The organism is Rhizobium herbae (assembly GCF_019511375.1).
Taxonomy (GTDB): domain Bacteria; phylum Pseudomonadota; class Alphaproteobacteria; order Rhizobiales; family Rhizobiaceae; genus Pararhizobium; species Pararhizobium herbae_A.
This window is the reverse complement of sequence record NZ_JAEUAO010000001.1, coordinates 787,869-903,211: the sequence shown is the minus strand read 5'-3', so window position 1 is coordinate 903,211 and position 115,343 is coordinate 787,869. Positions and strand designations below refer to the sequence as shown.

Here is a 115,343-nt window from a genome sequence, read left to right as displayed (position 1 = left end):
CCCCCGCCGATCCGCTGGTGCTGCGCAATATGGAAGCGGCCTGCGACCGTGTCGGCGCAAGACATCGCCGCATGGCCTCCGGTGCCGGTCACGACACGGCCTGGATGGCGCGGATTTCAAGGGCGGCGATGATCTTTATCGCCTGCCGCGACGGCCGATCGCACACGCCGGACGAATGGGCCGACAATGACGACATCACGCTCGGTGCGGCGGTCCTGTTCGAGGCCGTCAGGAAACTCGACGTGGATTTACAGGGAACGCGCTGATGGGCCGGATACTCACAGAAAAGGACGTCGAGGCGGCGGTCAAGGGTGGCTCGGTCTATGCGGCCGGCGGCGGCGGATGGGCCGATCACGGCCGCATGCTCGGCTATGCGGCGGTGTCGATCGGCAAGCCGGAGCTGGTCTCGATCGATGAACTCGACGTGAACGACTGGGTGGCGACCGCCGCTGCGATCGGTGCGCCGGCCTCGACCACGCCCTGGGAAATGCGCGGCGTGGATTATGTCAAGGCGGTGCAACTGCTGCAGGAGGCGCTGGGCGAAAAGATCGCCGGTCTGATCGTCGGCCAGAACGGCAAGTCGTCGACGCTGAACGGCTGGCTGCCTTCGGCGATCCTCGGCACCAAGGTCGTCGATGCCGTCGGCGATATCCGCGCGCATCCGACCGGCGACATGGGATCGATCGGTCTTGCCGGCTCGCCCGAGCCGATGATCCAGACGGCCGTCGGCGGCAATCGCGAGGAAAACCGCTATATCGAACTTGTCGTACGCGGCGCGACAGCCAAGGTTTCGCCGATCCTGCGCACTGCCTCAGACATGTCGGGCGGCTTCATCGCGTCGGCGCGAAATCCTGTGCGGGCGTCCTACGTCAAGGCCAATGCAGCGCTCGGGGGCATCTCGCTCGCCTTGACTCTGGGTGAGGCGATCATCGCTGCGGAAGCCAGGGGCGGCAGTGCCGTCATCGATGCGATCGTCAAGACGACAAACGGCGCGATCCTCGCGGAAGGAACGATCACCGACAAGTCGGTCGCCTACACCAGGGAAGCCTTCGATATCGGCACGGTGACGCTCGGGAAGGGCGATGACTCTACGGTACTCCACATCATGAACGAATATATGGCGGTGGAGAATGCCGGCGGTGCGCGGCTGGCAACCTTCCCGGACGTGATCACGACGTTGTCGCCGGATGGCGAACCCTTGAGCGTCGGTCAGTTGCAGGTCGGCATGAAGATCTTCGTGCTGCATGTGCCGAAGAAGGTCATCCCGCTAGCCTCCAGCGTGCTTGATCCATCCGTCTATCCGCCGGTGGAGAAGGCGATGGGCATCGACATCGCGCACTACGCCCTGTCCGGCCAGATATAGGAGAATGTGCAATGGCGCGCGACGCGGGTCTCGAGGAACTGATCAGGCAGGAGCTTGGCGAACGGCCCGGACTTTCCGAGAAGCCGATGTTCGGCGGTCTTGCCTTCCTCCTCGATGGCAATCTTCTTTGCGGCGCGCGCAACGACGGCATGCTTGTGCGGCTCGGCAAGGGCAATGACGGCTGGGCACTGGCACACCCCGGCATCGAACTCATGGTGATGGGGGATCGTCCGATGAATGGCTGGGTGCGCGCTGGCCCGGCGGCTTTCGGCGACGACGCCCTGCGCAAGCGCCTGCTCGATGCGGCGCTCGCCCATGTTCTTTCGCTGCCGGCGAAGTGACTGCCGCTAGCGCTCTCCACGGAGTGGCGTGGAGAGCCACATGACTGCAGATTGAGAAGGAAGCCGACAATGCCCAAAGCCAACCCACGTCACCCGAACTTTCCCATCCCCGGTGGCCCCGAACTGCGCGCCAAGGGCTGGCGGCAGGAGGCGTTGCTGCGGCTTCTGGAAAACGTGCTGTCGGTCGGCGAGGATCCGGACAATCTGATCGTCTATGCCGCGCTCGGCAAGGCCGCACGCAACTGGGCCGCCCACAAGGCGATCGTCAAGGCGCTGATCGAAATGGACGAGGATCAGACGCTGGTTATCCAGTCCGGCAAGCCGGTTGGGCTCTTGAAGACCCATGCGAAGGCGCCGCTCGTCATCATGGCCAATTGCAACATCGTCGGCCAATGGGCGAAGGCCGAGGTGTTTTATGAACTGGAGCGGCAGGGGCTGATTTGCTGGGGCGGGCTGACGGCGGGTGCCTGGCAATATATCGGCAGCCAGGGCGTCATCCAGGGCACCTATGAAATCTTCATGCGCATCGCCGAAAACCGGTTCGGCGGCGATCTCGCCGGCCGCTTCATCCTGACCGCCGGTCTCGGCGGCATGGGCGGCGCTCAGCCGCTGGCCGGCCGGATGGCTGGCGCGGCGATCCTCTGCATCGACATCGACCCCGTGAGGGCCGAAAAGCGCAAGGCGGTCGGCTATCTCGAACATGTCGCGCCGGATCTTGATACGGCGCTCGCGATGATCGGTGAGGCGGTCAAGGAGAAGCGGGCCACCTCGATCGGCCTCGTCGGCAATGCAGCAGCCCTCTATCCGGAAATCGCCAGACGCGGCATCGTCCCCGACATAGTCACCGACCAGACATCCGCCCACGACCTCGTCTACGGCTACGTGCCGAAGGGCATGAGCCTCGACGAGGTGAAGCGCCTGCGGGTCGAGGGGCAGGGGCAACTGATGGCCGCCAGCCGCGCCTCGATCGTCGATCACGTCAAGGCCATGCTGGAATTTCAGGCGCGGGGCGCGGAGGTTTTCGACAACGGCAACCTGATCCGGACGCAGGCGCGTGAGGGCGGTGTTGCGAACGCTTTCGACATCCGCATCTTCACCGAAGCCTACCTGCGCCCGCTGTTTGCCCGCGCCATCGGCCCGTTTCGCTGGATGGCGCTGTCGGGCGAGGAGAGCGACATTGCCCGCATCGACGACCTGCTCCTCACGATGTTCCCGGACAACAAGATCGTTACCAACTGGATCCGCTTGGCAAGGGAAAACGTGCCCTTCGAAGGCCTGCCCGCCCGCATCGCCTGGCTCGGTCATGGTGAACGCACCGAACTGGCGCTTGCTGTCAACGCGCTGGTGGCATCCGGCGAGCTCAAGGGCCCGATCGCCTTCTCCCGCGATCACCTCGACGCCGGCGCGATGGCCCATCCCAACATCATGACGGAGCGGATGAAGGACGGATCGGATGCCATCGCCGACTGGCCGTTGCTCGATGCGATGCTGCTCTGCTCCTCCATGGCCGACCTCGTCGTCGTCCATTCGGGCGGCGGTGGTTACGCTGGCTATATGACCAGCTGCGGCGTGACTGTCGTGGCTGACGGCACGGAGAGCGGAGCGGAAAGGTTGAGCCACGCGCTGACGAATGATACGTCGCTCGGTGTCATCCGCTATGCGGATGCGGGCTATGAAGCGTCGCTGGACGAGATCGAGAAGAAGGGGATCGGGTATATCGGCTTGGCGTAGCGCGAGAACAGTCTGGCCGGTCGTCGCGCCTTGGCAATGAACATGCCAGGCGTTAGCATGTCCGCCTGGAGGACACGGCCATGACGTCGAGTTTCAATGTCCACAGTGCGGCGGGCTATGAGCAACTCATGGGGCGCTGGAGCCGGCAACTCGCGCCTCTACTGATCGACTTTGCAGGCCTGGCGGATGGCGAACGCGTCCTCGACGTCGGGTGCGGGACCGGCAGCCTGACATTTGCGCTGCCGCAAGCCGCCAATGTCAGAGAGATCGCGGCGATCGACTATTCGCCTGTCTTTGTCGCCGAAGCGAACCGACGCAACGCCGATCCGCGGATCACTATCCAGCAAGCCGATGCGTGCGCCCTTCCGTTTCCGGACGGTTACTTCGATCGGGCGCTTTCGCTTCTGGTTCTGCACTTCGTACCCGAGGCGGGAAAGGCGGTCTCCGAAATGCGGCGCGTCGTGCGGCCGGGCGGAGTGGTCGCAGCCGCGGTCTGGGACCATCTTGGCGGTATGCCGGGCATGCGGATGATGGTCGACACAGTGGCCATGCTGGACGAAAACGCGCGCCAATTGCGGAGGTCGTATTGTTTCCAGCCGATGATGCGGCCGGGCGAAATGAAGCAGAGCTTCATCGAAAACGGGCTGCTGGAGGTGGAGCAGGCATCGCTGGTGATCCGCATGGACTACCAATCGTTTGACGATTACTGGGAGCCCATCGCCGCCGGCGAGGGGCCTTTGGGCAAGTATGTCGCTGCCCTGGCCCCTGCGCGGCGCACAGCAATTGATGCCGCTGTGCGTGACGCCTATGAGGCGGGCGAGCCCGATGGACCAAGGTCATTTGCAGCCGTTGCCTGGGCCTGTCGGGGCATCGTCCCCTCCGCCTGAAGGGCCGTCTTTCGGGACGACCACCGCGCCGCGTCGCGATGGGTTGCGGCGCGGTATCCGTTGTGGACGCCGCGCCGCCACCCATCAGGTGTTTGCGAGCGCCAGCTGGGCGCGCGCCTGCAGGATCTGCGAGCAGGCGTTGGCGGCTTCCACACCCTTGATGACGAAGTGATCGCGGAAAAAGCGGATATGGGCTTCCGATTCCTGGAAATTGTGCGGCGTGAGGACGGTGGACAGGACGGGTACGCCGGTGTCGAGCTGTACCCGCATCATGCCGTCAAGAACAGTGCCGGCGACGAAATCGTGGCGGTAGATGCCGCCGTCGACGACGAATGCCGAGCCGATGATCGCCGAGAAGCGGCCGGTTTTGGCGAGCGTCTGCGCATGCAGCGGAATTTCGAGCGCGCCGGGCACATCGAAGATTTCGACGTCCGAGTGCTTGCCGCCAAGCTTTTCCCAATGGGCGACGAAGGAATTGACGCATTGATCGACGATATCGGCGTGCCAGCGCGCACGGATGATGGCGATCTTCTGGGTGGGGTGGGAAGCGATTGTCATGTCAGTCTGGCCTTTCAAGGGTTGAGCCATTTTTCAATGATCCCCTTGGGCGAACACGCAGACACGGTGATCCCTTGGAAGGAAACCCCGATCTGCTTGCTCTCTTTCATCCGGACTTTAACCGTCGGCTCCGGAATTCAACCGGATCTGCTGACCTTCATACGGACGTATGAAGCGCTCGCGGGCTCCGGGAATTTCGTCCCGTTACCGCCGGTGGGGAGTTTCACCCCGCCCTGAGAACGTGCGAGACCGACTATAAGGACTGGCTGGCGGGCGTCAAACGCAGGGTGCGACGCGTGCGACGAAAAAGGCGACAGATTTTTCCAATCAAACTGTCGCCCGAAACATATTTTTGCGGATCAGGTGCTACTCGCGGATGATCAGCAGATCGCTCGCGGTGAAGCGCAGCGTGACGACGTCGCCGACGGCCGGCGGGCTGAGGCCCGGCGCGTTGAACATGTCGAAGGAGATCACCGGGTCACCGACCTTCATGCGCGTGCGGATAACTGAGCCGAGGAAGTTGCTGGAAACGACCTGGCCGGTCAGCGCCGTATCTCCCTTGGCGCTTTCCGCGATCGAGCCCGCTTCGGGCCGCAACGCCAGCGAGACCGTGTCGCCCGCCTTGACCGGGCCGAGAGGCTCACGCAGCGTGATGGCCTGGTCGCCGATGGAGATGCGGTTGGAGGCAGGGTCGACGACCGTCGCTTCGATCAGGTTCAGCGTACCGACGAAGGAGGCGACGAAGCGGGTGGCCGGCTTGTTGTAGATGTCGAATGGCGTGCCGATCTGGTCAGCACGGCCGCTGTTCATGACGACGATGCGGTCGGAGATCGACAGCGCCTCTTCCTGGTCGTGGGTCACGAAGACCGTGGTGATGCCGAGCTGTTGCTGGATCATGCGGATTTCTTCGCGCAGGGAGACGCGGATCTTGGCGTCAAGGGCCGACAGCGGCTCGTCGAGCAAAAGCACCTGCGGCTTCGGTGCCAGCGCCCGGGCAAGGGCAACGCGCTGCTGCTGGCCGCCGGACATCTGATAGGGGAAGCGATCGGCGAGGTGGCCGAGATGAATGAGCCCCAGCATTTCCTTGACGCGCGCGTCGACAGCCGCCTTGTTCATGCCGGCGATCTTCAGGCCGAACGCGACGTTGTCGTGCACTGTCATGTTGGGGAAGAGCGCATAAGCCTGGAAGACCATGCCGATATTGCGCTGGTTGGGCTTGAGGCTTTCCTGGTTCTTGCCGTTGATCCTGATCGTCCCGCCGCTTGGCGTTTCGAAACCTGCGATCATCCGAAGAACCGTCGTTTTGCCGCAGCCGGAAGGGCCGAGAAAGGAGACGAACTCGCCTTTCTCGATCGTCATGTCGAAATCATGGACGACCTGTACAGGACCAAAGCTCTTCTGAATGCCGGAGAGTTCAAGAAAGGACATGGACGATCAATACCTCAGGGCTTGGAAGGAGCCGATTTGCTGAAACGGGAGACAAGCTGCAACAGCGCCATCGAAGCCCAGGTGATGGCAAAAGCGATGATCGCAAGTGCCGGCGGCTCATAGGCGCGGTTGGCGCCGATCAGCTGCAGATAAGGACCGAAAGCCGGGCGGTTGAGCAGCGACGGCATGGTGAATTCGCCAATGACGATGGCGAAGGTGATGAAGGCGCCGGACAGAACGCCGCTCATCACGTTCGGAAAAATGCATTTGAACATGATGGTCGGCCAGGATGCTCCGAGGCTCTGGGCCGCTTCCGTCAGCGTTGCGACGTCGATGGTGCGCATGGCTGTGTCGACCGAGCGGTACATATAGGGCAGCGACAGCGTCATGAATGAGAACATCAGGAGCAGGTCGGTGCCGCGCGCGGAGCCGGTGAAAGGAATGAACGACGACGAATTGTAGAGCCGGAGATAGCCGAAGACGATCACGATGGCCGGGATGACGAGGGGCATCAGCGTGATGAACTCGACGAAGGGACGCATCTGCGGCAGGCGCAGGCGAACCCAATAGGCCGTCGGCACGACGAGCAGGACGCCGAAGACGATGGTCAGTATGGCCATCACGATCGAATAGCTGAAGGATTCGCGGAACTGGACGTCGGCGAACACCGAGCGGTAGGCGTCGAAGGAATATTCGCCACGACGCATCCGCAGCGAAAATTCGAACGTCGCGATCAAGGGGATGATGAAATAGGAGGCGCCGAAAAGGACAGCGATCCAGGCGCCGATCTTTTGTGTCTTCATTTCTGCCACCGTTCGGCGCGCATGCGGAGCCAGATGTAGATGAGGTTGGAAATGCCGGTTATGACGATCATGCCGAGCGCCAGCGCATAGCCGAGGTTCGGATTGTGCAGGACGTCGCCACGGATCTGGGCGTAAAGCTGGATCGGCACGATGTTGAAGGTTGAACCGGTCAGCGAGTAGGCCGTGGCGATGGCGCCGAAGGCGTTGGCGAACAGCAGCAGCGTCGTGCCGAGAATGCTCGGGAAGAGGATCGGCAGCGCCACCTTCATCCAGTATTGCGTATTGGTCGCGCCGAGGATTTCGGCCGCTTCCCGCCATTCCTTCTTCAAGCCGTCAAGTGCCGGCGTGATGATCAGCACCATCAACGGGATCTGGAAGTACATATAGGTGATGGTCAGGCCGATGAAGCTCAACAGGTTGAAGCCGGTGGCATAGAGATTGATGCCGAACCAGTCGCGCAGGAGCAACGTCACCAGGCCCGTGCGGCCGAGCGTGGCAAGGAAGGCGAAGGCGAGCGGCACGCCGGCGAAATTGGAGGCGACGCCCGAAAAGGTCAGAAGCGAGGAGCGGATCCAGGAGGGCAGGCCGCCGAGCACCACGGCCCATGCGAGAAAGAAGCCGATGAACGCGCCGCCCAGCGACGACGCCAGGCTGACCCTTATCGAAATCCAGTAAGAGGCCAGGATCTTGTCGGTGAAGAGTCCGGAAATGTTATCAAAGGTGAACTCGCCGGCCGGATTGAGAAACGCGCCCGTGACCAGGTAGAGCGTCGGTGCGATCAGGAACATCACTGCAAAAAGCAGAAAAGGCAGTATGCCAAGCCAGTCAATGGCCGTCTTCCTAAAATCAATGGCCTGTTTGGCGCTCATCCGGAAACCGTTTGGTGAAAATTGAAAAGCAGCCTTCCCGCGCGGTCGCGGGAAGGCCTTGATGCGGCAGTCTTACTGGACGTTGGCGCCGACGACGGTGTCCCAGCCCTTGGTGATGACTTCCTTGTAGGCTTCCTGTTCTTCCAGCGTCGGGAACACGGCCTTTTCATAGGCAGCAGCCGGCGGCAGCTTGTCGAGCAGCTCCTGCGGGATCTTGCCGTTCTTGGCGAGGTCGTTGAAGCGGATCGGGTGGCAATAGCCCTTCAACCAGCCGAGCTGACCTTCGTCGGAATAGAGGTATTCCATCCAGAGCTTGGCGGCGTTCGGGTGCGGCGCATAGGCGGAGATCGCCTGGACGTAGACGCCGGCGACAACGCCGGAAGCCGGGACGACGACGTCGACCGGCGGGTTGCCGGCAAGCGTGTCACGGTCGGCAAGCGCGTTGTAGTCCCAGCGCAGGATGATCGGCGTCGTGCCCTGGGCCAGCGGAGCGGACTTGCCGATGACGGGGACGAAGTTGCCCTTCGCGTTCAGTTCCTTGAAGAAGGCAAGGCCTGCTTCGCCGGCCTTGGCGACGTCGCCGCCAGCAGCGGAAAGGCCGGCCGCGAAAACGCCGGAGATGGCCTGGTTAGCGGTTCGCGGGTCACCGGCAAGAGCGACCATGTTGGCATATTCCGGCTTCAAAAGGTCGGCCCAGTCCTTCGGGCTTTCCTTGACGATGTCCTTGTTCACTTCGAAGGACATGACGCCGTAATAGTCGCCGTACCAGTAGCCTTCAGCGTCCTTTGCAGTGTCCGGGATCGTGTCCCAGGTTTCGACCTTGTAGGGCTGGATCAGCTTTTCAGCCTTTGCCGACGGGCCGAAGGAAAGGCCGACGTCGATCACGTCGGGGGCCTGGTCGCCCTTGTTGTCCTTGTTGGCCTTGATGGCTTCGATTTCATCGCCCGAACCGGCGTCCGGGTTGAGTTCGTTGACGGTCAGGCCGTACTTGGCCTTGAAGCCCTCGATGACGCCGCCGTAGCCGCACCAGTCGTGGGGCAGGGCGATCGTGGTGAGCGTGCCTTCTGCCTTGGCAGCGGCAATCAGTTCGGCGCTCGGCTCGGCAGCGGCGATGGCGGTCGATGCCACGACCATGGCGGTCGAAAGCGAAAGCAAGCGGCGCATATGTGAAATCACTGGTCTTCTCCTCTTGTGGTTATGTCAGCAGCTTCGGTGGAAGCTGATACTGGGGTCCGATGAAGCTTATGTGACAGGCAATGTTCCCTTTGCGACAGGACATTCGCAGCCGGAACACCTTCATTTTATTTTCAAAATTTGAACCCGCCCGGATACAGGCGGCAATTATAGCACCTATCGAATTGCGGTTCGCGACATCCTTCGTCAGGTTTGGCGCTGCGTTCTGTCTCTCATGCTCCTCCTAAAGCGGCCTGCGAAAAAGCCGTGTTGAATCGAACAGGTTCTCGAGCGTTTTCATGCGGTCGCGCGTCTCGTCCCAGATGGAACTCTGCACGGCCTCGATCAGCGCCTCGACGGCAAACAGGATGATGACCGAACTGTCCCAGGCGGATGGCGCCTCGATATGGATGCGGAAAACACGTCGTGCCGACTTGGCGACGGGAGAGCCCCACTGGTCGGTGAACAGAATGATTTCGACGCCGCGGTCGCGGGCAATGCGCGCGAGCGTTTCCATTTCCTGCTCGTAGCGGCGGATATCGAACAGGATCAGGACGTCGCCCTTCCTCATGTCGAGCACGTAGTGCGGCCAGGAACTGGAATTGGCGGCGATCCGGGTCACGCCGGAGCGGATGACCTGCAGATGTGTAAAGAAATAATCGGCCAGCGCGCCGGTGATGCGGCCGCCGACCAGATAGATATTGCGCTTGCGGTCGGCAATCATCGCGGCCGCACCGTCGAACTCTGCCGTCTCGAGCTGGGCGAGGGTGGCGCGCAGGTTGTTTATCGTTGTGTCGGCGAAACGGTTGAGTATATGCGCGCCCGGCGCGTTGGCGGCCCAGCGGTCGTGCTTGCTGATCGGGTTGGAAATCGTCGCTTCGAGTTCCTGGTGGAGTCGCTGCTGGAAATCGGGAAATCCGCGGAAGCCGAGCTTCTGCACCATGCGGGCAACTGTCGGCGTCGACACGCCTGCATTCTCGGCAACGGTCGTGATGCTGCCGAGCCCGGAGACCGGGTAATTGTCGAGAAGCGTCGCCGCCAACTGCTTTTCCGCGCGCGTCAGCACGGAATAATGGGCGTTGATCACATCTGACACCGTCACAGTGCCTTCAGAGCTTGTCAATATCGATCCCCTGAGCCGGTCTTTGCCGGCTTTGTGACAGAGTAAACATCGCTGTCACAATTGGAGTCAATGGGTTTTTTGAAGAGATCGTTTCAGTTTTCGGTTGACACGGGTGAAGTCGTGAAGAATTCTTTTCATTAACGAATGCTGCGGCCCTTTTCACCGGGCCTGCTTTCAGGCCTGAAGGCAACTGAAAAGGAAATCGCATTTGATGAAGCTTTTGACCGAGGCGGAGGGGTCGCCTGTCGCAGTGGAAAATTTGCAGGCGTCGAGCCCGTTTCTGCTGGTGTGCGAGCACGCGTCCCCCCGTCTTCCGCAGAGAATGGGCACGCTTGGCCTGTCACCCGCGGCCCTGTCCAGCCATATCGCCTGGGATCCTGGTGCGCTGGCCGTGTCCGAGCTTCTGGTGAAAAGCCTTGATGCGACGCTGATCTATCAGCGGTTTTCGCGTCTGGTCTATGATTGCAATCGCCCGCCGGAAGCGCAAGCTGCCATGCCGCCCGTCAGCGAGGTCTTCGAGATACCCGGCAATGCTGCGATTTCCGCAGCCGAGCGCCGGGCGCGGACGGAGGCGCTCTATCTGCCGTTCCGCGACGAGCTGGCGGATTTCATCGCTGCGCGCAAGGTGAGCGGCAGACCACCGGTGCTGGTGACCATGCACACCTTCACGCCGGTCTATCACGGCAGGCAGCGCGAGGTCGAAGTCGGTATCCTGCACGATACGGACAAAAGGCTGGCCGACTGTATGCTGGCGGCCGCCGAAAACACGAAACGCTACGATACCCGTCGCAACGAGCCTTATGGGCCGGCCGACGGCGTCACGCATACACTCATTGAGCATGGCTTGAAGAACGGCCTGCTCAACGTAATGATCGAGATCCGCAACGATCTCGTTTCGGATGAAATCGGTCAAAGGGTCATGGCCGATTATCTGACGGGCCTGCTGGGCGAAAGCCTGGCGTCACTGTCGCAATAAAAAGACCTGGGGAGCGGCATGTCCGCGGAGACTGGTCCATGGGCTTCCATGGACGCTGGCACTTCAGCCGGCCGGCAATACCGCCGGAGGGCTGGTCGATACAGGGGAAAAAAATGTCGAACTATACTGACACAGACAAGCATGAGGACATGAAAGTCCTCCATTCGATGGGCTATGCGCAGGAACTTGAGCGGCGCATGAGCTCGTTTTCCAACTTTGCCGTATCCTTCTCGATCATCTGCATTCTTTCGGGCGGCATCAACTCGCTCGCGCAGGCGACGTCGGGAGCGGGTGGTGCCGCGATCGGTATCGGCTGGCCGCTGGGCTGCTTCATATCGCTCGTCTTCGCGGTTGCCATGGCACAGATCAGTTCGGCCTATCCGACGGCGGGCGGCCTCTATCACTGGGGCTCGATCCTCGGCAACCGCTTCACCGGCTGGCTGACCGCATGGTTCAATCTCCTGGGTCTTGTCACCGTGCTCGGCGCAATCAACGTCGGCACCTATTATTTCTTCATGGGATCCTTCGGAACGCCGTATCTCGGTCTTGAAGATTCCATGACCGTTCGTCTCGTCTTCCTGGTGATCATCACCGGCCTTCAGGCGATCGTGAACCACATGGGCATCGGCCTCACCGCCAAGCTCACGGACTTCTCCGGTTACCTGATCTTCGCCACCGCGATCCTTCTTGCCCTTACATGCCTGGTCGCCGCCGACAGCTACGAGGTAGGCCGCCTTTTTACGTTCTCCAACTACTCCGGTGAAACCGGCGGTAACGTATGGCCGGCAACCTCGGGCACCTGGGTTTTCCTGCTTGGCCTGCTTTTGCCGATCTACACGATCACCGGGTATGATGCTTCGGCGCATACGTCGGAAGAGACGGTCAAGGCAGCGGTTTCCGTTCCCAAGGGGATGGTGTCCTCGGTGTTGTGGTCGGCTCTGTTCGGCTACGTCATGCTGTGCAGCTTCGTGCTGATGATCCCGAACATGGACGAAGCCGCCAAGCAGGGCTGGAACGTGTTCTTCTGGGCGATGGATGCTCAGGTCCATCCGCTTGTCAAGGACATCCTCTATCTTGCGATCTTCGTCAGTCAATGGCTGTGCGGTCTGGCGACCGTAACGTCGGTCTCACGCATGATCTTCGCCTTTTCGCGTGACGGCGGGTTGCCTGCATCGAAGGCTCTCGCAAAGGTCAGCCCTACCTATCGCACGCCGGTTGCGGCGATCTGGACCGGCTCGATCCTCTCCGTGCTTTTCGTCTGGGGCTCGTCGCTCGTTTCGATTGGCGAAACGCCGGTCTATACGATCGTCGTTTCCTGCACCGTCATCTTCCTGTTCTTCTCCTTTGCGATCCCGATCACACTTGGCCTTTTCGCCTGGGGGACGTCAAAGTGGGACAAGATGGGGCCGTGGAACCTCGGTGAGGGCATGTTCAAGCTCTTTGCCGTCTTGTCGATCATAGCGATGGTTCTGATCTTCGTGCTTGGTATCCAACCGCCAAACGATTGGGCGCTCTACATCACCGTCGGCTTCCTGATCGTCACGGCCATTGTCTGGTTCGGCTTCGAAACGCGCCGTTTCAAGGGTCCGCCGATCGGCGAAGAGGTTGCGCGCCGCGCCGCCGTGATCGCCGCCGCCGAGAAGGCGGTTGGGGAAAAATGAACTGGTGAGATAGTGCGGGGGCCGCCTTTGCGCGGCTTCCGCCAGACATCCAGCAAATGGAGCGCCTGACTGCTCCATTCGATCAAGCACGGGATTTTTGCAATGAGCGCGAGCTATTCGTTTGAGGAATTGAAGAAAGATGTCGCCGAAGGCCGCATCGATACGGTTCTGGCGTGCCAGGTGGACATGCAGGGACGCCTGATGGGCAAGCGTTTTCATGCGCAGTTCTTCGTCGACAGCGCCTGGGAAGAGACCCATAGCTGCAACTACCTGCTGGCGACGGACATGGAGATGGACACGGTGTCCGGCTACAAGTCGACCAGCTGGGAAGCGGGCTACGGCGACTATACGATGAAGCCTGATCTCTCGACGCTTCGCCGCATTCCCTGGCTCGAAGGCACGGCGCTGGTTCTCTGCGACATGCTCGATCACCACACCCACAAGGAAGTGCCGCATTCGCCGCGTGCCATCCTCAAGCGGCAGATCGCCCGGCTCGAGGCCATGGGCCTGAAGGCCTACATGGCGACCGAGCTCGAATTCTTCCTGTTCGACCAGAGCTATGACGACGCGCGCGAAAGCGGTTACCGCGACCTGAAGCTGGTCAGCGGTTACAACGAGGACTACCACATCTTCCAGACGACCAAGGAAGAGGATGTGATGCGGGCGATCCGCAACGGCCTGCAGGGCGCCGGCATCCCGGTGGAAAACTCCAAGGGCGAGGCGTCCGCCGGCCAGGAGGAAATCAACGTCCGCTATGCCGACGCGCTGACGATGGCCGACCGGCACGTCATCATCAAGAACGGCTGCAAGGAAATCGCCTGGTCGCGCGGCAAGGCGATCACCTTCCTGGCCAAATGGAACTACCATGCCGCCGGCTCGTCGTCACATATTCATCAGTCGCTCTGGAGCCTTGACGGCAAGACGTCGCGGTTCTTCGACAAGGAAGCCAAATACGGCATGTCGGACACGATGCGCCACTACGTTGCCGGCCTGCTGACGCATGCGAGCGAGATCACCTATTTTCTCGCGCCCTACATCAATTCCTACAAGCGCTTCATGGCCGGCACCTTCGCGCCGACCAAGGCCGTCTGGAGCAAGGACAACCGTACCGCCGGATACCGGCTCTGCGGCGAGGGTACCAAGGCGATCCGCATCGAGTGTCGCGTGGGCGGCTCCGATCTCAATCCCTATCTCGCCATGGCAGCGCTGATCGCCGCCGGCATTGCCGGCATCGAGGGCCAGCTCGAACTGGAGCCGCCCTTCGTCGGCGATGCCTATGGCGGCAAGAACATCCGCGAAATCCCCGGCACGTTGCGCGATGCGACAAGGGCCATGAACTCCTCGAAGATGCTGCTCGACGCTTTCGGCGAGGAGGTGATCGAGCACTACACTCGCGCTGCCGAATGGGAGCAGGAGGAATATGATCGCCGCGTGACCGATTGGGAAGTTGCGCGTGGGTTCGAGCGGGCGTAACGCCATCATTCAACAACGGACTTCGATCCGACATCTGTCCGAACGACCGGTGCCGGATCGCAAATTTTGACGACAGAACAGGAAAACGATCATGACCATGATCCAATGCATTTCCCCGGTGAACGGGGAGGTTTACGCTGAGCGCCCCGCGGTCGATGCGGCTACCGCTTCAGCTGCGGTAGCCCGCGCGCGCGCCGCCCAGAAAGGCTGGGCGAAACGGCCGATCGAGGATCGGGTCAAGCTCGTCCTTGCCGGCGTGGCGCGGCTCAACGAGATGGTTGACGAGGTCGTGCCCGAACTTGCCTGGCAGATGGGCCGGCCGGTGCGCTACGGCGGCGAGTTCCGCGGCTTCAATGAGCGGTCGAACTATGTCGCCTCCATCGCTGCCGATGCACTGGCGCCTATCGTCGTAGAGGACAGTGCCAGCTTCGAGCGCCGCATCGAGCGCGTCGCGCATGGTGTCGTCTTCGTCATCGCGCCTTGGAACTATCCGTACATGACGGCGATCAACACGGTCGCGCCCGCGCTGATGGCGGGCAATGCCGTCATCCTCAAGCATGCCAGTCAGACGATCCTAGTTGGCGAGCGGATGGTGCGCGCCTTCGTCGAGGCCGGCGTTCCCGAAGATGTCTTCCAGAACATCTTCCTCGACCATCAGACGACTTCAGCACTGATCGCGGCCAAGAGCTTCGATTTCATCAATTTCACGGGCTCCGTCGAAGGTGGCCGGTCGATCGAGCGCGCCGCCGCCGGTACGTTTACGGGTCTTGGCCTCGAACTCGGTGGCAAGGATCCGGGCTATGTCATGGATGACGCAGATCTCGACGCTGCTGTCGATACGCTGATGGATGGGGCAATGTTCAATTCCGGGCAGTGCTGCTGCGGCATCGAGCGCATCTACGTGAACGAGAACCTCTACGACGATTTCGTTGAAAAGGCCGTCGCCTTCGCATCTTCCTACAAGCTTGGCAATCCGCTCGAGCAGGAGACCTCGCTTGGACCGATGGCGCATAAGCGCTTTGCCGCCGAAGTCCGCGCCCAGACGGCCGAGGCCGTTGCCAAGGGTGCCAGGGCGCTGGTCGATCCGAAGCTGTTCCCGCAGGATGACGGCGGTGCCTATCTTGCGCCGCAGGTGCTTGTCGATGTCGATCACTCCATGAAGGTGATGACGGAAGAAAGCTTCGGCCCGGTCGTCGGCATCATGAAGGTGAAGAATGACGAAGAAGCGCTGGCTTTGATGAATGACTGCAAGTACGGGCTCACAGTGTCGCTATGGACGAAGGACTCCGAACGCGCCGCCCGGATCGGCAATGAGCTTGAAACCGGCACCGTCTTCATGAACCGCGCCGATTATCTTGATCCGGCGCTCTGCTGGACCGGCGTCAAGGAAACGGGCCGTGGCGGCTCGCTGTCGGTCATCGGTTTCCAGAACCTGACCCGTCCGAAATCCTACCATCTGAAGAAAGCCTAAGCGATGACCATCACAGCCAACTGGAGCTATCCGACCGCCATCAAGTTCGGGGCAGGGCGGATCAAGGAACTCGCCGATCATTGCAAGGCGCTCGGTATCAAGAAACCGCTGCTGATCACCGACCGGGGCCTTGCACCGATGCCGATCACCCAGAACGCGCTCGATATCCTTGATGCGGCCGGGCTCGGCCGGGCGCTGTTCAGCGAGGTTGATTCCAACCCGACCGACGTCAACCTCGCCGCCGGCGTCAAGGCCTTCAAGGACGGTGGTCATGACGGCGTCATCGCCTTCGGTGGCGGCTCAGGGCTCGATCTCGGCAAGTGCGTCGCCTTCATGGCGGGGCAGACCCGGCCTGTCTGGGACTTCGAGGATATCGGCGACTGGTGGACGCGCGCCAGCGTCGATGGCATTGCACCGATCATCGCCGTGCCGACGACTGCAGGGACCGGCTCCGAGGTCGGCCGCGCCTCGGTCATCACCAATTCGCAGACCCACACGAAGAAGGTGATCTTTCATCCGAAGTTCCTGCCGGCGGTGACGATCTGCGACCCGGAACTGACGGTCGGCATGCCGAAGGTGATCACCGCCGGTACCGGCATGGATGCCTTTGCCCATTGCCTGGAAGCCTATTCCTCGCCGTTCTATCATCCGATGTCAGCCGGTATCGCGCTTGAAGGCCTGCGGCTGGTCAAGGAGTATCTGCCGCGCGCCTACAAGGACGGAACTGATATCGAGGCCCGCGCCCATATGATGAGTGCGGCCGCCATGGGCGCCGTCGCCTTCCAGAAGGGGCTCGGAGCCATCCACTCGCTGTCGCATCCGGTCGGCGCGATCTACAACACCCATCACGGCATGACCAATGCCGTCGTCATGCCGCCTGTGCTGCGTTTCAACCGCCCTGCCATCGAGGACAAGATCGGCATGGCCGCCGCCTATCTCGGCATTTCCGGCGGTTTCGACGGCTTCTACGACTACGTCCTGAAGCTGCGCGAAGAGCTGGGCGTGCCCGACAAGCTGTCTGCGCTCGGCGTCGGCACGGATCGCATCGACGAGATGGCTGCAATGGCCATCGTCGATCCGACGGCGGGCGGCAATCCGGTCGAACTGACACTCGATGCCGCAAAGCAGCTCTTCCAGGAGTGCATCTGACCGCAGGCGGGTCGCCTTTTTCAAATGGCCCCGCCGATCCGTCGTCACATTTACACGGAGCGATCCCGGCGGTCGCTCCGTTTTTTGTTTTCCGGCTAATAATTTGTTTGCCGTTCGTTAACCCTGATTTGCAAGGCTGAATGCACTGGGCGCCCTTGCATGTAGGGCGGTGATGGCAGCAAAGCGTGCCGGCGGAAGTGAGATGGCTGTAATTTCAATCGCGAATGCCAAGGGGGGAGCCGGCAAGACGACGGTGGCATTGCTTCTGGCCACGGAGTTTGCGCAAGCGGGCGGGAAGGTCGTCATCTTCGATTGCGATCCTCTGGCGTTCGCAGCCAAGTGGCACGAATCGCCCGGCGCGATTGACGGCATAGCTGTCGTGACCGGCGTGACCTTCGCCAATCTGGGTGCCAACCTGCGGGCTCAAAGCGGCCAGGCAAACCATGTCATCATCGATCTTTCCGGGGCGCGCGACGCGCTGATCGCCTTGGCCGCCGGTCTTTCCGACCTTATGCTTATCCCTGTGCAGGGCTGCGCCATGGATGCGCAGGGCGCTGTGCATGTGCTCGACATCATTGGCCAGGTAGCAAACAATGCGCACAGCCACATCAATCATGCCGTGGTCCTGACGCGGGTCAGTTCTCTCGTGACCACGCGCGCCATCCGAAGCGTCAAGGCGCGGCTTGCCGAGCGCAACGTGCCATTGCTCGATACGCCGATTATCGAGCGCAGCGTTTATCGCGACATTTTCGAGCATGGCGGCTCGCTCTATACGATCGACGAAACCAAGGTCAGCAATCTCGCCAAGGCACAGCGAAACATGCAGGGACTGGCATTGGAAGTCCTGCGCCTGGTGAATGGGCAGCCGCATCTGCAATCGAGCGGTTCGCTTGCACGTATCTGCTACAAGGCGCCGGACCGCATCCCACAGCCAGAAGGCGATGCCGGACGTCCGCCAGCCGCGCGGGCTTTCCGGTCCTCAGACGCCGCTGCGATACACGCCGATCCCTGACGGCTCAACATCGCGACGATTTGTTGCGTGGTGAGCCGCTTCGATACCGCTATGGGCCGCCATGTAAATTCTAATGAGGGGCGTATTTAGATTTTCTTAACCACCATCTGAAAGGTTTGATTAACCGGAGCGCGATGGATTTTGCGCTTTTCGGAGAGCCATGCCGGGGCTCGGACGCTTTTCAGACAGGAACAGCAATGCCAGTCATTACATTTGCAAACACCAAGGGCGGCGCGGGCAAGACGACTGCCGCGCTTATCCTCGCGACGGAACTCGCGCGCCATGGCGCGCGCGTCACCATTCTCGACGCCGATCCGCAGCACTGGATCTCCCACTGGCATGAGATTTCGGGAAAAGTCGCCAATATCGACGTCATTTCGAATGTGACGATAGCATCGCTGCAGACGCATATTCGCGAAAACCGGGCCACGACCGACTATTTCGTCATCGATCTCGCCGGCGCCCGCAACACCCTGATGGCTACCGCGATCGGGCTTTCCGATCATGTGATGATCCCGATCCAGGGCTGTGCCATGGATGCCAAGGGAGGCGCCCAGGTGCTTGAGTTGCTCTGTCATCTGCAGGAAAGGGCAGGCATCCGGATCAACCATTCCGTCGTGTTGACCCGCGTCAATTCGCTGGTGACCACACGGGCGCTCCAGGTCGTCAAGCAGTTGCTGGCAGAGCGGTCCGTGCCGGTCCTCGATACGCCAATCATCGAGCGCGCCGCGTTCTGCGATGTCTTCGACTGCGGGGGTACTCTGCAAATGATGGACCCGGGCCGGGTCAGCAACCTCGACAAGGCCTGCGAAAATGCCCGAGCCTTCGGCGACGAAGTGCGCAAGCTGGTTCCGCTGCGACTGGCCAGCCCGGCACGCCGGGCTGCGTGATTGCCTAAGCTCAAAACCGCGCGGATCGATCTGCGCGGTTCGTCTTGTTGCGGAAAGCTGCGATGACGTATTTCAGCCGCGAAAATCGCCCTCGTTCATCTCGCGCTCATCATAGTTCAGATCCCATTCCTTGCCTGGCTTTTTCTGGCCGGGCGGGTTTTTATGGGCGGTCGCATCGTCCGATCCGGTGATGACACGAGGCTTTGCGCTACTAACGCCATTGTTGTCGCTGCGCCTCTTCGGCTTGGCGAACTGACCTTCTGCATCCTTGCGAATAACGCTTTTCCCGCCGGAACGCGACGGATTGTCCCGGGCGACCATCAGCGATCTCCCTTTGTCTTGCCGACGTCCGTCGCCTTGTTACGGTCGGGATCGTTCAGGTTCTCGCCACGCGCATCGCGCGCCTTCGCGGGATCGTCCTTTGCGGGCAGATAGCCGCGCGGCCGGGTCTCTTCAGGCCCTTCCCACCGAGGCGACTGTTCGGTTGTTCCTGCAGGGCCTGGTTTGGGTGTCTTCTGTTCCATATCTGGCTCCTTTCAATCCTCTTCCTCAACAGGACAAACGGCGAAAGGTTCCATTCGGTTGGAAAGGACGAATAACGGCGTTCGATTTGCCGGATGTTCCGATCAGAAACGACGGTCGACGAAGTGCTTGGCCTGGGCGCCGGCGTGGTAGAATGCCGACTTGAGGTTGCGCCACGGATCGGGTGTCACCGGCTTTTCGGCCAGCGGCAGCGCCTTCGGCTCGCCGGTGACGTGATTGGCAAGCGCCCGGCCGAAGACCGTGCCTGGGGCGATGCCGCGGCCGTTATAGCCGCTGATCGAAAACACGTTCGGCGCCATCACATGCATCTGCGGCAGGTGGTTGGTGGTCATGCCGATGCGGCCATCCCACCAGTATTCCAGCCGGAGATCGCCGATCATCGGGAAGAGCTTGCGCAGCGAGCGTTTGACGAAGGCGCGGTGCGTACCTTTCGCCAGCGCGTCCAATCGGCCGATGCTGCCGAAGATCAGCCGGTTCTGCTGGTCCATGCGGAACGACGTCATCACAAGGCCGGTGTCCCAGCAGCCCTGGCGCTCCGGCAGGATGCCGCGGGCAATATTGTCGCTGAGCGGCTCGGTTGCGAACTGGAAATAGGGCAGGATTGTCAGTTCTTCCGTATGGGCGGTCCAGGGTGTGCGCTCGATAAGCTTGCCATAGGCATTGGTGGCAAGGATCACGCTTTTCGCCGTGATCGTGCCGCCCGGCATCGTCAACTTCCAGATGTCCCCCTTGCGCTCCGCGGCGAGCAGCGGTGTATCGGTATAGATTTCGGCACCGGCGGCGAGTGCGGCGCGGGCAAGGCCGCGGGCATAGGCGAGCGGCTGGATCGTGCCGGCCCGCCGGTCGAGCAGGGCGCCGGCGAATCCTTCCGCACCCGTCAGCGTCCTGGCGCGCTCGGCGGACAGCACCTCGACGGGCGCCCCGAATTTGCTCCACTGCGTCTCCCGATCCCTGAGTTCGGCCAGGCCTTCGGCGCCGACGGCCATATGCAGCGTGCCGCTGCGCACCGCCTCACATTGGATCTCGTGCTTGGCGATCAGGTCGTAGACGACGGACGGCCCGTCGGCGAGTTCGGTGAGCAGACGGGTACCGGCTTCGGCGCCAAGCGTCGCAATGAGATCGTCGGGTTTCGTCCACATGCCGGCATTGACGAGACCGACATTGCGTCCCGAACCGCCGAAGCCGATCATCTTTGCCTCGGCAAGGGCGACTTTCACGCCCTTTTCGGTCAGATGGAGGGCTGCCGAAAGACCGGTGAAACCGCCGCCGATCACCGCGACATCGACGGTGATGTCGCTTGCCAGCGGTCGGGTCTCGGGAGCCGCAGGCGCCGTGGCATGCCAAAGGTTGGGAAGGGAGCGTTCGGCGGCCATCGCGGCATCCTCGTCTGTCGAAATTGAACTTACTTTCTTCCGACAGATAGAGCATTGCTGCAATGTTTTTTAATGATGAAACATGATGAGGTCATGAAGCGCGGGGATGCCGAAACCGCTCAAACGGTTGGGGCCGCGGTGCTCCAAGCTACGCACCGCGACCCCCTATTCCATCTCCCAAAAGTGTGCCCAATATCTCTCTGGCCGAGTGACGCGCAGCCCTCGGTGAATGGTTTCGTGCTGAAAACCGTCGGCGCGCTATTGGATGACCCCGGCGCCCAGATACCCCTTATTTCTAACAGGTTTTGAGCCCCTTTACTCCCCCAATTGGAGGAGGACGCGGATTTTTTTAATCGAGGAATTCGACGGTGGTCCCGACGCTGACCATCTTGGCGAGCTCTGTCGCATCCCAATTGGTCAGGCGTACGCAGCCATGGCTTTGGGTCTTGCCGATCTTCGAGGGTTCCGGCGTTCCGTGAATGCCATAGGTCGGCTTCGACAGGGCGATCCAGACCGTGCCGACCGGGCCGTTCGGGCCGGGCTGCAGGGTCAGCACCTTGTCATTCTCACCCTGCTTGAAGTTGATCTTCGGATTGTAGGTATAGCCGGGATCGAATGCGATGCGATCGACCTGCACGGTGCCCGAGGGAGATGGGGTGTCGGACGAACCGATCGTCGCCGGATAGGCGGCAATCAGTGTGCCGGCCTCGTCATAGGCAAAGACCTGCTTGCGGTATTTGTCGGCCACGATGCGGGTAACCTTGCCCTTCTTCATTTCCCCGGGGTTGATCACCTTGATGATAGTGCCGGGAATCGTGAAATCGACGCCGGGGTTCAACTCCCGCAGATAGGCCTCGTCCATGTGGAACTTTTCGCCGAGCATTTCCGCCGTCGAGGTGAACGACAGATGCGGCAGGGCGGCCTTGTGCGCATAGTCTTCCGGTATGGCGGCGACATACGGGCCGGCGGCATCCGCAGCCGTGATCGTATAGGTCGTGATCGGCAGCCCGCCGGAGAAGCGTAGCCGTTCCATGATGTCGTCGGTGTTGTTCGGGTCCAGCGTTTCGCCCGTCGCCTGCTGCCATGCCTCGATCGCCTTGGTGACGTTCGAGCCGCTCTTGCCGTCGATCACGCCCGGCGAAAATCCTTCGCGGTCGAGAAACACCTGCAGGGCCGTGATTTCGGCGCTGGATTTCTTCGTGATCCGCGCGGCCGGAGGCAGGGTCTGGCGTTCTTCCTGCGGCAGGGCTTCCATATCGTTCTCGTCCAGAGGCGCCGGATACTCGTTCGGCAGTGCCTGACGCTCGACGCTCGGCGGCGTTACATCGCGATAGTCGGGTATGGAAGCGGTCACGTCGCCCGGCTCGGAAAACCACTGTTCGGGATATTCCTGCTCGGAAAAACCAAAGCCCTGGTTGGCGTAGGTGTCGCGGCGGCGGATTTCGTTGAGTTGCCGGCCGCTGCCCATCACAGTCGCCACGATATTGCCCCAGGAATCCACCAGGATGGTACGGCCACGCCGGTCGCGCATCATCTGCACGTCGCCTCCGGGCAGATAATCGAGAATTTCGCCCTCCGGCGTGACGAGAACCGCATTGGCCGGCAAACGGCCGAAGCTGTCCTGCGCCTTTGCCGTAGTGGCAAGGGCGAGCATGCTTGCGGCAGCGAGAAGGGCAATTCCGGTTCGGGAAACAAGCGTCACGATGAAACCTATAGTCTGGCGGTTGTGGTCGGGCCTACAAATCAAATGGGACGGTAATATGAAATAACTGAATTCATCATGAACAGTTCCCTAAAATCCATTTAATTCGGTGGGTTGGCCGTTTCAAGCAGAAGATTTGCTGCTGTCTTTGCGGTAGATTCGCGGGACCGGATTGCCGGCGGTTCTCGCCGAATCACGCACTTGGAAAACGTTCAATGCCGATCACGATATCCGGTAGGGATCAGGAAAGTGAATTCCAGATCCTGCTCGACCGCCAATCGGCGCTGGATATCGGCGCGTTTGTCGTCAATGGCGTCGATATTTCTCCGGGTGCCGCTATTCCCTCGGATGGTGACCGGCGCATCGATCAGGCGCTGCAGGGCTTCTTCTTTACCTGCGGTCCAGATCATATCCGCCATCCGGAACCGGTCGAGGGTTTCGATGACGGGCGTAGGTTTCCTTTGCACGGTTCGCTTTGCGGCACGCCCGTGCGGCGCACGCAAATGCCGGCCCCGGGCGAGCCGCCGGGATGTTTTGCCGAAACCGAAGTTCTGCTCGCCAACGGCGCAACGGCGCTGGTGACACGACGCTGGGCAATCAGCCCGGACGAAGCAGAAGTCTTGCTTTCGGACCGTGTAACCAACACGGGTGCCAAACCGTTCGCTCCGATGCTGATGTACCACATGAACATAAGCGGCTCGATGCTTGGCGAGGACACGCGTATTGGCGGGACAATGTTCGGCGACGAGCAGCAACCATGGCGGTTTGGCGAGGGCGATAGCGCGCATTTCTGTCTGCCGGCGGCGAAGAGTGCGAATGACGGCTGGGCGCAGGTGAGCCTCGGTCCGCTCGACGCCTTGTCCGGCCGCTCGGTCATCGTGAGGTTTTCGACCGCAACCCTGCCGTTCCTGCAGATGTGGCGATGCCAGCGCGGGCCGGCCGACGTCATCAGCATCGAGCCCGCGTCCCACCGGATTGCCAAACGGACCGATCTTGCTGCTGCGGGTGAAATGCCGATGCTCGCGCCGGGAGAAACGGTGGATTATGCACTGGCGTTCCAGATCCGGTGAAACCGGCTTTCCGATTGACGCCTCAGGCTGGCGGTCTTACATCAGTCCGGACGCCATTTTCAGGAAGGTTTCCCATGGACATTCGCCAGATCAACGATGAGTATTCGGTCACCGGACAGATTTCCGTCGAAGACCTCGATACGATCAAGGCGATGGGGTTCAAGTCGATTGTCTGCCACCGCCCGGACTTCGAGCAGCCGGACCAGCCGCAGTTCGAAACCATCGCCGCCCGCGCCAAGGAACTTGGCCTCGACATCACCCATATTCCGGTCGGCCCGATGGGCGTGACGGCAGATGCCGTGCGCGAGATGGTCGATGCGCTGGATACGTTCGAAAGGCCGATGCTCGGCTATTGCCGCTCCGGTGCCCGCTCGACCAATGTGTATCAGCAGACCCAGCACATTCGCGGCTGACGAAGTCTTGTGAACGGCACACGTCTCTCGATCGCGCGCCGTTTGCGCCTGTCAGTTAGCCATTTCTGATCTGGCTCAATGTCCGCGTCGGCGTGATCGCCTCCGGATCGAGCCTGATCTCGATGATCGACGGCTTGCCGCTCCTGCGCGCGCGCTCGAAAGCGCCGGCAAATTCCTGCGTCTTTTCCACGCGCTCTCCATGTCCGCCAAATGCGCGGGCATAGGCTGCAAAATCGGGATTGGTAAGATCGGTTCCACTCACCCGTCCGGGATATTCCCGCTCCTGATGCATGCGGATCGTGCCGTAGATGCCGTTATTGATCACCAGCGTGATGATCGGCAGGTTGTAGCGGACGGCGGTTGCGAATTCCTGTCCGTGCATCAGGAAGCAGCCGTCACCGGCAAAGCAGATCACTTCGCGCGCTGGAAAGAGATGTTTTGCCGCGACGGCGGCCGGCAGGCCGTAGCCCATCGAGCCCGATGTCGGCGCCGCCTGCGTGTTGAAGCGGCGGAAGCGGTGGAAGCGATGCAGCCAGGTCGCGTAATTGCCGGCACCGTTGGCGAAGATTGCATCCTCGGCCGTGTTGGTCTCGATGTATTGCATGATCGATCCCATCTGCACATCGCCCGGGCCGGTTTCCGGTGGTGTGGACCAGGCCAGGTAAGCCTCATGCATGGCCGTGGTGCGATCGTGCCATAACGGCGCTGCGGCGGGCTTCAGGTCGTTCAAGGCGGCCGTGAAGCCGACCGGCGCCGCCGCAATCGCCAGGTCGGGACGATAGACGCGGCCGAGTTCGCCGGGGTCTGGATGGACATGCACCAGCGTCTGGCGCGGGTAGGGCACGTCAAGCAGCGTATAGCCGGACGATGGCATTTCGGAGAAGCGGCCACCGACCAAAAGCACGAGGTCCGCCTCTCGGATCTCCTTGGCGAGTGTCGGATTGATGCCGATGCCGACATCGCCGGCATAGTTCGGATGAAGATGGTCAAACAACATCTGGCGGCGGAAGGAGCAGCCGACCGGCAGCGTGAACCGTTCCGCAAATTCCTGGAATTGCCGGATGGCCTGTTCGCTCCAGCGCGTACCGCCGAGAATGGCGATCGGGCGCTCGGCCTTGGCCAGCAAGCCTTCGAGCGCCTTGATCTGGCCGCTGCCGGGATGACTTTCGACAGGCTGATAGGGTTTGGCGGCCGGCGCCTCGGTCTTCTGCGTGAGCACGTCCTCCGGCAAGGTCAGTACCACCGGGCCGGGGCGGCCGGAGGTTGCTATGGCGAAGGCGCGGGTGACGAATTCGGGTATGCGTGCGGGATCATCGATCTCGCCAACCCATTTGGCGATTTCGGTGAAGGCCCGACGATATTCGACTTCCTGAAAGGCCTCGCGCTCGCGCGCGTCGCGCTGCACCTGACCGATGAACAGGATCATCGGGATCGAATCCTGACGGGAGATATGCAAGCCCGCGGATGCATTCATCGCACCCGGACCGCGGGTCACCATGCAGATGCCCGGTTCGCCTGTGAGACGGCCCCAGGCATCCGCCATCATCGCCGCACCGCCCTCCTGGCGGCAGACCACCACGTCTATGTCGGTATCGTAAAGCGCATCGAGCACCGCCAGATAGCTTTCGCCCGGAACGCAGGAGATTCGCTTGACGCCATTCGCCTTCAGCGCCTCGACGATCAGTTCCCCGCCTGTCTTCATATCCGCTCCTCCCAGAGCTCGTGACAACACGTTCTGCCAATTTGATCGGTGCTGGACCGGCACCGTCGATCCTCCGGTCAGGCCGGACGCGATGAACATTGCGCTGACTGTAAATTTTGCCGCAATGTCGGTCATCCACGCCGTCGTTATGTCCGCCCCACCACTTTCAGGCACCAGACGGCAAAGTCCCGCATGGCGCTGTCGCGTCCCGTTTCATTCAGCGTTTCATGGCGCATCGTTGGATAGACCACCGTCGTCACGTCCCGAAGGCCCACGGATACCATGCGCCTGGCCAGCCACTTGATTTCCCGGGCACCGTTGGTAGCCGGATCCTCGCCCCCGCCGACAAGATGGATCGGCAGGTTCTGAGGCAGCCGTCGCAACCGCTCCCGCGTTGCGCCGCGGAATGTAAGTTCGAAGAGGTCGATCCACAACGAGACACTGGCGTCGAAACCGCAGAGGGGGTCCTCCACATACTTTGCCACTTCCGCAGCATCGTGCGACAGCCAGTCGAACGCGGTCCTGTGGTTGGGGATAGACCGGCCCCAGGCGCCGAAGGTCAGTTTTGGCAGAAGGCCGCTTGGGACATCCGAGCCCTTCAGCATCTTTTCGAAACCGAGAAGGACCTGCGCGGCGCGGCCGGCAAGACCCGGATTGAAGTTCGAATTCCACACCGCCAGGCCATCATAGAGGCCAGGATAGGTCTCTGCGGCATTGAGCGCGATCAGTCCGCCCATGGAATGACCGAATAGGATAAGCGGAAGGCCTGGATGATTGGCGGCCGCCATGTCGCGCATGGCCCTGACATCGGTCAAGACCTTGTCGACGCCCTGCCGGTGTGCATAGCGCCCAAGCGGCGCATCGCCGGCTTTGGTTGCGCCATGGCCGCGATGGTCGTGCGCATAGACGTGAAAGCCGTGCCCGGCCATGAATTCGGCCAAACGAGCATAGCGGGCCGAATGTTCGGCAAGCCCGTGGCTGACGATCAGCGCGCCTTTTTCTGGTGCAATTGCCGGTGAGTGGCGCCAGGCGAGCGCGGCTCCGCTCGGGCTTTGCAACGTTTCGACCTTGGCAAACACGCCAATCCTCCCAGGCGAAGTTCCAGCACGTCCCCGCTATCAACTTGATTTATCAGCGAAAGGCAATCGCTGCTTGGTGCTCGTTTCGCATCAGGTCAGGAAAGTTCGGGCGGATATAGATTCAAGGTTGCATTTTTCCCGTTTTAGTCTCTAAATGATCATGTTTTGTTCTTGTTTCTGGAGGGCTTTCGATGCAAGGGAATATCTTTACAGGCTTTCTCAGCCGTGCGGGACTTGCGGTGCTGGCAGCAATGATCGCATATCCGGTGCTTGCCGATGACAAGGCGGCGACGAGCGGAAAAACGCAATATATTCTCGCCGTCAGCTGGCAACCGGGTTTCTGCGAGACGCGGCCGAAGCGCAAGGAATGCGTCGGGCAGACGGCCGACCGCTATGATGCGACGCATTTCTCCCTGCATGGTCTCTGGCCGATGAAGAAGAGTTATTGCGGTGTCGCGGCAGATATTCGTGCGCGCGACAGGAAAGGCGACTGGCTGGAGCTGCCGCAGCTGGCGATGGCTGAGGAAACGCAGGCGAAACTCTTGATCGCCATGCCGGGAACGCAATCGGGCCTCGACCGGCATCAATGGCTGCGCAGCGGCACCTGCCAGGGCGGCACGGCGCAGGACTATTTCGCCATGCAACTGCGTCTTCTCGACGAACTCAACGGCTCGGCGGTGCGAACCCTGTTTACCGCTCGCCTCGGACAAGAGGTGACGGAAGGCGAGATCAAGCAGGCCTTCGACAAGAGTTTCGGCAAGGGGGCGGGCGAACGCGTGCGGATGCGCTGCCAGAAGGCGGGTGATCGCAATGTGATCACCGGATTGACGATCGGACTTTCCGGGGATGTATCGGCAGGTGCTGGCCTGTCGCCTCTGATCCTGGCCGCCGGCGATACCGATTTCAAATGCGGCAGGGGGACCGTTGACGCCGCGGGCGTTCAATGAATGGCTGAGGCAAGCCGGTTTCTTCATTGCTCCGCCGGGATAATTCGCCTACATAGCGGGCAAAATCCCATTCCGTCGGAGCAGTCGCTATATGGCACGTCAATTCATCTATCATATGTCCGGGCTGAGCAAGTCCTACGGTACCAAGAAGGTGCTGGAGAATGTCAATCTGTCGTTTTATCCGGATGCCAAGATCGGCATCCTCGGCCCGAACGGCGCCGGTAAGTCGACCGTGCTGCGCATCATGGCCGGCCTCGACAAGGAATTTACCGGCGAGGCGTGGGTCGCTGAGGGCGCGACCGTCGGCTACCTGGCACAGGAGCCGCAACTCGATCCGACCAAGACGGCGATGGAAAACGTCATGGAAGGCGTTGCCGACAAGACGGCCATCCTCGAGCGCTACAACGAACTGATGATGAACTATTCCGACGAGACGGCGGAAGAGGGTGCCAGGCTCCAGGACATCATCGATGGCCAGAACCTCTGGGACCTGGAAAATCAGGTCGAAATGGCCATGGACGCGCTGCGCTGCCCTCCCGGCGATGCCGACGTGACCACGCTCTCCGGCGGTGAGCGCCGCCGCCTGGCGCTCTGCAAGCTCCTGCTGTCGAAGCCGGACCTGCTGCTGCTCGATGAACCGACCAACCATCTCGACGCCGAGACCATCGCCTGGCTGGAAAACCATCTGCGCCAGTATCCGGGCGCCGTGATGATGATCACCCACGACCGCTACTTCCTCGACAACGTCACGGGCTGGATCCTCGAACTCGACCGCGGGCGCAGCATTCCCTATGAAGGCAACTATTCGGCCTACCTGCTTGCCAAGGCCAAGCGCATGGAGCAGGAAAACCGCGAGGATGCCTCCCGCCGCAAGGCGATCAGCCGCGAGCAGGAGTGGATCGCGTCCAGCCCGAAGGCCCGCCAGGCCAAGTCCAAGGCGCGTATCAAGGCCTATGACGAACTGGTCGAAGCGGCCGAAAAGATCCGTCCCGGCGACGCGCAGATCATCATTCCGGTCGGCGAGCGGCTCGGCCAGGTTGTCATCGAGATGGACAATATCTCGAAAGGCTATGGCGACCGCCTGCTGATCGACGGTCTGACGCTGAAGCTGCCGCCGGGCGGCATCGTCGGCGTCATCGGCCCGAACGGCGCCGGCAAGACGACCCTGTTCCGGATGATCACCGGTCAGGAGAAGCCGGACAGCGGCACCTTCCGCATCGGCGATTCCGTGCAGCTCGGCTATGTCGACCAGAGCCGTGATGCGCTGGACGGCAACAAGACCGTATGGGAAGAGATTTCCGGCGGTGCCGAAGTCATCAAGCTCGGCAAGTTCGACATGAACTCGCGTGCCTATTGCGGCGCCTTCAACTTCAAGGGCACCGACCAGCAGCAGAAGGTCGGCAACCTGTCCGGCGGTCAGCGCAACCGCGTTCACCTCGCCAAGATGCTGAAGGCCGGCGGCAACGTGCTCCTGCTCGACGAACCGACCAACGACCTCGACACCGAAACGCTGGCGGCGCTGGAAATCGCGCTCGAAAATTTTGCCGGCTGCGCCGTGATCATCAGCCACGACCGCATGTTCCTCGACCGTCTTGCCACCCATATCCTCGCCTTCGAGGGCGATAGCCACGTCGAATGGTTCGAAGGCAACTTTGAGGACTACGAGAAAGACAAGATCCGCCGCCTCGGCCCGGAATCGGTCAATCCGAGCCGCGTCAGCTACAAGCGTCTGACCCGGTAAGGACAAGCCCACGAGCCGCCTCTTCGGCGTGTTCGGATTGTGAACTGGAAGGCGGCTGCATTTGGCCGCCTTTTCCATTTGTGAACGTTGCGTCATTGCGCCACATTTCATCTTGCGACCGCCGTGAAAATCACATAAACATATCTTTATGTGTTGATGAGGGTGGCAATGGCGAGAGAGCAAGGGCTTGGACTGGACGCGTTGGTGGACGTCCTCAAGGCGGCGGGAGAGCCGACGCGGATGCGTCTTCTCGCCTTGCTGGCTGCCGGCGACCTGACCGTCACCGATCTTACCGAAATTCTCGGACAATCGCAGCCGCGAATTTCCCGCCACCTGAAACTGCTCGCCGAAGTGGCGCTGATCGATCGCTACCAGGAAGGTGCCTGGGCCTATTTTCGCCTGAAAGGCGAGGGGGCGGGGGTAGCGTTGGTGCGCGATCTCCTGGCCGCTTCCAGCGTCTCTGATGCGGTGTTGACGCGCGACGCAGAGCGGCTGGCGGCTTTGAAGCAGGCGCGCTCGGAGAAGGCGCAGGCCTATTTCAGCCGCAATGCGGCCGAATGGGACGAATTGCGCCGCCTGCATGTGAGCGAGGCGGATGTCGAGGCGGCGCTGAAAAAGGTCGTCGGCAGCGAACCGGTTGATGGGCTGCTCGATCTCGGCACCGGCACGGGGCGCATTCTGCAACTGTTCGAAGGGCTCTACCGGCGTGGCGTCGGCGTCGATGCAAGCCGCGACATGCTGGCCGTTGCGCGCGCCAACCTGGATCGGGCAGGCATCACCAAGGCTTCCATCCGGCATGGTGATATCTTCAACCTGCCGCTGGACGGGCGCCAGTTCGACCTGGTCACAATCCATCAGGTTTTGCACTTTCTGCAGCAGCCGGAAGCGGCGATCGCCGAGGCCGCCCGCATGCTGTCGCCCGGCGGCCGGCTGGCGATCATCGATCTCGCCCCGCACACGCTGGAATATTTGCGCGACGACCATGCCCATATGCGTCTGGGCTTTTCGCGCCAGACCATGGCCGAATGGCTGGAGAAGGCCGGTCTCAGTGTCGAAGAGGTTGTCGATCTAGCCCCGGAAAAGGATCGCGACCGCCAGTTGACCGTGACCATATGGCTTGCCCGCGACCAGCGGCAGACCACGGTCGCGGATTTATCCGAGGGCGGCAAAGCCCTAGCCTATGCCGGGAGGCCATGACATGCCGATACACACCCTTTACCCGGCCGAACGCGGCAATCTGAGGCTCTCCTTCGAATATTTCCCGCCCAAGAATGACGAGATGGAAACGCAATTGTTCCAGACCGTCGAGAATCTCGCAGCCTTCAAACCGGCATTCGTGACGATGACCTATGGCGCCGGTGGCTCAACCAAGGCGCGCTCCCTGACGGCCGTGCGGCGGATGATCCACGAGGCCGGCTTTCCGAACACGGCCGCCCATCTGACCTGTGTCGGCGCCGCCAAGGGCGAGGTGGATGCGATCGTCAGCGAGTTCATCGACGGTGGGGTTCGGCATTTCGTCGCCCTGCGCGGTGATCCCCAGGGAGGGATCGGCGCTCGCTACGAGCCCTTTCCGGGCGGTTACGAAAACGCGGCCGCGTTGGTCGCGGCGATCCGGGGCAGAGGCGACTTCGAGATTTCCGTGTCCGCTTATCCGGAAAAACATCCCGAAAGCCCGGACGTCGCCACCGATATCGATATGCTGAAGCGCAAGGTCGACAGCGGCGCAACCCGCGCACTGACCCAGTTCTTCTTCGACAACAATGATTTCGAGCGCTATCTCGAACGCGTGCGGCGCGCGGGTATCACCATACCCGTCGTTCCGGGCATCCTGCCAATCAACAATCTGGCGCAGGTCAGCAAGTTTGCCGGGCTGTGCGGCGCGCGGATTCCCGAGGTCGTTGTCGCCCGCTTGGCCCATCTCGACGAGAGCCCGGAGGAGCGCTTCAAGGAGGCAACCCATATTGCTGCCGAGCAGATCGTCGATCTCGCCCGTCGTGGTATCCGCGATTTCCATGTCTATACGATGAACCGGTCGCCGCTCGTCGCTGCGGTTTGCGATCTCGTCGGGTTTGAGCGGGCCGCCCCGGCTGGCGCCGCGGCCCGCGCAGCGGGTGCTGCCGCGTAGGCGGATTGCATCGGCATCCGGACAGAAAAAAGCCCTTGAGACCGAACGGTTTCAAGGGCTTTGTCGTCTGGCAGCGTTGCCTTGCCGTGCTCGGTAGAGCGATTAGCATGCTGCAATTGGTTTACGGTATTATAGTCCTTCTTTACCGATTGGACTGTTCGCCTGACGTTTTCAGATGAAAAGCATGGTTGCTACGAAAACGAACGCTGCACTTATCATGAGGACATTCAAAGAATGTGTAATTCCCATAACCGGCCCTCCTTGCGTTAACGCACGAAACATAGGGTGAAAATGTCACGGGTGAAAGAAAAAGTTATGCTGCGCTGCGGTACCTTATGCTTAAAATACCGTTATGCACAGGGTTAACATGCTGAATAAAAACAACTTTAAACGTTGCCACATTTTTTTCACAATGTCTTCGATTTCGTTAATGTAACGCACTGAAATGCGCGGTGAGTGACCAAAAAGAGACATTTCCGCTTGCAGGGAATGCGCAATCCAGCCCTTTTCAAGGTCGACGGGAAGGCAGGATGCGGCCGTCCAGCACCACCAGTCCGGCGGCAATCAGCAGCATGCCGGCGATGTCCGTCGGCTCGAGCGTTTCCCCGAGGAACAGGTAACCGAGCAGGACCGCGCTGGGCGGCACCAGCAGCGTCACCAGCGAGGTGTTCGTCGCACCCGCACGGCTCATGATCCGAAAGAACAGGATATAGCCGTAGGCCGTGGAGATCAGCGCCAGGGCAAGCACCGCGACGACGGAGGTGATCGGCGGCGTCGGCAGTCGCCAGGGCGTGTCGATGGCCAGAGCGAGCGGTAACATGATCAGCGTCGACGCGGTCAGCTGCCCAGCCGCGGACACGGGCGCCGCCAGTCCCCTGAAGCGCTTGCCGTATGTCGCGGCGAAACCATAGCTGATTGCCGCAATGACCGGAAAAAGCAGCGCCCAGAGGGGGATGCCTTCGCCTGATTGCAGCCCGGGCAAGGCGCTCGGCCCAATCAGAACGGCCGTTCCGGCAAGGCCAAGCAGGCAGCCGGCGATCTTTGCAAGGCTCAGCTTCTCGTCATGCGTCAGCACATTGGCGATCAAGACGGTCCAGACCGGCGTCGTGGCATTGAGAATCGCGGCGAGGCCGGCACCGATCTGCGTCTGGCCAAAGAAGATGAGCGTGTGCGGAATGGCATTGTTGATCAACCCGAGCAGCAGAAATTGCGGCCAGCGCGCCTTGAACTCGCGATAGATGTCGTGACGGCCGAACACATAGATGTGCAGCGCCAGGGCCGCGAGCGCCACGCGCAACAGAACGAGCGTCAAGGCCGGCACATGCTGGATGGCGATGCGCGCAAAGAAGAACGAACCGCCCCAGATCAGCCCCAGCAGTGCCAGAAGGCCCCAGGTGGCCGGTGTCATCCGGTAATGCAATCCATCCGTTTTTGCGTGCATGCGACTTGACCTTCCCCCGGTTCATTCGGAACATACCGAGGGGTAAGGCTTGAAACGGGATTTATCCACCCGATTCCTGAGCTTGGCCATCGACACGAGGACGATCCGCTGGAGCCGCTGACGACACAATCCATCGCCGCTGCCGCGCATGAGGGGCAGGGGCTTATTCCCATCGCGATCGTCGTGGCGGTCGCAGCGCTGCTCGGGCTGGGCTTCCTGCGTCTGCGTCAGCCGCCGCTGGTCGGCTTCATCCTGGCGGGCGTCGCGCTTGGGCCGACCGGGTTCGGCTTCATCTCCTCCAGCGGCAACGTCACGCTACTTGCCGAGATGGGCGTCGTCGTCCTGTTGTTCTTCATCGGCATGGAGCTCTCGATCAAGGCTTTCGTGCTCAGCCTGAGGCAGGCGCTGCTTGTCGCCGGCGGCCAGGTTGTCGCCGCCATCATGGCCGCCGGCCTGATTGCCTTGATTACAGGGGCCAGCCTGGCGGAAGGGCTGATCCTCGGCTTCGTCATCGCCATGTCGTCCACCGTCGTTGCTATGAAGATGCTGGAGGATATGGGCGAACTGCGCAGCGAAACAGGGCGAATTGCCGTCGGCGTACTGATCGCCCAGGATATCGCCGTGGTACCGATGCTGATCCTTGTTTCGAGCCTCGGTGGCGAGGACATGCGGATCGCCGCGATCGCAGTGAAGATGCTGATCGCCATCACCATCCTTGCCGCCTTGCTATGGTGGTTCGGCCGGCATGGAAAACTCAGGATTCCGTTCAGCGAGGCGGTCGAGGACAAGGTCGAGATCCTGGCGCTCGGCGCACTTGCCGTCTGTTTCGGCGCGGCGGCGATTTCCGGCCTTGCCGGCATGTCGCCCGCCTATGGCGCCTTTCTGTCCGGCATCGTCATCGGCAATTCCACCCTGCGAAGCCGCGTCATCCCGGTGATCGAGCCGATCCAGAGCGTGCTTTTAGTGGTGTTCTTCCTGTCGATCGGGTTGCTGATCGACCTGACCTTCATCGGCGAGAATTTCTGGTCGGTCCTCAGTGCCGCGCTGATCGTCATTGCCGCCAAGACGGTGCTCAACATCTTCCTCCTGAGAAAGACCGGATCGTCACCGCAGATCGCCTTGATCGCCGGCCTGTCGATGGCGCAGATCGGCGAATTCTCCTTCGTGCTGGCGGCTGCCGGCTTGAGCGCCGGCGTGCTGCAGTTCGATACCTACAAGGTCGCAATCGCTGTTACCGCCGTCACACTCTTGGTATCGCCGGTGTGGGTCAGCGTGATGCACCGGCTGGAGAACATCGCTTCCGAGCATCTTTCGACCTACCGCGAGGCGTTTGCAATCGCCTATGCGCGCGAACTGAGCGAGGTGTCGAAGGGAGGGGCAGCGCTCGCGGACGCCCGTTGGTCGCTTCGCCTGCGGTACCGGGCGTTGCGCCTTGCCCGCCACCACCGGCGGCGGGCGCGTATGCACGGCGTGCGTGAGACAGACGTTAAAGAGCGTTGAGAACCGTCTCCGTCGCCCAGCCGTCAGCCGGCAGGCCAAGGCGCAGCTGTTCCTTCTGCAGCGCGGCGCGCGTACCGGAACCGAGGATGCCATCGATCTTGCCGACATCGTGGCCCATGGTCTGAAGTTTCACCTGAAGCGCCTTCATGCGCTCGTCGCTCAATCCCTGTTCAGGATTGCCGCTCTCATAGGGCGGCGCGCCGGCAAGGCGGGTGGCGAAATAGGCGGCAGAAGTCGTGTAGATGAACGACTGGTTCCATTCGAGATAGATGTTGAAGTTCGGATAGGTCATGAAGGCAACGCCATGGCGCCCCTGTGGGACGACCACCGAGGCGGGAAGCTGCGAAAACGTGGTGTTGCCGTCGCGCGGCTTGACGCCGAGTGCGAACCAGTCGCCGGCGGTCATGCCGGACTGCAAGCCGGTCTTCTCCCAGGGCAGATTTTCCGGCAGGCTCACTTCCTGGATCCATGGCTGGCCGGCCGTGAAGCCGAGGCTCTTGATGAACTTCGCGGCCGTCAGGATCGCGTCCGGCGTGCTCTGTTTGAGGTTCACGTGGCCGTCACCATCGCCATCGACGCCTTGAGCGATAATGTCCTCCGGCAACATCTGTACCTGGCCGATTTCGCCGGCCCAGGCGCCAGTTGTCGTTGCCGGATCGAGATCGCCGTGCTGGACCATCTCGATGGCGGCGATCAGCTGCGGGCGGAACATTTCCGGGCGGCGGCAGTCATGCGCCAGCGTGACCAGCGCATTGCGCGTGTTGAAATCCCCCTGGAACGCCCCGAAATCCGTCTCCATCGCCCAGAAGGCGGTGATCACCGGGGCCGGAACGCCGAATTCCCTTTCCGCCCGTTCGAAGACCGCGGCATATTCCTTCATCTTCTTGGCGCCGATGTCCAGCCGTGCCCTGCTGACGGTGCGCTGGGAGAATTCGGTGAAGCTCTGCTTGAAGACGCCCTGTGCCCGGTCACGGCTCAGGACCTTCTCGGAAATTGCAGCGCCGGCGAGCGCGCGGTCGACTGCTTCTGCCGGAATACCCTTGGCAATCGCCTCGGCCTTGACGCCTTGCAGGAAGGACGCGAGGTCGCCGCCGCATGGGGCTGCCGGCGCGGTCGCTTGCTGCGCAAGGGAAGACGAGGTCAGAAGGGTGATGAAGCCGATCGAAAGAACGGAGCGCAGTGTGCCGCGTGTCATCGCAAGTCCTTGTTGTCGGGCCGGGACCGGCCGGATGCGGCCCGCAAAAGAGCCGCGGTTGTCGTGAAATGATGGAAGCCGCTGTCGCACGGCAATGGGGCGGAAACAAGAAACACGCCCCTGAAGCGCGCATCACGGCAAAACGGATCCTCGTTTCCATGCATGTCGCTATCCGAAACCCGCAGCACACCGTTGGGCGACGTGCCTTCGTCGCTCAATTCTCGACCTGTTCGCGCGCTTTCGAAACGGCTGCCACCCAATTCTTCCAGTTCTTGGGCGACCCCGCAAAGACGTTTATGTCGGCGTCGCCGTCAATGCCGGGGATGACGCCCGTGCTGGTATATTGCCAGAAGGCCCAGCGGCGCTGCGGGTAGATCTCCGTCGGGTGCTTGGCAACCGACCGAACCCAGAAATGATAGTCGTTGAACTGGCCGACAAGATTGTCGCGGTGGAAGTCGACCGAGGTGTAGATGATCGGGCGCTTGCCGTAGTGCTGCTCCAGCCGGTCCATGAAGCGCTTCATCTCGCTCTGTACGGTCAGCGGCGAAGGCCGGTAGCGGCAGGTCTTCGATTCGCCGTTCCATTCGACATCGATGACCGGCGGCAGATAGACCGCGCTCTTCGGCACATTGGCGATGAACCAGTCGGCCTGCTGATCAGCCGTCGAGCAGAAATAGTAGAAATGATAGGGCGCGTAGGGCAGCCCGGCGGCGCGGGCGCGCTGCCAGTATTCGTTGAACCGCGCGTCTACCCTGTCCTTGCCTTCCGTCGCCTTGATGAAGGCGAACGAAACCCCGGATTCCTTCACCTTGACCCAGTCGATCTCGCCCTGCCACTTCGAGACGTCGATGCCGTGGATATTGTGATTATACGGCGTGCGTGCGCCGAAATCCTGCGGGTCCTTGTCCTGGAACTTTGGCGGGATCGATGCGGTGGAAACCAGATCGTAGTCCGTCGACGTGCAGCCGGAAAGAAGCGTCACAATAGGCAGAAGAGCCAGGAATAGCCGGCGCATGAGGTTCCCGTTCTGAAACGATCGACGACGATGCCTCACACGATGGTGCCCGCTGATGTGGTGATTCCCCCGGAGGCGTGAGCCCCATATTCGCCACATCATGGTAAAAATTGAGTTAGTTTCAAGCCGCAATTGTCGAAATGGCATTGCCGCCACCGCCCGCCGGTTGATCCGGCCTTGGCGCGGCGCGTGATGCGCAGCCTGCGACGGCTTATTTCGACGAGCGGGTATAGACGAAAAGCCAGGCATAGCCGCGGCCGATCGGCCGGAAGTCGACGGCATCGCCGAACCTCGCAGCGTTGGCCTTGAGCACGGTCACCATCGCCTCGCGCGGCGTCACGTGAAAGCGCTTCAGCCATGCCTGGAGCAGGCGCTGGAACAGACGCGGCAGTCGTTCCTGCTGGCCGAAATCGGCGATATGGAGCGAGCCGCCGGGATTTAGCGCGGCAATCGCCGCGCCAATCGCCCTTTCCCAGTCCGGGATCATCGACAGCGCATAGGAAATGACGATGCGGTCGAAGCCGGTCTCGCCGAATTCCGACGGCTGGAAATCGGTCGCGTCGGCGACGCGCAGAACCGTCTTCGTCCGCCCGGGCCCGCCCAGTTTCGCCTCGGCCGACACGAGCATTTCAGCCGAGATGTCGAGCCCGAACAGGCGCGCCTGCGGAAAACGTCGGCCGATCAGCGCCAGATTGCGCCCGGTGCCGCAGCCGATTTCAAGCACGCTGCCGCCGGCCGGAACATCAAGCCCACGGATCAGCGTGTCGCGGCCGAAGAGGTAGTATTTGCGAGTCAGGTCGTAGAAATGCCGCTGTGTGCGGTACATTCGGTCCATGCGCTGGGCATGGCTGGCGCCGGTATCGATCGCCGTCATGCCGTTTTCCTGTAGATATGGAAACCGCCATAGATGGCAGAGCGATCCTTGAGGTTCAGGGCCTGCGACTTGTCCGCATCGTAGTGCCACTGGCCAAGCAGGCCCTGCGATACGCGGCCCTCCAGGATGCTGGCTTCCGCGGCGGTGCGGAAGATCACGACGGCGCCTTCCGCCGATGTGCGGGTAATTTCGCTCCACAGGTCGTTGAGCTGGCGGTCGCTCATCCAATCCTGCGCATCGAGCAGGACGTAGCGGTCGACGGAACCGGCCGGCTTCCTTGCGAGAAGCTCGGTGAAGCTGGCGTGATGGACATGCACGCGTTCGGCATTGTTGCGGATCGTCTCGTGACGGCTGGCCTGCAGGTAGACCGGCAGTTCGCCTTCATGCGGCAGCGGATAGCGGCGGGCAAAGGCCTGCCAGGCGAAATAGTTTTCCTTCAGCGGGAAATGGCAGGAAAGCTTTTCGAGACGCTGGCGCAGCACGCCGGCCAGCGACTTTTCCTCGCTCAGGCTGGCAAGCTCGTCAAACTGTTGCGGCGGTATGCCAAGTCCGAACAGCGAGCTCTTGCGGCTGGTGATCCAGCGGATCACCGGGCGGTCGAACAGGGGCGCCAGCCGCTCGTCGAAGAACTGCCGCTGTTCGCGCATCGAGCGGGCATTGGCAAGCTCGCTGGGATCGACGCCGTGCAAGCGCGCCAGAAGATGACCGAGGCTGATGAAGCGGCCGAGCAGGCCGGTGCGGTAGATGTTCTTGCCGAAAACCCGGATGCGGCGCTGGCCTGTCAGGCTGCGGCTGTTCCAGTATTTGCGTGTCGCGGTGTCGAGCTTGGGCGCGAGGAACATGTCGAAGGCCTGGACGTTGCTGGCAACATCGTGCCGGGCAAGGAAGCGAACGACATCCGCATGGGTGGGCAGGTGGCGGAAAGCGGCAAGCTTCAGCCGGTTGAGCGCGATATGATGTCGATTGAGATCAACGACGTCGATGCGCTCGGGTGCGGCAGAGAGATAGGCGAGCATGTTGCAGCCGCCCGACCCGATGGTGACGATATGGTGTTCCGGCCGGATCTGCATGGCGGCCATGTCGACGGCCGGGTCCTCCCAGATCTGCGGATAGACGAGACCGGTGAAAAGCAGTCCGAAGAGCCGCTCCGAAAGTCCGTCGAGCGTCAGCGCCTTGTGCTGGATCAGCGCAGTTTTAAGCTTGTGGTTCTTTTTGCCATAGCCTGCATCGGGGGCGAGATCGGTCATGTCAGCCTGCCATCTGTGGAAGTTGGAAGGCTTCTAAGACGAGTCCGCTACACTTTGATGACGGAAGGCTTATGCAAATTCCGGTTCACAAAAGGCGCTTGCGTTTGCATATGTTGGATGAAGCGATCGTTGCCGGCAGCGCGAATGACGTGAATGGTCGCTTCTCTTTCGGGGTCGGTTTGTGCCGCGTACGTGATCGCCAGTTTGTGCTACCAACAGGCGAGACAGCGGCGCGATCAATAGGTTAGAAACATTTCTCGCGCCAAAGTGATTGCCATAAACCCTTCCTAAAAGCATGAAATCCTGTTTTTGTGGCGGTGGCGAAGCAAGGGCGGTGCGTATGCGCAGACGATTGTTATGGCTTGCGGGCTCGGTGTCGGTCGCCATGGCGGCGATTGCCGGCTGGCTTGTTGTCATGCCGCCAGAACTGCTGCGCGTCGGCGACAGCTATGCCGCCAAGATTGTCTGCTCAAGTGTTTTCCTGGCCGGCCGCGACGCCGATGAGGTGCTCGCCGAGGACGTCCAGGCGCCCGGGCATCCGCTGCTGCGCCTGGTGCGCATATCGGTCGATGAAACCCGCAAGGCGGTGACAGCCCGCATGTTCGGCTTTGCCGCTCCGGGCCATGCGATCTACCGCGAGGGTCTCGGATGCACCAATGTCACTGAAGGTGAGTTCGCCGCATTTCCGGGCAACCGGCAGCTTCGCCGCAGGCCGCCGCAGTCTGATGAGGGCAAACCCTGGCCCGACGGCAGCGGCGCAAACGTCAATCCCGTGGTGCAGACGCTGCTGACCGATCCGCAGCTTGCCGGGCCCGGCATGCGCGCTATCGTCGTCGTCAAGGATGGAAGGATCGTTGCTGAACGCTATGGGGAGGGTTTCAACAGCGGCACGCCGCTGCTTGGCTGGTCGATGACCAAGTCGGTAACGGCGGCGCTGGTCGGCCTGCGCATCAGGGAAGGGCAGATGGCGCTCGATCGTACGGAGTTGCTGCCGCAATGGCGAAACGACCCGCGCAGCCAGATAAAGCTGGGCGATCTTCTGGCCATGCAGAGCGGACTTCAGTTCAACGAGGATTATGGCGATGTGAGCGACGTCACCCGGATGCTGTTTCTCGAGGGTGACATGGCAAATTTCTCGGCTTCGAAACCGCTCGAGGCGCAGCCGGGCGAGCGCTTCAACTATTCCAGCGGCACGTCGACTATTCTTTCGCGGCTCTGGATGGACAGCTTCGACAGTATCCGTGAGGCGCTCACCTTTCCGCGCGCGGCGCTGTTCCGGCCGCTCGGCATGACGAGCGCGGTGCTGGAGCCGGATGCGCACGGCACTTTCGTCGGCTCCTCCTACATGTATGCCTCGGCACGGGACTGGGCCCGGTTCGCTCTCTTCCTGTTGCAGAACGGCAGCTGGAAAGGCGAGCAGATCCTGCCGCCGGATTTTGTCACCTTCATGCGTACGCCCACGAAGGCATCAAAGGGGCGCTATGGCGCAGGACATGTCTGGACGAAGCTCGGCAAGGATGGCGGCCCGCCATTGCCTGCGGATGCCTACTGGCTGCACGGGCATGACGGGCAGAGCGTGATGCTTTCCCCGTCGCTTGGGCTTGCCGTGGTTCGTCTCGGGCTCACGCCGGCGAGCCTGGGCTATGACGTGCGTATGCTGGAGGCAAAGGTCGTTGAGGCGGTCAATTGAGCGCCTCTGAAGAAATCCGGTGACTTCCGCCAGCTTTAAGAGACTTACTTCATGCCCAGCGTTTCAAGGAGGCCCTTGCGCTTGGCATGGTAGTAATAGCCGCTGGCATAGAGCTTGACGGCGCCGTCGTTCTGATTGTCGGCCACCATCCAGGCGCCGGCCAGATATTTCGTCGCATATTTCAGGTTGGTCTCGGCATCGAACAGGCCTTCAGGCGGACCTTCGTAACCGAGGCCCTTGGCGGTGTTGTAGCGGATCTGCATCAGGCCGTAGTTGCCAGCATGATAGGCGCGCGGATTATAGGTGCTTTCGCGCTTCACGACGCGATGAACCAGTTCCTCCGGAATGTTGTTGAGCTTCGCATAATAGGCGATCAGGCGGTCGAGTTCAGGACGCGAACTGGTCGGCTTTTCCGCGCCGGTCAGCGACGCCAGCATCTCCTTGGCACCGCCCAGTGCCGCCGCCGCGATCGACGGTTTTTGCACCGGCACGATCATGCGCTTGGCCACCAAGGTCTCGAGACCAACCGGTTCCCCGGTATCGAAATCCGATTCCATCGCGGCCATCATCATGCCTTCGGGAATCTGCGGAGACAGGGCAGTGGCGGTGGCGGTCTGGTCCGCGGCCGCCGGGACCATGGCCATTGCCGTCTGCGGCAGCGCCGATGGGGTCGCGGCCTGCGCCGACACCTGCGGGGTGACCAGCGGATTTGCCGTCGGGACAGCGACGGCCATCCGGGCGGCGGCCGGGACGCCTTCAGTGCTCGCGCCGACCGGTGTTGCGGCGGGATTCTCGCCGGGCTTCATCATCGCGGTCTCGGCCGCAAGCGCTGCGGCCGTCGCGGTCGCTGCGCCATCGGGGGTCGGCAGAGCGTAAGCCGTCATTTCCGTTCCAGGCTTCGGCAGCGGCGTCACCGTCTGCACCGCCATCAGTTGTTCCATCGGGGTTCGCTCGACGCTAGAGCATCCGCCAACAAGCGTAACAGAGGCCAGAGCACAGGCCGCAACAGCCGGTTTTGAAACGAAAAAACGGAAATTTGCCATGCTGTCGCTTTCCTGCTGTCAGGCCCCGCAGCCCCCTGCAAATCGGCAGCCGAGAGCCGCCATCTATGAATCTTCATTAACTCATGGGGCAGGGAACCGCAAGCACGGGACGCCGTTTCAGGCGCCGGCGCGCCGCAGGCCAGCGGTCAGGAGGCCGGCCCCGATCAACAGCGAGCCGCCGGCGCGGTTGACGATGGCCTGAACTTTCGGCTTGCGAATCGTGCTGCGGGCGGCCGAAGCCATCAGGGCAAAGGCCGTTGCATTGATCGCCGCGAGCACCAGAAATGTCGATTCGAAGATCAGCATCTGGCTGAACAGGGGACGGCCGAGATCAAGGAACTGCGGCAAGAAGGCGACGAAGAAGACGATGCTCTTCGGGTTCAGCGCCGTGACCAGATAGGTGTGCAGAAAAATCCGCAACGGTTTCTCGGCCGGCACTGTCATCGTCGCGTCGGCGGTTTCGGTCGCGATCGGCGTTCGCCACAGCTTGATGCCAAGCCAGACGAGATAGGCGGCGCCCACCCACTTCAGAACGGTAAAAATCGCCGCCGATGTTGCCAGCAGTGCGCCGAGGCCGACCATGGAGGCGGTCATCGCCGTGAAATCACCGAGAGCGACGCCGGCAACCGTGGCGCCTGCAATCTTGCGTCCGTGTCCGAGCGCGTAGGAGATCACCAGGAGAATGGTCGGGCCTGGAATAGCGAGCAGGATGGCAGAGGCGGCGACGAAGGCCAGCCAGTGTTCTATCGACATGAAAAAGGCTCCGTCTGGACGTGGCGTTCGATCGAGGAAGCCATGCGCAAACGGAGCCGTCAATAGGCATTCCAACCGGCGAATCAGCCCGCGGGAGACCATTTCTGGCCGATGACATCCATCACTTCGCCGAACCACTTGACCGAGGTGTCGAAATGCTTGCCGCCGCGGATGCGCGGGAATTCGATTGTCCGCAGCCTGCCGCCCTGATCCTCGTCGTGACCGGTGACGCCGGAGACCTTGTTCAGCGCGCTTTCGACGGCGAGATCGACCATACCCTGGATAAGACGCAGGTCATCGCCATTGGCCGGTGCCGAGCGGGCGTAGTAGCCGGATTTCTGCACCATCGAGCGTTCGGCGCCAAGCAGGGCTGCGAACTGCTTGGAGAACCAGCCCCCGACATTGATCGTGTCGATCTTCACATGGCCAAAGGCGTCGCGCTTGATTGTCTCGCCGGCAGCCTCGCGCTCGGCAACGACGGCGTCAAGGCACGCGCCTTCGCTGACGAACAGGGTCACGAAGCCCGCCTTGTCCATCGTGGCGCGCAGACGCGACGCCTCGGCTTCGAGGTCGAAGGCGGTTTCGGGCAGGTAGAGCCCGTCGATGTTCTTCATCTTGGCGTTCATCATGAAGCCGTCGACGAATTCCTTGTCGTCGGTCATCTGGATGTAGGCACGGGCGGTGGCGGCGGTCAGCCAGCCGCAATGGCGGCCCATGACTTCATGCACGACGAGGGTGCGCGGCGCGGCACTCTGTTCGTTGCTGACATGGTCGAAGAACTTCGCACCGTATTCTGCTGCCGTCCAGGCGCCGAGCGACTGGCGGATCGGCACCACGTCGTTGTCGACCGTCTTCGGCAGGCCGACGACGGTGAGGTCGTAGCCATTGGCGCCGAGGTAGGCGGCGAGATCGGCTGCCGTCGTATTGGTGTCGTCGCCGCCGATCGTATGCAGAATGGTGATTCCATCGGCAGCGAGCTGCTCGGCAGCAACCCGCAGGGGGTTCTGGCCGTCCTTGACGAGGCCGCGCTTGACGCAGTCCGCGGCATTGGTGAGCTTCACGCGGCTGTTGCCGATCGGCGAGCCGCCATGGCGGTGCAGGATAGCGGCCTTCTCGCGCATGTCGCGGGTGATCTCGATCCGGTCGGCAAGAAGTAGACCCTGGTAGCCGGATCGATAGGCAACCAGCTCGATATCCGGCGCGATGTCGGTGTAACGTTCGATCAGGCCACCGACGGCGGAGGACAGGCAGGGGGCGAGGCCGCCTGCGGTCAGCATTGCAACTTTCTGTTTGGGCATGAATGTCTCCTCGGGATTTCGGCAAGATCGTTCGAGGTCTGTCTAGCGCAAATCCCTTGGAAGTTAAATGACGTCCCGTCATCGAGGCAGAGGTGCAAGCCTATCCAATGCGCGCTCTGCGCGCCCCGAGCGCCAGACCTGGATGCGTCGGATCCACCGATGGAAATAGTGAGGTGCCATCACAAATTCGTCATCTGGGCCGATTCGGCGGGTTCCACGCCTTGCAATCTGCGTCAACATCTGTTCAAGCTGCTTCATAAGCCGCCCGCCTATTGCGGTCGCACCGCTGTGTCTGCCTCTTCGCACTCGTCCATGGGCGATTTGCCCGTGCTGCCGCCTCCCGAAAGCAATGTGGCTCAGCAACGATAGGAAAGAACGTGCCTATGTCACTTTGGGATCGCATCCTCAGCATCGTCACCGCGGCGGGCAACGCGCTTGCCGGCGTGGTCGAGGCGGTCCGGACGCTGTTTGAAGGTGACCCGGAGACGCGCCGCAAGGTGGCTTTTTCGGTCGCCATGATCGCGCTGTCCGCCAAGATGGCAAAGGCCGACGGCGTCGTGACGGAGGCCGAAGTGTCCGCATTCCGGGATATATTCAAGTTTCCGGACGATCAGGCGCAAAACGTTGCGCGGCTGTACAATCTTGCGCGCCAGGACGTCGCCGGTTACGAAGCCTATGCCGAAAAGATGGCGTCGCTCTGCGTTTCCTGCGAGCAGCATTGCCCGCTGCTGGAAGATATCATCGACGGCCTTTTCCATATTGCCAAGTCGGATGGCGCCCTGCACGAAAAGGAGATCGCGTTCCTGAGGCGCGTCGGTGAAATCTTCGGCATGGACGAAGAGCAGTTCCAGGAAATCCTGGCGCGGCATGTTCATCCGTCCGGTGCCAATCCTTACGAAGTGCTCGGCGTCTCGCCGAAGGACGACTTTTCGATCATCCGCACACGCTACCGCGTGCTCGTCTCGGAAAATCATCCGGACATGCTGGTTGCGCGCGGTGTGCCGGAAGAATTGCACGCGATCGCCAACGATCGCATGGCGGCTCTCAATGCTGCCTATGAGGCGATCGAGAAAGAACGCCGCGCTGCATGACGCTCTTCGCCTGTGACTACGCGGCGGCGCGCGCCGTGCCATCGCCCAACCATGGCGAAAGGGCAGCCGGCCTGAAACCGGACATGATCATTCTGCACTACACCGGCATGGAAACGGCGGCTGCCGCGCTCGACTGGCTCTGTCGTGAGGAAAGCCAGGTTTCCAGCCACTATTTCGTCCATGAGGATGGGCGAATCGATCAGCTCGTTACCGAGGATCGTCGCGCCTGGCACGCCGGCAAGAGCGTCTGGAAGGGCGAGACAGACATCAATTCCCGTTCGATCGGCATCGAAATCGCCAATGCCGGTCACCTCGGCGGCCTGCCGGATTTTCCCCCGGCGCAGATCGAGGCGCTCGCCGAATTGTGTCGGGATTGTGGCAATCGCTGGTCTATCGCCCCCGAACGGGTGCTTGCGCACAGCGATGTGGCTCCCATTCGCAAGGTGGATCCGGGAGAAAAATTTCCCTGGGATGCGCTCCATTCGCGGGGCGTCGGGCACTGGGTTTCGCCGGCCCCGATCGGCGGCGGACGATTTTTCCAAAAGGGCGATCAGGGCCAGCCAGTCGAAGCGGTTCAGACGATGCTGTCGCTCTATGGCTACGGAATTGAAGTGACAGGCATTTTTTGCGAGAAGACGGAGGGGGCGGTTGCCGCCTTCCAGCGCCATTTTCGCCAAGCCCGGGTCGATGGCATCGCCGATATTTCGACCCTCGATACACTCCACAGGCTCCTGTCCGCGCTGCCGAATTTCAGCCGCTGAGCGGACTTGCGACGGCGGTTTTCCGCAGATTGCCTGAGCCCTCCTGTTGCAAAATTTGTGCACTGCCACATGATCGTCAAGATGCCGGGGTCTTTTGCGGCCGTACCGAATTGCAGGTGATTTCGAGGTGCATCGCCTCTTCCTGCTGATGACGAAGATCGGAATGCAGACGGCAGGGCGGGGTGCGCCCACATGCTGCTGTGCCCGAAAGTGGAGATTTCAAGCTAAATGAGACTATCGCATCTTGCTGCGACTGCGGCATGCTTCTGCATGCTCTTTTCCGGGGTTGAAACGTCGTATGCCGAGGGCATGGACAAGACCATCACTTCCTCCATCACGCCAGCCACGAGAACCACGGGTTATCCTGCGCCGGGCGCCTCCGTCGAGACTGCGACCTATAGCGGCCTCATCCAGGTCTATGCAAGGCAGTACGGCGTTCCGGTCGATCTCGCCCACGCGGTCGTCAAGGTCGAAAGCAACTTCAATCCCAAGGCACGCGGCAGCGCCGGTGAAATCGGCCTGATGCAGATCAAACCGGCGACGGCCCGGATGATGGGTTATACCGGGGGCAAGGGTGGCCTGTTCGATCCAGAGACGAACATCAAGTTCGGTATGAAATATCTGGCCGTGGCGCATGAACTGTCCGGCGGCTTCACCTGCGGGACGATCCTGCGCTACAATGCCGGTCACGGCGCCACGAGGATGAATCCGGTGTCGCGCCGTTATTGCGGCAAGGTCCAGAGCATCATCAACTAGGCGCTGGGGGTGCCGGATCGGGTTGTCAGTGCCGGCATTTTTCAACTTCACAGATGCCAGCCCGCAAATGCCATGCTATCTCCGTCGGATCGTTTTCAAGGACGGCAGGCATGGGGCAAACATTCGATTTCATCATTGTTGGCAAGGGAATGATGGGCGCGGCCTCCGCCCGCCATCTGGCCCGCAGCGGCGCCAGGATCGCGCTCATTGGGCCGGACGAGCCGGAGAACTGGTCGAGCCACGAGGGCGTTTTCAGTAGTCATTACGATAATGGCCGCATTACCCGCACGATCGATCCCGATCCCGTGTGGGCCTTGCTGGCCCGGCGGTCCATCGAGCGCTACGACGAGATCGCGAGCGAGAGCGGCGTCGGTTTCTACAGCCAATCCGGCTGCCTGATCGCGGCACCTCTGCCGGGTGGCGAGGATCGCACTCTCGACAACGTCATCTGCGCCCGTGACCGCCTCGGCGTCGACGCACCGTTCGTCGGGGAACGGGATCTTGCCGATCAATTCCCCTGGTTCCGTTTTCCGGTCGGTTACGGCGGTGTGTTCGAACCCCGCCATGCCGGGCATATCAACCCGCGGGCGCTGGTACGGGCACAGGTCGCTCTTGCTGAAAAGGCCGGCGTCACGATCATTGGCTCGGAAGTCGTCTCGGTCGAGGAGGGCGGCGAAACCGTCTCGGTGCGCACTGTCGATGGCGCCGCGTTTATCGGCGGCCGCGTGCTCGTTGCCGCCGGCGGATTTTCGATCTCCAGGCAATTATTGGCCCGGCCGCTCGATCTCGTCGTCAAGGCTCGGACGGTTTTGTTTGCCGAAGTGGCGGAAGACGACCTGCCCCGTTTTGCCGCGATGCCGTCGCTGATCGGTTCGGCGCCGCGGCAGGACGAGAGCTATTACCTGCTGCCGCCGATCCGCTACCCCGACGGCAAGTCCTACATCAAGATCGGTGGCGATCCGAGCGACATCAATCTTGGCAGCGAGGGTGAGGTGCGGGCCTGGTTCCGCGGCGGCGCAAATCAGGCAGCAGCCGACCATATGGCAGGCTTGCTGTCTCGTGTCATGCCTACTTTCAGGCCGGCATCGCTCAAGTGGAGCCCTTGCGTTACGACCTTCACCCGTCACGGTTACCCCTATATCGGCTTTGCCGGATCGGATCGCATCGCCGTCTTGACCGGTGGCAATGGCATGGCGGCAAAGAGCTCGGACGAGATCGGGCGGCTCGGGGCGTTGCTGCTCGAGAACGGCCAGTTGGATACGCCGGAATACCAGACGGATTTTTTGGTCTGCCACCGGTAGAAATGCGGACGGCGCCGCCTTATTTTCTTTTATCTATGGCAATTGGCGGATGCGTCGGCTATGCACCGCCTGCCAGTTGGCCGGGCAGCCGCTCTCCGCTAGGGCCGAAAGGCTGCGGGGGGAGGAAAGTCCGGGCTCCACGGAAAGACGGTGCCGGATAACGTCCGGCGGGGGCGACCCCAGGGAAAGTGCCACAGAGAGGATACCGCCTGCCTTGGCAGGTAAGGGTGAAAGGGTGGGGTAAGAGCCCACCGCGCACATGGCAACATGGGTGGCAAGGCAAACCCCACCGGGAGCAAGACCGAATAGGGATGACGTGGAGTGCGCAAGCGCTCCGGCCTTTTCCGGGCCAGTCATCCGGGTGGGTTGCAGGAGGCAGCGCGCAAGCGTTGTCCCAGATGAATGGCTGCCACGTTCCGGCTTTCGGGCCGGGGCCATACAGAACCCGGCTTATAGGCCAACTGGCAAATTCTCCTTTTCCCGTTTCCGGCGATCGCGATTTCAGAATCGCGTATCCGCTTGAATGCTTATTAGTTTTACATATTGCTAATATTTAGGATGATCATTTTTTCCGGCGATGATTCGACAGTGAATCCAAAGCATTGAAGGGGCTGTCGTAACCATTTGTTAAACTTAACGGACTATCAATATTTGCTGACGACGCGTGCCTAAATCAAGCAAATCCCATTGACGCCCATATGGTCCCATGTTATCCCAATCATGCACAAAGCACGGGCTGATTCAGGCCGATTCACCGCAAGTCTCGGGGCCTCCAAACGGAGGGTTTTCGAACGGGCATGTCGCCCGCTGGTGGAGTGTTGTGCCTTTTGAGGGTGTGTGCGGGCCGTTGGGGCTTGCACGTTTACCGGAAACGGCAGTATCGCGTCATGAACCGCTTCCTGTCGCATGCGACAAACCGGATCGATGCAAAGGGGCGGGTTTCCGTTCCTTCGATGTTTCGCTCTGTTCTGTCGGCACTCGATATTCGGGAGCTTTATTGCTTTCAGGATTTCGTCTTTCCGGCTATCAGCGCCGGCGGTCCGGAGTTGCTGGACCGTTTCGAAAGGCAGATCGGCGGCGAGGATCCATTTTCGCCGCAGGCCAATCAGATGTCGCTCTTGATTCATGGGGGCGGGGTCTTCATGAAGCTCGACCAGGAAGGCCGATTGATGGTTACGGATTTCATCCGCGACTTCACTGGCATCACCACGGAGGTGACCTTCGTGGGGCGGGCGGATCATTTTCAGTTGTGGGCGCCACAGGTGTTTCTGGAACGCCAGGCGGCGGCGCGGGAAGAACGCCGGTTGCGAGGTCAGCGTTCGGACTAGAGTGGAGAAACGGAATGATGGCGGATCAAGGCGAAGGCTTACCTGATGCCGATGCCGATGGCGGACCGGTCCGTCACATTCCGGTTCTTCTCCCAGAGGTGCTTGCGAGCCTCGATCTCGCCCCCGGCAAGATCGTTCTCGATGGTACCTTTGGTGCTGGTGGTTACACCTCGGCCATTCTGGCGGCCGGTGCCGACGTGATCGCGCTGGATCGCGATCCGGCGGCAATTCAGGCCGGGCAGTCGCTGGTTGAGGCGAGTAAAGGCCATCTCACCCTCATTCATTCGCGGTTCTCCGATCTTGCGCGTTATGCTCCCGAAGGCGGGCTCGACGGCGTCGTGCTCGATATCGGCGTTTCCTCCATGCAGATAGACGAGGCCGAGCGTGGCTTCTCTTTCCAGAGGCGCGGTCCGCTCGACATGCGCATGTCGTCGGACGGAGTTTCCGCGGCAGACGTCGTCAACCGGGCGAAAGTTTCGGACCTCACGCGCATCTTCGGATTCCTCGGTGAGGAGCCGCAGTCGGGCCGCATCGCCCGCGCCATCGAAAAGCGCCGGCTTGAAGAGCCCTTCGTTACGACGCGGGATCTTGCGGGTTTGATCGAGATCGTTACGCCGCGCAAGGCGAAGGACAAGATTCATCCGGCCACGCGGGTCTTTCAGGCGTTGCGCATCTTCGTCAACGACGAACTCGGCGAGCTTGCCAGGGCGCTGTTTGCGGCTGAGCGAGTGCTGAAGCCCGGCGGGCGGCTGACCGTCGTCACCTTCCACTCGTTGGAAGATCGGATCGTCAAGAAATTCTTCCAGGATCGCTCCGGCAAGGCCTCCGGTTCGCGTCACATGCCGCTGGTGCATGAGCGTGCGGCAACCTTCGCACCAGTTGGCAAGTCTATGGTGGCGGCCAGTGAAGACGAAGCGTCCAGGAACCCGCGCGCCCGGTCCGCCAAGATGCGGGTTGGCGCCCGCACCGATGCCCCGCCTCAGGCAGATGATCTGTCCATATTCGATTTGCCGAACCTTGCGAGCCTTGGAAAGATTGGGGGGTGAGACATGTTGCGTACCTTTGACATCGTCCTGATCGTCGTCATGACGGCCGCAGCGACCGTCACCTACACGATCAAGCATCAGGCGGAAAACAAGCTTGAAGAAGTGCGCAGGCTCGAGGCGGGAATCAAGCTCGAGGAAGACACGATCGACCTGCTGCGTGCCGACTGGGCTCTGCTTACCCAGCCCAATCGCCTTGAAAAGCTGGTGACCGTCTATCAGCAGGACCTGCAGCTTGCGCCGACCGCCTCGACCCAGCTTGCCCGTCCGGAAGAGTTGCCGATGCTGAAGGCCGATCTGCCGCCGCCGCAGGACGTTCTCGAAGTGATGGGGATGGCCAAAAGCAAGTCGAAGAAGCCGGCAGCAAAGACGGATAACATTGCAACAGGTTCGGTGGCGCGCTGATGTCTTTTCTGTCCCGCATCATGGTCGTCAAGAGCAAGGCCCATTTCTCAGCCGGCGGCAACAATCATCCAGGCGATCTCAGTATCCCTTTCCAGGGAACCCGCAAGAAGAGCAGCAATCAAGCCAGAAGTCGTGTCGCGATCGTCATCGTCAGCTTCGCGGCGGTCTATTGCGTCATCGGCGGCCGCCTCGTGCAGTACGGTCTGGCGAAACCGGACACGGTTTCCAGCATCGGCCGCGCCGATAATCTGATGGCATCGCGCCCGGATATTCTTGACCGAAACGGTGAGATCCTGGCGACCGACATCCGCACGGTCTCGCTCTATGCCGAGCCACACAAGATCGTCGACGCCGACGAGGCGGTCGAGCAACTGTCGACTGTCCTGCCCAATCTCAACGTTGCGGAAATCTACAACAAGCTGAAATCCAAATCGCGGTTCCAGTGGCTGCGCCGCCAGCTCACGCCAAAACAGCAGAGCGAAATCCTGGCGCTCGGCATTCCCGGCATCGGCTTTCGGCCGGAAAAGCGCCGCTTCTATCCGGGTGGCCCCACGGCCTCGCATATCGTCGGCCACGTCAATGTCGACAATCGCGGCATCGCCGGCATGGAGCGCTGGATCGACAATCAGGGGCTGGCCGATCTTGCCGCCATCGGCATGACCAGCGATGCGAAACTTGAGCCGGTCAAGCTCTCCATTGACCTGCGTGTGCAGAACATCCTGCGCGATGTCGTCGTCGATGCCATGGGAAAGTTCAAGTCGCTGGCCGCAGGCGGCGTGGTGATGGATGTGAAAACCGGCGAAATTCTCGCCATGGTGTCCTATCCCGATTATGATCCGAACAAGCCCGCCGATGGCGCCAAGGAAGGTTGGATGAACCGCATGTCGAACGGCACGTTCGAGATGGGCTCGACCTTCAAGTCGTTTACGACCGCAATGGCGCTCGATTCCGGCAAGGTGACGTTGAAGGACAGCTTCGATGCCCGCTTCCCCATTCGCATCGGCGGCTTCACCATCAAGGATTTCCACGGCAAGCATCGTGTTCTGACAGTGCCGGAAATCTTCCAGTATTCATCCAATATCGGAACGGCCAAAATGGCCGATATCGTCGGCATCGCCGGTCACAAGGAGTTCCTGACCAGGATAGGCCTGCTTTCCAAGATGCAGACGGAACTGCCTGAAGTGAAGATGCCGAGCCAACCGCGCGAATGGAAGAAGATCAACTCGATCACCATTTCCTTCGGTCACGGCGTCTCCACGACGCCTTTGCAGACCGCAGTGGCGGGTGCGGCCCTGTTGAACGGCGGCCATCTCATCGAACCGACCTTTCTGCCGCGCACGGCACAGGAGGCAGCGGCGGCCTCGACGACCGTCATCAAGAAATCGACGAGTGACGATATGCGCTTCCTGTTCCGCTGGAACGCCGTCAACGGCTCCGGGAAGAATGCGCGCGTGCCGGGCTACAATGTCGGCGGCAAGACCGGGACCGCAGACAAGGTCGTCAACGGCCGCTATTCGAACGCCGCCAATTTCAACGCCTTTCTGGCCGGCTTCCCGATCGACAATCCGCGCTATGTGGTCCTGACCTTCATCGATGAGCCGAAAACCGACAAGGGCAATGGCGCAGCGCTTGCAGGCAATACGGCAGCTCCGATGGTGCACGACATCATCAGCCGCTCCGCGCCGCTTCTTGGTGTGGAGCCGAAGTTCGGCGAAGACGGTTCTGCCTTGCTTGTGTCTTATTGACCATGGAATGACAATCTGGAGGATTCGCCGCCCGGCGGATCGGTATAACTGAAAAGTACATCCATGAAGATCAAAGACCTGATCGGGAAGGATTTCCCGGAAATTGCCGCGCAGTTGAACGCCGCCGCCGGCGATATCGACATTGCCGCCATCACCGCCGATAGCCGGCAGGTCGTCCCAGGGGCGCTGTTCGTGGCGCTCTCGGGCAGCAAGGCGGACGGCAAGGCCTTCATCGATGACGCGATAGCGCGCGGCGTCGCGGCCGTGGTCGCAGGCGATAAACTCTCGAACGATGCATCAATACCGGTTTTCGCCGCCTCGGCGCCTCGCCGCGTGCTCGCGCTAGCCGCTGCAAATTTCTACGGGCGGCAGCCGCAGACGATGGTGGCGGTAACCGGGACGGCCGGAAAGACGTCGGTCGCCTCGTTCACCCGCCAGATCTGGGCCCATTGCGGCCACGCGGCGGCCATGATCGGGACCACGGGCGTGATTGCGCCCGGCCGCAATGATTACGGCTCGCTGACGACACCGGATCCGGTATCCTTGCACAAGCTGCTCGCGGAACTGGCCGATGCCGGCGTCACCCACGCGGCCATGGAGGCGTCGAGCCACGGGCTCGACCAGAGCCGTCTCGATGGCGTGCGCCTTGCCGCCGCCGGTTTTACCAATCTCGGCCGCGACCACATGGATTACCATCCGACCGTCGAGGATTACATGGCCGCCAAGATGCGGCTGTTCGACGGCGTGCTGCCGAAAGGATCGCCGGCGGTGATCTTTGCGGACGACGCCTGGTCGGCGGCGGCGATCACGGCAGCCAGGGCGGCCGGCCACGATGTTCTGACCGTCGGGCGCAAGGGCGACTATCTGAGCCTGAAGCGCGTCGAGCATTTCCGCCACAAGCAGATCGCCGAGGTTCACGTCGGCGATGAGATTTTCGAGGTGCACGTACCGCTGGCCGGCGACTTCCAGGTCTCCAATGCGCTTGTTGCCGCCGGTCTCGCCATGGCGACCGGCGTCGATGCCAAGGCGGCGATGGCGGCACTCGAACAGCTTCAAGGGGCGTCAGGCCGTCTCGAACTGGTCGGCCATACCAGGGATGGCGCGCTCGCCTATGTCGACTACGCCCACAAGCCGGATGCGCTGGAAAACGTCCTGACATCCGTCCGTCCGTTCACGACCGGACGTATCATCCTGGTCTTCGGCTGCGGCGGGGACCGAGACAAGGGCAAGCGGCCGATCATGGGCGAAATTGCCACTCGGCTTGCCGACGTGGTGATCGTCACCGACGACAATCCGCGTTCCGAAGTTCCCGAGACCATCCGCAGCGAAATCATGGCGGCGGCCAGGGGAGCCACCGAAATCGGCGACCGCGCGGAAGCGATCAGGGCTGCCGTCGCCATGCTGACATCCGGCGATACGCTCATTGTCGCCGGCAAGGGGCATGAAGAAGGGCAGACGATCGGCTCCGTTACCCTGCCTTTCTCCGACCATGCCGAGCTCCGAAAAGCATTGGGAGGTCAATGATTTGAGCTTTCTCTGGACAGTAAGCGACCTGATGGCGGCCATGCACGGCCGCCCGATGGGGAACCTGCCTGAAGGCATCACCGGCATCTCGATCGACAGCCGCTCCATCGCCAAGGGCGAAGCTTTCTTTGCGATCAAGGGCGACCGGGTCGACGGCCACGACTATGCCGGGATCGCGATCGCCAATGGCGCAGCGCTGCTCGTCGTCAGCGAAGCAAAACTGCCGGCGCTCGGGCGGCTGACCGCGCCGATGATCGTCGTCGACGACGTGCTGGAGGCGATGGTACGGCTCGGCTGTGCGGCGCGCGACCGCAGTGCCGCCAGGATCATCGCAGTCACCGGTTCCGTCGGCAAGACGACCACCAAGGAGATGCTGCGTCACGTACTGTCGCCGTCCGGCCGCGTGCATGCATCGGTCGCGTCGTTCAACAATCACTGGGGCGTGCCGCTGACCCTGTCGCGCATGCCCGAAAACACCGATTTCGGCATCTTCGAGATCGGCATGAACCACGCCGATGAAATCCGGCCGCTGGTCAACATGGTGCGTCCGCATGTGGCGATCATCACCACGATCGCTGCGGCCCATCTCGGCAATTTCAAGGATCTCGGCGAGATCGCCTCTGCCAAGGCCGAGATCATGGAGGGCCTGGTCGACGACGGCCACGTGATCCTCAACCGCGATAACGAGCAGTTCGAGACGCTGGAAAAGGCGGCAACCGCGCTTAGCGTTGCCCACGTGCACAGCTTTGGCAGCAGCGCGAAGGCCGATTTCCGCATGGTGGAGTTTGCGGGAGGGGCGGAAGGCGCGGTGCTCTGGGCGGCGATCGGCGGCAGGACGCTGGAGATCCAGCTGGGTGCGCCGGGCCTCCATATTGCAGAGAACGCCTTGGCGGCGATCGGCGCTGCTGCTCTCGTCGGGGCGGATGTGGATGCCGCGGTTGCGGCTCTTGCAACTTTGCAGCCCGAGAAGGGGCGGGGCGCAAGGTACCGCCTGCCGATAGGATCGGGTTCCTTCGTGCTGATCGACGAAAGCTACAACGCCAATCCGGCATCGATGCGCGCCGCCATCGCGCTCCTCAGGGATGCCGAACTGCCCGCAGGCGGGCGGCGTATCGCCATTCTCGGCGACATGCTGGAAATGGGCGAATTCGCGGGCAGGGTTCACGCCGAGCTCGCTGTGCCGCTGGTCGAAGCCGATATCCGCGACGTTTGGCTTGCCGGACCGGAGATGGCGCATTTGCGCGATGCGCTGCCCGAGGATGTTCATGTCGAATACCGTGAAACGGTCGATGAGCTGAAGCAATTTGCGCTCGGGTCGATCGCGGCCGGCGATGTGGTGATGATCAAGTCGTCGAAGGGGACCGGTTGCGGCAGGATCGTTGCGGCTTTGCTCGAGAAATATCCGCCGACATCCGGGACGGGGCACGCCGAATAAGGCTGGGACAAGGCTCTCGCGGCGCTGTTCCCTGCTGACACTCTTGATACTTCGCAGCTATTCTTCCATCCGGTGATTCTGATGGATGACACCTGCAACGAACCTTTGGGGAAAGGTCCCTTATGCTCATCTGGCTTGTCGAACTGGCGGACCATTTTCAATTTTTCAACCTCTTCCGGTACATCACCTTCCGTACCGGCGCCGCCCTGTTCACATCGGCAATCATCGTCTTCCTGTTCGGGCCACGGATGATCTCATCGCTGCGCGTCCGCCAGGGCAAAGGCCAGCCGATCCGCGCCGATGGGCCGCAGACGCATTTCAAGAAGGCCGGCACGCCGACCATGGGCGGCCTGATGATCCTCGCCGGCATCGTCTGCAGTTCGCTGCTGTGGGCCGATCTGTCCAGCGTCTACGTGGTTTCGACGTTGCTTGTGACGCTCGGTTTCGGCGCCATCGGCTTTTATGACGATTATCTCAAGGTGACGAAGCAGTCGGACAAGGGCTTCTCAGGCAAGGCTCGTCTGGGTATCGAATTCGTCATTGCCGCTATTGCCGTCTTCTTCATGATGCGGACCGCATTGTCCGCGGGCACGAGCGGCTCGACCTTCGGCTCGTCGCTGACATTCCCGTTCCTCAAGGACTTCACCCTCAACCTCGGCTATTTCTTCATCCTGTTCGGCGGTTTCGTCATCGTCGGCGCCGGCAACGCGGTCAATCTGACCGATGGCCTCGACGGGCTTGCCATCGTGCCGGTGATGATTGCCGCCGCCTCCTTTGGCGTTATCGCCTACCTTGCCGGTAACGCGGTGTTTGCAAACTACCTGCAGATTCATTTCGTCCCCGGCACCGGTGAACTCGCCGTCATCCTTGGCGCCGTCATCGGCGCCGGCCTCGGGTTCCTCTGGTTCAATGCGCCGCCGGCGGCGATCTTCATGGGCGATACCGGTTCGCTCGCTTTGGGCGGCCTGATCGGCACCGTCGCCGTCGCCACCAAGCATGAGATCGTCATGATCATCATCGGCGGCCTGTTCGTCATCGAAACCCTGTCTGTGATCATCCAGGTCTTCTGGTTCAAGCGCACAGGCAAGCGCGTCTTCCTGATGGCGCCGATCCACCATCATTTCGAGAAAAAGGGCTGGACCGAAAGCCAGGTCGTCATCCGCTTCTGGATCATCGCGGTCATCCTCGCGATGGTCGGCCTCGCGACGCTGAAGCTGAGGTAAAGGCCGATGATCCCGGTGACGACATTTCAGGGCAAGCAGGTCGCGCTTTTTGGGCTCGGCGGCTCCGGCCTGGCGACGGCGCAGGCGCTGGTCGCCGGTGGCGCAAAGGTGACGGCCTGGGACGATAACCCCGATAGCGTTGCCAAGGCGATTGCCGAGGGTGTGGGCACCGGTGATCTGCGACAGGCGGACTGGAGCGCCTTTTCCGCCTTCGTTTTGTCACCGGGCGTTCCGCTCACGCATCCGAAGCCGCACTGGACCGTCGATCTTGCCCATGCAGCCGGCGTCGAGATCATCGGTGATGTCGAACTCTTCGTGCGCGAACGGCGCGCCCATGCCCCGGACTGCGCGTTCATCGCCATTACCGGGACCAATGGCAAGTCCACCACGACAGCGCTGATCGCCCATATCCTGAAGACGAGCGGGCGTGATACGCAACTCGGCGGCAATATCGGCACGGCCGTTTTGACGCTCGATCCACCCAGGAGCGGCCGTTTCTATGTGGTCGAGTGCTCGTCCTACCAGATCGACCTTGCGCCGACGATCAATCCGTCCGCGGGCATCCTTCTCAACCTGACGCCCGATCATCTCGACCGGCACGGCACGATGCAGCATTATGCCGATATCAAGGAACGCCTTGTTGCCGCGAGCGAGGTTGCCGTTGTCGGCGTCGATGACAGCTTTTCCAGTCTGATCGCTGACCGCGTCGAACGCGCCGGCACAAAAGTCGTGCGGATTTCGCGACATCATGTGCTGGCGGATGGTCTCTATGCCGAGGGCAGCCGGATCGTGCGGGCCCTTTCGGGAGCAACAAGCCTGTTTGCCGATCTCGATGGCATCCAGACGCTGCGCGGCGGTCACAATGCCCAGAACGCGGCGGCTGCAATTGCCGCTTGCCTTGCCGTCGGCGTTTCGCCGGCAGACATCGTCAAGGGGCTCTCCTCCTTCCCTGGCCTGAAGCACCGCATGCAGCCGGTCGGTCGCAAGGGGCAGGTGGTTTTCGTCAACGACAGCAAGGCGACCAATGCGGATGCGGCAGCGCCCGCCTTGTCGAGCTATGAGCGGATCTACTGGATCGCCGGCGGTGTGCCCAAGGAAGGCGGGATCACGACGCTGTCGTCGTTCTTCCCGAAGATCGCCAAGGCTTACCTGATCGGCGAGGCTGCGCCCGCTTTCGCCGCGACACTGGGTGAGGCGGTACCCTTCGAGATTTCCGGGACCTTGGAGCATGCCGTCGCCCATGCCGCAGCCGACGCCTCGAAAGACGAAGCGGGGCCATCCGCCGTCATGCTCTCCCCGGCTTGCGCAAGTTTCGACCAGTATAAGAATTTCGAGGTCAGGGGTGATGCATTCGTCGGCCATGTGGCTGCGATCGACGGCGTGACGATGCTGATATGAGGCCGCAGCTTGCGGATTATGAGGGCCGATAGCCCTGATGAAGACGGATTGGCGCCGGACGCGCCGTTGAAGGGGACGAAGAGATGGTAAGCCGTGCCGAGCGTGGCCCCGTGGCCGACTGGTTCTGGACGATCGACAGGTTCTTCCTGGCGACCTTCATTCTGTTGATGGGGATCGGCTTCATGCTGTCCTTCGCCGCAAGCCCGGCGGTGGCCGAGCGGCTCAATCTCGACAGCTTCCACTTCGTCAAGAGGCACGCCGCGTTCCTTCTGCCGTCGCTTGCGGTGATGATCGGCATCTCCTTTCTCTCGCCGCGGCAGGTGCGCCGAACGGCGATGATCCTGCTCCTGGTTTCGCTTGCCCTCATGGTGCTTGCCTTGTTCTTCGGTGCCGAGGTCAAGGGATCCCGTCGCTGGATTTCGCTGGCTGGCCTGTCGATCCAGCCGTCCGAATTCATGAAGCCGGCCTTCGTCGTCGTCTGTGCCTGGCTGTTTTCAGAGCATGCGCGCCAGCCGGAAATTCCAGGCAACCTGTTCGCCATCCTGCTTTACGGCATCGTCGTCGCTCTGCTCGTGGCGCAACCGGACCTTGGCCAGACGATCCTGACGACGGCCGTATGGGGCGGCATGTTCTTCATGGCGGGCATGCCGTGGCTCTGGATCGTCGTGCTCGGCGGTTCGGCGGTCGGGGGGCTGGTGGTCGCCTATACGATTTTGCCGCACGTGGCTGGTCGTATCGACCGGTTTCTGACCGGGGAGGGCGACACTTTCCAGGTCGATACGGCGCGCGAGGCGATCATTCGCGGCGACTGGCTGGGGCAAGGCCCCGGCGAAGGCGTCGTCAAGCGGATCATCCCGGACAGCCACACCGACTTCATCTTCTCGGTCGCGGCGGAAGAGTTCGGCATTATCTTCTGCATGGTCATCGTGCTGATCTTCGCCTTCCTCGTCATGCGCGGTCTTTCCCATGCCTTCCGTGAACGCAATGATTTCACCCGCTTCGCCGTTGCCGGCCTCGTGCTGCAGATCGGCATCCAGTCGATGATCAATATCGGCGTCAACCTGGAGCTCCTGCCGGCCAAGGGCATGACCCTGCCGTTGATCTCCTATGGGGGTTCCTCCATGGTGGCGATCTGCGTGACGGCGGGCTTCATCCTGGCGCTGACTCGCCATCGCCCGGAAAAACGTGCCGTCGAGCGCAGCCTGTTCCGCTCGGGCATGGGCGTTCCAGCGGAGTAAGGACTGATCATGAGTAAAGGCACCATCATGCTTGCCGCCGGCGGCACCGGCGGCCACCTGTTTCCTGCGGAAGCGCTGGCGCACGAGTTGAAGGAGCTCGGCTATCGCGTCCATCTGGTGACGGACAGCCGGGCGGAGCGCTATGCGGGAAAATTCCCGGCCGATGAAATCCATGTCGTGCCTTCGGCGACGATCGGCTCGAAGAATCCCCTGAAGGTTGCGGGTTCGCTTTGGACTCTCTGGTCCGGCATACGTGTCGCCCGGCGCTTGATGGCGAAGGTGCGGCCGAAGGTCGTCGTCGGTTTCGGCGGCTATCCGACGATTCCGCCACTGCTGGCCGCAACCGGCATGGGCATTCCCACGATGATCCACGAGCAGAATGCGGTCATGGGCCGGGCGAACAAGGCACTCGCCAAACGCGTCAAGGCAATCGCCGGTGGTTTTCTGCCGGAAACGAATGGCCCTTATGCCGCAAAGACAGTGACGACGGGAAATCCTGTTCGGCCGGCGGTATTGGAAGCGGCCAAGGTGCCGTATCAACCGTCGGGTGAAGGAGAAGAATTCCGCCTCGTCGTGTTCGGTGGCAGCCAGGGCGCGCAATATTTTTCCAAGAGCGTGCCGACGGCAATCAGCCTGCTCGACGACGGCCTGCGGGCGCGCCTTCGCGTCACCCAGCAGGCCCGCGTAGAAGACATGCCCATGGTCGAAGGCTGCGTTGCCAAGCTTGAGATGAGCGCGGACATTGCACCGTTCTTCAACGACATGGCGGAGCGCATCGCCAAGGCTCACCTGGTCATCTGCCGGTCGGGCGCTTCCACTGTGTCGGAGATAGCCGTGATCGGCCGTCCGGCGATCCTGGTGCCCTATCCTTACGCGCTTGATCATGATCAGGCGGCCAATGCGGCCGCAATTGCAGCGACCGGTGGGGCCAAGGTGATCGCCCAGGCAGAGCTTTCGGCCGAAAAACTGAGCCGGATCCTGACGGAGGCCATGAACAACCCCGCCAAGCTCGCCGGTATGGCCGCAAGGGCCAAACAGGCGGGCAAACCGGATGCCGCACGCTTGCTTGCCGCCATGGTTGAAGCTATTGCCAGCGGCTCGACGATTGCACAGTTCAAGGAAACACGCTCATGAAGATGCCGCAGACGATCGGCCTGGTTCATTTCATCGGTATCGGCGGCATCGGTATGAGCGGTATTGCCGAAGTGCTGCACAATCTTGGCCACAGGGTGCAGGGTTCCGATCAGTCCGACAGCGCCAATGTCCAGCGCCTGCGTGACAAGGGTATCGAGGTCTTCGTCGGCCACAGGGCGGAAAACATCGGCGACGCCGAGGTCGTCGTCGTCTCGACTGCCATCAAGAAGGGCAATCCTGAACTGATCGCCGCGCGCGAAAAGCTGCTGCCGGTGGTGCGTCGCGCCGAAATGCTCGCCGAACTGATGCGCTTCCGCAATGCGATCGCGATCGGCGGGACTCACGGCAAGACCACCACGACGTCGATGGTTGCGTCGCTTCTCGAAGCCGGCGGACTTGACCCGACAGTCATCAACGGCGGCATCATCAACGCCTACGGCACCAATGCCCGCATGGGCGAGGGCGAGTGGATGGTGGTGGAGGCCGATGAATCCGACGGCACCTTCCTTAAGCTTCCCGCCGATGTCGCCGTCGTCACCAATATCGATCCGGAGCATCTCGATCACTACGGCAATTTCGATGCCGTGCGTGCCGCCTTCCGCCAGTTCGTCGAGAACGTGCCCTTCTACGGCTTCGGCGTCATGTGCCTCGATCATCCAGAGGTGCAGACCATGGTTTCGAAGATCGAGGATCGCAAGGTCATCACCTATGGCGAAAACCCGCAGGCTGACGTGCGCTATTCCAATATTCGCATGGATGGGGCAACCTCGGTTTTTGACGTGGAAATCCGCCGCCGCCGCACAGGCCAGGTCATCAAGTTGCCGGATCTGCGGCTGCCGATGCCGGGCCGTCACAATGTCTCCAACGCCACCGCTGCGATCGCTGTTGCCCAGCGCCTTGGCATCAAGCCCGACGATATCGCCAAGGGCCTTGCTGCCTTCAGCGGCGTCAAACGGCGCTTCACCTTTACCGGCGAGTGGAACGATGTGCGCGTTTATGACGACTACGGCCATCATCCCGTCGAGATCAAGGCGGTGCTGAAGGCCGCGCGCGAGGCCTGCAAGGGCCGCGTCATTGCCGTGCACCAGCCGCATCGTTTCTCGCGGCTGCACAGCCTCTTCGAGGACTTTGCCGCCTGCTTCAACGATGCCGATACAGTGCTGCTCGCGCCTGTCTATTCGGCCGGCGAGGATCCAATCGAAGGGGTCAATTCGCCGGAGCTCGTCTCCCGCATCAAGGCCGGCGGTCACCGCGATGCGCGCTTCATCGAAGGCCCGGACGCGATCGCGCCGATCGTCTCCGCCATTGCGCAACCGGGTGACTTTGTGGTTCTCTTGGGGGCTGGCAGCATCACTTACTGGGCTGCGGCCCTTCCGAAGGAACTCGCAGGTATTTCAGGAAATTCCGCATGAAACAGGTTGATGGTACAAAGCTGCTAGCCTCTCTCGGGGACAGCGTAAACCAGCTGCGCGGGCGCCTGACGCCGGATGCGCCGATGGACCGTGTCACCTGGTTCCGTGCCGGCGGCCTTGCCGAACTGATGTTCCAGCCGCATGACACCGATGATCTCGTCACCTTTCTGAAGCTGCTGCCGGACGAAGTGCCCGTCATGGTCGCAGGCGTAGGCTCGAACCTGCTCGTCCGCGACGGTGGCATAAAGGGTGTCGTCATTCGCCTTTCGGCCAAGGGGTTTGGTGATGTGGAGCTTGTCTCCGAGACCCGCGTGAAAGCGGGCGCGATCTGCCCGGACAAGAATCTCGCGGCCATGACGCTGGATCATGGCATTGGCGGTTTTCATTTCTACTACGGCATTCCCGGCTCGATCGGCGGTGCGTTGCGCATGAATGCCGGCGCCAACGGCGGCGAGACGCGTGAGCGCGTGGTGGAGGTTCACGCGGTCGACCGCCGCGGCAACAAGCACGTGCTCACCAATGACGACATGGGCTATACCTACCGGCACTCTGCTGCTGCGAACGATCTGATCTTCACGCACGCGGTTTTCGAAGGCTATCCGGAAGACAAGGCCAGGATTCGCGCCGATATGGACGCCGTGCGCCAGCATCGCGAAACGGTGCAGCCGATCCGCGAAAAGACCGGCGGCTCGACCTTCAAGAACCCGGACGGCCATTCCGCCTGGAAGCTCATCGACGAGGCGGGCTGCCGTGGTTTGATGATCGGCGGTGCGCAGATGTCGCCGATGCATTGCAACTTCATGATCAATACAGGCCAGGCGAGCGGCTACGACCTTGAATATCTCGGCGAAACCGTGCGCCAGCGCGTTTATGAGACCTCAGGCGTCACGCTCGAATGGGAGATCAAGCGCATCGGCACTTTCATGCCGGGCTACGAGGTGAGGGAATTTCTCGGTCAGCTGACGGCCTGAACCAACCTTTGGAAAAAAAGACCGCCGCGGAGAGCTCCGCGGCGGTTTTTTTCGTTTTAAGGCGCAATCCCGCCGTCGATCAGCAGGGCTTCGTTGACGGGCCTTTCTTTTTCGGGAGCGCGCAAGAAAATCGTTGTAACGAGCCTAACTCTCTGATTCCAAGAGACAAATCGAATATTTCCTTGATTCGATACCAAATATTTTATCCTCCCTCGGATCGGGTTAACCAAAGTAAACGGTTCATTAACCATAATGCCGTTTTAGTGGATCTGCGCCTGAGGGATGCGACTCGCGAGGCGAACAAGCTAGGCGCAAGCGGGCAGGTGTAGGCTGGCGTGATGTCGGGGGTTTTTATGAGTGGTAAGCACGTCGCTGTCCTGATGGGCGGGTTTTCTTCGGAGCGGCCGGTGAGTCTGTCGTCCGGGGCTGCGTGCGCCGATGCCCTCGAGGGCGAGGGCTACCGCGTGACCCGCATCGACGTCGATCGCAATGTTGCCTCCGTGCTTGCCGATCTGCGGCCGGACGTCGCCTTCAACGCGCTGCACGGGCCCTTCGGCGAGGATGGCACGATCCAGGGCATCCTCGAATATCTCGAAATCCCCTATACCCATTCGGGCGTCCTGGCGTCCGCGCTCGCCATGGACAAGGCGCAGGCAAAGCATGTCGCCAGTGCGGCCGGCATTCCGGTTGCCGATGCGTTGATCATGGATCGCCACGATTTCGGCTCTAAGCACCCGATGAAGCCGCCCTACGTCGTCAAGCCGGTCCGCGAGGGCTCGAGTTTCGGCGTCGTCATCGTCAAGGAAGATCAGTCGCATCCGCCGCAGGTGATAACCTCCAGCGAATGGCGCTACGGCGACCGCGTGATGGTCGAGCGTTATGTGTATGGCCGTGAATTGACCTGCGGCGTCATGGGTGACCAGGCACTCGGTGTGACCGAAATCATCCCGCAGGGGCATGCTTTCTACGATTACGATTCAAAGTATGTAAAAGGCGGTTCAAAACACGTCATCCCGGCGGATATTTTACCGAATATTTACCAAAAAATACAAACACTCGCAGTCAAGGCGCATCAGGCGATTGGATGCCGCGGCGTAAGCCGCTCCGACTTCCGCTTTGACGACCGTTTCTCTGAAGACGGAGAGCTCATCTGGCTGGAGGTCAACACTCAGCCCGGAATGACTCCAACCTCTCTGGTGCCTGAAATGGCGGCGCATGCCGGCCATACGTTCGGTGAATTCCTCAGGTGGATGGTGGAGGACGCGTCGTGTTTGCGTTGAAAGGCAGGAAGGCAGCAAGGGTGCGGGCTCCGCTGGAGGCGGCTGATCTTGACGGTCAGCGTGTTCTGCCGCGCCCGCTGCGCCGCGTCGTGCGCTTCCTCGTCAGCCTTGGAACCGGCCGCATTCACTTCGCTCCGCACACCGGCACCGTCTCGGCTCTGGCCTTCCTGGCGGCGACCGGGTTCTACGGCATGTCGCTCGGCGGCCACAGCCAGAATTTCGCCCAGACGACGACCACGGCGGCCGGTTTTGCGATCGAGGACGTCAAGGTATCCGGCAATGAGCAGACATCGGAGATCGATATCCTGCAGCAACTTGGCCTCGACGGCACGACGTCGCTGGTGGCGCTCGACATCAATGTCGCCCGCAAGCTGATCAGCGAAATGCCCTGGGTCGAGGAGGTTTCCGTCCGCAAGGTCTATCCCGGTACCATCGAAGTCAGCCTCAAGGAGCGCAAGGCCTTCGGCATCTGGCAGCACGGCACGGACCTGTCGCTGATCGAAGCGAGCGGCAGCGTGATTGCGCCGCTGCGCGACAACAAGTTCGCGGACCTGCCGCTGTTCGTCGGTCGCGACGCCGAAACGGCTGCCGCCGAGTTCTACGAGCGTTTCTCGCAGTGGCCGGAAATCGCCAAGCGCGTCAAAGCCTATGTTCGTGTTGCCGGCCGCCGGTGGGACCTGATGCTCAATAACGGCATCACCATCAAGCTGCCTGAACACGATCTCGACCGCGCCATGCAGGTTCTCTCGACGATGGAGGAGGGGCAGCAACTGTTGGAACGGGATATCGCCGCGGTCGATCTGCGGCTGGAAGATCGCACGACGATACAGTTGACGCCCGAAGCCGCCGCCCGCCGGCAGGTGGTTCTGGAAGCGCGCACGAAGATGCTGAAGAAGCAGGAACAGGAGAACCGTACATGAGCCTTTTCGGTTCTTCCAATCTCGGTCTGCCCCGCCTGAAGCCGCTCAATTCCAAGCGGTCTCATGTCGTTTCGGTTCTGGACATCGGCTCCACAAAGGTGGTGTGCATGATTGGCCGGCTGACGCCGCGCGCCGAAAGCCAGATCCTGCCGGGTCGCACGCATTCGATCGACATCATCGGCATCGGGCATCACAAGTCGCGCGGCATGAAGAACGGCGTGATCGCCGATCTCGACGCCGCCGAAAGCGTCGTCCGTCTCGCCGTTGACGCCGCCGAGCGCATGGCGGGCCTGACGATCGACAGCCTGATCGTCAACATCTCGGCCGGTCGCCTGCAAAGCGATGTCTACACGGCCTCCATCGATCTCGGTGGCCAGGAAGTCGATGCTGCCGACCTGAAGAAGGTTCTCGCCGCTGCAGGCCAGCAGTCGCAGCGCCAGGACCGCGTCATCCTGCATTCGCTGCCGACCGGCTTTTCGCTCGACGGCGAGCGCGGCATCCGTGATCCGCTGGCGATGTTCGGCGATTCGCTCGGCGTCGACATGCACGTTCTGACGGCCGAGCGGGCCGCACTGAAAAACCTCGAACTCTGCATCAACCGGGCGCACCTGTCGGTCGAGGGCATTGTCGCAACACCTTACGCCAGCGGTCTCGCGGCGCTGGTGGACGATGAAGTCGAACTCGGCTGCGCCGCCATCGACATGGGCGGCGGCACGACGACGATCTCCGTCTTCGCCGAAGGCAAGCTGGTGCACGCCGATGCCGTTTCGCTGGGCGGCCATCACGTCACGACCGATCTGGCGCGCGGCCTTTCGACCCGCATCGAGGATGCCGAGCGGCTGAAGGTGGTGCACGGTTCGGCCCTGCCCAACAGCGCCGACGAACGCGATATCGTCTCGGTCGCGCCGATCGGCGAGGACGACCGCGACCAGCCGACGCATGTGCCGCGCGCGCTTGTCTCGCGCATTGTGCGCGCCCGCATCGAAGAGACGCTCGAACTCATCCGCGACCGTATCCAGCGTTCGGGCTTCAGCCCGATCGTCGGCAAGCGCGTCGTTCTGACGGGGGGCGCCAGCCAGCTCACCGGGCTGCCGGAAGCGGCGCGCCGTATACTGGCCCGCAACGTTCGCATCGGCCGCCCGCTCGGCGTGTCGGGCCTGCCGGCGGCGGCCAAGGGTCCGGCCTTTTCGACGGCGGTTGGCCTGATGATCTATCCGCAGGTCGCGGACATGGAAACGCATGCGTCGCAGGGCGGTCTGCTGTCGTCGCTCGCAGGAAACAACAGCCGGATCGCCCGCATGGGCCAATGGCTGAAGGAAAGCTTCTGATCCCTTCGGCGGCGCTGGCGGGATGCAATACGGAATTTAGTGATTTGGCCGGCTCGGCAAGGCGGCCAGAAACCAGGAAGGAACGGGTACAATGACGATCAACTTGCAAAAGCCGGATATCACCGAGCTGAAGCCTCGCATCACCGTCTTCGGTGTCGGCGGCGGCGGCGGCAACGCTGTCAACAACATGATCACGGCAGGCCTCGAAGGCGTCGATTTCGTCGTCGCCAACACCGATGCCCAGGCGCTGACCATGACCAAGGCCGAACGCATCATCCAGATGGGTGTCGCGGTGACCGAGGGTCTTGGCGCCGGCTCGCAGCCGGAGGTCGGCCGGGCTGCCGCTGAAGAATGCATCGATGAGATCATCGATCACCTGAACGGCACGCATATGTGCTTCGTCACCGCCGGCATGGGCGGCGGCACCGGCACGGGTGCTGCTCCGGTCGTCGCCCAGGCTGCCCGCAACAAGGGCATCCTGACGGTCGGCGTCGTCACCAAGCCGTTCCATTTCGAAGGCCAGCGCCGCATGCGCCTCGCCGATCAGGGCATCGCCGAGCTGCAGAAGTCGGTCGACACCCTCATTGTCATCCCGAACCAGAACCTGTTCCGGATCGCCAATGACAAGACCACGTTTGCCGACGCGTTTGCGATGGCCGACCAGGTTCTCTATTCGGGCGTTGCCTGCATCACCGACCTGATGGTCAAGGAAGGCCTGATCAACCTCGACTTCGCCGACGTCCGTTCGGTGATGCGCGAGATGGGCCGCGCCATGATGGGCACCGGCGAAGCATCCGGCGAAGGCCGCGCAATGGCCGCCGCCGAAGCTGCGATCGCCAACCCGCTGCTCGACGAAACCTCGATGAAGGGCGCTCAGGGCCTGTTGATCTCGATCACCGGCGGCCGCGACCTGACGCTGTTTGAAGTCGATGAAGCCGCGACCCGCATCCGCGAGGAAGTGGATCCGGATGCCAACATCATCCTCGGCGCAACGTTCGACGAAGAACTCGAAGGCCTCATCCGCGTTTCGGTTGTGGCAACGGGCATCGATCGCACGGCCGCGGAGGTGGCTGGTCGCTCCGCCGACTTTCGTCCGGTAGCAAGGCCGATCGTTCGCCCGTCGGCCGCCATCCCGGCGGCTCCCGTCCAGCAGGCGCCCGTCGCCGTTCAGCCGCAGCCGGCACCGGTTGCCGTTCAGCCGGCTCCGGTCCTCCAGCAGGCGGTCGCTCAGGCCGCTGCGCAGACCTCCGACGACATCGCCCGCGCGATCCGCGAAGCCGAACTCGAACGGGAGCTGTTCCTGTCGATGCCGCGCGGAGGTGCCGCTGCTCCGGTTCAGCAGGCGCAGGAAGAGTTCCGCCCGCAGAGCAAGCTCTTCGGTAGCGTTGCCGCGGTCGAGCAGCCGGCCGTCCAGGCCGCTGCCCCGGTCCAGCGCACCGTGGAAACGGTGGCTTACCAGCCGCAGCCTGCCGTTCAGGCGCCGGTTGCCCAGGTTCGTCATGAGCCGATTGCGCCGGTGATCCGCCAGCAGGCAGAGCCGGTCCGCATGCCGAAGGTGGAAGACTTTCCGCCGATGGTGAAAGCCGAGGCCGAGCATCGCGCCCAGCCGGTGCCGCAGGAAGAACGCGGTCCCATGGGTCTCCTGAAGCGAATCACCAGTTCGCTTGGACGCCGCGACGAGGAAGACCACAATGTCACGGCCGACATGACCGCAGGCGCGCCGAGCGCCGCCTCGCAGCAGCGCCGCCCGCTGTCTCCGGAAGCGAGCGTCTATGCGCCGCGCCGGGCTGCTCCCCTGGAGGATCGTGCCCGCGCCGTCTCGCAGCCGCGCGTGCATGAAGACGATCAGCTCGAAATCCCGGCGTTCCTGCGCCGTCAGTCGAACTGATTTTCCACCCTCCTTCCACCTTGCCGAAATGCCCGGGCTCGCGCCCGGGCATTTTTTTATGGATTATCAATTATTTTCAGTGGTTAATGTTGTCCTTGGCCAGCGTAACAAACCGAAACGAACAGTGATTTGGAATGACGGTCGCGTGCAACTATCTTCACACTTGGGACTGATGGGGCTGAACCGCGATTCGATGCATCGCAGGCTGCAGATTGGACCGGTTGGCGGCGCGTGGCGCTGCTTTCCGAGTGTGTGTCTTGCGGCGTTTGAAAGCGTGCGGCTCGGGTCCCTTGAGAAATTCGGCCGCAGCGCCAGGAAGCATTTTGAAGGCGAGAAGCATGGGAATGGGAATTGGACTGCTTGGGTTTCAGACAACCATTGCAAACTCTGTAACTCTGAGCGGCACAGGCGTTCACTCAGGCGCCGAAGTAGCAATCACCTTCCATCCGGCGGAAGCCGATAGCGGTATCGTCTTCCAGCGGATGGACGGCGATCGGGCGATCAGTGAATTCAGGGCGGTGTCCTCGCAGGTCGGCAACACCGATCTCTGCACCGTTCTCGGCTTCTCTCCTGCCACCTCGATCGCGACGATCGAGCATGTGATGGCGGCGATCTACGCGCTTGGCCTCGACAACCTTCTCATCGAAGTGCACGGCGCCGAAATGCCGATCATGGACGGCAGCTCGGCTCCCTTCATCGAGGCGATTGAACAGACGGGCCTCAAGGCCCTTGCCGTCAAGCGCCGCTATATCCGTATCCTCAAGCCGGTCCGTATCGAATCGGGCTCTTCCTGGTCGGAATTCACACCCTATGACGGCATGCGCTTCGAAGTGGCGATTGATTTCGATTGCCCGCTGATTGGCCGTCAGGACTGGAAGGGCGACATCACGCCTTCGGTCTTCAAGACCGAACTGTCGCGCGCCCGCACCTTCGGTTTCATGCGCGATGTCGAGCGCATGTGGGCGGCAGGCCGCGGTCTTGGCTCATCGCTCGAGAATTCGGTCGTCATCTCTGACGACGACACGGTGATCAACGTCGAGGGGCTGCGCTACAAGGACGAATTCGTGCGCCACAAGACGCTGGATGCGGTGGGCGATCTTGCCCTGGCCGGTATGCCGTTCATCGGTTGCTACCGTTCCTATCGCGGCGGCCACAAGATGAACGCGAACGCACTGAAGGCTCTGATGAGCGATCCGACCGCTTATGAAATCGTCGAGACTGCAACGCGGCGCCAGCGTGCAGCCCCGCGCGAAGGGATGGTCGTCAACGCTCCGTAAGTCGGATTGGGTTCTGCGGAGGCGGAAAACCGTTGCTGATTTTGCCCAAAGCCGGTCTTTCGACCGGCTTTTTCATGATCCCGTCGCCACAAAATTGCGTTAATCGATCGCCATGACGTTGCGGTCTTGTTGCATCTTGATCTAAAACGCGGTTCATAGGCGGCGGTATTCTTACCGCTGTGCGAGTTGGGATTTACGAATGGTATTTGCAGGCCAGTTTGAATTGAAGAAGATGGCGCGTGTCGCTGTCGTTGCGCTTGCGGCTTCCGCGACCAGTGTTCTGGTAACTGCCTGCCAGAACGATCCCGACATCGATATCACCAAGCTGGCCGCGGAAACGGATCCGCCGGATGTCCTCTACAATCAGGGCCTTGCCAACCTGAATGCCGGCAAGACGACGGAAGCGGCGCGCAAGTTCGACGCGATCGACCAGCAGCATCCCTTTTCGGAATATGCCCGCAAGGCGCTGGTGATGCGGTCCTTCGTCAATTACCGCAACGGCCAGTATCAGGACGCCATCAACGGCGCGACCCGTTATCTCAATCTCTATCCCGAATCCGAAGATGCGGCCTACGCGCAATACATCGTCGGCCTCGCCTACTCGAAGCAGATTCCGGCGGTAACGCAGGACCAGAAACCGGCCATGCGAACGATCGAGGCGATGCAGGCTGTCGTTACCAAATATCCGGATTCGGATTATGTCGAGGATGCCGAGGCCAAGATCCGCTTTGCCAAGGACCAACTCGCCGGCAAGGAAATGCAGGTCGGCCGCTATTACCTCGAGCGCAAGGAATATCTTGCCGCGATCACGCGCTTCCGTACCGTGGTCGAGCAGTATCCCAACACCAACCAGGTGGAAGAAGCCTTGTCGCGGCTGGTGGAAAGCTATTTTGCCATGGGCATCACCAGCGAAGCGCAGACGGCGGCGGCGGTTCTCGGCCACAACTATCCGGACAGCCAGTGGTATGCCGATGCCTACAAGCTGCTGCAGACCGGCGGCCTCGAACCGCGCGAAAGCGGCAATTCGTGGATTTCGCGCGCGGGCAAGAAGCTTCTGGGCGCTTGATGCATGGCGCCCAAACGTGCACAGCGGTTTTGGGACAACGACATGCATGAAAACGAAGACCCAGGCGAAGAGATTTGAAACAGGATGCTTTCACAGATTTCGATCCGCGATATCGTCCTGATCGAACGGCTTGACCTGTCCTTCGACGCCGGACTGTCCGTGCTAACCGGGGAAACCGGCGCCGGAAAGTCGATCCTGCTCGACAGTCTCTCGCTCGCGCTCGGCGGGCGCGGCGATGGTTCTTTGGTGCGCCACGGCGGCGACAAGGGGCAGGTGACGGCGGTCTTCGATGTCGGCATGAGCCATCCGGCTCGCCTCATGATGCGCGAGAACGGCATTGACGATGACGGCGACCTGATTTTCCGCCGGGTGCAATCGGCCGACGGCCGCACCAAGGCCTATGTCAACGACCAGCCCGTTTCCGTCCAGTTGATGCGCCAGGCGGGGCAGTTGCTCGTCGAAATCCACGGCCAGCACGACGACCGCGCTCTCGTCGATACCCATGCCCACCGCACGTTGCTCGATGCCTTTGGCGGCCTTGCCGAAGAGGCGGAGAATGTCGCGGGCCTCTATCGCGTCTGGAAGGACGCCGAGCGCACGCTGAGGAAGCACCGCGAGAAGGTCGAGGCGGCCGCCCGCGAAGCCGATTATTTGCGGTCTTCGGTGGATGAGCTGGAGACCCTTTCGCCGCAGGATGGCGAGGAGGACGATCTGGCCGAACGCCGTTCGCGGATGATGAAGGCCGAGCGCATCGCCGTCGATATCAACGAGGCGAGCGAATTCCTCAACGGCAATGCATCGCCGGTTCCGCTGATCGCCTCGCTGGTGCGCCGGCTCGAGCGCAAGAGCCACGAGGCCCCGGGTCTTCTCGAGGAAACCGTCGAATATCTCGACACCGCGCTCAACCATCTTTCCGATGCGCAGATGGCTGTCGAGGCGGCACTTCGGAAAACCGAATACGATCCGAAGGAACTGGAGCGCGTCGAGGAGCGCCTGTTTGCCCTCAGGGCCGCCGCGCGCAAATATTCCGTCCCGGTAACCGCGCTTCCGGCACTCGCCGTGAAGATGATTTCCGATCTTGCCGATCTCGACGCCGGCGAGGAAAAGCTGAAGCAGCTCGACGCGCAGCTTGGCCTCGCCAAGCGCGCCTTTGATGCCGCCGCCGCCGCACTCTCCGCCAAGCGCCACAACACGGCGACGGCGCTCTCGGAAGCGGTGATGGCCGAGCTTCCGGCCTTGAAGCTGGAGCGGGCCCGGTTCATGGTGGAGGTGACATCCGACCCGGACGCCGCCACGGCAGACGGCATCGACGTGGTCGAGTTCCACGTACAGACCAACCCCGGTACGCGCCCGGGGCCGATCATGAAAGTGGCTTCGGGCGGCGAGCTCTCGCGCTTCCTCTTGGCGCTGAAGGTGGCGCTTGCCGATCGCGGCTCGGCGCCGACCCTAGTCTTCGACGAAATCGATACCGGCGTCGGCGGCGCCGTGGCGGATGCCATCGGCCAGCGGCTGAAGCGGCTGTCGAAGAACGTGCAGGTGCTCTCCGTGACCCATGCCCCGCAGGTGGCGGCCCGCGCCGCGACGCATCTGCTGATCTCCAAGGGCCCGTCGGCGGAAAAATCCGAAGCCATCGCCACCCGCGTCGCCCGCATGGACGACCACGCCCGCACCGAGGAAATCGCCCGCATGCTTGCCGGCGCCTCGGTGACCGAGGAGGCGAGGGCGGCGGCAGCGAGGCTGCTGGCTGGGAACGTTTAATTTTACGATCCCTTGAGAGGGAGGATCCATCGAGCGTGGAGGGCTTCAACGTCTTCCCATTCCTCGAAATTTCTCTAAAACGACTCCCAAAACAGGGAGTCCAGCATGTCGACCGAATCCGTTGCCGTTGAAGACCTGACGCTCGAAGATGCCGCCGCCGAGCTGGAGCGGCTGGCCAAGGCGCTTGCGCATCACGATGCGCTCTACCATGGCAAGGACGCGCCGGAGATTTCGGATGCGGACTATGACGCGCTGAAGCGGCGCAACGAGGAGATCGAGGCCCGCTTTCCGGAATTGATTCGCGCCGACAGCCCGTCGCGGAAGGTCGGCGCGGCACCTTCGGCGATCTTCCAGCAGATCACCCATGCCCGGCCGATGCTGTCGCTCGACAACGTGTTTTCCGACGACGACGTCAGGGATTTCATTTCCAGCGTCTACCGCTTCCTCGGCCTTTTGCCGGACAATTCCATTGCGTTCACCGCCGAGCCGAAGATCGACGGCCTTTCCATGTCCTTGCGCTACGAGAGCGGCAGGCTCGTCAGCGCCGCCACGCGCGGCGACGGCACGACCGGCGAGAATGTCACCGCCAATATCCGCACCATCAAGGAAATCCCGCAGACGCTTCCGTCCGATGCCCCTGCGGTCGTCGAGGTGCGCGGTGAGGTCTATATGGCCAAGGGCGATTTCCTGGCGCTCAACGAGCAGATGGCGGCAGAAGGCAAGCAGACCTACGTCAATCCGCGCAACACGGCAGCCGGGTCGTTGCGCCAGCTCGACCCGACGATCACGGCCAGCCGCAAGCTGAAGTTCTTCGCCTATGCCTGGGGTGAGATCTCCGAGATGCCGGCCGATACTCAGTTCGGCATGGTCGAGGTCTTCAAGAGCTGGGGCTTTCCGGTGAATCCGCTGATGCAGCGGCTGTCGTCGATAGAGGCGATCCTTGAGCATTACAACGATATCGGCCTCAAGCGTCCCGATCTCGACTACGATATTGACGGCGTCGTCTACAAGGTCGACCGGCTAGACCTGCAGCAGCGCCTCGGCTTCCGCTCGCGCTCGCCGCGCTGGGCAACGGCCCACAAGTTCCCGGCCGAGCAGGCGTTCACCACCGTCGAGAACATCGACATCCAGGTTGGCCGTACGGGGGCACTGACGCCGGTGGCCCGGCTGACGCCGGTCACGGTCGGGGGCGTGGTCGTCACCAACGCGACGCTGCACAATGCCGACTATATCGAGGGCATCGGCAACAGTGGCGAGCGCATCCGCGAGGAGGGGCACGATATCCGCATCGGCGACACGGTGATCGTCCAGCGCGCCGGCGATGTCATTCCGCAGGTTCTCGATGTCGTGATGGAAAAACGTCCGGCAACGGCGGAGCGCTACCAGTTCCCGAAGATCTGCCCCGTCTGCGGCAGCCACGCGGTGCGCGAGCGTAACGAGAAGACCGGCAAGCTTGATTCGGTGACCCGTTGCACCGGCGGCTTTGTCTGCCGCGCGCAGGCCGTCGAGCATCTCAAGCACTTCGTCTCCCGCAATGCTTTCGACATCGAGGGGCTGGGCTCCAAGCAGATCGATTTCTTCTTCGAGGCGGAGGATCCCGCGCTGTCGATCAAGACGGCACCGGACATCTTCACGCTGGAGAAGCGGCAGAGCGGCTCGCCGCTCACCAAGCTCGAAAACATCGACGGTTTCGGCAAGGTCAGCGTTCGCAAGCTCTATGACGCAATCAACGACCGGCGGCAGGTGGCCTTGCATCGGCTGATCTATGCGCTCGGCATCCGCCATGTCGGCGAGACGACGGCAAAGCTTTTGGCGCGCTCCTATGGCAGCTACGCCGCTTTTTCCGAGGCGATGAAGGCCGCTGCGGACACGACGTCGGAAGCCTGGAGCGATCTCAACACGATCGACGGCATCGGCGAGGTCGTCGCCCGGGCGATCGTCGAGTTCTACAAGGAGCCGCGCAACATCGACGTCGTGTCGCGCCTTCTGGAACAGGTCACACCGCTTGACGCAGAGGCGCCTGTTTCAAGCTCGAGCCCGGTTGCCGGCAAGACCGTCGTCTTCACCGGCTCGCTTGAAAAAATGACTCGCGACGAGGCGAAGGCCATGGCGGAACGGCTGGGCGCCAAGGTTGCCGGATCGGTGTCGAAGAAGACCGACCTGCTCGTCGCCGGCCCAGGCGCCGGTTCGAAACTGGAAAAAGCCCGTGAACTCGGCGTCGAAACCACCGATGAGGATGGCTGGTTTGTCCTGATCGGTGGGTAACCCCGCTTCAACAGCTCGGAAAGCTTCCCTTGCGTCACTGTCTTCTTTATGAGGACTGTCGATTTATGACAGTTTCGTGACAATGGCGAAGACGGGTGATTGAACAATGCTGGGTTGGTTTCGCAAACTTCTGCCGCGCGAGGACAAGTTCTTCGACCTTTTCGATGCGCATTCGCGTACCGTCGCGGGCGCGGCCGATGCGCTGCGGGCGCTGCTTGCCGGCGAGGGCGATCATGACGCGCATTGCAACCGCATCATCGCGCTGGAGGACGAGGCCGATGGCATCACGCGCGAAGTGATGCTGGCCGTCCGCCGCAGCTTCATTACACCGTTCGACCGCGGCGACATCAAGGATCTGATCCAGTCAATGGATGACGCAATCGACATGATGCACAAGACGGTGAAGACCATCCGCCTGTTCGAGCAGAAGAGTTTCGATCCCGGCATGCAAGAAATGGGCGTCCTCGTCGTCGAGGCGGCTCGGTTGATCGCCGAGGCGATCCCGCTGCTCGACCGCATCGGCACGAATGCCGCGCGCCTCAGCGCCATCGCCGAGGAAATCACCCGCGTCGAGGGCCGTTCCGACGAATTGCACGAAGAGGGTCTGAAGGACCTGTTCCGTCATCACGGCACGTCGAACCCGATGGCCTATATCATCGGCAGCGAAATCTACGGCGAGCTCGAGAAGGTCGTCGATCGCTTCGAAGACGTCGCCAATGAAATCAGCGGCATCCTGATCGAGAACGTCTGATGGAGGCCACGCTCGCCTTTCCGCTGCTCGCGGGTCTGATCGGCATCGCGCTGTTCTTCGATTTCCTCAACGGTCTGCACGACGCGGCGAATTCGATCGCCACGATTGTTTCGACACGCGTGCTGAGGCCGCAATATGCGGTGATGTGGGCGGCGTTCTTCAATTTCATCGCCTTCCTGTTCTTCGGCCTGCATGTAGCCGAAACGCTCGGCAAGGGCATCATCGATCCGGCGATCGTCAATCCGCAGCTGATTTTCGCCGCCCTGATGGGCGCGATCATTTGGAACATCGTCACCTGGATCTTCGGCATTCCCTCGAGTTCGTCGCATGCGCTGGTCGGCGGATTGGTCGGTGCGGGCCTTGCGAGGACCGGTGGCGATGCGATCGTGCTCAGCGGCCTGTTGAAAACGGTCGGCGCGATCTTCCTGTCACCGATGATCGGGTTCTTCCTGGCCCTCATGCTCGTTCTCATCGTCTCGTGGATTTGCCTGCGCCAGACGCCGTTTGCCGTCGATCGCAGCTTCCGCGGCCTGCAGTTCCTTTCGGCCTCGCTCTATTCGCTTGGCCATGGCGGCAATGATGCGCAGAAGACCATGGGCATCATCGCAGTCCTGTTGTTCAGCCAGGGCCATCTCGGCCCGACCTTCCACGTGCCGTTCTGGGTGGTGATCACCTGCCAGTCGGCCATGGCGCTCGGCACGCTCTTCGGTGGCTGGCGGATCGTTCATACGATGGGCTCGAAGATCACCCGGCTCAATCCGATGCAGGGGTTTTGCGCGGAAAGCGGCGGTGCCATCACGTTGTTCGGCGCCACCTGGCTCGGGATCCCGGTCTCGACGACGCACACGATCACCGGCGCGATCATCGGCGTCGGTGCCGCACGACGTGTGTCGGCCGTGCGCTGGGGGCTTGCCGGCAATATCGTGATCGCCTGGATCATCACGCTGCCGTCGGCGGCGATCATTTCCGCTCTTTTCTATTACGCCGCAGGCCTGCTGGGCTAGCCGTTCGTCAACGCTCCGCCGCAAATCCGTCCGGCTGCAGACAGCGCATTTCCGTTGTGGCAGCGTCGGGAGCGCATTGTGGCGTCACGCCGCTTCTCAAGCGCCCCCCGCAAATTCGGCGCGACACCCGCCGTCAAATAGTATCCTATAGGTGCAGGCGACCGCAGAGCCGCCGTTTTTGAACGGAACCGAGGAACACCCATCCATGAAGCTTGCTACCCTGAAGGATTCAACCCGGGACGGAAAACTCGTCGTGGTATCGAAGGATCTCACGCGCTGCTCGGAAGTCGGCCATATCGCCCGTACGCTTCAGGCGGCACTGGACGACTGGGCCTATGTGGCCCCCCGACTGCAGCAGGTCGCGATCGGCGTGGAGAGCGGCTCGCAGCCGACCATGCGGTTCCATGAGCATGATGCTGCTTCGCCGTTGCCGCGCGCCTTCTTCTCGACCGGCGGCTCCGGTGGTTTTTCCGGACCGCGCGATGCCCTCTTACTTGCCGAGGGGGCGTCCGACATCGCTGTCACCGCGCAGGTCGCCGTCATTACCGGCGACGTCGAGGCGCAGGTCGCCAGTGCCGATGCGAAGGATGGCGTTCTTCTCGTTCTGCTTGCCAGTGACATTTCGGTCGGCAACGGGAGGGCCGTCTCGACGTTTTCTCCGGTTGCCGTGACGCCCGACGAACTGGACGAGGGCTGGAATAGCGGCGACCTCGCACTGCTCGTCCGCCGCAACGGAAAAGCCGTCGATAGCGGCAGCAGCGGCAAGCAGGAGCCTGCAAGCGCGATCGCTGCGGCAGCAGCTCTTCACCCGCTGCTCGCCGGCAGCATCATTGGAACAGGTCTCGGCAAGACCGAGGGCGCCCTTTCCATCGGTGATACCCTTCGCATCGAGATGAACGATCGGACCGGACACTCCATCTTCGGCGCCATCGAGCAGACGGTCAAAACGCGCGGCAAATGATTGTCCCGCTGCGCCGGGCTCCTATTTCTCCTCAGGCAATTCTTGAATTGTCTTTTTGCACCGCACACGTTAGGGAAATCGCGCCGGATTTTGCGGGGCGCCCGTGAAATCCGGCAGGAGCCAGCCGCCACGTCTAAGGCGGCAGCCTACTGCATAATTACTTACATCGGATTCGATTTGAGGGCGTAATTATGCAGCAGTTTCAAAATTCTACGGCGTCCTTTGCGCGTCATGTTCGACGCGCGGCGCTGTAGGCGGATTGGAGGATCCCGGGATGGAAACGATCACCACGATTGCAGCTTTGCGCGCCCGTCTTGCGGACCATCGCCGCGCCGGCAAGAGCATCGGCCTGGTGCCGACCATGGGCTATCTGCATGTCGGCCATATGGAACTGGTCAGTCGCGCGAGGGCGGCGAATGACATCGTCGTCGTCAGCCTCTTCGTCAATCCGTTGCAGTTCGGCGTCAACGAGGATCTGGCGAAATATCCGCGCGATCTCGCCCGTGATCAGGCGATGCTCGTCGAAGCCGGCGCCGATTTCCTCTTTGCGCCCGGTGTCTCCGACATGTATCCGCGGCCGATGGAAACCGTGGTCGATGTGCCAACGCTTGGCAGCGAGCTTGAAGGTTCTGTGCGACCCGGCCATTTTGCCGGCGTCGCCACTGTCGTCACCAAGCTCTTCAATATCGTCCAGCCGGACCGCGCCTATTTCGGCGAGAAGGATTTCCAGCAGTTGCAGATCATTCGCCGCATGGTCGAGGATCTGGCGCAACCGGTCGAGATCGTCGGCGTTGCGACTGTGCGCGAAGCCGACGGCCTCGCCTGCTCGTCGCGCAACGTCTACTTGACACCCGCGGAACGGGCCGCTGCGGCGATCGTGCCGAAGGCACTCGATGAGGCGGAGCGGCTGATCGCCGCCGGGCTGACGGAGGTCGCGGCCCTCGAAAAGGCAATTGCGGATTTCATCGCTTCGGAACCTCTGGCCGTGCCGGAAGTGGTTGCTATTCGTGATCCGGAAACACTGCACACAGTGACGGAGATCGGCGGAAAGCCGGTTCTTCTGTTGCTTTTTGTCCGTTTCGGGAGCACCAAACTGCTCGATAATCGGGTTTTCACGCCGAAAACCGCAAAATTTGCAAAGGTGGCCTAAGCATGAGTGTACAGGCAATGAAGCGTCGCCTCAGCCCCGGCAACATCGAGGCGCTCAAGGGCGAACGGCCGATCGTCAGCCTGACGGCCTATACCACGCCTATCGCCCGGCTGCTTGATCCGCATGTCGATTTCATGCTGGTCGGCGATTCGCTCGGCATGGTGCTCTACGGCCTGGATTCGACCGTTGGCGTCACGCTGGACATGATGATCGCGCACGGCCAGGCCGTCATGCGCGGCTCGGAAAAGGCGTGCGTCGTCGTTGATCTGCCCTTCGGTTCCTACCAGGAGTCCAAGGAGCAGGCTTTCGCCACCGCAGCGCGCGTGCTGAAGGAGACCGGCTGCAGCGCGGTGAAGCTCGAGGGGGGCGCGGAGATGGCCGAGACGGTCGATTTTCTCACCCAGCGCGGCATCCCGGTGCTCGGCCATGTCGGGCTGATGCCGCAGCTCGTCAACACGATGGGCGGTTACCGCTCGGTTGGCCGCAACGACAAGGAAGCGGCGAAGATCAGGCGCGATGCCAAGGCCATCGACGATGCGGGGGCTTTTGCCATCGTCGTCGAGGGCACGATCGAACCGCTGGCGCGAGAGATTTCCGCCGAGCTCAGAGCACCGACCATCGGCATCGGCGCGTCGCCGGCCTGCGACGGGCAAATCCTTGTGTCGGACGATATGCTGGGCATCTTCAGCGAGTTCAAGCCGCGTTTCGTCAAGCATTTCGCCGAACTGGCGCCGCAGATTTCCGCGGCCTTCGAAGCCTATGCCAACGAGGTCAAGGCGCGGACTTTTCCCGGTATCGAGCACACGTTTCAGCTCAAGCGCTGAGGGGCGCATGGGACCGGGCGCCTGCCCGGTCCGGTTCGATCAGAAATTCGGATTGCTGCATCAATCTTATTGAATTGTTCCGCGGCCGGTCGCGGCCTATCTGTGCGCTCCACGCTCGGGAAGGGCGTGGCTTGAGCGCTGGCTGTTCCGGAAAGTTTCCCTCATGACGCAAGACGATTTCTGGCAGGGTGTTCGCGGCGGTTTTCCCGTCATGGTGTCGGCATCGCCGTTTGGGGCGTTGTTCGGTGCGCTTGCGATCGACAACGGCTTTTCGCTCTTCGATGCGGTGTTCATGAGCGCGACGCTCTATGCGGGTGCCAGCCAGATGGTCGGCATCGAGCTGTTCGGCCACAAGGTCCAGCCTTGGCTGATCGTGCTTTCGATCTTCGCGGTCAATTTTCGCCATATCCTCTATTCGGCATCGATCGCGCGGCATATCCGGCATTTTTCCGCCGTGCAGAAGTTCTTCACCTTCTTCCTGCTGGTCGATCCGCAATATGCCGAAACCGAGAAGCGGGCCGAGCGCGGTGAACCGGTGACGTTTACCTGGTATCTCGGCTTTGCGATGATCATCTATATACCCTGGCAGATCACGACGCTGCTCGGGGCAATCTTCGGGCAGATGATCGGAGAACCGCGTGCGATCGGTCTCGACGTGCTCTTGCCGATCTACTTCATGGGTCTGGTTCTCGGCTTCCGCAAGCGGGACAATTGGCTGCCGGTCGTCGCCGCCAGTTCGCTGGCATCCATTGCGGCCATGCATTTCGTCGGCTCGCCCTGGCATGTCAGCATCGGCGCGATCGCCGGCATCCTGCTTGCCGGCTGCCTGCCGCTGCCGAAGCGGCATGAAGAGCCGGTCACCTTGGAACACGAGGTATGATCATGGATAGCTCAGAGCACATGCAGTTGATCTACATCATCCTAGCGGCAGCCGTTGCGACGTTCCTTACCCGCATCGGCGGCTATGTGATGATCACGCAGATGAAGCGCATTCCGCCGCGCATGGAAGCGGCGCTGAATTCGGTGCCTGCTGCCGTCCTGTCGACGCTAGTCGCGCCCGCCTTCGTTTATGGCGGCTTCGATGTCGCAGCCGCCATGCTCGTCGCCTTCGTCGTCGGTCTGCGGGTTTCGTCTCTCTGGATGCTGGCCATCGGCTGGCTCGCCGTCATGACGATTCGGTATTGGAGCCTGTAGGGAGCGAATCACGTCGGAGTTGCCCCTCATCCGGCCTGTCGGCCACCTTCTCCCCGTTTTGACGGGGAGAAGGGACAAGCGGCGACCTCCGTCATCCCCTCTCCCCGCGTGCGGGGAGAGGGTTAGGGTGAGGGGCAATCGCAAACTCTTCCAACTACGACGGGATTCTTATCGCTCCAGCGACGCCGTCGCCGCCTTCAACCACTCCAGCACTTTTTCGTCCGCGATCAGCGGCGACAGTTTTTCGTGCGTCTCGGCGTGATAGGCGTTCAGCCAGGCGAGTTCCTCGTCCGTCAGCAGGCTGGTCACGACCAGACGCCGGTCGATCGGGCAGAAGGTCAGCGTCTCGAAGCCGAGCATCGGCAGGTCGCCACCCTCGATCGAGGTTGGCTCCAGCACATGCACGAGATTTTCGATACGGATGCCGAAGGCGCCGGGGCGGTAATAACCGGGCTCGTTCGACAGGATCATGCCGGGCAGCAGTTCCTGCGTTGAGGCACGCGAAATGCGTTGCGGCCCTTCATGCACCGAGAGATAGGAGCCGACTCCGTGGCCGGTGCCGTGGGCGAAATCGGCCCCGGCTTTCCAAAGCGCGATACGGGCCAGCGGATCGAGGTCGACGCCGCGAGAGCCCTTGGGAAAGCGGGCGAGGCTGATGGCAATCATCCCCTTCAGGACCAGCGTGAAGAAACGTCGCTGTTCTTCCGGCACGGTGCCGATCGCGACGGTGCGGGTGATGTCGGTGGTGCCGTTGACATATTGGCCGCCGGAATCGATCAGGAACATCGTTCCGTCGGCAATGGTCAGATTGCTCTCAGTCGTCACCCGGTAGTGCATGATCGCCGCATGTTCGCCCGCGCCTGAGATCGTGTCGAAGGAAATGTCCTTGAGCGGGTTCTGCATCCGCTCGCCGACAGCCGCGCGGCAGGCTTCCAGCTTTTCGACCGCGGCAATTTCCGTGATGGTTCCGGGTTGGGTCCCATCGAGCCACGCAAGGAACTCGACCATGGCCACGCCGTCCTGCAGGTGGGCGCGGGCTGAGCCTTCGAGTTCTGCCGCGTTTTTGCGGGCGCGCGGCAGGCGGGCGGGGTCGATCGCCTCGATCACCGTGCCGCCGCTCACGCGGATGCGCTCGGCGAGCGCAAAGGGCGCGTGCTCCGGATCGATCATGATCCTGGCGCCGGTCGCTGCGAGCGCTGCGACACGATCCTCGAACGAGGCGGGGGCCTCAAGGTTCGCAAGCTGGGTGAGATAGGCTTCCTCCTCGATACCTGTCTTGCGCTTGTCGAGGAACAGATCGGCCCTGCCATCGGCATGAACGATGGCGCGGGCCAGCGGATGCGGCGTGTGCGGCACGTCGCTGCCGCGGATGTTAAAGGTCCAGGCGATAGACGAGGGGTCGGTCAGCACCACGGCGCTGGCGTCGGCCTTGGCAACGTCCTGCGCCATTGTCGCGAGCTTATCCTTGGCCAGCACGCCGGCATGATCCAGCGGCTGGATCTTGACGCGGCCGAGCGGCGCTGCGGGCCTGTCAGCCCACTGCCGGTCAAGGGGATTGTGGTCGAGGAACACGAGCGTGCCACCTAGTCCTTCGAGCGCCTTCTGGAGCTTGCGCACCTCGGCGCCCGTATGCAGCCACGGGTCGATGCCAAGGCGAAAACCTTTCTTGCCGTGCCGCTCAAGCCAGAGATGCGGCGGTTCGCCGACCAGGTCGCCGCCTTCGAACACCGTGCCGTCCACCTGCTCCCTGAGTTGGGTGACGTAACGGCCATCCACAAAGACAACCGCCTGCTCCTGCGTGATGAGCGCGATGCCGGCGGAACCGGTGAAGCCCGTCAGCCAGGACAGGCGCTCGGCCGACGCAGGGACATATTCGCCCTGGAATTCGTCGGCGCGGGGAACGAGGAAGCCGTCGACGTTCAGGGCGGCCAGCGCGGCGCGCAATGCTGTGACACGCTCCTTGCCGAACTGGGGAGTGGAGGTGACTTCGAAAGACTGGAACATCTGATTTTCCTGCGATGGGTCGGTCCCAAGAGGAGCCCTGGCGAAAGGACCGATTCCTGAAAGGCTGCGGGCACCCTACTGCATGTTTCCTTAAATCCTGGCCGATTCAAGGACAAAACCACGCAGCAATTCAAAGTCCCTTTGCGCGTCTTGTAAGACGCGCGGCGCTGTAGAGGAAACAGGCGAAGCTGCGAAAGCCCGTGTTTCCTGCCTAGCCGTCAAGGAATTTGCGGATAACCTCCGATGTCAGCCGTTGATTGTTCTGCGACCAGCGATCGTCGAGCCGGCGTTGCATCTCCTCTTCCGAGGCGTTGATGACGGGGTAGGGCGGGCCATTTGGTCCCGCTTTGCCTTTTTCCCCGACGCATCGACCAGAGAACCGCGCCCAGAGCCCAGACGATGAGCATCAGGCCGATGAGAGGTAGGATTGTCGCCAGCATCTGTCCTCCAGCGTCTGAACCGTCACAATTATCATACTTATGCGTCGTGTGCATGGCTCCCATGCTGCAATGCACCTAGACCCATTTCACAAATAGTCTATAAACCCGCTCAACGAACACGGACGCAGGTCTGTTGTTCACGCGAATGCCGAAAGGCAAGAGCTGCATGGTCTGTATATGGTTGGTCGCCCTTCTCCTCCTCCCTCCGGGTGGCCAATTTCAGATCATGAAGGGTCCGCTTGAGCGCTCCTCCTCCTCAAGCTCGCGGACATGACCGGCTTGCCGGTCAGCGGGCGGTGCTTCGGCATCGCCTTTGTTTTGAAAAACCCGCTTGTCCATGACGGACAGGCGGGTTTTTCATTGTTCGGACGTTTAAAATGCCACCCGTCAGGGACGGTCGAGATGGATCGTCACCCAGCCATTGCGCCAGATGGTGCGGACATGGCGCAGATGCTGGCCATTATAGGCCGACAGCACCTTCCAGCGCTGCGATGCCAGGATGCCCGACAGGATGACCGAGCCGCGGGGCGCCAAATGGCCGGCAAGTTGCGGCGCCATCTTGATCAGCGGGCGGGCAAGGATGTTGGCGATGATCAGGTCGAAGGGACCATGGGCGGCGAAGGCCGGCGAGTGGAACCCGGGAGCGGTAATGGTGGTGATGCCGGTGGCGATGCCGTTGCGGCGCACATTCTCGGCGGCGACACGTGTGGCGATCGGGTCGATGTCGGTTGCAAGGACCGGAATGGGCTTCAGCTTGCGCGCCGCGATCGCCAGGACGCCGCTGCCGGTGCCGAGATCGAGCGCGTTGCGGACCTTGCGGGCGCGCATCACTGTTTCGATGACTTCGAGGCAGCCCGCCGTCGTGCCGTGGTGGCCGGTGCCGAACGCCTGCCCGGCATCGATCTCGATGGCGATGTCGTTGACCCGCACCTTGTCGCGGTCGTGCGAGCCGTGCACGAGGAAACGGCCGGCGCGCACCGGCGAGAGGCCCTCCAGCGACTTGGCGATCCAGTCGACGTCGGGAAGGACTTCCCGCTCGATCGTCGCATCGGGAAAATGTGGAGCGACGACTTCGGCGAAGCGCGCCCGCATCTCGTCTTCCTCGTCGAAATCGATGTAGAGCGACGCCTCCCAGATGTCTTTCTTTTCATCCATCTCCATCGTGGCGATGGCGTAGCCGTCATCCTCGAACGCTTCGGTCATCAGGTCCATGATGACTTCCGACTGCTTTTCGGTCGTGGTGATGAACAGGCGAAGATCGCTCAATGTCTTGATCCTTGATAGGCGGGCGGCCTGCGCGCTCTAGCATGCCCGCCGATCAAAGGTAAAGCGCAGGACTACCTGGCGTCGGGAATCCAGGGTGGCGGTGGCGTATCCTGGCCAGAAACATTGCGCAGCGCCGCGGCGGAGAAGCCGGGAATGCTGGTCAACAGCGGCATCAGCAGGGAACGTAGACCGGTCAGCAGGGGATTCTTCAGGGTGATGAAGGTGGTGTTGCGCCGCGTCTCCCTGAGCACGGTTTTGACGACGGGCATTCTCAGGCTGGAATAGTCCTGTTCGCGTCCTTCGGAGATCAGCCAGGCGAGCCAGCAGGCGTCCTCGATGCCGAGGTTCATGCCCCGCGCGCCTGCCGGCGAATGCACGTGGGCGGCATCGCCGGCAAGAAAGACATTGCCGCGGCTCATCGCTTCGACATGGCGGAAACTGATGGTGAAGTCCGATGCCCATGTCCGTTCCAGGACCGTAGCCGGATGATCGATGCGCGTTTCGAAATCCTCGATCGTCGATACGTAGCGCAGCTTGTCTTCGCACACCGGCAGGCGGCCGAGCACGCCCGGATTGAGGAAATTCATCTGGACGAAACTGGTATCGACTGGCTGGGAATAGCGGTAATCGGCGAGAAAGAACCGGCCTGCGATCGCATCGCCTGGAAAAGCGAAGCCGCAGGCCTTGCGCACGGCGGAATGGGCCCCGTCCGCACCGATCAACACGTCCGGCAGCACCGTCTCTGCCCCGCCGTCCGCGTGCAGAAGCGTCACGATCGGGTCCCTGACATCGCCGGACACCGCCTGAAGGTGCGTTGACCATTCAGGCCTGATGCCGACAGCCGACAGCCGCTGGAGCAGCAATCGCTCCGTCTGGCCCTGTGGCAATGCGTAGATCGGGCAATAGGGGCCGCGGAACTTTTCGGTGTCGATCGTCAGCAGCGACTTGCCTGCCGAAGATATCCTGAATTCGGTCAGGCGCCGGGCCTCGGCCAGGATGAGGGGCGCGGCGCCGCAAGCTTCAAGAAGCGTCAGGGTTCTGGCGTTGATACCGAGCGCCCGGCTCTCGTTGATCGGTGCCGGTCCGGGGGCGTTTGCCACCAGACGGGGTCGATAGCCGCGCCGCGCCAGTTCGAGCGCCAGAGCAAGTCCGGTGGGCCCCGCGCCGGCAATCAGAATTGACCTTCCGGTGCGCTCCCCCATCGGCCCCTCGCGGCGATCTTATGTCTTGAGCAGATTTTCCAGCTTCTTCACCGCGGTGTCCGGATTTTCGCCGTAAGCGATCGTGCCGGTGAATTTGCCTTCGGAATCGAGAAGGAAAACGGAGGCGGTGTGGTCCATCGTATAATCGCCGTCCGGCTTCTTCTCGTCCAGCGGGATTTTCTTGGCGTAGACCCGGAACCCCTTGATCATCTCCATCACCTTGTCCGGCTGACCGGAAATGCCGGTGATTCGCTTGGAAACGTTCGAGACATACTGGCCAAGGACTTCAGGCGTATCGCGTTCGGGATCGACGCTGATGAAATAGGCCTGCAGCTTGGTGCCCTCCGGATCGACCTTTTCCAACCAGCCGTTCAATTCGAACAGGGTCGTCGGGCAGACCTCCGGGCAATGGGTGAAGCCGAAGAACAAAGCCGTCGGCTTGCCGGTGAAAGCCTTCTCGGAAATCGGTTGGCCGGTCTGGGAGACGAGCTCGAATGGCACGCCGAAAGGACCGGCCGCGATCTGGTCTTTCGAGGCGGTCATCTGATAGGTCATCCAGCCGAGGGCAGAAGCGACGATGGCGACGGCAGCCCAAAGGACGATGCGAAGTGCTTTCATGATGATGTCCGGTCCATATAACCAATATTCATGCCCCAGATAGACCTTCGGACCGCAGGTTGCAAACATTCGGGTGGCCAGCGTCAATATGCGGCAGGCAGGATCAGAAGCACCAGGAAAGGCCGTTTTCGGCCATGGTCAGGAAGATTGCCGGCCCCTGGACGATCCATCCGAGAAAAGCGCCGAGAAGCAGAAGGACGCCCCCGCCGGCAAGGGCGGTGACCATCAGGGTTGGCGGGTGCTTTTTCGCATTGTCCTGCATGCCGCCATGTTACCCGGCAGCGTCGAAGATTGAAAGGTGTGGAGAGCACGTTTGGAGCGCGGTCCAAGCCCTTCGGATCGCGAGAATTCGGTCCTCATTTTAGCGAATGGTTAATTTGTGTTTGCCATGTTCTAAGCGCGTGGAGGGGTGCCTGACCCCTTGCCGACATGACGTCGCCGGTTTGCTTCAGCCCGTTTCCCGCATCATCGCTCCCTTTTCCTGCGCGCGCGACGCTCGCTGCCGCCTCACGAACTGGATACTGTATGACGTCTGCAAAACTCGACCGTAAACTTTCCGTCAGCCAGCGACTCGGCACTCTGGGGTTGGCTGCCTTCATCGGCTTTGGCTCGATGCTGGCTGTTGGCTGGTATCAGAATTCGCATGTCAGCCAAGCGCTCGACAACGCCATCATCGCGCAGGATGCCATCAAGAACGCCGGGACCATGCGGCTTGCCAGCGTCGAGCTGACCTTGGTGGCGATGGATACGATCGTCGATCGCGAAGAGCGCCAGGTCGCGCCGGAACGGCTGAAGGCGATTGCTGATTTTACCTCAGTGCTGGAGGCCGGGAAGCCGGCCGCAATAGAACTGGCCGCATCACTCGGTAAGCCGGAGATCATGGCGTCATTCGAGGCCGATCTCGCCGAGATCACCAAGGCCATTGGGGTCGATCTGAAGAAAATGGTGGAAGAGGGCGCTCCCGCGGATGCCTACGTTGCGATAGACGATACGATTGATGGCGCCGGCGAGCGCATGGCCGTGTCGCTTGGAAAACTTTATGAAGAGGCTGGCCTGGCGCTGGCTGCGCGCGTCGCCGATGCAACGGAGCGCTCGCACGAATCCCTCCTGTTCCAGGTCGTCGTTGGGCTCTTTGCCATGGGGTCGCTGCTGGGCATGCTCTATTTCCACGGCAACGTGCTTCGCCGGGGGGTTTTTGTCGTGCGCGACAGCATGCTGCGCATCCTGGAAGGCGACTATGAAACTGCAGTAGAGGCGGTCAATCGCAGCGACGAGATCGGTGAAATGGCCCGTTCCGTCGAGATGTTTAGGGCAGCTGCCGTCGAAAAGCGCGATCTTGAACTCTCGGCTGCTGCCAGCCGCAGCGAAAATGAAGCCGAGCGCGCGGCGGGTGAAGCAGCTCGTGCGGAAGAGGCCCGGCAGGTGCAGGCCGCGGTTGCCGCGCTTGGGCAGGGTCTGAACCGCCTCTCCGAAGGCAATCTGACGGCAACGATCGACCAGCCGTTCCGCGGAGATCTCGAAACTCTGCGCCTCGATTTCAATCACACGGTCGAAAAGCTGCAGAGCGTGCTTGCCAGCGTCCGCGAAAACAGCAGCTCGATCCAGTCAAACAGCCAGCAGATGCGCGGCGCCGCCGACGATCTCGCCAAGCGAACCGAGCAACAGGCAGCCTCCCTCGAAGAAACCTCGGCAGCGCTCGACCAGATCACCGTCACGGTGCGCACCGCCACCCAGCGCGCCGAGGAGGCGAGCCAGATGGTCGGCGAGACGCGTACCAATGCGGAGGAATCGGGGCGTATCGTTCGCGAGGCGGTCGAAGCCATGGCCCGGATCGAAAACGCATCGTCTGAAATCGGCAAGATCATCAACGTCATCGACGAGATAGCCTTCCAGACCAACCTGCTTGCGCTGAATGCCGGTGTCGAGGCTGCCCGTGCCGGCGAAGCGGGCAAGGGGTTTGCCGTGGTGGCTCAGGAAGTGCGCGAGCTCGCCCAGCGGGCAGCGGGTGCTGCCAAGGATATCAAGGTTCTGGTCGGGCGCTCCAGCGCTGAAGTCGGAACAGGCGTACGCCTGGTGCAGGAAACCGGCGAGGCGCTCGGCCGTATCGGTACGGATGTGGTGCGCATCAACGAGCACATGACCTCGATCGTCATGGCCGCCCGCGAGCAGTCGACAGGTCTTCAGGAAATCAATACCGCCATCGGCCAACTGGACCAGATGACCCAGCAGAATGCGGCGATGGTCGAGCAGACCAATGCCGCCAGCCATACGCTGGCACAGGATGCCGAAGGCCTGACCGCACTGATCGGACAGTTCAAGCTCGGTGGCGGCGTGTCCGCCCCGCAAATCCGTCAACCGGTTCGCGTCGCCACATCGGCCACGGCGCGGCCCGCGCCATCTCCCGCCAAGGCCTTGATGGGCAAGCTGGCGGGCGCCTTTAACAGCCCTGCGTCGTCCGTGCTGAAGGCATCGGGGTCCGCTGAAAACTGGGAAGAGTTCTGATCATGTCAAACGCAATCAAGCAGTCCGGTGCCTATCTCGAAATCGTTTCGTTTCACTTGGGCGATCAGGAGTTCTGCATCGACATCATGGCGATCCGCGAAATTCGCGGCTGGGCGCCGGTGACGCCGATGCCGCATACGCCGCCCTATGTGCTCGGCCTCATCAACCTGCGCGGCGCTGTCATCCCGGTCATCGACATGGCCTGCCGCCTCGGCATGAAGATGACCGAGCCGTCGGAGCGCTCGGCAATCATCGTCACCGATATCGCCGGCAAGCTGGTTGGGCTTCTGGTCGAGCAGGTCTCCGACATGATGACCATCAAGAGCGAGGACCTGCAGCCGGCGCCGGAGATCATTCCGGAGGCACAGCGCGCCTTCTGCCGCGGTATCGTCGCACTGGAAAAGACCATGGTCTGCTTCCTCAACCTCGACACGGTCATTGCCGACGAACTGGCGCAGGCGGCCTGAGCTGTCATTGCCGAGAAGGCAGGCACCGCGCGGGAAACCGCGCGGTGTTTTGCTGCGTTCGTGGTAGATTGATCATCGGCAGAAGCAGCTGGTTTTTCCCGACACTCCGTCTATTGTGCGATGCGAAATACGGGCGCCTTTCTCTGCCCGAACCTGTTGTTGCAATGTAGGAGACTGCCGTGAAATGCCTTCTGCTCGTCGATATCCAGAATGGCTTTTGCTCGGGGGGCAACCTTGCCGTCCCGCATGGCGAAGATGTGGTGCCGGTCGCCAACCGGCTGATCGCCGAGGGCAGGTATGATCTCGTCGTCGCCTCGCAGGACTGGCACCCGGCCGATCACGGCAGCTTTGCCTCGCAGCACCCCGGCAAGAAGCCTTTCGAGATGGGCACGCTGAGCGGCAAGCCGCAGATGCTGTGGCCGGATCATTGCGTCCAGGGCACTCGAGATGCTCAATTCCACCCCGGCCTGAACTTCGCGGGCATCGACCACATCCAGCGCAAGGGCGAAAACCGCGAGGTCGACAGTTACTCTGCCTTTCGCGACAATGATCACGCCGCGCTGACCGGGCTCTCCGGCTACCTCGCGCGGGCGCGCGTCGGCACGCTCGATATCTGCGGCCTGGCCACCGATTATTGCGTCAAGGCGACTGCGCTTGACGCCAAGGCGATGATGCCCGGCGTTGACGTCCGGTTCATCGCCGATGCAAGCCGCGGCATCGATCCCGCCGGCGTGCAGGCCGCAATTGCCGAAATGGCAGCTGCAGGCGTGCGCATCATGACGTCCAGGGATGTCCTCGCAGAGCGATGACGCGGTCTACTTCGGTGCGCCGTTCTTCCATGTCACCGGCTGTCCGAAAAGCGGTATGGTCGAGATCGACATCTTGGCGGAACCGTCGGTCAATTCGCGCGAATGGGCGAGATAGATCAGTGTATTGTTTTTCTTGTCGTAGATGCGGTTGACGACGAGTTTCTTCCAGATCAGCGACAGCCCTTCGCGAAACACTTCCTCGCCCTCCTGGCCGAGATCGATATCGCCGATCGTCACCGGTCCGGTCTGGCGGCAGGCGATCGAGTTGTTGGAGGGGTCCTCGAACCAATTGCCCTTTCTCAGACGGTCGATGACGCTGCGGTCGAAATACGTGACATGGCAGGTGACGCCGGCGACCTTCGGATCGGTGACCGCATCGATCAGGATATCGTTGCCGAGCCAGTCGACGCCGACCTCGCCGACGGTTTCGGCTTGCGCGGGCAGGGATGCGATACTTGCCGCGATAAGCGCGCAGGCGGTGAGAAGACGAAGGAGCATCGGCATCGAATGTTCTCCAGAGACGGTATCCCTGACATAGTATGGCCGCTTGACAATGCAAGCCGCATGGCGGGTCTCAGCCAACGTTCGACAGGGGCTGTGCCGAGGTAACCGCCATGGCCGCCGCCCGCATCTGCGCGGCGGCACCGGCCAGCGCCCGGGCGCTGGCTGCGGAAGCCGCTTCCAGGCTGTTGGCAATACTCAACCGGTCGCGTCCCGTCGCCTTGGCTTCGTAGAGCGCGAGATCCGCCTGCATCATCAGATCGGCCAATGCGCCGCCAGGCTCGGCGATGGCAATGCCGATGCTGACCGTCAGCGGTATCGCGCTGCCTTTGCCGTTGCTGGCTGGTGTTGTTCTGACCGCTGAACAGATCGCCTCGGCGAGGGCGACCGCTTCCGGGCGGCCGACTCCGGTCAGCACGATGCCGAATTCTTCGCCGCCCAAACGGCCCAGAAAGCCACGGCCGGCAAGTGTCTGATTGACAATTCTGGTGAAGTGTCCAAGCGCCGCGTCGCCGCCGGCGTGACCGTGCTGATCGTTGATCTGCTTGAACCTGTCGAGGTCGAGCAGCATGAATGCGGTCCGGCGGCCAAAACCGGCGGCGGCGTTGGACATTCGCTCGCATTCGGCCATGAAGGCCCGCCGCGACAGGGCGCCCGTCAGTTCGTCATGGGCGATCAAATGACGGAGATTGGCAATCACCCAACCGTGCAGCAGCAGGACGACGCCGAGCAGGAACAGCGGAATCATCAGGTGTCCGGCAGCCACGAGCGCCGTTGACCATATCTGCGGTTCGATGGCGCTGCCCAGATCGGCGGCTACGCCAATGACCCGAATGGCGTGCAGGGCGGCCAGTGCGAGGGCGGACAACCAGCAGAACAGCACATAAGGGGCGATCGCTTTTTGCCCCGACCAATGGCGCAGGATCGTGACACCGGTGAGAAGATAGACCAGCCCTGCCAAAGCGGCACTGAAAGCGAAAGACGGTTCCGTATTTTCGAACAGATGATTGAGGACGCCGAGGACAATCATCGTGCAGGCAAGGGTTGCGACAAGCAGCGGCAATCCGAGCGGCCTGCGCCCGAGGAATTCGCGAAAGCCGTTCAAGGCGGCCAGAGACGCAGCGACCATCAGCGTCGATCCGACCACCGCGTTGAACCAGGGTGGCGTCGCCGTCGATGCAAGGCTGGCGCCGGCGCAAAGCGTCGAGAAAACGCAGGCGAGGATGAAACTGCCAACGCCCGGCGCGCCGCTCTTGCGCAGCAACAGCAGCACGGGAAACATTATCGCAAGGGAAATGACGGCGATGGCGGAAAGAAAACTCATGGGGCGAATTCCTGCCGGGCGGCGCTTAAAAGGTTTGGTCCGTTTGCGCGGATAAGCCTGAACTCGTAGTCATGGCACTTTAATTTTTTCGGCCGAAATTCGCTGCAATTTTATCCAAGCCGGTTACTTCCCCTCAATTTCCACCGCTCTTCACACATTCAGGGAGGATTGTCGCTGGCTACCGCAGATCTAGGCGTCGCAACCACCCCGAATGCGCTTCATCGGCGAGGGGCCGACCTGCCATCGTGAAGCCTGCCACAACTTTTTGCACGCAGTGGAAACTGCGGACTGCGCTCTATCAAATCGTATCGGAACACAGGCCAAGCATGCAGTCCTGGCCGAGAAAGAACCCGCCCACCGCTTCGCGTCCATAATATCGCCAAAAATTGAGGTTTGAGACCAGGCGCAGATGCAGCCTCTCGAATCTTGGGTTCCGTGCTGCTGTCGATGCATACCGCATGTCCGCTGGACCATGATGTCGTGGGCGGGGAGGGCGTAGCCTTCTTCGCCTTTTTATATGCCGCAACTGCTGCCCGTCTTCCCGCCTCTCCCTCCTCGTTCGTTCGAGGGCCAGCGTAAAGGAATTGGTTACCATACTTTGTCATTCTTCTGATCGATCGGCATGCCCGGGAAAGCGCAGAGTTTGGCGCCCCTCAAGCATTGGACCGACCTCCTCGGCAATGCGTTCCGTTGCCTTCGGATTGTGTAATGCGTTTTGGGTAACGAGTATCATGGCGTTTGCGGTCGAAAAGTTCAGTCATGTCGCCTCATCCGGCAAACCGGCAGACCGCGCGAAAAAAGCGTATTCTCTCGTTTCCGGAGCGACCTTTATCGGTGTTGGTGTTGCCGCGGCGGTCTGGATGATTGCGACCTTCGCGGCCATGCAAAGCATGGGACCGTCGCTGCCGTCGGATAAAAGTCCGCGCCTGGAAGCGTCTCTGGGGCTCAATGCGATCGTTCGCGCTGCCCCGCAGCAGCAGCGCCTGGTGCGGCTTGCCAAATTCTCGCGCCTCACAGTCCTGCCGCGTGTCCATCTGGCCTCCAGGATTGCCCCGCAAAAGAGCATTGCTGCCATTGCCCTGGCGAAGCCCCCTGTCGACTTTATCGAAAAGACACAGGTTCTGGCGCTGGCGAAGGCGGCTGCGGCGAAGGGCGACGACGTGATCACCGGCTCGACGCCCATGGTGGCCAATGCGCTTGTTGAAAACGTCTCGCTCAGGGAAGGCCTGGGCAAGCCCTTCAGTCTGGTGATGCAGGAACCGGCCTCGTCGCTGAATGGCATGCTCCCGGATCTGGGCCCGCTGCCGCTCTCCAAGCCGAGAAACCTTGCCGACAGCGCCCGCAAACCTGCCGACGGTACCAAGCCGGCGGCCAGGGAGCTTGCCTACGCCAAGCCGGGTCTTCCCATGGACGATGGGGACGAGGTTCGCCCGACCTTCCGCGGCCGCAAGGGTGTCGCCTATTACGATATCTCGGCCGGCGTTGTTTACATGCCGAACGGCGAGAAACTCGAGGCGCATTCCGGCATCGGCAAGATGCGCGACAATCCCGCCTACGTCCATGTCAAGATGAAGGGTCCGACGCCGCCCGGCACCTACAGGGTGACGATGCGCGAGGCGCTGTTCCACGGCGTCGAGGCCGTGCGTCTGACGCCCGTCAACGGGGTTGCGCCGCATGGCCGGGTCGGCCTGCTCGCCCACAGCTACCTCCTGCGCAACCGGGGCGACTCGCACGGCTGCGTCGCCTTCGAGGAATATCCGCGCTTCCTCAAGGCCTTCAAACGCGGCGAGATCACGCATATGGTTATCGTCAACAGCATGAAGGGCGGCTTCTCCGCACCGAAGAAGACGCTCGCCTCGCTGTTTTCGAAGGGCGCCTAGACACTGCCTGCGGCCGCATCGATGTCTGCCGGCGCGCGAGACATATAAATTACGATATGCTAATGTTCCTCCCTCTCGAGGAGGGGGGAGATGTTTGCTCCAGATCGGGTTGCGCTCGCCGCATTCAGTGTTCTGCTCGCCACCGCAACGCCCTCCGTTGCCGCGCAATCGATCGGCAAGGCCGTCCACATCAAGACGGCGGTGACGGGTGCGAGCGGCGAGCTTGCGGTCGACGATCCGGTCTATCAGGACGAACGGATTCGCACGTCCAAATCCGGGCTCGGCCAGTTTGTCTTCCGGGACGGCACCAAGCTCGCCGTCGGCTGGGGATCGTCCGTGGTCATCGACAAATTCGTCTACGATGGCTCGCGGTCGGTGAAGAAGCTCACCGTCAAGGCAGCCAAGGGCACGTTTCGCTGGATCAGCGGCAATTCCAAGCATGCGGCCTATGAGATATTGACGCCAGCCGGAACGATCGGCGTTCGCGGCACCGCCTTTGATTTCTACATCGGTGCCGACGGCACGACGGCGGTCGTTCTCTTGGGCGGGGCCGCCAGTTTTTGCGGCCCGGGCGGCTGCAGGGAACTGACGCGGCGCTGCGACTGCGTGGTTGCCAAGCCCAACGGAAGCCTGACCGATACCAGCAAGGTCGATCGCGGCATCTTCGAGACGCTCGGCGATACCAGGGCGCTGCCGTTTCTCTCGGGCAATCAAAGGCTTTCGGGGATCGGCGGCGGCGGTTGCGGCCTTGCGAGCCTTGCGGTGCCGCAGGACAAGCCGCCACCCAGGGCAAAACGCGCTGCTCCCGTCAAGCCGATCGTCGAACCCGACGACGACCCGCCGGACGACAAGCCCGACAAGCCTCGCGATCACGACGAGCCTGACAAACCCGACTATGAGAAGCCGGACAAGCCCGATTACGAGAAGCCGGACAAGCCGCGAGACCGCGACAAGGGCCACCGGCATCATGACCGCGACGGCCACAGCGTCGACGACGGCAGCCAGCATCACGGGGATCATGACGACGGCTATCATCGCGGCCGCGACAAGGACGGCAAGGGGGGCGATCGCCGCGGCCAGGACAAGGACCGCGGCAACAAAGGCCGGAACGGGAAGTGACGGGCGGGGCGTCCTTGCGGATCTGCCGTCGACGACGCTGCCATCTTGCCGAGACGGGCTGACGCTGCCGACGGCGGTACCCATGGGCGGCTAATGCAGCGTCTTGCCGCCCGGAAGGACGCGCGGCGGTGCGGCGGGACGTTGGAGAAAGTGGTCTGCCCTGCGCGCGATGCGGCGATAGAACTCCGCGAGATCCGCCGACGATCCCCCGCTATGGCTTTTTGCTTCGCGCAGGATTTCGCGAGCGGCCGGCGATTGTGCCGCCAGCGCGTCGATCAACCGCCCGTGGACATGCTTCAGCGCGGCGAATTCGGCCGACGCGGCGAAACGTTCGTCGCCGACGACGGCGAAGGTGCGGGTCCGCGTGCTCTTGCCCTTGAGGGCGAGCGCGCCTGCCTCGAGCAGTGCATATCGCGGCGCCAGCTTCGCCGTGCTTTCCGAGACGAGGATATCGAAACAGACATCCTTGCAGGCAGCCTCGATGCGGGCTGCGACATTGACCGTGTCGCCGACCGCCGAATAGTTGAAATGGGTTTCCGCTCCCATGTTGCCGACGCAGGCAAGGCCGGTATGGATGCCGATGCCGATGCCGACCCTCTGGCCGTTGCCAAAGCCGAAGGCGTCCTCCGCATTGAGGCGGGCGAGCGTCTCGCGCATGGCCAATGCGGCGTGTACGGCCTTGGCCGCATGGTCGCCGACATCGACGGGCGCGTTCCAGAAGGCCATGATCGAATCGCCGATGAACTTGTCGAGGGTGCCTTCATTGGCGATGATGTGGCCGCTGAGGGCGTCGAGAAACGTGTTGAGGAATGTGACCACGGCCGTCGGCGCCAGCCGTTCGCTGATCTCGGTGAAGTTGCGGATATCGACGAACATCACCGTCAGTTCGCGGTCGTCGCCGCCGAGACGCAGCGCGCCCTGCGTGTGCTCGATGCGATAAAGCAGCGAGGGGGAGAGGTAGTGGCCAAAGGCCAGCCGGACCTCGCGGCGTTCCCGGTCGATCACCAGGAAGCGGAACGCGGTGGCCGCGAAATGGGTGATCGAGCCGCTGACGATCGGTGCCAGCGGATCGAGGAGCAGGCCACCGTAGAGGAAGGCGAGCCAGGAGGCAGCCAGGGCAAGCGCCGTGACCAGCAGGCCGCAGACCAGCGCGACTGCCGGGCTGACGAAGGTGGTCAGGAGGACGAGCAGGATGCCGGCCACGGCAATCGACAGGATTTCGAGGCCATCGGCCCAGTCCGGCCGCGAGAGAAAGCGCCCGGAGAGGATCTGCTCGACGATCTGCGCCTGGAGCGAGACACCGGGTACGTTCTGCCCGAGCGCGGTCGTGCGAATGTCCTGCAGGCCCGCGGCCGAGGTGCCGACGAAGACGATGCTGCCTTCCACTGCCGCACGTGTTTCAGGCGACACGCCTTTGTCGGCCAGTATCTGACGCGCCGAAACATACCTGTCGGCCCTGTCGGGGGTGAGATAGAGCCAGAGCGCGCCTGCGGCGGTCACCGGCACGACGAAATCGCCGATCCTGATCAGGGTGATGGTGTCTGGAATATCCGGGGCATTGGCCAGCACGTAGGTCGAGGCGCCGAGCGCCACGCGCAGCGCCTCGATGGCAAGGTTCGGATAGAGCTGCCGCCCGTCGCTCAGCAACAGCGGCACGGTGCGCACCACTGCTGACGGATCGCCGGGATTGAGGCTGATATGGCCGATGCCGGCGGCACTGGCCTCAAGCTGCGGCCGCATCGGCGTCGCGCCGGTGATGCGGGGCGGCGCATGAAAGGGCGGTTCGCCCGTGAAGGCAAAGCCGGCCTTGACCTCGGGCCGGGCGCTGCCATCGTTGGAGAGCGCAAAGCCGAGCACGACCGGCTTTTCGGCAATCGAGCGGGCGAAGATCTCGTCATTGTCCGGCAGCCGCGCAACGATTGCGGGATCCACGCCGACGACATCGCGCATGACCGCACGTGGCGACAGGCGATCGGGCTCGGAGAAGAGGATGTCGAAGGCGATCGCCGCTGCACCCATTTCCGAGAGCCGGTCCACCAGCCTGGCCATGCGATCCCTCGGCCATGGCCACTGGCCGAATTCCTTCAGCGACGCTTCGTCTATGTCGATCACCCGCACCGGCAGGTCCTGGAATGCCCGCGGCGCAACGCGCTGATACTCGTCGAATGCCACTTCGCGGGCCTGCCGCATCAGCTGCGGATCACTCGCCCGCAGGATCGTCAGGATCGCTACGATCACCAGACCGACAATGACGCCAACTTGCTGTGCGCGTGTCATGACTACGCCATCCGCCCCTCAGGTGCCGGAGCCTACCATAACCGGCAGCAATCGGGAAAATAAGGGATCAGTCGCCAGTTCCGCAGGTGCTGGAGTGTTACCTGATGCTGGGCGACTCCTGGGCGTCGTTGCCGCGGAAATCGATGACTACCGGCGCTTCCAGTCAGAACATCTGAGCCGCATAAAGGGCATGCAGAACGTCAAAACCCATGTTCCGAGCCAGGTGGTCAAGCAGACGTCGGATTTGCCTCGTTAGGTTCACATTCAAAGCATTGGGCTGGACGGGAGGGTCGCCGTCGCAATAGGGGCGCCCACGAGCAACTTTGACAGGGCATCGACGGTCGGGACAGTTCCGCGGCTCAGGATGCTTCTTGGACCTCGACCTCGACCGCGGCTCGGGGCAGGCCGGCCGCACATGCGCGCTCGATCAGTTCGGCAATGATCGCCTTATCCTCAAACAGCTCCTGTGTTCCGATATAATCCGCTGATAGCTAAGGGTCGAGCGCCAGTGCTTGACGTGCCAACCTGCGCGCCCGCTCGATGTCGCCCGCTGCAACTTGCGCTGCCATCTGATACATCAGTGTCCGGCGGGTCTGGAACGGCAGGGCACCCGCCACTGCGCACATATCCTTGTGCCGTTCCAGCGCATACAGGGCCGCGACCCGCTCCTCGGTAATCCACACAGGCAGGAATGGATCGAGCGCCTCGGCGCGATCGAGCAAGTCCAGCGCGCGCGAAGGATTGCCTGCAAACGTATAGAACGCAGCGCAGCGGCCGATGATATAGGCTTCGTTGGGTGCCAGATCGAGGGCGCGCTCGTGATGATGGCGCGATGTCACGAAATCGCCGCCCATCATCTTGAGTGCGCCCATGACGCGGTGGGACTCCGGGTCCGTCGGGTCGAGTTCAAGCGCCTGCGCGACGCGCAACTCGCCGATACTCCGGTCGAAGCTGGGCAGTGAACTCCAGGCGCAGACATGCATGGTGACCGGCCGCGCGAAGGTCGCGTCGGCCTCCATCGACTTCTCGAACCACCGCATCGCCTCGTCGATGTGGTGGTCGGCAACGCCGATGAGCCGGTGATGATCGAGCCCGATCAGGTAATATTCGTAGGCGGACATGTTCTCGGGCCGTTTCAGGCGGGCGGCGACGATCTCGGCCTGCTCTATACGTCCTGCGACGGTCGCGGCCACGCGTGCAGTGATCTCGTCGATCACGTCAAGGATCTCGTCGAACGGGCGCTGGACCCGATCGGACCAGACGACATGTCCATACTCGGTTTCGACGAGGGCTATGTTCAGCCGCACGACCGGTCCGAGTTTGCGCACCGAACCGATGACGACATAATGGACGCCGAGCGCCTTGCCGACCTCGACGGGATCGCGCGTCGCGAGCGCGGTCGAGGCGGAGCGCGAACTGACGAAAAGGCTCTTCAGCCGGCCAAGCTCCAGCGTCAGGTCGTCTGTCAGCCCTTCGGCAAGGAAGAGCTGGTCCTGGTCCGCCGCTGAGGAGGTCGAAAAGGGAATGACTGCGACGGAGTTCGGTTTGCTGACGGCGAGCGTCGCATTGCGGGTCGGCGCCGTCAGGTAGCGATGCCGGTCCGTGGTCTGCCCCACCCGGTAGACCAGCATCGGCTCGGATATGCCCTTCAAATTACGTTCGCCAATCTCTTCGAATTTGCACGGCGCTATTCGGCGAACGTGATCGTAGACAGCTCTTGAAACATCGATGGCGCCCGCTTCGGCCGTCGACTGCAGCCGCGCTGCGACATTGACGCCATCGCCCCGCAGATCATTGCCGAAAACGGCGACGTCGGCGAGGTGAAGCCCGAAGCGAATGTCGAAAGCCGTGGCGCCGGGCACGGCCGCAATGGCGTTTCGCGCTTCCATGGATGCCCGCAGCGCATTGACCGGACTGGAGAACTCGGCAAGCACGGCATCGCCGGCGGTACTGAAGACCCGGCCTTCATAGCGCGCCACCATGTCTTCCACCGCCTGCAGGCACGAAGCGACGCGCGTCAGCGCCGTTTCCTCATCGGTTTCCATCGCCGGCGTGGAACCGACGACATCCGCCACCATGATCGTCGCCAGCTTCCGCTGCACGTTGCCTGCTCCCTTGGTTTGCTTTCGGCTAATATGCCATATCGGGAAGGAATAGGCACTGAGGGAGGTGGTGTTGCGACCCGATAGATCCTCGGGTCAAGCCCGAGGATGACGGAGGGGAGGGGTTTGACACGGGAAACCGGATGCCTCCGATGTGAGGATGCTGTTATTGCCGATCTGCCCCGAAGGTCGTCATCCTCGGGCTTGACCCGAGGATCCATCCCCAAGGTGACCTCACACCCGCTCGACAAACCCGTCCAGCACCCGTTTCTGCCCAGCGCGGTCGAAGTCGATGGTCAGTTTGTTGCCCTCGATGCCGGCGATGTTGCCGTTGCCGAACTTGATGTGGAACACGCGGTCGCCGACGTTGAATTTCGAGGGTTCGTCGATCTTCGACTTGGCGACGAGTTCGCCGTCGATAGTGCGGGCGCGCGGGCCGCTCTCGCCGTAGCCGATGCGCTCCAGGCCGACGCCGGAGCGGGTGCCCCAGTTGTCGCGGGTGGCGTCGGTCTTGTTTTGTTGGGCGCGTTTCCAGCCGGGGGTGGAATAGGCGTTGGCGAAGGGTTCCTGGCTGTCGAAACGCGACTGGCCGTAGCCACCGCGGTTGTAGCCGCCATAGGATTGGTCGGTCTCGGCGACGTCGACATGGGCGACGGGCAATTCGTCGAGGAAGCGCGAGGGCAGCGTCGACTGCCACAGGCCGTGGATGCGACGGTTGGAGACGAACCAGATGTGGCAGCGGCGTTTGGCGCGCGTCAAGCCCACATAGGCGAGGCGGCGTTCCTCCTCGAGTCCAGAGCGGCCACCTTCGTCAAGGGCGCGCTGGTGCGGGAAAAGGCCCTCTTCCCAGCCGGGCAGGAAGACGGTTTCGAATTCCAGGCCCTTGGCCGAATGCAGCGTCATGATCGAGACGGCGTCGAGATCCTCGTTCTGCTCGGCATCCATCACCAGGGCGATATGTTCGAGGAAGCCGCGCATGGATTCGAACGCTTCCATCGAGCGGACGAGTTCCTTGAGGTTTTCGAGGCGTCCGGGCGCTTCGGCCGACTTGTCGTTCTTCCACATGTCCGTATAGCCGGATTCTTCGAGGATGGTTTCGGCAAGCTCGGTGTGCGGCGTGGTTTCCAGCAGGCCCTGCCAGCGCTTGAACATGGTGACGACGTCGAACAGCGATTTGCGCGGCTTGGCCTTCATCTCGTCGGTTTCGATGAGATCGGCAGCCGCCGCGAGCATCGGGATATTCCGGCCGCGGGCATAGTCGTGCAGGCTGCGCACCGTCGTATCGCCGAGGCCGCGCTTGGGGGTGTTGACGATGCGTTCGAAGGCGAGATCGTCGGCAGGCTGGCAGACGAGGCGGAAATAGGCGAGCGCATCGCGGATTTCCAGCCGCTCGTAGAAGCGCGGGCCGCCGATGACGCGGTAATTGAGGCCGAGCGTGACGAAGCGGTCTTCGAACTCGCGCATCTGGAAGGAGGCACGCACCAGGATCGCCATGTCGTTCAGGTTGTGCTGCTGGCGCTGCAGCTGCTCGATTTCCTCACCGACGGCGCGGGCTTCCTCCTCGGAATCCCAGGCGGCGTGCACCTGCACCTTGTCGTCGTCGGGGTCTGTGCGGTCGGTGAACAGCGTCTTGCCGAGGCGGCCTTCGTTATGAGCGATCAGATGGGCGGCGGCGCCGAGGATGTGCTCGGTCGAGCGGTAGTTGCGCTCCAGCTTGATCACCTTGGCGCCGGGAAAATCCTTCTCGAAGCGCAGGATGTTGTCGACCTCCGCGCCGCGCCAGCCATAGATCGACTGGTCGTCGTCGCCGACGCAGCAGACGTTCTGCGGCGTTCCCTTCGGCCGCTGGGCAAGCAGCCGCAGCCACATGTACTGGGCGGTGTTGGTGTCCTGATACTCGTCGACGAGGATATAGCGGAACTTGTCGTGATAGTCCTTCAGCACATCCGGATGGGCGCGGAACATGCGGATCGGGTGGAGCAAAAGATCGCCGAAATCGCAGGCATTCAGCGTCATCAGCCGGGCCTGATATGAAGCGTAGAGCTCGCGGCCCTTGCCGTTGGCAAAGGAGCGGGCATCGCCTTCGGGGATGTCGGCCGGGCCGAAGCCCTTGTTCTTCCAGCCGTCGATCATCTGGGCGAACTGCTTGGCCGGCCAGCGCTTGTCATCGATGCCCTCGGCCTGGATGATCTGCTTGATCAGCCGCACGACATCGTCGGTGTCGAGAATGGTGAACGAGGACTTCAGCCCGACGAGTTCGGCATGGCGGCGCAAGAGCTTGACGCCGATCGAGTGGAAGGTGCCCATCCAGGGCATCCCCTCTACGGCGGCGCCGACCAGCACGCCGATGCGCTCCTTCATTTCACGCGCCGCCTTGTTGGTGAAGGTGACGGCGAGGATCTGGCTGGGATAGGCCCGGCTGCTCGCCAGGATATGGGCGATGCGGGTGGTGAGCACCCGGGTCTTGCCGGTGCCGGCTCCGGCGAGCACCAGAACGGGACCGTCGAGGGTTTCGACCGCTTCGCGCTGTTCCGGGTTCAGGCCGGAGAGATAATCGGGCGCCCGATGCTGGTCACGCGCAGCCATGGCGCGGGCGGCGATGCCGCCTGAGGGGGCCGGCGGCGCCGGCTCACGGCCGCGCAACGGGCGCGGCGCAGGCTCCTCGTCGAAGAAGGGAATGTCGTCAAATCCATTGCTCATGCGGCTCAATGTAGTGATTCGGTGCCGAAAGGCCAGAATTCCGTTCTTCTTTTATTCCGGAAGTCCAGCTTCATTGGGGAAACAACCGCTTTTGTGCCGCGATCAGGGCCGATGATCGGCATCGAAGACGGGATCGACGGGAACCTGCAGCGCGGTTGCCAGCTGGTTGGTCTTGCCGGCAAGCGAAATGACGCGCAGGAGATCGGCATGCTGCTCGGCGGTCATGCCCTTGGCCCTGGCGGCGGCCGTATGCGAATGCGCGCAGTAGCCGCAGCCATTGGTGACGGAGACGGCGATATAGAGCATCTCCTTCACCATGGGATCGAGCGCCGACGGCGTTGCCATCACCGCCTTGACCTCGGCCCAGGTGGCTTCCAGCAGGCCGGGATCGAAGGCGAGGTAATGCCACATGTTGTTGATGAAGTCGGACTTGCGGGTGGCGCGGATGTCGTCGAACACGGCTTTGACGCGCGGATCGGTTTCCGGGTTCGGATACTTGGCGATTGTGCTCATGGGGCCTCCGGGTTCGTTTGACTGGAAAGCGGCCGCTCAGGGCCGAAAATTGCTTTCATTACAATTGCGTAATGATGGTATTCTGGCATTGCCCGGGCTGCGGCAAAAGGGGATAGTTGGCCTTGTTGATGGACCCCGCGCGCCGCCATGGCCGGGAGCCGTGATTTCAATGGAGTTCGTTGATGCGGCTTTGGAAGCAGGTGTCGATCAGTCTTGTCATTCTTGCGGTAGGTCTCGGTGCGTGGGTCCGCTTCGTGCCGGGCGCCGGCGCGATGCTTGCCAAGGCGGGTGTGCCCGAGCAACTGGTGGCCTTTGCCGCAAGGCCGGCGGCAGAGACGGGTGACGGGCAGGGCCGGGCGCAGGGTCAGGGTGCGGGCCGGCGCGGGCAGGGCGGCGGTGCGCCGCTCGTCGTCACGCAGCCGGTCGACAGCGCCGTCGTCAACGACAGGCTGAACGCGATCGGCAATGGCGAGGCGATCGTCTCAGTCGCCGTCACGCCGCAGGCGACGGGCAACCTCACCGAGATCCTCGTCAAATCCGGCGACGAGATCGAGAAGGGCCAGGTGATCGCCCGTCTCGACAGCGACGAGCAGAAGATTGCCGCGGCCCAGGCCAAGGTCGCGCTCGACAGCGCCCGCGAAAAGGTCGAGCGCAACCGCAGGCTCGGCAACACCGTGTCGGTCGCCGTCGCCCGCGATGCGGAATTCGCCATGCAGACCGCCGAACTTGCGCTGCAGACGGCGCAGCTTGACCTGAAGCGCCGCGACATCCTTGCGCCCTCCGGCGGCATCGTCGGGATCATCACCGTCAATCCGGGCGACTATGTCACCACCTCGACGCCGGTCGCCGTCGTCGACGACCGCTCGCAGATCCTTGTCGATTTCTGGGTGCCGGAGCGGTTTTCCACCAAGATCGCCGTCGGGCAGGCGGTGACGGCCTCGGCCATCGCGCTGCCGGGCTCGGAGTTTTCGGGTGCCATCGACGCCATCGACAACCGCATCGACCAGGCAAGCCGGACGTTGCGGGTCAGGGCACGGGTCGACAATCCGGAGGATACGCTGAGGGCGGGCATGTCCTTTTCCGTCTCGGTCCGCTTCCCCGGCGACGACTATCCGACGGTCAATCCGCTGGCGATCCAGTGGAGCGCCGACGGCTCCTATGTCTGGCGCGTCGAACAGGACAAGTCGCAGAAGGTCCCGGTCAAGATCATCCAGCGCAATTCCGACAAGGTGCTGGTCGAGGCAGACCTCGCCAAGGGCGATGCCGTGGTGATGGAGGGCGTGCAGCGCCTGCGCGACGGCGGCGCGGTGCGTGTGGCGAGCGACGAGAAGCCGCCGCAACAGAAATCGCGAGAGGGGGTCGAGGAGCAGAAGGTCTCAGAAGTGGAGACCGCGAAATGAGCGGCCCGTTGAACGCCACCGGCGACCATCACGGAGCCGGGCGTACGGCGGGCTTTACGGCGCTGTTCATCCGCCGGCCGATCTTTGCGCTGGTCGTCAACACGCTGATCATCGTTGCCGGTCTGGCAGCGCTGAATGGCATCGAGATCCGCGAACTGCCGCAGGTGGACCAGCCGGTGGTCTCGGTCAACACCCAGTTCGACGGCGCTTCGCCCGAAACGGTCGACCGCGAGCTGACCTCGGTGATCGAGGGTGCCGTGTCGCGCGTCCAGGGCATCAAGGACATCTCCTCGACGTCGCAATATGCCCAGAGCCGCGTCACGCTGCAATTTTCCGACACGACCGATATCGGCCAGGCTTCCAACGATATCCGCGATGCGCTCGGGCGGGTGGCGAACCAGCTGCCGGAGGATGCCGACGAGCCGCGCATCGTCAAGGCCGACGCCGACAGCCAGCCGATCCTCCGGCTGGCGCTGACGTCCGACACGCTGTCGATGGAAGACCTGACGCTGCTTGCCGAAAACGAGATCACCGACCGGCTCGCCGCCGTCGAGGGTGTCGCCGACGTGCAGATCAACGGCGACCAGGAGAAGATCTTCCGCATCGACGTCAACCAGTCGAAGCTGGCGTCGCGCGGATTGACCGTCGCCAATCTGCGCGATGCGCTGGCGACCGCCTCGCTCGACGTGCCGGCCGGATCGCTGACAAGCGCCGACCAGGACATTTCGGTGCGCGCCACCGCCGGCCTGCAGACGCCGGAGGAATTCGAGAACCTGATCCTCGGCGACAATGTGCGGCTCGGCGATATCGCGACGGTGACGCTCGGCCCGGATATCGGCACGTCGTCGCTGAGGTCAAACGGCCGCCCGGGCATCGGGCTCGGCATCATCCGGCAGGCGCAGTCGAACACGCTCGATATTTCGCGGGGCGTGAAGAAGGCGGTGGCAACCATCGACGAGATCCTGCCGGAGGGCACGCAGCTCAAGGTCACCAGCGACGACGCGGTGTTCATCGAGGGCGCCATCCACGAGGTGCAGATCGCGCTCATTGCCTCCGTCATCATCGTCACCATCGTCATCTATCTCTTCCTGCTCGACTGGCGGGCGACGCTCATCCCGACGCTGACGATGCCGATCGCGCTCGTCGGCACCTGCGCGGCGATCTATGTTGCCGGCTTCTCGATCAACATCCTGACGCTGCTGGCGATCGTGCTGGCGACGGGGCTCGTGGTGGACGACGCCATCGTCGTGCTTGAAAACATCGTGCGGCGACGTGGCGAGGGCATGGGGCCGCGGGCGGCGGCGGTGCTCGGGACGCTCGAAGTGTTCTTCGCCGTCATCGCCACGACGGCGACGCTTGCGGCGGTGTTCGTGCCGCTGTCGTTCCTGCCGGGGCAGACGGGCGGGCTGTTCCGCGAGTTCGGCTTCGTGCTCGCCTTCGCCATCCTGCTCTCGGCCTTCGTATCCCTGACGCTCTGCCCGATGCTGGCGTCGCGCATGCTCAAACCGCATGGCGAGGAGCATGGCCATACCGGGTTCATGGCCAAGATCGGCGTTTTTGCCGCGCGCTTCTATCGGCGGACGCTGCGGGCCTGCCTCAACTCGCCGCTGATCGTCTTCATGGTTGCTGCCATGGTGACGGCGGCGGGCGCTGGCGCCTTCACGCTTCTGAAGTCGGAACTGACGCCGACGGAGGACCGCGCCCGCATCATGCTGCGGATGCAGGCGCCGCAGGGCGTTTCGCTGGAATACACGCAGGCGCAGATGCGCCGCGTCGAGGACGGGCTGAAGCCGCTGGTCGACAGCGGCGAGATCGCCAATGTCTTCTCCGTTTCCGGCCAGGGCGGCTCGGTTAACGGTGGCTTCATGGTGCTGACGCTGGCGCCCTGGAGCGACCGGGACCGCACCCAGCAACAGATTTCCGCCGACATCACCAGGATAACGGCGAATATCCCGTCGATCCGCGTCTTCCCGATCCAGCCGAACAGCCTCGGCATCCGCGGCGCCGGCAACGGCCTGCAGGTGGCACTGGTCGGCAACGACTACCGCAAGCTCGGCGAGGCGGCGGCGAAACTGGTGCGGCAGATGGAAGACAGCGGCCGTTTCGAAAACGTCCGACTGAACTACGAGGAGAACCAGGCGCAGCTTTCGGTGACGATCGACCGCGAACGCGCCTCCGATCTCGGCATCGATATCAAGGGCCTGTCGTCGGCGCTGCAGGCGATGCTCGACGGCAACAGCGTGCTCGACGTCTATGTCGACGGCGAGGCGTATCCGGTCAAGCTCTTGTCGACGACCAATCCGGTCAACGACCCGACCGACCTGCAGAACATCTTCCTGAAGACGGGCGACGGCAAGATCGTGCCCATGTCGTCGATTGCGACCGTCGAGGAAAGGGCGGTTGCGCCGCAGCTGTCGCGTGAGTCGCAGCTGCGCTCCGTCTCGCTCTCTGCGGGTCTCGGGCCCGATGTCGCGCTCGGCGACGCGCTGTCGATGGTCGAGCAGATGGCCGAGCCGCTCCTGCCGCCCGGGTCGCGCGTCGTGCCGCTTGCGGAAGCCGCGACGCTCGATGAGAACGCCAACGGCATGTTCATCACCTTCGGCTTTGCGCTGGTGATCATCTTCCTGGTGCTGGCCGCACAATTCGAAAGTCTGGTCAGCGGCCTGATCATCATGTCGACAGTGCCGCTCGGCCTTGCCTGCGCCGTCTTTGCCATGCTGCTCACCGGCAATACGTTGAACATCTATAGCCAGATCGGCCTGGTGCTCCTGGTCGGCATCATGGCGAAGAACGGCATCCTCATCGTCGAATTCGCCAATCAGCTGCGCGACCGCGGCGAAGACCTGCGCTCGGCGATCGAGAACGCGGCGAATATCCGGCTGAGGCCGGTGATGATGACGATGATCGCCACCATCGTCGGTGCCGTGCCGCTGGTGCTGGCAAGCGGAGCCGGCGCCGAGGCTCGTATCGCCCTCGGCGGCGTGCTGGTCGGCGGCCTCGGGCTTGCCACGGTGGTGACGCTGTATCTGACGCCGGTCGCCTATCTGGTCATTGCCCGGTTCACCAAACCGCATGTCGATGAGGAACGGCGGCTGCACCGCGAGCTGGAGCAGGCCGAAGCGCTGCAACTGGCCGAAGCCGCGGAATAGGGGCGTCCAAATTGTTCGGGCCGGTGGTCTCGGCGTCAACCGCCCCTCATCCGGCGCTTCGCGCCACCTTCTCCCCGACGGCGAGAAGAGGGCCTGCCGCGACGGCTGACGACAGCCGGCAGTCGTGATGCAACAGATCAGCGCGCGTGACTCTGTCAACATCACACAGGGCTCGTTCTGCCCTGTGTCCCGACTGTCTCACTTCGGCGCAATTCCATGCTAAACCCGTGAAGTTCAGGACGAGGTTCTGGACAAAATGATTCCGATTTGCACAGTAGCGCATTGAAATCCAAGAATTTCCGCGATGTGCAGCGGCGTTCGGGAGCGAGACATGGCGTTGAAGGCGATCAAGGCGGGCAGCCGCAACGAAACCGGCATAGCAACGGCCGTGCGGCTGATGAGCGAACGGTTCGGAGCGCGTTTCCAGACGGGCGAGGCCATCCGGGCGCAGCATGCCCACGCGACGACCTATATTCCCGCGCAATTGCCCGACGGCGTCGTCTTTCCGGAGAGCGCCGTCGAGGTCGAGGCGATCGTTTCAATCGCCAGCGAACATGGCGTTCCGCTGATCGCCTTCGGCACGGGGTCGTCGCTCGAAGGCCACATCAATGCGCCGCATGGCGGCATCAGCGTCGATGTCAGCCGGATGGACAAGGTGCTCGAAGTCAATGCCAGCGATTTCGACTGTACCGTTCAGCCGGGCATCACGCGCGAGGCGCTGAACATCCATTTGCGCGACACAGGCCTGTTCTTCCCGATCGATCCGGGCGCCAATGCCTCGATCGGCGGCATGGCGTCGACGCGCGCCTCCGGTACCAATGCGGTGCGCTACGGCACGATGAAGGATAATGTGCTGGCCGTGACGGCGGTGACGGCAGGGGCCAAGGAAATCCGCACGGCGCATCGGGCGAGGAAGTCGTCTGCGGGCTACGATCTTACCCGTCTTTTCGTAGGCGCCGAGGGGACGCTCGGTATCCTGACCTCGATCACGCTCAGGCTGCAGGGTATCCCGGAGATGATCGCCGGCGGCGTCTGCTCGTTTCCTTCTGTCGGCGACGCCTGCAACACGGTGATCCTGACCATCCAGTCGGGCATTCCCGTGGCGCGGATCGAGCTTCTGGACGCCGTGCAGATGCGGGCGAGCAACGCCTATTCCGGATTGTCCTTCCCGGAAATGCCGACGCTGTTCGTCGAGTTTCACGGCAGCGCGGAGAGCGTGGCGCTGCAATCCAGGCAATTCGCCGAGATCGCCGGCGAATTCGGCAGTTCCGAGTTCCGCTGGACGGCCAACGCCGAGGAGCGCAACGCGCTGTGGAAGGCGCGGCACAATGCCTATTGGGCCCAGAAGAGCCTGGCGCCCGGGCTGGCCATTCTCTCCACCGACGTCTGCGTGCCGATCTCGCGGCTTGCCGATTGCGTCGAGGCGACGCAGGAGGACATTCTCGCCAACGGCCTGATCGCTCCGATCGTCGGCCATGCGGGTGACGGGAACTTTCACGTCGGCCTGCTGTTTGACCACAAGGACGGCGCCGACATCGCCAAGGCGGAGGCTTTCGTCGCCCGCCTCAACGAGCGGGCGCTGGCGATGGATGGCACCTGCACCGGCGAGCACGGCATCGGGCAGGGCAAGATGCCGTTCCTCGAGGCGGAGCTTGGCGACGCACTCGATCTGATGCGGCAGGTGAAGCGGGCGCTCGATCCGGGCAACATCTTCAACCCCGGCAAGATTTTTGCCATGTGAAAAGCCCGAAGCGATGTTAATACCATGATCGATTACAGGAAGCGCCGGCCGGGGCGCCATCTTCCGCAGCAAACGGGTTAGGACTTTCAACTGGTGCTTTCGCGAATTCTGGTTTTCGTCGGTGGTCTTCTGGTGGTGGCTTTGTTTGCCGCGCTGATTGCACCGCTATTCGTGGACTGGACCGATTTTCGCAAGGATTTCGAGCGCGAGGCGAGCCGGATCATGGGCAAGCCCGTGGTGGTGCACGGCAGCGTCGATGCCCGGCTGATCCCGTTCCCCTCGGTCACTCTCAACGATGTCCGCGTCGGCCAGTCCGAGAGCGGCGAGCCGCTGATCCAGATCGCCCGATTTTCGATGGATGCGGAGCTTGCGCCTTTTCTTTCCGGCGAAGCGCTGATCTTCGACATGCGGCTGGAACAGCCGAAGGCCAAGGTGCGGCTGCTGCCGGATGGCACGCTCGACTGGGCGCGCGGACGCAAGGCCTCCATTCCGGCAAAGGTCGTGATCCTCGAAAACGTTGCCATTGCCGGCGGCCAGATCGACTTCGTCGACGAGCAGACGGGCCGGACCCGGCGCATCACCGGGCTCGAGGCCGATCTCTCCGCCCGCTCGCTTGCAGGTCCGTGGAAGATGGAAGGCCGCGCGGCACTCGACGGCGAGGCTGGCAGCTTCTCCTTCTCCAGCAGCGCAGCCGATAATGAGGCCGGAACGCTCGGCCTGCGGGCGCGACTGACGCCGGACAAGCGCCCGTTTGGCGTCGAACTCGACGGCGACCTGAAGATCGTCGACTTCAAGCCGCTCTACCAGGGCAAGTTCACGCTGACCGAAAACAAGCCCGCCGAGGCGCAGGACGTGTCCGAGCAATCCGGCGCCCTTCGCGTGACCGGCGCCTTCGAACTTACCAACGAGCGCATTCGCGTGCCCGAATACCGGCTCGAAATCGGCCCGAAGGACGATCCCTATCTGGTGACCGGCGAGGCGACGCTCGATACCGGCAAGGAACAGGAATTCCTGCTTCTGGCCGATGGCCAGCAGATCGATGTCAGCCGCATCGGCAATGGCGGCGAAGCAGGCAAGACTGGCCGCGACCCGGCAATTTCCGTTCGCCAGCGCCTGGCGGCGATGATGGCGATCGCGGCCGATATCCCGATCCCACAGGTGCCCGGCCGGGCGAGCCTGAAACTCCCGGCGATCGTCATCGGCGACACGACGGTGCGCGACGTCCGCCTTGACCTGAGGCCGGCCGGGGCAGGCTGGATGGTCGACAAGGCGGTGGCGCAACTGCCTGGCCGCACGCAGTTCGAGGCCGAAGGCAGGCTGCAGTTGAGCGGCCAGCGCGCCTTCCGCGGCCAAATGCTCGTCGCGTCAAACCAGCCGTCGGGCCTGGCGGCCTGGGTTGCCGGCTCGGTCGATCCGGCGATCCGCAAGCTGAAGACCGCCGGTTTTTCGGCGACCGTCAACCTGACCGACACGCTGCAGCAGTTCGAGCGCCTCGAGGTTGCGGCCGGGCCCGCCGTCCTTCACGGCCGGATCGAGCGGCAGGCACTCGACGGCGTGCCGCCGAGCCTGTCGCTGCAGCTCAAGGGTAACCGCATCAACCTGGAGGCGCTGCAGGCGCTGGCAGGGCTCGTGGCTGGCGACGCCTCGACCGAAACGGTGCTTTCGCATACCATAGCCGCCGATCTCTCGGCCGAGCATTTTTCCGCTTTCGACGAAGACGCCAGCGACGTGCAACTGGTGGCGACCCTGAAAAACGGCCAGTTGCAGGCCGAACGTGTCTCGATCGGCGATATCGCCGGAACGCAGCTGGCGCTTTCGGGGCGGATGAGCGGGGATTTCAGCACGCCCGTGGTCTCGGCCAAGATGAAGCTCGCCTCGCCGGATCTGACGCCGTTCCTGAAGATGATCGAACGTCATGCCGCAGCCCACCCGGCGCTTGAGCAGCTGGTGAAAAGCGGGCCCTACTATACTGACGCGGCGCTCGACGTGACGGTGACCTCCGGCGGCCAGGACGGCAAGGCGCCGGTGACGTTCGGCATCATCGGCACGGCGAACGGCACGAAGATCGCCGCCAATTATCAGGCGCCCAATGTGGCGCAGGCGCTCGCCGGCCAAGGCATCCTGCTCGAGGCGACGATGGAGAACCCTTCGACGCCGGTGCTGCTCGGCCAGATCGGCTTCGACCCGCTGCCCTTCGACGTCGATGCGAATGCGATCTTCTCGGTCAAGCTGCAGGGCACCGACGGGGAGAAGGCCAACGGTTCGCTCACCTTTACCACCGAGCGGACGTCGCTGACCGCCAATGGCGATATCGACCTGTCACGGGAGAATTTCCTCTCCGGCCAGTCGAAGATCGCGCTCGAAAGCCGGGACTTCGAGCCTTTCCTGCTGTTGCAGGGCATCGGCCTGCCGCAGACGGGGACGGGGCTGCCGCTCGCCATGAAAGCCGACGTAGCGACGACGCCGGAGGCGGTGACGCTCTCGGCAATCGAAGGCAACGCCGACAGCAATGCCTTTTCCGGGACGATCGCCATCGACCGCAGGACACCGGGCAAGGCGACCGGCAAGATCGCGCTCGACACGCTTGATCTTGCCTGGATCGGCGAAGGCATCATCGGACCGGTCCAGGATACGACGAGCGGCGACCTGTCGACGGCGCCTGTCGTGCAGCCGCCATGGAGCGGGCTCGACGTCGCGCTCGATTTTTCTGCCAAGCGGTTCTGGCCGGGCGTCTATGGCGCGGTCTCCGACCTCACCGGCAAGCTTGTCTGGAAGGGCGATCAGATCGAGTTCGGCACGCTCGCCGGCAACTGGCTCGGCGGCAAGGTCGAGGGCCGCCTGCTGCTCGGCAATGGGGACGCCTCCGGCTTCTTCCAGACGCGGCTCGACCTCAAGGATGCGGACCTTGCCACGGCCGCATGGACAGCGGGTGGGACGGCGGTGGCCGAGGCCAAGGTCGACCTGACGATTGCGATGGAGGCATCCGGCAAGACCGCGCGAGCCATGGCCGAGTCAGCCAGCGGATCCGGAACGGCGACGCTTCGCGATACCGTCGTTCACGGGCTCAATACGGCGGCGCTGCCCGATATTATCGCAGCGGCCGACCGGCTGGAGCGGGAGATCACGGCGGATGTCGTCAAGGCGATTGCCGAGAAAAATGTGCTGACCGGACAGGCGGCGCTCGGCACGGTGACGGTGCCCTTCAACATCGCCGGTGGCACGCTGCGTGCACAGAACGTGACGGCGGGCGACGCTGCCGCCGGTCTTTCCGCCGATGCGGAGATCAGCTTTCCGGACGAGCGGATGAAGGCGGGCGTGACCGTGAATTTCCATCCGGGCGAGGAGGCGCTGACAGGCGCCGAGCCGCAGGTGAGGCTTTCCTATGCCGGCCTGCTCAAGTCGCCCGGCCTATCGCTCGATGCCACCGACCTGTCGAATTACCTGTCGCTCAGAGCCTTCGAGCGCGAACGCCGCCGTGTCGAGACGCTGCAGGCCAACGTGCTGGAAAAACAGCGGCTGCGGCGGGAAGTAGCGCTCTACAAGGCCAATGCCGCGGCGCGCGAGGCGGCGCGGCTCAGGGCCATCGAAGAGGAGCGGCGGCGCCAACTTGCCGCCGAAACGGCAGCGCGGCAGAAGGCGGAAGCCGAGGCAAGGGCGCTTGCCGAGAAGAAGGCGGCCGAGGACGCGGCTGCGGCCAGGGCGGCAGAGGCTGCGCGCAAGGCCGAGGAAGAAAAGAACCTTCTGCCGTTCGATCCGACCGGCGGCGAACTGCCGCAGCAGGGGGTAACGACTGGACAGCAGCCGACTGTCCAGACCCCGCAGCAGGGGCTTAACTTCAATACGCTGCCGGGCGTGACGCCGCAGTAGGGCCGTCGCAGAAGCGGCCGATGCGGCAGCCTTGCTGATGCACGGGCCGGTGACGCGGTGGTCGGTTGTCGATAGCCAATCTTACGGCATGATCCTTTGTGCGTCATACACGGTACGATGGTAGCCGCCTTACCCCCTCTGCCCCTGCCGGGCATCTCCCCCTCAAGGGGGAGATTGGGATGGGGCGGACCTCTCGCTCCCGATCCCCCCTTGAGGGGGAGATGTCACGAAGTGACAGAGGGGGGCATCCCCGATGCTTTCGTGCGGTGGACACCATAGTACAGGACACAGTTCTCAGGGGGCAAGAGGGGCCTTAGCCACGGTGTCAAGGGCCGCTGTCGTGTACGATAGGCGTCATGTTTGACGCGGCGCCGGTTTTGACCCAGTTGAGCACGTAGACCCGGAGTGCCGAGGAGAGGTTGCTTTCGGCGAGGCGTGCGTCGTCGATCTCGGCGATCAGCTGCGCAAGCGCGATCTGCCTCATGTCAGCGATCGCCTTCAATTCCAGCCAGAAAGGTTCTTCCAGCGAGAAGCTGGTGCGGTGGCCATGCAGTGTCGCGGAATGCTTGCGGATCAACGATCGTGCCTCAGAAAATGATTCAGGTCGTTTGGATTTTGATTCCGGCGGGCTCGTTAACGCGTTGATCCTGCGCTGAAACAGCGGACTGGGCTGCTAAGACTGGCCGTCGGTCTCGTCCGGCGTCGTTTCGCGCCGGCCCTGTTCGTGGGCCTTGCCGGCCTTGTCGTTCAGCGCCTGGGTGAGCCGCTTCTCAGCCTTGGTCCGGCCGAACGAAATGCGGTTCTGCTCGGCGCGCTTGTCCTTTTCCGTCCGCGCCTTCTGCTTGCGGAACTGACGGAGATTGACGACGTCGCCGGTCATGGGGAACCTGTCCTGAAGAAGGGCTTCAGTTTTTCTTGCGGAAGGAATCGAGCGAGATCACCGAGCCGCCCTCCTTCTTGCCGTCATCGCCGGACTTTGCCGCAGCATCGGTCCCGGCATCGGCCGTCGTCTCGCTCTGAGCGATCGGATAGGCGGTGATCTCGGCGCCTTCGTCCTCCTCGGTGGCGGCAACATCGAATTCGAGCTCGAAATTGACGGAGGGATCGTAGAAGCCGCGGATGGCGTTGAACGGGATGACCAGCTTTTCAGGCGTGTCGGAGAAGGACAGGCCGATCTCGAACTGGGTTTCGCTGACCTTCAGGTCCCAGAACTGATGCTGGACGACGATCGTCATCTGCTCGGCATATTTGGCCTTGAGATGCTGGGAGATGCGCACGCCCGGCGCGCCGGTGAGGAAGGTGATGAAGAAGTGGTGATCGCCGGGAAGATGACCTGTGGCTGCGACTTCGGTCAAGACCTTGCGAATGACGCTGCGAAGCGCGTCCTGCGCGAGAATGTCGTAGCGGATATGGTCTTGGCCCATAAGATCCCCGTCTTTCTTGTAACTCAACCCTGTCACACTCTATGCCATCTGCTCTCTTAGCAGGAAAGTCCTCGCATCCGAGTCAGTTGTATCATCTATAGACCATTTCAAGGCAGGGGAGAAGGTGAAGGCTTCTGTTGCCAGGTGCCTTCGGACCCCGCCTAAGAGTGCGACCCCTTAGGACTTGATTTGAAGTGTCACACCGCGATTAAGCAGCGAGACGAGCTTCCGCATAGTTGTCGTTTGCAACTACAATTTTAGCCCGATAACGGTGGTACAATGCCGAGCGAAAAGTCGATCTTTACACCCTTGTCGATCCTATTTCGCCCCCATCAAAAGCCGGTCCGCAAGACATGTCCGACCGGTTTTTGGTGGAGGCGCCGGGTACCGCCCCCGGGTCCAATAGGTTTATTTCATCGCCTGTTTATCGCCATAGCCGCCCGAAGACGGCATGTGACATATAGGTGTTAACAGGTCTCAAGAAAAGGGGCTTGCGGGAAAATACAGTGTATGTCTGCTGCGTGCCCGGGCAGTTCAGCGTCAACGCGCGCGTCAGGCGCAAAAACGCTTGCTGGCCTTCCACATAGGAGGAGGGTGGAAGACATTCTGCTCTCGAGCGGCAAAATGCCTCGGGCGAGCTCAAAACGCCTCGGGCGAGCTCTTGGGCGCGATCGCACTTTGGGGAAAGCCTGGATTTACCGATTGGTTCGCCGCCGACTTGCGCCTATTTTACCCGCAATACGAATCGGTGGCGGACTCATGAAACAATACCTCGACTTTCTGCGTCACGTGATGGAGACCGGTTGCGACCGCGGCGACCGGACGGGAACCGGTACGCGCTCCGTCTTCGGCTACCAGATGCGTTTCGACCTGTCCGAAGGGTTTCCGGTCCTCACGACCAAGAAGCTGCACCTGAAATCGATCATCCACGAACTGCTGTGGTTCCTGAAGGGCGACACCAACATCGCCTATCTCAAGGAAAACGGTGTCAACATCTGGAACGAATGGGCCGACGAGAACGGCGACCTCGGTCCCGTCTACGGCTACCAGTGGCGGTCCTGGCCGACCCATGACGGCCGGCATCTCGACCAGATCGTCAGGCTCGTCGAAGGGCTGAAAAACAACCCGAACTCGCGCCGTCACATCGTCTCCGCCTGGAACCCTGCGCTGGTCGACGAAATGGCCCTGCCGCCGTGCCACTGCCTGTTCCAGTTCTATGTTTCGGACGGCAAGCTGTCCTGCCAGCTCTATCAGCGCTCGGGGGATCTCTTCCTCGGCGTGCCCTTCAACATCGCCTCCTATGCGCTGCTGACGCTGATGGTGGCGCAGGCTTGCGACCTGCAGCCGGGCGATTTCGTGCATACCTTCGGCGATGCGCATATCTACCACAACCATTTCGACCAGGTGCGCGAGCAACTGACCCGAACGCCCAAACCCTTGCCGACGATGCACTTGAACCCGGAGGTGAAGGATCTATTTGCCTTTAAATTCGAAGACTTCGAGCTGAGCGGCTATGAGGCCGATGCGCATATCAAGGCGCCGGTTGCAGTGTGATGAGGGCAACCCCGGCGCGCTGACAACGTCGCCGAAACCTTACGGTCGGGGAGGACCACATGCTGACATTGATCCATGCGCCGTTGTCGCGCTCGGGCCGCATCCTGTGGCTTTTGGAGGAGCTCGGGGCGGAATACGATGTCCGCTACGTCTCGATCCGCCGCCGGGACGGTTCGGGCGGGCCGGACGACAACAATCCGCATCCCCACAAGCAGGTTCCCGCTCTGCTGCATAACGGGTCGCTGGTGACCGAATCGACCGCGATCACGCAATACCTGACGGAGCTCTATCCCGATTGCGAGATGGGACGGCCGCAGGGCCACCCGGAGCGCGGCGCCTATCTGTCCTGGCTCGCTTACTATGCCGGCGTGATCGAACCGGTGGGAACCGCCTT

General features: G+C 62.2%; 96 protein-coding genes, 2 other RNA genes, 1 pseudogene and 1 riboswitch (2 of these 100 cut by a window edge). Of the genes and pseudogenes, 64 read left to right on the top strand and 35 right to left on the bottom strand.

The annotated features are described in order from the left end of the window. From JNB71_RS04435 to JNB71_RS04415, 5 genes are all read left to right on the top strand, one after another. A protein-coding gene (locus tag JNB71_RS04435; RefSeq protein ID WP_222857152.1) for a Zn-dependent hydrolase crosses the window boundary here: on the top strand, positions 1-266 show its end. The gene continues 1,003 nt to the left of window position 1, outside the view; only the last 266 of its 1,269 coding nucleotides appear in the window; the start codon falls outside the window, past its left edge; its stop codon occupies positions 264-266. Continuing rightward, positions 266-1,363 (top strand): DUF917 domain-containing protein, encoded by a 1,098-nt coding sequence (locus JNB71_RS04430; RefSeq protein WP_220370599.1) that lies wholly within the window; start codon positions 266-268, stop codon positions 1,361-1,363. Before JNB71_RS04435 ends, JNB71_RS04430 begins: the two co-directional genes overlap by 1 nt. Before the next feature lie 11 nt (positions 1,364-1,374). After that, positions 1,375-1,704: a TfoX/Sxy family protein gene (locus JNB71_RS04425; protein WP_220370598.1), complete on the top strand. Its 330-nt coding sequence runs from the start codon at positions 1,375-1,377 to the stop codon at positions 1,702-1,704. A gap of 69 nt (positions 1,705-1,773) precedes the next feature. After that, positions 1,774-3,435 carry a urocanate hydratase gene (locus JNB71_RS04420; protein WP_220370597.1) on the top strand — a complete coding sequence of 554 codons (1,662 nt, stop codon included), beginning with the start codon at positions 1,774-1,776 and terminating at the stop codon, positions 3,433-3,435. 80 nt (positions 3,436-3,515) lie between these two features. Beyond that, positions 3,516-4,322: a class I SAM-dependent methyltransferase gene (locus JNB71_RS04415; RefSeq protein WP_220370596.1), complete on the top strand. Its 807-nt coding sequence runs from the start codon at positions 3,516-3,518 to the stop codon at positions 4,320-4,322. Between the two features lie 84 nt (positions 4,323-4,406). Here JNB71_RS04415 and JNB71_RS04410 read toward each other — a convergent pair whose 3' ends face one another. From JNB71_RS04410 to JNB71_RS04385, 6 genes are all read right to left on the bottom strand, one after another. Further along, positions 4,407-4,880: a 6,7-dimethyl-8-ribityllumazine synthase gene (locus JNB71_RS04410; protein ID WP_220370595.1), complete on the bottom strand. Its 474-nt coding sequence runs from the start codon at positions 4,878-4,880 to the stop codon at positions 4,407-4,409. Positions 4,881-4,974: 94 nt separating this feature from the next. Then, positions 4,975-5,125: riboswitch (FMN riboswitch) on the bottom strand. A gap of 121 nt (positions 5,126-5,246) precedes the next feature. Then, positions 5,247-6,308 carry an ABC transporter ATP-binding protein gene (locus tag JNB71_RS04405; RefSeq protein ID WP_220370594.1) on the bottom strand — a complete coding sequence of 354 codons (1,062 nt, stop codon included), beginning with the start codon at positions 6,306-6,308 and terminating at the stop codon, positions 5,247-5,249. A 14-nt stretch (positions 6,309-6,322) separates the two neighbouring features. Further along, a complete protein-coding gene (locus JNB71_RS04400) occupies positions 6,323-7,111 on the bottom strand; it encodes an ABC transporter permease (RefSeq protein ID WP_220370593.1) in 789 nt (262 codons plus the stop codon). Then, positions 7,108-7,980 (bottom strand): ABC transporter permease, encoded by an 873-nt coding sequence (locus tag JNB71_RS04395; protein WP_220370592.1) that lies wholly within the window; start codon positions 7,978-7,980, stop codon positions 7,108-7,110. Before JNB71_RS04395 ends, JNB71_RS04400 begins: the two co-directional genes overlap by 4 nt. Positions 7,981-8,052: 72 nt before the next feature. Beyond that, positions 8,053-9,156 carry an ABC transporter substrate-binding protein gene (locus JNB71_RS04390; RefSeq protein WP_220370591.1) on the bottom strand — a complete coding sequence of 368 codons (1,104 nt, stop codon included), beginning with the start codon at positions 9,154-9,156 and terminating at the stop codon, positions 8,053-8,055. Between the two features lie 241 nt (positions 9,157-9,397). Then, positions 9,398-10,276, bottom strand: coding sequence for a MurR/RpiR family transcriptional regulator (locus JNB71_RS04385; RefSeq protein ID WP_220370590.1), 879 nt, complete (start codon positions 10,274-10,276; stop codon positions 9,398-9,400). Between the two features lie 208 nt (positions 10,277-10,484). Between JNB71_RS04385 and JNB71_RS04380 the strand changes: the two genes are divergently transcribed. From JNB71_RS04380 to JNB71_RS04350, 7 genes are all read left to right on the top strand, one after another. Continuing rightward, positions 10,485-11,252: an N-formylglutamate amidohydrolase gene (locus JNB71_RS04380; protein ID WP_220370589.1), complete on the top strand. Its 768-nt coding sequence runs from the start codon at positions 10,485-10,487 to the stop codon at positions 11,250-11,252. Positions 11,253-11,365: 113 nt separating this feature from the next. Further along, the gene (locus JNB71_RS04375; protein WP_220370588.1) at positions 11,366-12,913 is read left to right on the top strand and encodes an amino acid permease; all 1,548 of its coding nucleotides are present in this window, start codon (positions 11,366-11,368) and stop codon (positions 12,911-12,913) included. Between the two features lie 102 nt (positions 12,914-13,015). Beyond that, on the top strand, positions 13,016-14,386 hold the full coding sequence (locus JNB71_RS04370) for a glutamine synthetase family protein (protein ID WP_220370587.1): 1,371 nt from the start codon (positions 13,016-13,018) through the stop codon (positions 14,384-14,386). A gap of 91 nt (positions 14,387-14,477) precedes the next feature. After that, positions 14,478-15,857 (top strand): aldehyde dehydrogenase family protein, encoded by a 1,380-nt coding sequence (locus JNB71_RS04365; protein ID WP_220370586.1) that lies wholly within the window; start codon positions 14,478-14,480, stop codon positions 15,855-15,857. A gap of 3 nt (positions 15,858-15,860) precedes the next feature. After that, the gene (locus JNB71_RS04360; protein WP_220370585.1) at positions 15,861-17,006 is read left to right on the top strand and encodes an iron-containing alcohol dehydrogenase; all 1,146 of its coding nucleotides are present in this window, start codon (positions 15,861-15,863) and stop codon (positions 17,004-17,006) included. Between the two features lie 202 nt (positions 17,007-17,208). Beyond that, complete coding sequence (locus JNB71_RS04355; RefSeq protein ID WP_220370584.1) at positions 17,209-18,018, top strand: ParA family protein; 810 nt, start codon at positions 17,209-17,211, stop codon at positions 18,016-18,018. A gap of 197 nt (positions 18,019-18,215) precedes the next feature. Continuing rightward, the gene (locus JNB71_RS04350) at positions 18,216-18,908 is read left to right on the top strand and encodes a ParA family protein (RefSeq protein WP_220370583.1); all 693 of its coding nucleotides are present in this window, start codon (positions 18,216-18,218) and stop codon (positions 18,906-18,908) included. A 72-nt stretch (positions 18,909-18,980) separates the two neighbouring features. Here JNB71_RS04350 and JNB71_RS04345 read toward each other — a convergent pair whose 3' ends face one another. The 4 genes from JNB71_RS04345 to JNB71_RS04330 form a co-directional block, all read right to left on the bottom strand. Then, on the bottom strand, positions 18,981-19,229 hold the full coding sequence (locus JNB71_RS04345) for a hypothetical protein (RefSeq protein WP_220370582.1): 249 nt from the start codon (positions 19,227-19,229) through the stop codon (positions 18,981-18,983). After that, positions 19,229-19,432, bottom strand: coding sequence for a hypothetical protein (locus JNB71_RS04340; RefSeq protein WP_220370581.1), 204 nt, complete (start codon positions 19,430-19,432; stop codon positions 19,229-19,231). The genes JNB71_RS04345 and JNB71_RS04340 overlap by 1 nt, the downstream gene beginning before the upstream one ends. A gap of 102 nt (positions 19,433-19,534) precedes the next feature. Next, positions 19,535-20,824: an NAD(P)/FAD-dependent oxidoreductase gene (locus JNB71_RS04335; RefSeq protein WP_220370580.1), complete on the bottom strand. Its 1,290-nt coding sequence runs from the start codon at positions 20,822-20,824 to the stop codon at positions 19,535-19,537. 349 nt (positions 20,825-21,173) lie between these two features. Then, positions 21,174-22,526, bottom strand: a complete 1,353-nt coding sequence (locus JNB71_RS04330) for a L,D-transpeptidase family protein (protein ID WP_220370579.1) — start codon at positions 22,524-22,526, stop codon at positions 21,174-21,176. Between the two features lie 215 nt (positions 22,527-22,741). Here JNB71_RS04330 and JNB71_RS04325 point away from each other — a divergent pair, with 215 nt between their 5' ends. Together JNB71_RS04325 and JNB71_RS04320 are read left to right on the top strand one after the other, a co-directional pair. Then, entirely contained in the window at positions 22,742-23,596 is an 855-nt protein-coding gene (locus JNB71_RS04325) for a DUF4432 family protein (RefSeq protein ID WP_220370578.1), read from the top strand. 74 nt (positions 23,597-23,670) lie between these two features. Next, on the top strand, positions 23,671-24,009 hold the full coding sequence (locus tag JNB71_RS04320) for a TIGR01244 family sulfur transferase (RefSeq protein WP_220370577.1): 339 nt from the start codon (positions 23,671-23,673) through the stop codon (positions 24,007-24,009). 55 nt (positions 24,010-24,064) lie between these two features. Here the strand turns inward: JNB71_RS04320 and JNB71_RS04315 are convergent, their stop codons facing one another. Then, entirely contained in the window at positions 24,065-25,711 is a 1,647-nt protein-coding gene (locus tag JNB71_RS04315; protein WP_220370576.1) for a thiamine pyrophosphate-binding protein, read from the bottom strand. A gap of 146 nt (positions 25,712-25,857) precedes the next feature. Next, entirely contained in the window at positions 25,858-26,790 is a 933-nt protein-coding gene (locus JNB71_RS04310; RefSeq protein ID WP_220370575.1) for an alpha/beta hydrolase, read from the bottom strand. Positions 26,791-26,981: 191 nt separating this feature from the next. On the opposite strand from JNB71_RS04310, the gene JNB71_RS04305 reads away from it, so the two are divergent. From JNB71_RS04305 to metF, 4 genes are all read left to right on the top strand, one after another. Continuing rightward, entirely contained in the window at positions 26,982-27,737 is a 756-nt protein-coding gene (locus JNB71_RS04305) for a ribonuclease T2 family protein (protein WP_220370574.1), read from the top strand. 91 nt (positions 27,738-27,828) lie between these two features. Then, on the top strand, positions 27,829-29,478 hold the full coding sequence (gene ettA, locus JNB71_RS04300) for an energy-dependent translational throttle protein EttA (protein ID WP_220370573.1): 1,650 nt from the start codon (positions 27,829-27,831) through the stop codon (positions 29,476-29,478). Between the two features lie 168 nt (positions 29,479-29,646). Continuing rightward, positions 29,647-30,675 carry an ArsR/SmtB family transcription factor gene (locus JNB71_RS04295; RefSeq protein ID WP_220370572.1) on the top strand — a complete coding sequence of 343 codons (1,029 nt, stop codon included), beginning with the start codon at positions 29,647-29,649 and terminating at the stop codon, positions 30,673-30,675. A 1-nt stretch (position 30,676) separates the two neighbouring features. Next, entirely contained in the window at positions 30,677-31,603 is a 927-nt protein-coding gene (gene metF / locus JNB71_RS04290; protein ID WP_220370571.1) for a methylenetetrahydrofolate reductase [NAD(P)H], read from the top strand. A gap of 508 nt (positions 31,604-32,111) precedes the next feature. Here the strand turns inward: metF and JNB71_RS04285 are convergent. Then, entirely contained in the window at positions 32,112-33,044 is a 933-nt protein-coding gene (locus tag JNB71_RS04285) for a DMT family transporter (RefSeq protein ID WP_220370570.1), read from the bottom strand. A 183-nt stretch (positions 33,045-33,227) separates the two neighbouring features. Here JNB71_RS04285 and JNB71_RS04280 point away from each other — a divergent pair, with 183 nt between their 5' ends. Continuing rightward, positions 33,228-34,544, top strand: a complete 1,317-nt coding sequence (locus JNB71_RS04280; RefSeq protein ID WP_220370569.1) for a cation:proton antiporter — start codon at positions 33,228-33,230, stop codon at positions 34,542-34,544. Here the strand turns inward: JNB71_RS04280 and JNB71_RS04275 are convergent. The 4 genes from JNB71_RS04275 to JNB71_RS04260 all read right to left on the bottom strand — a co-directional run bounded on the left by JNB71_RS04275 (position 34,531) and on the right by JNB71_RS04260 (position 38,875). Beyond that, positions 34,531-35,739 carry a lytic murein transglycosylase gene (locus JNB71_RS04275; protein ID WP_220370568.1) on the bottom strand — a complete coding sequence of 403 codons (1,209 nt, stop codon included), beginning with the start codon at positions 35,737-35,739 and terminating at the stop codon, positions 34,531-34,533. The genes JNB71_RS04280 and JNB71_RS04275 overlap by 14 nt on opposite strands. 214 nt (positions 35,740-35,953) lie before the next feature. Further along, positions 35,954-36,754 carry a glycoside hydrolase family 25 protein gene (locus JNB71_RS04270; protein ID WP_220370567.1) on the bottom strand — a complete coding sequence of 267 codons (801 nt, stop codon included), beginning with the start codon at positions 36,752-36,754 and terminating at the stop codon, positions 35,954-35,956. Positions 36,755-36,965: 211 nt separating this feature from the next. Continuing rightward, a complete protein-coding gene (locus JNB71_RS04265) occupies positions 36,966-37,628 on the bottom strand; it encodes a class I SAM-dependent methyltransferase (RefSeq protein WP_220370566.1) in 663 nt (220 codons plus the stop codon). Continuing rightward, positions 37,625-38,875, bottom strand: a complete 1,251-nt coding sequence (locus tag JNB71_RS04260; protein WP_220370565.1) for a DUF3419 family protein — start codon at positions 38,873-38,875, stop codon at positions 37,625-37,627. The genes JNB71_RS04265 and JNB71_RS04260 overlap by 4 nt, the downstream gene beginning before the upstream one ends. Before the next feature lie 340 nt (positions 38,876-39,215). Here JNB71_RS04260 and JNB71_RS04255 point away from each other — a divergent pair, with 340 nt between their 5' ends. Beyond that, on the top strand, positions 39,216-40,565 hold the full coding sequence (locus tag JNB71_RS04255) for a serine hydrolase domain-containing protein (protein ID WP_220370564.1): 1,350 nt from the start codon (positions 39,216-39,218) through the stop codon (positions 40,563-40,565). Positions 40,566-40,609: 44 nt separating this feature from the next. Here the strand turns inward: JNB71_RS04255 and JNB71_RS04250 are convergent, their stop codons facing one another. From JNB71_RS04250 to JNB71_RS04240, 3 genes are all read right to left on the bottom strand, one after another. After that, positions 40,610-41,608 (bottom strand): lytic transglycosylase domain-containing protein, encoded by a 999-nt coding sequence (locus JNB71_RS04250; RefSeq protein ID WP_220370563.1) that lies wholly within the window; start codon positions 41,606-41,608, stop codon positions 40,610-40,612. A 117-nt stretch (positions 41,609-41,725) separates the two neighbouring features. Beyond that, a complete protein-coding gene (locus JNB71_RS04245; RefSeq protein WP_220370562.1) occupies positions 41,726-42,361 on the bottom strand; it encodes a LysE family translocator in 636 nt (211 codons plus the stop codon). Positions 42,362-42,444: 83 nt separating this feature from the next. After that, complete coding sequence (locus JNB71_RS04240) at positions 42,445-43,659, bottom strand: pyrophosphate--fructose-6-phosphate 1-phosphotransferase (RefSeq protein ID WP_220370561.1); 1,215 nt, start codon at positions 43,657-43,659, stop codon at positions 42,445-42,447. Between the two features lie 383 nt (positions 43,660-44,042). Here JNB71_RS04240 and JNB71_RS04235 point away from each other — a divergent pair, with 383 nt between their 5' ends. From JNB71_RS04235 to JNB71_RS04080, 32 genes are all read left to right on the top strand, one after another. Then, on the top strand, positions 44,043-44,750 hold the full coding sequence (locus tag JNB71_RS04235; RefSeq protein ID WP_220371141.1) for a J domain-containing protein: 708 nt from the start codon (positions 44,043-44,045) through the stop codon (positions 44,748-44,750). Continuing rightward, a complete protein-coding gene (locus JNB71_RS04230; protein ID WP_220370560.1) occupies positions 44,747-45,511 on the top strand; it encodes an N-acetylmuramoyl-L-alanine amidase in 765 nt (254 codons plus the stop codon). The genes JNB71_RS04235 and JNB71_RS04230 overlap by 4 nt, the downstream gene beginning before the upstream one ends. Positions 45,512-45,739: 228 nt before the next feature. Continuing rightward, a complete protein-coding gene (locus JNB71_RS04225; protein ID WP_220370559.1) occupies positions 45,740-46,267 on the top strand; it encodes a lytic transglycosylase domain-containing protein in 528 nt (175 codons plus the stop codon). 110 nt (positions 46,268-46,377) lie between these two features. Beyond that, a complete protein-coding gene (locus JNB71_RS04220; RefSeq protein ID WP_220370558.1) occupies positions 46,378-47,568 on the top strand; it encodes an NAD(P)/FAD-dependent oxidoreductase in 1,191 nt (396 codons plus the stop codon). A 72-nt stretch (positions 47,569-47,640) separates the two neighbouring features. Then, an RNA gene (gene rnpB / locus JNB71_RS04215) (RNase P RNA component class A) lies at positions 47,641-48,037 on the top strand. A 418-nt stretch (positions 48,038-48,455) separates the two neighbouring features. After that, positions 48,456-48,896, top strand: a complete 441-nt coding sequence (gene mraZ / locus JNB71_RS04210) for a division/cell wall cluster transcriptional repressor MraZ (RefSeq protein WP_018326471.1) — start codon at positions 48,456-48,458, stop codon at positions 48,894-48,896. Positions 48,897-48,910: 14 nt separating this feature from the next. Next, positions 48,911-49,942, top strand: a complete 1,032-nt coding sequence (rsmH, locus tag JNB71_RS04205; RefSeq protein WP_220370557.1) for a 16S rRNA (cytosine(1402)-N(4))-methyltransferase RsmH — start codon at positions 48,911-48,913, stop codon at positions 49,940-49,942. A 3-nt stretch (positions 49,943-49,945) separates the two neighbouring features. Beyond that, a complete protein-coding gene (ftsL, locus tag JNB71_RS04200) occupies positions 49,946-50,344 on the top strand; it encodes a cell division protein FtsL (protein ID WP_220370556.1) in 399 nt (132 codons plus the stop codon). Further along, the gene (locus JNB71_RS04195; RefSeq protein ID WP_220370555.1) at positions 50,344-52,089 is read left to right on the top strand and encodes a peptidoglycan D,D-transpeptidase FtsI family protein; all 1,746 of its coding nucleotides are present in this window, start codon (positions 50,344-50,346) and stop codon (positions 52,087-52,089) included. The genes ftsL and JNB71_RS04195 overlap by 1 nt, the downstream gene beginning before the upstream one ends. 63 nt (positions 52,090-52,152) lie before the next feature. Continuing rightward, entirely contained in the window at positions 52,153-53,613 is a 1,461-nt protein-coding gene (locus tag JNB71_RS04190; protein ID WP_220370554.1) for a UDP-N-acetylmuramoyl-L-alanyl-D-glutamate--2,6-diaminopimelate ligase, read from the top strand. A gap of 1 nt (position 53,614) precedes the next feature. Next, positions 53,615-55,048 carry a UDP-N-acetylmuramoylalanyl-D-glutamyl-2,6-diaminopimelate--D-alanyl-D-alanine ligase gene (locus tag JNB71_RS04185; RefSeq protein WP_220370553.1) on the top strand — a complete coding sequence of 478 codons (1,434 nt, stop codon included), beginning with the start codon at positions 53,615-53,617 and terminating at the stop codon, positions 55,046-55,048. Between the two features lie 122 nt (positions 55,049-55,170). Then, positions 55,171-56,271 carry a phospho-N-acetylmuramoyl-pentapeptide-transferase gene (mraY, locus tag JNB71_RS04180; RefSeq protein ID WP_018326477.1) on the top strand — a complete coding sequence of 367 codons (1,101 nt, stop codon included), beginning with the start codon at positions 55,171-55,173 and terminating at the stop codon, positions 56,269-56,271. Positions 56,272-56,277: 6 nt separating this feature from the next. Further along, a complete protein-coding gene (gene murD, locus JNB71_RS04175) occupies positions 56,278-57,669 on the top strand; it encodes a UDP-N-acetylmuramoyl-L-alanine--D-glutamate ligase (protein WP_220370552.1) in 1,392 nt (463 codons plus the stop codon). 83 nt (positions 57,670-57,752) lie between these two features. Further along, positions 57,753-58,907, top strand: coding sequence for a putative lipid II flippase FtsW (gene ftsW / locus JNB71_RS04170; protein ID WP_018326479.1), 1,155 nt, complete (start codon positions 57,753-57,755; stop codon positions 58,905-58,907). Positions 58,908-58,916: 9 nt separating this feature from the next. Then, on the top strand, positions 58,917-60,041 hold the full coding sequence (gene murG, locus JNB71_RS04165) for an undecaprenyldiphospho-muramoylpentapeptide beta-N-acetylglucosaminyltransferase (RefSeq protein ID WP_220370551.1): 1,125 nt from the start codon (positions 58,917-58,919) through the stop codon (positions 60,039-60,041). Then, complete coding sequence (murC, locus tag JNB71_RS04160) at positions 60,038-61,453, top strand: UDP-N-acetylmuramate--L-alanine ligase (RefSeq protein WP_220370550.1); 1,416 nt, start codon at positions 60,038-60,040, stop codon at positions 61,451-61,453. The genes murG and murC overlap by 4 nt, the downstream gene beginning before the upstream one ends. Continuing rightward, positions 61,450-62,424, top strand: coding sequence for a UDP-N-acetylmuramate dehydrogenase (murB, locus tag JNB71_RS04155; RefSeq protein ID WP_220370549.1), 975 nt, complete (start codon positions 61,450-61,452; stop codon positions 62,422-62,424). The genes murC and murB overlap by 4 nt, the downstream gene beginning before the upstream one ends. Before the next feature lie 353 nt (positions 62,425-62,777). After that, positions 62,778-63,704, top strand: coding sequence for a D-alanine--D-alanine ligase (locus tag JNB71_RS04150; protein ID WP_220371140.1), 927 nt, complete (start codon positions 62,778-62,780; stop codon positions 63,702-63,704). Continuing rightward, positions 63,692-64,624 carry a cell division protein FtsQ/DivIB gene (locus JNB71_RS04145; protein ID WP_220370548.1) on the top strand — a complete coding sequence of 311 codons (933 nt, stop codon included), beginning with the start codon at positions 63,692-63,694 and terminating at the stop codon, positions 64,622-64,624. The genes JNB71_RS04150 and JNB71_RS04145 overlap by 13 nt, the downstream gene beginning before the upstream one ends. Then, entirely contained in the window at positions 64,621-65,952 is a 1,332-nt protein-coding gene (gene ftsA, locus JNB71_RS04140) for a cell division protein FtsA (RefSeq protein ID WP_112851607.1), read from the top strand. Before JNB71_RS04145 ends, ftsA begins: the two co-directional genes overlap by 4 nt. A gap of 91 nt (positions 65,953-66,043) precedes the next feature. Next, positions 66,044-67,840, top strand: a complete 1,797-nt coding sequence (gene ftsZ / locus JNB71_RS04135) for a cell division protein FtsZ (RefSeq protein ID WP_220370547.1) — start codon at positions 66,044-66,046, stop codon at positions 67,838-67,840. A 344-nt stretch (positions 67,841-68,184) separates the two neighbouring features. Beyond that, positions 68,185-69,117 (top strand): UDP-3-O-acyl-N-acetylglucosamine deacetylase, encoded by a 933-nt coding sequence (gene lpxC / locus JNB71_RS04130; RefSeq protein WP_220371139.1) that lies wholly within the window; start codon positions 68,185-68,187, stop codon positions 69,115-69,117. Between the two features lie 232 nt (positions 69,118-69,349). Next, positions 69,350-70,183, top strand: coding sequence for an outer membrane protein assembly factor BamD (locus tag JNB71_RS04125; protein WP_220371138.1), 834 nt, complete (start codon positions 69,350-69,352; stop codon positions 70,181-70,183). 84 nt (positions 70,184-70,267) lie between these two features. Continuing rightward, positions 70,268-71,941, top strand: coding sequence for a DNA repair protein RecN (gene recN, locus JNB71_RS04120; RefSeq protein WP_220370545.1), 1,674 nt, complete (start codon positions 70,268-70,270; stop codon positions 71,939-71,941). 105 nt (positions 71,942-72,046) lie between these two features. Then, complete coding sequence (gene ligA / locus JNB71_RS04115; RefSeq protein ID WP_220370543.1) at positions 72,047-74,206, top strand: NAD-dependent DNA ligase LigA; 2,160 nt, start codon at positions 72,047-72,049, stop codon at positions 74,204-74,206. Between the two features lie 106 nt (positions 74,207-74,312). Next, positions 74,313-74,957 carry a DUF47 family protein gene (locus JNB71_RS04110; protein ID WP_220370541.1) on the top strand — a complete coding sequence of 215 codons (645 nt, stop codon included), beginning with the start codon at positions 74,313-74,315 and terminating at the stop codon, positions 74,955-74,957. Continuing rightward, complete coding sequence (locus JNB71_RS04105; protein WP_220370540.1) at positions 74,957-75,961, top strand: inorganic phosphate transporter; 1,005 nt, start codon at positions 74,957-74,959, stop codon at positions 75,959-75,961. The genes JNB71_RS04110 and JNB71_RS04105 overlap by 1 nt, the downstream gene beginning before the upstream one ends. 205 nt (positions 75,962-76,166) lie before the next feature. Continuing rightward, complete coding sequence (locus JNB71_RS04100; RefSeq protein WP_220370539.1) at positions 76,167-76,922, top strand: fumarylacetoacetate hydrolase family protein; 756 nt, start codon at positions 76,167-76,169, stop codon at positions 76,920-76,922. A gap of 274 nt (positions 76,923-77,196) precedes the next feature. Next, complete coding sequence (gene panC, locus JNB71_RS04095) at positions 77,197-78,072, top strand: pantoate--beta-alanine ligase (RefSeq protein ID WP_220370538.1); 876 nt, start codon at positions 77,197-77,199, stop codon at positions 78,070-78,072. Between the two features lie 2 nt (positions 78,073-78,074). Then, on the top strand, positions 78,075-78,896 hold the full coding sequence (gene panB / locus JNB71_RS04090) for a 3-methyl-2-oxobutanoate hydroxymethyltransferase (protein ID WP_220370537.1): 822 nt from the start codon (positions 78,075-78,077) through the stop codon (positions 78,894-78,896). Between the two features lie 163 nt (positions 78,897-79,059). After that, positions 79,060-79,776, top strand: a complete 717-nt coding sequence (locus JNB71_RS04085; RefSeq protein ID WP_220370536.1) for an AzlC family ABC transporter permease — start codon at positions 79,060-79,062, stop codon at positions 79,774-79,776. Positions 79,777-79,778: 2 nt separating this feature from the next. After that, on the top strand, positions 79,779-80,090 hold the full coding sequence (locus JNB71_RS04080) for an AzlD family protein (RefSeq protein WP_220370535.1): 312 nt from the start codon (positions 79,779-79,781) through the stop codon (positions 80,088-80,090). A gap of 168 nt (positions 80,091-80,258) precedes the next feature. On the opposite strand, the gene JNB71_RS04075 is transcribed toward JNB71_RS04080, so the two are convergent. The 5 genes from JNB71_RS04075 to JNB71_RS04055 all read right to left on the bottom strand — a co-directional run bounded on the left by JNB71_RS04075 (position 80,259) and on the right by JNB71_RS04055 (position 85,882). Continuing rightward, on the bottom strand, positions 80,259-82,094 hold the full coding sequence (locus JNB71_RS04075) for an aminopeptidase P family protein (RefSeq protein WP_220370534.1): 1,836 nt from the start codon (positions 82,092-82,094) through the stop codon (positions 80,259-80,261). Between the two features lie 827 nt (positions 82,095-82,921). Then, complete coding sequence (locus JNB71_RS04070) at positions 82,922-83,800, bottom strand: 50S ribosomal protein L11 methyltransferase (protein WP_220370533.1); 879 nt, start codon at positions 83,798-83,800, stop codon at positions 82,922-82,924. A gap of 71 nt (positions 83,801-83,871) precedes the next feature. After that, on the bottom strand, positions 83,872-85,002 hold the full coding sequence (locus JNB71_RS04065; protein ID WP_220370532.1) for an FAD-dependent oxidoreductase: 1,131 nt from the start codon (positions 85,000-85,002) through the stop codon (positions 83,872-83,874). 18 nt (positions 85,003-85,020) lie between these two features. Beyond that, positions 85,021-85,620, bottom strand: a complete 600-nt coding sequence (locus JNB71_RS04060; protein WP_220370531.1) for an SCO family protein — start codon at positions 85,618-85,620, stop codon at positions 85,021-85,023. A gap of 103 nt (positions 85,621-85,723) precedes the next feature. Then, positions 85,724-85,882 carry a hypothetical protein gene (locus JNB71_RS04055; RefSeq protein ID WP_220370530.1) on the bottom strand — a complete coding sequence of 53 codons (159 nt, stop codon included), beginning with the start codon at positions 85,880-85,882 and terminating at the stop codon, positions 85,724-85,726. Between the two features lie 263 nt (positions 85,883-86,145). On the opposite strand from JNB71_RS04055, the gene JNB71_RS04050 reads away from it, so the two are divergent. The 3 genes from JNB71_RS04050 (at position 86,146) to pncA (ending at position 89,398) form a co-directional block, all read left to right on the top strand. Continuing rightward, positions 86,146-88,122, top strand: coding sequence for a methyl-accepting chemotaxis protein (locus JNB71_RS04050; RefSeq protein ID WP_220370529.1), 1,977 nt, complete (start codon positions 86,146-86,148; stop codon positions 88,120-88,122). A 2-nt stretch (positions 88,123-88,124) separates the two neighbouring features. Then, the gene (locus tag JNB71_RS04045) at positions 88,125-88,589 is read left to right on the top strand and encodes a chemotaxis protein CheW (protein WP_018326507.1); all 465 of its coding nucleotides are present in this window, start codon (positions 88,125-88,127) and stop codon (positions 88,587-88,589) included. 179 nt (positions 88,590-88,768) lie between these two features. Then, positions 88,769-89,398, top strand: a complete 630-nt coding sequence (gene pncA / locus JNB71_RS04040) for a bifunctional nicotinamidase/pyrazinamidase (protein WP_220370528.1) — start codon at positions 88,769-88,771, stop codon at positions 89,396-89,398. Between the two features lie 6 nt (positions 89,399-89,404). Here the strand turns inward: pncA and JNB71_RS04035 are convergent, their stop codons facing one another. Continuing rightward, entirely contained in the window at positions 89,405-89,896 is a 492-nt protein-coding gene (locus JNB71_RS04035; protein WP_431028313.1) for a CreA family protein, read from the bottom strand. Between the two features lie 76 nt (positions 89,897-89,972). After that, entirely contained in the window at positions 89,973-91,223 is a 1,251-nt protein-coding gene (locus JNB71_RS04030; RefSeq protein ID WP_220370526.1) for a GGDEF domain-containing protein, read from the bottom strand. A 731-nt stretch (positions 91,224-91,954) separates the two neighbouring features. Between JNB71_RS04030 and JNB71_RS04025 the strand changes: the two genes are divergently transcribed. Beyond that, complete coding sequence (locus tag JNB71_RS04025; protein WP_223215743.1) at positions 91,955-93,103, top strand: DUF2778 domain-containing protein; 1,149 nt, start codon at positions 91,955-91,957, stop codon at positions 93,101-93,103. A 90-nt stretch (positions 93,104-93,193) separates the two neighbouring features. After that, entirely contained in the window at positions 93,194-94,222 is a 1,029-nt protein-coding gene (locus tag JNB71_RS04020; RefSeq protein WP_220370524.1) for a FecR family protein, read from the top strand. 90 nt (positions 94,223-94,312) lie between these two features. Here the strand turns inward: JNB71_RS04020 and JNB71_RS04015 are convergent, their stop codons facing one another. After that, positions 94,313-96,499: a CHASE2 domain-containing protein gene (locus JNB71_RS04015; RefSeq protein WP_220370523.1), complete on the bottom strand. Its 2,187-nt coding sequence runs from the start codon at positions 96,497-96,499 to the stop codon at positions 94,313-94,315. A gap of 77 nt (positions 96,500-96,576) precedes the next feature. Between JNB71_RS04015 and JNB71_RS04010 the strand changes: the two are divergent. Beyond that, positions 96,577-96,755 (top strand): annotated as a pseudogene (locus JNB71_RS04010) (Lrp/AsnC ligand binding domain-containing protein); the annotation flags it as partial. Between the two features lie 235 nt (positions 96,756-96,990). Here the strand turns inward: JNB71_RS04010 and JNB71_RS04005 are convergent. The 3 genes from JNB71_RS04005 to JNB71_RS03995 form a co-directional block, all read right to left on the bottom strand. Further along, positions 96,991-98,601 (bottom strand): adenylate/guanylate cyclase domain-containing protein, encoded by a 1,611-nt coding sequence (locus JNB71_RS04005; protein WP_346657236.1) that lies wholly within the window; start codon positions 98,599-98,601, stop codon positions 96,991-96,993. A 234-nt stretch (positions 98,602-98,835) separates the two neighbouring features. After that, a complete protein-coding gene (locus tag JNB71_RS04000) occupies positions 98,836-101,301 on the bottom strand; it encodes an ATP-dependent helicase (RefSeq protein ID WP_220370522.1) in 2,466 nt (821 codons plus the stop codon). A gap of 102 nt (positions 101,302-101,403) precedes the next feature. After that, positions 101,404-101,814 carry a carboxymuconolactone decarboxylase family protein gene (locus tag JNB71_RS03995; RefSeq protein WP_220370521.1) on the bottom strand — a complete coding sequence of 137 codons (411 nt, stop codon included), beginning with the start codon at positions 101,812-101,814 and terminating at the stop codon, positions 101,404-101,406. Positions 101,815-101,996: 182 nt separating this feature from the next. On the opposite strand from JNB71_RS03995, the gene JNB71_RS03990 reads away from it, so the two are divergent. From JNB71_RS03990 to JNB71_RS03975, 4 genes are all read left to right on the top strand, one after another. Continuing rightward, positions 101,997-103,214 carry an efflux RND transporter periplasmic adaptor subunit gene (locus JNB71_RS03990; protein WP_220370520.1) on the top strand — a complete coding sequence of 406 codons (1,218 nt, stop codon included), beginning with the start codon at positions 101,997-101,999 and terminating at the stop codon, positions 103,212-103,214. After that, the gene (locus JNB71_RS03985; RefSeq protein ID WP_220370519.1) at positions 103,211-106,363 is read left to right on the top strand and encodes an efflux RND transporter permease subunit; all 3,153 of its coding nucleotides are present in this window, start codon (positions 103,211-103,213) and stop codon (positions 106,361-106,363) included. Before JNB71_RS03990 ends, JNB71_RS03985 begins: the two co-directional genes overlap by 4 nt. 331 nt (positions 106,364-106,694) lie before the next feature. Next, positions 106,695-108,104: an FAD-binding oxidoreductase gene (locus JNB71_RS03980; protein ID WP_220370518.1), complete on the top strand. Its 1,410-nt coding sequence runs from the start codon at positions 106,695-106,697 to the stop codon at positions 108,102-108,104. Positions 108,105-108,197: 93 nt separating this feature from the next. Beyond that, positions 108,198-111,971 (top strand): AsmA family protein, encoded by a 3,774-nt coding sequence (locus JNB71_RS03975; RefSeq protein WP_220370517.1) that lies wholly within the window; start codon positions 108,198-108,200, stop codon positions 111,969-111,971. A gap of 325 nt (positions 111,972-112,296) precedes the next feature. Here the strand turns inward: JNB71_RS03975 and JNB71_RS03970 are convergent, their stop codons facing one another. The 4 genes from JNB71_RS03970 to ssrA all read right to left on the bottom strand — a co-directional run bounded on the left by JNB71_RS03970 (position 112,297) and on the right by ssrA (position 113,885). Continuing rightward, entirely contained in the window at positions 112,297-112,548 is a 252-nt protein-coding gene (locus JNB71_RS03970; protein WP_220370516.1) for a ribbon-helix-helix domain-containing protein, read from the bottom strand. Between the two features lie 96 nt (positions 112,549-112,644). Next, positions 112,645-112,851, bottom strand: coding sequence for a DUF4169 family protein (locus JNB71_RS03965; RefSeq protein WP_220370515.1), 207 nt, complete (start codon positions 112,849-112,851; stop codon positions 112,645-112,647). Between the two features lie 25 nt (positions 112,852-112,876). Continuing rightward, on the bottom strand, positions 112,877-113,395 hold the full coding sequence (locus tag JNB71_RS03960) for an SspB family protein (RefSeq protein WP_220370514.1): 519 nt from the start codon (positions 113,393-113,395) through the stop codon (positions 112,877-112,879). Between the two features lie 123 nt (positions 113,396-113,518). Then, positions 113,519-113,885: a transfer-messenger RNA gene (ssrA, locus tag JNB71_RS03955) on the bottom strand. Between the two features lie 269 nt (positions 113,886-114,154). Between ssrA and JNB71_RS03950 the strand changes: the two genes are divergently transcribed. Further along, the gene (locus JNB71_RS03950) at positions 114,155-114,949 is read left to right on the top strand and encodes a thymidylate synthase (RefSeq protein ID WP_220370513.1); all 795 of its coding nucleotides are present in this window, start codon (positions 114,155-114,157) and stop codon (positions 114,947-114,949) included. A gap of 59 nt (positions 114,950-115,008) precedes the next feature. Further along, a protein-coding gene (locus tag JNB71_RS03945) for a glutathione S-transferase family protein (protein WP_220370512.1) crosses the window boundary here: on the top strand, positions 115,009-115,343 show its 5' portion. It continues 271 nt past the right edge of the window; the window shows 335 of its 606 coding nt (coding positions 1-335); its start codon is at positions 115,009-115,011; its stop codon lies off the right edge, out of view.

Bases quoted from the DNA above. Each gene is read 5' to 3' on its own strand.
- JNB71_RS04430 (WP_220370599.1), top strand. From the start codon at position 266: ATGGGCCGGATACTCACAGAAAAGGACGTCGAGGCGGCGGTCAAGGGT.
- JNB71_RS04425 (WP_220370598.1), top strand. From the start codon at position 1,375: ATGGCGCGCGACGCGGGTCTCGAGGAACTGATCAGGCAGGAGCTTGGC.
- JNB71_RS04420 (WP_220370597.1), top strand. From the start codon at position 1,774: ATGCCCAAAGCCAACCCACGTCACCCGAACTTTCCCATCCCCGGTGGC.
- JNB71_RS04415 (WP_220370596.1), top strand. From the start codon at position 3,516: ATGACGTCGAGTTTCAATGTCCACAGTGCGGCGGGCTATGAGCAACTC.
- JNB71_RS04410 (WP_220370595.1), bottom strand. From the start codon at position 4,880: ATGACAATCGCTTCCCACCCCACCCAGAAGATCGCCATCATCCGTGCG.
- JNB71_RS04405 (WP_220370594.1), bottom strand. From the start codon at position 6,308: ATGTCCTTTCTTGAACTCTCCGGCATTCAGAAGAGCTTTGGTCCTGTA.
- JNB71_RS04400 (WP_220370593.1), bottom strand. From the start codon at position 7,111: ATGAAGACACAAAAGATCGGCGCCTGGATCGCTGTCCTTTTCGGCGCC.
- JNB71_RS04395 (WP_220370592.1), bottom strand. From the start codon at position 7,980: ATGAGCGCCAAACAGGCCATTGATTTTAGGAAGACGGCCATTGACTGG.
- JNB71_RS04375 (WP_220370588.1), top strand. From the start codon at position 11,366: ATGTCGAACTATACTGACACAGACAAGCATGAGGACATGAAAGTCCTC.
- JNB71_RS04370 (WP_220370587.1), top strand. From the start codon at position 13,016: ATGAGCGCGAGCTATTCGTTTGAGGAATTGAAGAAAGATGTCGCCGAA.
- JNB71_RS04365 (WP_220370586.1), top strand. From the start codon at position 14,478: ATGACCATGATCCAATGCATTTCCCCGGTGAACGGGGAGGTTTACGCT.
- JNB71_RS04360 (WP_220370585.1), top strand. From the start codon at position 15,861: ATGACCATCACAGCCAACTGGAGCTATCCGACCGCCATCAAGTTCGGG.
- JNB71_RS04355 (WP_220370584.1), top strand. From the start codon at position 17,209: ATGGCTGTAATTTCAATCGCGAATGCCAAGGGGGGAGCCGGCAAGACG.
- JNB71_RS04350 (WP_220370583.1), top strand. From the start codon at position 18,216: ATGCCAGTCATTACATTTGCAAACACCAAGGGCGGCGCGGGCAAGACG.
- JNB71_RS04345 (WP_220370582.1), bottom strand. From the start codon at position 19,229: ATGGTCGCCCGGGACAATCCGTCGCGTTCCGGCGGGAAAAGCGTTATT.
- JNB71_RS04340 (WP_220370581.1), bottom strand. From the start codon at position 19,432: ATGGAACAGAAGACACCCAAACCAGGCCCTGCAGGAACAACCGAACAG.
- JNB71_RS04335 (WP_220370580.1), bottom strand. From the start codon at position 20,824: ATGGCCGCCGAACGCTCCCTTCCCAACCTTTGGCATGCCACGGCGCCT.
- JNB71_RS04325 (WP_220370578.1), top strand. From the start codon at position 22,742: ATGCCGATCACGATATCCGGTAGGGATCAGGAAAGTGAATTCCAGATC.
- JNB71_RS04320 (WP_220370577.1), top strand. From the start codon at position 23,671: ATGGACATTCGCCAGATCAACGATGAGTATTCGGTCACCGGACAGATT.
- JNB71_RS04315 (WP_220370576.1), bottom strand. From the start codon at position 25,711: ATGAAGACAGGCGGGGAACTGATCGTCGAGGCGCTGAAGGCGAATGGC.
- JNB71_RS04305 (WP_220370574.1), top strand. From the start codon at position 26,982: ATGCAAGGGAATATCTTTACAGGCTTTCTCAGCCGTGCGGGACTTGCG.
- ettA (WP_220370573.1), top strand. From the start codon at position 27,829: ATGGCACGTCAATTCATCTATCATATGTCCGGGCTGAGCAAGTCCTAC.
- JNB71_RS04295 (WP_220370572.1), top strand. From the start codon at position 29,647: ATGGCGAGAGAGCAAGGGCTTGGACTGGACGCGTTGGTGGACGTCCTC.
- metF (WP_220370571.1), top strand. From the start codon at position 30,677: ATGCCGATACACACCCTTTACCCGGCCGAACGCGGCAATCTGAGGCTC.
- JNB71_RS04285 (WP_220370570.1), bottom strand. From the start codon at position 33,044: ATGCACGCAAAAACGGATGGATTGCATTACCGGATGACACCGGCCACC.
- JNB71_RS04275 (WP_220370568.1), bottom strand. From the start codon at position 35,739: ATGACACGCGGCACACTGCGCTCCGTTCTTTCGATCGGCTTCATCACC.
- JNB71_RS04270 (WP_220370567.1), bottom strand. From the start codon at position 36,754: ATGCGCCGGCTATTCCTGGCTCTTCTGCCTATTGTGACGCTTCTTTCC.
- JNB71_RS04265 (WP_220370566.1), bottom strand. From the start codon at position 37,628: ATGACGGCGATCGATACCGGCGCCAGCCATGCCCAGCGCATGGACCGA.
- JNB71_RS04260 (WP_220370565.1), bottom strand. From the start codon at position 38,875: ATGACCGATCTCGCCCCCGATGCAGGCTATGGCAAAAAGAACCACAAG.
- JNB71_RS04255 (WP_220370564.1), top strand. From the start codon at position 39,216: ATGCGCAGACGATTGTTATGGCTTGCGGGCTCGGTGTCGGTCGCCATG.
- JNB71_RS04250 (WP_220370563.1), bottom strand. From the start codon at position 41,608: ATGGCAAATTTCCGTTTTTTCGTTTCAAAACCGGCTGTTGCGGCCTGT.
- JNB71_RS04245 (WP_220370562.1), bottom strand. From the start codon at position 42,361: ATGTCGATAGAACACTGGCTGGCCTTCGTCGCCGCCTCTGCCATCCTG.
- JNB71_RS04240 (WP_220370561.1), bottom strand. From the start codon at position 43,659: ATGCCCAAACAGAAAGTTGCAATGCTGACCGCAGGCGGCCTCGCCCCC.
- JNB71_RS04235 (WP_220371141.1), top strand. From the start codon at position 44,043: ATGTCACTTTGGGATCGCATCCTCAGCATCGTCACCGCGGCGGGCAAC.
- JNB71_RS04230 (WP_220370560.1), top strand. From the start codon at position 44,747: ATGACGCTCTTCGCCTGTGACTACGCGGCGGCGCGCGCCGTGCCATCG.
- JNB71_RS04225 (WP_220370559.1), top strand. From the start codon at position 45,740: ATGAGACTATCGCATCTTGCTGCGACTGCGGCATGCTTCTGCATGCTC.
- JNB71_RS04220 (WP_220370558.1), top strand. From the start codon at position 46,378: ATGGGGCAAACATTCGATTTCATCATTGTTGGCAAGGGAATGATGGGC.
- mraZ (WP_018326471.1), top strand. From the start codon at position 48,456: ATGAACCGCTTCCTGTCGCATGCGACAAACCGGATCGATGCAAAGGGG.
- rsmH (WP_220370557.1), top strand. From the start codon at position 48,911: ATGATGGCGGATCAAGGCGAAGGCTTACCTGATGCCGATGCCGATGGC.
- ftsL (WP_220370556.1), top strand. From the start codon at position 49,946: ATGTTGCGTACCTTTGACATCGTCCTGATCGTCGTCATGACGGCCGCA.
- JNB71_RS04195 (WP_220370555.1), top strand. From the start codon at position 50,344: ATGTCTTTTCTGTCCCGCATCATGGTCGTCAAGAGCAAGGCCCATTTC.
- JNB71_RS04190 (WP_220370554.1), top strand. From the start codon at position 52,153: ATGAAGATCAAAGACCTGATCGGGAAGGATTTCCCGGAAATTGCCGCG.
- mraY (WP_018326477.1), top strand. From the start codon at position 55,171: ATGCTCATCTGGCTTGTCGAACTGGCGGACCATTTTCAATTTTTCAAC.
- murD (WP_220370552.1), top strand. From the start codon at position 56,278: ATGATCCCGGTGACGACATTTCAGGGCAAGCAGGTCGCGCTTTTTGGG.
- ftsW (WP_018326479.1), top strand. From the start codon at position 57,753: ATGGTAAGCCGTGCCGAGCGTGGCCCCGTGGCCGACTGGTTCTGGACG.
- murG (WP_220370551.1), top strand. From the start codon at position 58,917: ATGAGTAAAGGCACCATCATGCTTGCCGCCGGCGGCACCGGCGGCCAC.
- murC (WP_220370550.1), top strand. From the start codon at position 60,038: ATGAAGATGCCGCAGACGATCGGCCTGGTTCATTTCATCGGTATCGGC.
- murB (WP_220370549.1), top strand. From the start codon at position 61,450: ATGAAACAGGTTGATGGTACAAAGCTGCTAGCCTCTCTCGGGGACAGC.
- JNB71_RS04150 (WP_220371140.1), top strand. From the start codon at position 62,778: ATGAGTGGTAAGCACGTCGCTGTCCTGATGGGCGGGTTTTCTTCGGAG.
- ftsA (WP_112851607.1), top strand. From the start codon at position 64,621: ATGAGCCTTTTCGGTTCTTCCAATCTCGGTCTGCCCCGCCTGAAGCCG.
- ftsZ (WP_220370547.1), top strand. From the start codon at position 66,044: ATGACGATCAACTTGCAAAAGCCGGATATCACCGAGCTGAAGCCTCGC.
- lpxC (WP_220371139.1), top strand. From the start codon at position 68,185: ATGGGAATTGGACTGCTTGGGTTTCAGACAACCATTGCAAACTCTGTA.
- JNB71_RS04125 (WP_220371138.1), top strand. From the start codon at position 69,350: ATGGCGCGTGTCGCTGTCGTTGCGCTTGCGGCTTCCGCGACCAGTGTT.
- recN (WP_220370545.1), top strand. From the start codon at position 70,268: ATGCTTTCACAGATTTCGATCCGCGATATCGTCCTGATCGAACGGCTT.
- ligA (WP_220370543.1), top strand. From the start codon at position 72,047: ATGTCGACCGAATCCGTTGCCGTTGAAGACCTGACGCTCGAAGATGCC.
- JNB71_RS04110 (WP_220370541.1), top strand. From the start codon at position 74,313: ATGCTGGGTTGGTTTCGCAAACTTCTGCCGCGCGAGGACAAGTTCTTC.
- JNB71_RS04105 (WP_220370540.1), top strand. From the start codon at position 74,957: ATGGAGGCCACGCTCGCCTTTCCGCTGCTCGCGGGTCTGATCGGCATC.
- JNB71_RS04100 (WP_220370539.1), top strand. From the start codon at position 76,167: ATGAAGCTTGCTACCCTGAAGGATTCAACCCGGGACGGAAAACTCGTC.
- panC (WP_220370538.1), top strand. From the start codon at position 77,197: ATGGAAACGATCACCACGATTGCAGCTTTGCGCGCCCGTCTTGCGGAC.
- panB (WP_220370537.1), top strand. From the start codon at position 78,075: ATGAGTGTACAGGCAATGAAGCGTCGCCTCAGCCCCGGCAACATCGAG.
- JNB71_RS04085 (WP_220370536.1), top strand. From the start codon at position 79,060: ATGACGCAAGACGATTTCTGGCAGGGTGTTCGCGGCGGTTTTCCCGTC.
- JNB71_RS04080 (WP_220370535.1), top strand. From the start codon at position 79,779: ATGGATAGCTCAGAGCACATGCAGTTGATCTACATCATCCTAGCGGCA.
- JNB71_RS04075 (WP_220370534.1), bottom strand. From the start codon at position 82,094: ATGTTCCAGTCTTTCGAAGTCACCTCCACTCCCCAGTTCGGCAAGGAG.
- JNB71_RS04065 (WP_220370532.1), bottom strand. From the start codon at position 85,002: ATGGGGGAGCGCACCGGAAGGTCAATTCTGATTGCCGGCGCGGGGCCC.
- JNB71_RS04060 (WP_220370531.1), bottom strand. From the start codon at position 85,620: ATGAAAGCACTTCGCATCGTCCTTTGGGCTGCCGTCGCCATCGTCGCT.
- JNB71_RS04055 (WP_220370530.1), bottom strand. From the start codon at position 85,882: ATGCAGGACAATGCGAAAAAGCACCCGCCAACCCTGATGGTCACCGCC.
- JNB71_RS04050 (WP_220370529.1), top strand. From the start codon at position 86,146: ATGACGTCTGCAAAACTCGACCGTAAACTTTCCGTCAGCCAGCGACTC.
- JNB71_RS04045 (WP_018326507.1), top strand. From the start codon at position 88,125: ATGTCAAACGCAATCAAGCAGTCCGGTGCCTATCTCGAAATCGTTTCG.
- JNB71_RS04035 (WP_431028313.1), bottom strand. From the start codon at position 89,896: ATGCTCCTTCGTCTTCTCACCGCCTGCGCGCTTATCGCGGCAAGTATC.
- JNB71_RS04030 (WP_220370526.1), bottom strand. From the start codon at position 91,223: ATGAGTTTTCTTTCCGCCATCGCCGTCATTTCCCTTGCGATAATGTTT.
- JNB71_RS04025 (WP_223215743.1), top strand. From the start codon at position 91,955: ATGGCGTTTGCGGTCGAAAAGTTCAGTCATGTCGCCTCATCCGGCAAA.
- JNB71_RS04020 (WP_220370524.1), top strand. From the start codon at position 93,194: ATGTTTGCTCCAGATCGGGTTGCGCTCGCCGCATTCAGTGTTCTGCTC.
- JNB71_RS04015 (WP_220370523.1), bottom strand. From the start codon at position 96,499: ATGACACGCGCACAGCAAGTTGGCGTCATTGTCGGTCTGGTGATCGTA.
- JNB71_RS04000 (WP_220370522.1), bottom strand. From the start codon at position 101,301: ATGAGCAATGGATTTGACGACATTCCCTTCTTCGACGAGGAGCCTGCG.
- JNB71_RS03995 (WP_220370521.1), bottom strand. From the start codon at position 101,814: ATGAGCACAATCGCCAAGTATCCGAACCCGGAAACCGATCCGCGCGTC.
- JNB71_RS03990 (WP_220370520.1), top strand. From the start codon at position 101,997: ATGCGGCTTTGGAAGCAGGTGTCGATCAGTCTTGTCATTCTTGCGGTA.
- JNB71_RS03985 (WP_220370519.1), top strand. From the start codon at position 103,211: ATGAGCGGCCCGTTGAACGCCACCGGCGACCATCACGGAGCCGGGCGT.
- JNB71_RS03980 (WP_220370518.1), top strand. From the start codon at position 106,695: ATGGCGTTGAAGGCGATCAAGGCGGGCAGCCGCAACGAAACCGGCATA.
- JNB71_RS03965 (WP_220370515.1), bottom strand. From the start codon at position 112,851: ATGACCGGCGACGTCGTCAATCTCCGTCAGTTCCGCAAGCAGAAGGCG.
- JNB71_RS03960 (WP_220370514.1), bottom strand. From the start codon at position 113,395: ATGGGCCAAGACCATATCCGCTACGACATTCTCGCGCAGGACGCGCTT.
- JNB71_RS03950 (WP_220370513.1), top strand. From the start codon at position 114,155: ATGAAACAATACCTCGACTTTCTGCGTCACGTGATGGAGACCGGTTGC.